Origin of the sequence: uncultured Bradyrhizobium sp. (genome assembly GCF_964252615.1) — a bacterium.
In the GTDB taxonomy this organism is placed as follows: Bacteria; Pseudomonadota; Alphaproteobacteria; order Rhizobiales; family Xanthobacteraceae; genus Bradyrhizobium.
The window spans coordinates 1-98,355 of record NZ_CAXUNQ010000012.1; the positions used below are offsets into that span (position 1 = coordinate 1).

A 98,355-nucleotide genomic window follows, 5' to 3' on the forward strand; every position below is an offset into this window, starting at 1 on the left:
CCCCACCCGCCCGCAAGGCGTCGTAGGCGAGGCGAAGTGCCGGAAAACGCGCGAAGTCGGGCGCCTCGAACGTCAACTGCCCGATTTTGGCGAGATCGAGCGGAGCCGCCGGCCCGACAATGCGATCGGGCCATCCGAGGCAATGCGCGATCGGCGTGCGCATGTCCGGAGCGCCCAATTGCGCAACCACCGAACGATCGGAAAACTCGACCATGCCATGGATGATCGATTGCGGATGCACCAGCACGTCGATCTCGTCCGGAGCCAGCGCGAACAGATAGGAAGCTTCGATCACCTCCAGCCCCTTGTTCATCATCGAGGCCGAATCGATGGTGATCTTCTGCCCCATGCTCCAGTTCGGATGTTTCAGCGCCTGCGCCAGCGTCGCCTGCTCGATGTCGGCGCTGTTCCAGGTCCGGAACGGCCCGCCCGAGGCGGTAATGACGACTCGAACAAGCTCTTGGCGATTGCCGGAGCCGAGCGCCTGGAATAGCGCGTTATGCTCGGAATCCGCGGGCAGAATGCACGCCCCCGCCTTCGCCGCACGCTGCATGAAAAAGTCGCCTGCGCATACCAGGCACTCCTTGTTCGCAAGCGCGATCGTCGTCCCTCTGTCGACCGCCGCAAGCGCCGGCTTGAGGCCGGCAGCGCCGCTGACCGCGGCCATCAGCCAGTCCGCCGGGCGCGACGCCGCTTCGATGATCGCACTTTCACCGGCGCCGCATTCGGTGCCGGTGCCGGCCAAGGCATCCTTGAGCTCTTCGAAGCGCGTCGGGTCGGCCACCGCGGCAAAGCGCGCGTCGAACTCGATCGCCAGCTTTGCCAGCGCCTCGACATTGGTGTTGGCGGTCAACGCCTCGACCTGGTAGCGCGCAGGCGAGGCCCGCAACAGATCCATGGTGCTGTCGCCGATCGAGCCGGTGGCACCGAGAACCGTGACGGCACGGACGGCGGAGGCCGCAGCCTTGTTGTTTCGCAACGGAACAGCACTCATATCTTCACCAAACCATAAGACCGCGGCCGACGCCATCGACGCCGCCGCGCAAAATCCCGAGCAGTGCCGCCAGCGCGATCGCGGCGACGAAGCCGTCGAGACGATCGAGCAGTCCGCCATGGCCGGGAATGATCTGGCTGGAGTCCTTGACGCCGAAGCGGCGTTTCACTGCTGATTCAAAGAGATCACCGAGCTGCGAGGCGATCGACAACGCCGCGCCGAGCAGCAGCAACGGACCCATTTTGCCAAAACCGAACGCGGCAAAGGCCGCCGCAATCACCAGGCTTGCGATAAATCCACCGATCGCGCCGGCCCAGGTCTTCTTGGGACTGACCCGCGGCCACAATTTAGGCCCGCCCAGTCCGCGGCCCGCGAAATAGCCGCCGATATCGGTTACCCACACGATCAGCAGAACCATGATCAGCGCCACAAAGCCGGCGACGGCATCGAGGCGTACCAGCACCGACGCGATTTCCGCCGCGGCGGCGTAACAGAAGCCCGCTGCAGCCCAGCCGCGCCGCTCCGCCGACAACAGCAATACACCGGCGAGGCCGAGCGCCAGGGCTGCGAGGCAGACGTCAAGCCGTTGCAGTGCCAGACCCAATCCCCCGACCATCAGCGCGACGATTCCAGCAGCGACAGCCCGCCTGGTTTGAACCGCGCCGACGACCATCAGCCATTCGACGTAAAGTCCGATTGCGCCCAGCGTGGCCAGCCCGCTCCAGAACCATCCGCCGGCCCAGGCAATGGCGATGGCGGTCGGTGCAAGGACCAACGCCGCGGCGACACGGACCAGCAGATTTCGCGGCCCCTGCTCCGCTACGGCCGCCGGCACGGCCTCGCCCGGGGTCACGATCCGGTTTTCGCGGCGAGACCGCCGAAACGGCGCTCGCGCCTGGCATATTCGGCGATCGCGCCTTCGAGCGCCGCCTTGTCGAAGTCCGGCCAGTGGATCGGCACGAACACGAGCTCGCTATAGGCGGCCTGCCACATCAGGAAATTCGACAACCGCTGCTCGCCGCTGGTGCGGATGATCAAATCCGGATCGGGAATATCCGGTGCATCGAGATACTGTCCGAGCGAATCGGCATTGATTGTCGCCGGGTCGCGCCTTCCTTCGGCCACTTCGCGCGCAAGGCGCTGCGCCGCGTTGGCGATTTCCTGCCGCGAACCATAGTTGAACGCGACGACGAGATTGAGGCGGGTATTGTCCCGCGTCAGGTCTTCCGCTTCCTTGAGGAGCGTGCAGATGTCCTGCTCGAGTCCGTCGCGTTCTCCGATGACACGCACGCGCACGCCATCGCGGTGCAACGTCGCGAGGTCGTTGCGGATGAAACGCCGCAGCAGGCCGAACAGATCGCCGATCTCGGTTGCAGGGCGTGACCAGTTCTCGGAGCTGAAGGAAAAAATCGTCAGATAGAGAATGCCGAGTTCGTTCGCCGCGCGAACGACACGCCGCAACGCCTCGACGCCGCGGCGGTGACCCTCGGCCCGCGGCAAGCCACGGGCCGCGGCCCAGCGTCCGTTGCCGTCCATGATGATCGCGACATGCAAAGGCGGTTCGGCGGAATCCGGTCCATCGGTTGCTGGCATGGCGTTCGACATCGGCTGGTTCCCGCAAGCGCCCTCCCGCGCGACAGGGCTCTGCGGCGGTATAGCACTCGAAATCAATAGGTTTACGCCCACTCTCCATGCAAGGCCGCGACCGGCCCCGCAGGGAACGCGTCAGACGGTAAGGATTTCTCTTTCCTTGCCCGCAAGCAACTGATCGATTTCCGAAATCGTGCCATCGGTCGCCTTTTGCACGTCATTTGCGAGACGCTCCTGATCGTCCTCGGAAATCTCGTGGTTCTTCTCCAGCTTCTTGATCGTGTCGAGGCCGTCGCGCCGAACATGCCGGACCGCAACGCGCGCGGCTTCGGCATATTTGTGCGCAACCTTCACCAGGTCCTTGCGCCGCTCTTCGTTGAGCTCCGGGATTCGCAAGCGAAGCACCTGCCCTTCGGTGGCGGGGCTGAGGCCGAGATTGGAATCGACGATCGCCTTCTCCACTGCCTTGACCATCGATTTGTCCCACACCTGCACGGAGAGCAAACGTGGCTCCGGCACGCTGACGGTCGCGAGCTGATTGAGCGGCATGTGGGTGCCGTAAGCCTCGACCTGGACCGGCTCCAGCATCGACGCCGACGCGCGCCCGGTGCGCAAGCCGCCGAGTTCATGCTTGAGAGACTGCGTCGCGCCCTGCATGCGGCGCTTCACTTCATTGATGTCGAAATTGCCCGCGGGCATATCTCTTCCTCCTGAAACTTCTTGGCCTCAATCCACGCCTTCAGTGAATCCGGCCGTTTTTCGCCTGTCAGCCCGCGACAACCGTGCCGCGTCCCGCTCCGCGCAGAATGGCGCCAACCGAACCCGGTTCAGCGATCGAGAACACAATGATAGGCAGCGACGTCTCGCGGGCAAGCGCGAAAGCGGTCGCGTCCATGACCTTGTAACCGCCTTCGAGCGCCTGTGAATGGGTCAAACGCTCAAATCGCCTGGCCGCCGGGTCTTTCTTCGGGTCGGCGCTGTAGACGCCGTCGACATTGGTGGCCTTCAGGACGGCATGGGCGCCGATTTCGGCGGCCCGCAGCACCGCCGTGGTGTCGGTGGTGAAAAACGGGTTGCCGGTGCCGCCGCCCAGCAGCACGACCCGGCCTTCGGCCAGATATTTGAAGGCGGTAGACCGGGTGTACAGCTCGCAGACTTCCGGCATCACGAACGCCGACAAGGTTCGCGCCGGCTGCCCCTTGCGCTCAAGCGCGGCCTCCAGCGCGAGGCAGTTCATGATGGTCGCCAGCATGCCCATCGTGTCGCCGACCGGACGCGACACGCCGCGCGACGATATTTCGACGCCGCGCACCAGATTGCCGCCGCCGACCACGACGGCCACCTCGACGCCGAGCAGCCGCGCCGCGATCAGGTCGCCGGCGATGCGGTCGATGGTCGGCTGGTCCATGCCGAACGAATGGCTGCCGGCGAAATATTCGCCGGAAAGCTTGATCACCACACGACGATAGACCGGCTCAGCCATGATGCGATCGCTTTCTCCAGAATACGCGGCAACCCCGTTACGATACGGGCGCGGGATCCTCCGGCGGCTTCTGGCCGCTGGCGGCAGCGACTTCGGCGGCGAAATCGCTTTCCTGCCTCTCGATTCCCTCGCCCAGAGCATAGCGCACAAATCCGGCGATCTTCACAGGCGCGCCGATCCTGCCCTCAGCTTCCTTGACGGCTTGCGCTACCGACTTGCCCTTTTCGTCATGGATGAAGGCCTGATCCATCAGGCAGACTTCCTTGTAATAGGTCTTCAAGCCGGACTCGACGATCTTCTCGATCATATTCTCCGCCTTGCCCTGCTGGCGGTACTTGTCGGCCAGCACGTCCTTTTCGCGCTGCACGACGGCCGGATCCAGGGCCGCCGCATCGAGCGCCTGCGGATTGGCCGCGGCAACGTGCATGGCAAGCTGGCGGCCGAGATGTGCCAGTTCGTCGGCCTCGCCGCCCGATTCCAGCGCCACGATCACGCCCATCTTGCCGGCGCCCTCGATCACGGCATTGTGGATGTAGCTCGACACCACGCCCTTGCCCACCTCGAGCAAAGCCGCGCGACGCAGCGTCATGTTCTCGCCGATGGTTGCGATCGCATCGGTGATCGCCCGCTCCACGGTGAAGTCGCCGACCGGGGCCGCCTTGATCTGTTCCACATCGGCGCCGACCTTGAGCGCCACCTGCGCAATCATCTTGACCAGTCCCTGGAACTGCTCGTTACGCGCGACGAAGTCGGTCTCCGAATTCACCTCAACCACGACCCCCTTGGTGCCGGCGGTGATGGCGCCGATCAGGCCTTCGGCCGCAACGCGGCCGGCCTTCTTGGCGGCCTTCGACAAGCCCTTCTTGCGCAGCCAGTCGATCGCCGCTTCCATATCGCCGTTGTTTTCGGAGAGCGCCTGCTTGCAATCCATCATGCCGACGCCGGTCGTCTCGCGCAAATCCTTGACCATCGCCGCGGTGATTGTTGCCATCGTCAGTTCCTTTGCCTGTCGTGGCGAGCGCGGCGATGCCTTGTGAGCCGCGCCGCCGCCCGCCATCAGGGATTGCGTCAATTGAATCGGGAAATCGGTGGCCGGATCGTTCCGGCCACGCACGCCAGCGTTATTCCGCTTCCGCCGTCATCGCCTTGGCCTGGGCCACCCAGCCGTCGGCGCGGGCCGGCAGGCCGACCTCTTCACCGATCTTATGCGCGGTGTCGTGATCGAGTTCAGCCAACTGCCAGTAATGGAAGATGCCGAGGTCGTTGAACTTCTTCTCGATCGCGCCGGACACGCCGGTGAGCTTCTTGAGGTCGTCGGCAGCCCCGCGCGGGCCGGCCAGACCCTGGAAGCCGGCCGGCTGCGGCGACGCCGGAATTTCCTCGCGAACCGGGTGCGACGAGGCGCCGATGTCGATCCCGGATTCACCCTGGGCCCGCGAGATGCCGTCGATCACCGCGCGCGCCATCAGGTCACAATACAGCGAGATCGCGCGGCCGGCGTCGTCATTGCCGGGCACGACGTAGGTGATCCCCTTGGGGTCGGAATTGGTATCGACAATCGCGGCGACCGGAATGTTCAGCCGCTGCGCTTCCTGGATCGCGATATCTTCCTTGTTGGTGTCGATCACGAAGATCATGTCCGGCAGGCCGCCCATGTCCTTGATGCCGCCGAGCGAGCGGTCGAGCTTGTCGCGCTCGCGCTGCAGCGTCAGCCGCTCCTTCTTGGTATAGGCATTGGCATCGCCGGAATTGAGCACTTCGTCGAGATGACGCAGGCGCTTGATCGAACCGGAAATCGTCTTCCAGTTGGTCAGCGTGCCGCCGAGCCAGCGCGAATTGACGAAATACTGCGCCGACCGCTTGGCGGCCTCCGCGACGCCGTCCTGCGCCTGCCGCTTGGTGCCGACGAACAGGACACGGCCGCCCTTGGCGACGGTATCGCTGACGGCCTGCAGCGCGCGATGCAGCAGCGGCACGGTCTGCGCGAGATCGATGATGTGGATGTTGTTGCGGGCGCCGAAGATGTAATCCGACATCTTCGGATTCCAGCGGTGCGATTGGTGGCCAAAGTGAACGCCAGCCTCTAACAGCTGACGCATGGAAAAATCGGGTAGCGCCATCGTTCAGTTCTCCGGTTGGTTCCTCCGGAAGCGTGTGAGCAATACGAGCCTCAAGCCATAAAGACCTGCGGCCCGGTTGCCACCGGACGGCCTGTGACAGCCATGCTTCCGTGTGAGATGGGGCGGTATATAGCGGGATTTGAGGGAGAAGCAAGGCGAAAGGGCCCTTGGCTGTGCCAACGGCCGCCTTTTGCCGCTCGCGGCCGGCTTTATCATTTGTCTGCCGGCGTTGTCGCTGGCAGGGGATCCGAGGTGCCAGACCGCTGCGGGCATCGCGCCTTGCGACATTTTGAGCTACGTTAGGAATTGCGGCGGACGCTCCCCGTGGTAAGTTCCTGATCGGTCCTGCGACAGGAGAGCGATATGCCGATGCAGCGCATCACGGTGCAATTGACGGAGCTTCGCTGCATTGCTCAATCCGAAGCCGGCGGCTCGGAGCCGTATCTGTGGACGACTTTCTTTGCCTTCGGCGCGGAGCCATTGCCATTCCAGTCGGGACCGGTAGCGGTGGACACGCCGTCCTACGACGCCTTTCGGACCGAATTTCCGAACAACATGAAGGCCGGTCAGGCGGTGCCCGTTCCATCCTTCGTCGCGTCAGCGAGCTTCGATATGGATCTCGATCTGGCGCCGCATCCGAAACTGATCGGCGCCATCGCCGTCCTGCTCGAACAAGACAGCACGCCTGACAGCTCCATCATTCTCGGTCGCATCGCTTTCTCAAAAGAAATCGATAAGCAGCTGAATGCCTTGATATCAAAGCGCATTCAGACCGGAGATACCAGTCCCCTTACCGACCAGGAGATCAATGCCGTCAAGAGTGCCGTCAAAAGCAAGGTCAAGGACGCGATCAAGAGCGATCAGTCGTTCTTCGGTCTGCTGACGCGGGATCAAGACGACATCATCGGATTTGTCTATAAGGTCTTTGCACATCCGCCTGACCCGCCCCAGCCCGACATCTCGTTCCAGTATTTCGACTTTCCGGAAATAACGAGTGGGTCGGACAACCGCTTCGTCCTGAGTGGCCGGTTATCGCTGGGGCCGGTTCCGACCCCTCCGGTCGATCGCTGCGCCACGCAGCGCGCGGCCTTGAAGGCGAAGACCGATCAAATCCATGCCCTGGAAACCAGAATTACGTCCTTGCAGACCCAGTTGCAGCACGCGTCGCCGTCGCAGAAGGCTTTCATTGTTCAAGAGATCACCGCGACCGGCGACCTGCTCACCCAGGCCGAGGCGGAGCTGCCAGCCCTGCAGGCTGCACTGGACGCTTGCGAGTCGCGTCCGCATCCCGGCGGCGTCATAACCGGCACCACCGTCGGCGTTGGTCGCGACAATCGTTAACGCGCTGGCCGTTGCACCCGCCATGGTGCAGGGGTCACACCGTCTGCACGTCCACCACCCCCGATACCGCCTTGATCGCGCCGGCGATCTGCGGCGAAACCTTGAAGCGGCCGGGGAGCTTCATTTCGACCTCGGTTTCGAGATCGAGCATCAGCACCAGCGAGACGTCGCCGTCGCCATTGCCGCCAGCGCTGGAGAATTTTGCCGCTGGCGCACGCAGAGGCCCGCCTTGCGGCGCCCCTTCCGATCCCTGCAGCCGCCGCACGATCGACTCCAGCGGTTTTGTATCGCGCAGGAATATTCGCAGACCCTTTTGGGTCTTGGCCGCGGCCGCTTCCAGCGGCTCGGCGTGCAGCACGCGGGCGCGGACTTCCTCGCCCTGCAGCTCGGCGCCGAGCTGCATCAGCACGGCCGTGCCCGGCTCCAGGATGTCGCGATACTGCGCAAGGCCTTCGGAAAACAGCACCGCCTCGAAGTGGCCGGTCGGGTCGGACAGGCCGATGATGCCCATCTTGTTGCCGGTCTTGGTGCGCCGCTCCATCCGCGACACCACGGTGGCGGCAACCTTGCCGGCGGTCGCACCGGTTTTTACGGCGCGCGAAAATTCCGACCACGACTGCACCCGCAACCGTTTCAACGCCGTGGCGTAATCGTCGAGCGGATGACCCGAGAGGAAAAACCCGATGGCGTCGTATTCGCGCCGCAGCCGGTCGGCCGGCAGCCATGGCTCGGTCTGCGGCAGCATGATGGTGGGCGCGTCGGCAGCACCTCCGAACATGTCGTTCTGGCCCATGCTGGCGGCTTCATGGCTGCGCTGGCAGGCCGCGAGGATGGCTTCCGCGCCGGCGAATACGCGGGCGCGATTGGAATCCAGGACGTCGAAAGCACCGGCGGCCGCGAGGCTCTCGATGACGCGCTTGTTGATCGCGCGCGGATTGACCCGCGCGGCGAAATCGGCCAGCGACGTGAACAGCCCCTCCTTGCGCGCCTCCACGATCAATTCCACGGCCTGGGCGCCGACGCCTTTCAGCCCGGCAAGCGCGTAGTAGATGGTGCCATTGCTGACTTCGAAGGTCGCACCGGAGCGATTGACGTTGGGCGCCTCGACCTTGATCCCGAGCCGTTGCGCTTCGGCGCGAAACTCTGAGAGCTTGTCGGTGTTGCTCATATCGAGCGTCATCGACGCTGCGATAAATTCGACCGGATGATGCGCCTTCATGTAGGCGGTATGATACGACACCAAGGCGTAGGCTGCGGCATGGCTCTTATTGAAGCCGTAATCGGCGAACTTGGCGAGCAGTTCGAAGATCGTATCCGCCTGCTCCTTGGCGATCGCGTTCTTGACGGCGCCCTCGATAAATCGCTTGCGCTGCGCTTCCATCTCGCTGCGGATTTTTTTGCCCATGGCGCGGCGCAACAGGTCGGCTTCGCCGAGCGAATAGCCGGCCATGACCTGCGCGATCTGCATCACCTGCTCCTGATAGATGATGACGCCGAAGGTTTCCTTCAGGATCGGCTCGAGCATGGGATGCAGGTATTCCGGCTCCTCGTCGCCGTGCTTGCGCGCGCAGTAGGTCGGGATGTTGGCCATCGGACCAGGACGGTAAAGTGCTACCAGTGCGATGATGTCCTCGAACCGGTCCGGCCGCATGTCGACCAGCGCGCGGCGCATGCCCTGGCTTTCCACCTGGAACACACCGACTACATCGCCCCGCGCCAGCGTCTGATAACTTAAGCTATCGTCGAGCGGCAGCGTCGGAAGATCGAGCTCCACGCCGCGCTGCTTCAGCAGTTTGACCGCGAGGTCGAGCACCGTCAGTGTTTTCAGGCCGAGGAAGTCGAACTTGACCAATCCCGCCGGCTCGACCCATTTCATGTTGAACTGGGTCACCGGCATGTCGGATTTCGGATCGCGATAGAGCGGCACCAGTTCGCTCAACGGCCGGTCGCCGATCACGATGCCGGCGGCGTGGGTCGAGGCATGCCGGGTCAGGCCCTCGAGACGCTGCGCGATGTCGAAGGCGCGCGCCACCACCGGGTCTTCATCGCGAAACGCCTGCAGCTTCGGCTCGCTGGCAATCGCCTGCGCCAGCGTGACGGGCGCCGCCGGATTTTGCGGCACCAGTTTTGTCAGCTTGTCGACCTGCCCGTACGGCATCTGCAATACGCGGCCGACGTCGCGCAGCACGCCGCGGGCCTGCAAGGTGCCGAAGGTGATGATCTGGGCCACCTGGTCGCGGCCATAGCGCTGCTGCACGTAGTCGATGACTTCGTCGCGGCGGTCCTGGCAGAAGTCGATGTCGAAGTCCGGCATCGACACCCGCTCGGGATTGAGAAACCGCTCGAACAGAAGGCCGAAACGGATCGGGTCGAGATCGGTGATCGTCAGCGCGTAGGCGACCAGCGATCCTGCGCCGGAACCTCGGCCGGGTCCGACAGGAATGCCTTCGGCCTTGGCCCACTGGATGAAATCCGCGACGATCAGGAAGTAGCCCGCATAATTCATGCGGGTGATGACATCGATCTCGAACGCCAGCCGCGCCCGGTAATCTTCGTCGCTCACGCCCTGGGCCAGGCCGTGGACCCTGAGCCGGTTGCCGAGTCCCTCTTCGGCCTGGCGGCGCAGTTCGGCAGCCTCGTCGCTTTCAGCGCCCGCGGCGCTGGCGCCGGCGCCGACCGTGAACCGCGGCAGGATCGGCTTGCGCATCGTCGGCCGGAACGAACAGCGCTCGGCGATTTCGATCGTGGAGGCGAGCGCCTCCGGAATATCGGCGAACAGCACCGCCATTTCGGCACGGGTCTTGAAGCGATGATCGGCGGTCAGTTGATCGCGGTCGGTTTCTGCGACCAGTCGGCCGCCGGCGATGCACAGCAACGCGTCGTGGGCTTCGTAATCGTCCGCTGTCGCGAAATACGGTTCGTTGGTGGCGACCAGCGGGAAACCTTTTGTATAAGCGAGGTCGATCAGGGCGCCTTCCGCGCGCCGCTCTTTCCCGGCGCCGTGACGCTGCAATTCGACGTAGAGCCGATCGCCGAACAGATGCGCCAGCCGGTCGCAACGCAGCGCCGCGAGCGCTGCCTGATCGGCATTGATGGCAAGCGCGATCGGGCCTTCGGGCCCGCCGGTCAGGGCGATCAAGCCGTCGGCATGGTCCCGCAGCCAGTCGAATTTGACGTGCGGCGCCTGGTGGATCGGCGTTTCCAGGAATGCCCGCGAGTTCAGCCGCATCAGATTGCGATAGCCGGCCTCGCGCGCCGCCAGCAGCACGATCCGCGCCGGGCCCGCAGCCAAGGCGTTGCGGGCGCTGGCATCCTGATCGCCGAAGTCGACCGCAAGCTCGCATCCAATGATCGGCTGGATGCCGACCCCGGCCATCTTGTCGGAGAATTCCAGCGCGCCGAACATGTTGTCGGTGTCGGTCAGCGCCAGCGCGGGCTGCCGGTCCGCCTTGGCGAGCTCGGCCAGCTTCTGGATCTTGATCGACCCCTTCAGCAGCGAATAGGCCGAATGCGTATGCAGGTGGACGAATCCGGCATTCGACATGGTCGAGGGTCTCTCGATCCTGGGCTGCTCAGTCTTGGGCCGCTCAGTCTTGGGCTTCTCGGCCGCGGGCGTCTGCATCATGGGCTTTGAGCGATCATCAGCTTGAGGGAGCACCGCGACCGCAAGGCCGACTCGTCCGCCAATGGTGATGCCTCGCGCTCAGCCTGTCCACGCCGAACCGGTCGTTCCGACCCGGCATCCCGCTTTTCCCCAGGCCGGGAACAATCCGTCCGGCGATGCTGTCAGAGCTGGGGAATCAGTTGCGCCCAGACCGCGATCATCCCGACAAACAATACGATGGATGCCAGCGCGGCAGCCTCTTCGACAAACGTCTTTAACATGGCCCTCTCCTCCCTTTGGAACATAGCAGGAACAATGTTCCTTTTTTGTTCTCAAAGTCAAGAAGGAAGCGCGAGACCAGAAAGCAGAGGCTTAACGGCCGGTTAGCGGGGCCCTATATACTCGGCGGGGTGAACGCTGGCCATTCGACGCGCAGAAACGCGGGTTGACGGAACCCTACGGTCCGGCTTGGGTTGCCATCCACGGCACCAAGAAATCCGGCTTGAGCCGGAGGAAGGCACCCCCATGCGCAGCATCATCCTGGCCCTGTTGGCCGCCGCCGGACTGGCCACAACCGCCACCGCGCCGGCCGAGGCCGTAGGTACCCGCTATCCGGTTTGCATTCAGGGCGACGAATATCCGGGTTTGAGCGGCTGTTATTTCTCGAGCTTCCCACAGTGCCAGGCTACGGCTTCGGGACGGTTTCTGACCTGTATCGCCAATCCCTTTTATGCCGGCGGCGGCGATCCCGGTGCGTATCGCGGCCGGCGCCCGCCGCCCGGCTATCCTTATTCCTACTGAACCCGTTTAGATCAAGAGGCGGTCGACCACCGCAAGAGAGGCTCCCATGCGCATTATACCGGCCACGTTAGGTTTGTTGGCGACAGCAGCCATCTCCGCTGCCGGGACGGCGCAGGCCGGATACGATTATCCGGTGTGCTTACGGGTCTATGGGCCCGCCACCTATACCGAGTGCGGCTACACCTCGATCGCGCAGTGCAAGGCGACCGCTTCCGGGCGCGCCGCCGAATGCTACCCCAACGTCTTCGCGTCCGCTCCGGTCATGGCGGGCCGGGCCTATCGGCGGCATGGCGGTCACTGAGCGCCAGCTAATCCATCTCGACGACGAGGCCGTCCTTGAGCGACACCCGCCGGTCCATCCGGCCGGCCAACGCCATGTTGTGGGTGGCGATCAGCATCGCCACCCGGGTCGCTTTGACCAGTTGCATCAGCGCCTGGAATACATGGTCGGCGGTGTGCGGATCCAGATTGCCGGTCGGCTCGTCGGCGAACAGAACGCGCGGCGCATTGGCGACCGCACGAGCGATCGCCACCCGCTGCTGTTCGCCGCCCGACAATTCCGCCGGGCGGTGGGTGATGCGATCGCCGAGGCCGAGATAAGCCAGAATTTCGGTGGCGCGCTTGACGGTTTCGGAGCGTTTGAGGCCGCCGATCATCTGCGGCAGCATGACGTTTTCGAGCGCGGTGAATTCCGGAAGCAGCCGGTGCGACTGATAGACAAAGCCGATATCGGTGCGGCGGATCTGGGTCCGCTCAACATCGGACAATCCGGATGTCGCGGTGCCGCCGACGTAAACCTCGCCATCGTCGGGACTTTCGAGCAGGCCGGCAATGTGCAGCAGCGTCGATTTGCCCGAACCCGACGGCGCCACCAGCGCCACCGACTGCCCCGCCCACAGCGCGAGCTTGGCGCCATCGAGGATCGTCAGCGTCGCCTCGCCCTGCACGTACTGCCGCCTGATTTCGTGAAGATAGACGACCGGCACATCTTCCGTCCCCTGCTCCATCTTGCTCACTCACTCGTACCTTAGCGCATCGACGGGATCGAGCCGCGCAGCGCGCCATGACGGATACAGCGTGGCGAGAAAGGACAGCGTCAGCGCCATGATCACGACCGCGCTGGTTTCGCCGATATCGACCTCGGCAGGCAATTTGGACAGAAAATACAGCTCCGGCGAAAACAGTTCGGTGTTGGTGAGCCACGACAGGAATTGCCGGATCGATTCGATGTTCAGGCAGATCAGCATCCCCACCAAGAATCCGGCCAACGTGCCGACCACGCCGATCGCCGCCCCGGTGATCAGGAACACCCGCATGATCGATCCCTGGGAGGCGCCCATGGTGCGCAGAATGGCGATATCGCTGCCCTTGTCCTTCACCAGCATGATCAGGCCGGAGATGATATTCAGCGCCGCGACCAGAATGATCAGAGTGAGGATCAGGAACATCACGTTGCGCTCGACCTGGAGCGCGTTGAAAAACGTCGAATTACGCTGCCGCCAGTCCACCAGAAACACCGGCCGTCCCGCGGCTTCGGTGACGGATTTGCGGAAAGCATCGATCCTGTCGGGATTGGTGGTGTAGACCTCGATCGAGGTCACGTCCGAGTTGCGGTTGAAATAGGCCTGCGCTTCCGTCAGCGGCATGAACACGAATGTGGAATCATATTCCGACATGCCGATCTCGAACACGGCGGCGACCTTGTAGGGTTTTATGCGCGGCGTCGTACCCATCGGGGTGACCGCGCCGCGCGGCGCCACCAGCGTGATGTTGTCGCCGGCATGCAGCGACAGTTGGTCGGCTAATCGCCGCCCGATCGCCACGCCCTGCGCGTCGTCAAATCCCTCCAGCGTGCCTTGCTTGACGTTCCTGGCGATCGAGGTGAGGTTGTTGAGATCGCCGGCGCGGATGCCGCGCACGAACACGCCGGCTGCGCCGAACGCCGACGACCCCAGCGCCTGGCCATCCACCACCGGCGCGGCCAGCCTGATGCCTGCGACGTGATTGATGCGATCGGCCACATCCTTCCAGTCGGTGAGCGGGGATTCCAGCGGCTGAACCAGCAGATGGCCGTTGAGGCCGAGAATCTTGTCCAGCAATTCCTTGCGGAAGCCGTTCATGACCGCCATCACGATGATCAGCGTGGCGACGCCGAGCATGATGCCGAGGAAGGAAAAGCCGGCGATGACGGAAATGAAGCCTTCCTTGCGTCGCGCCCGCAAATAGCGCCCGGACAGCAACCATTCGAAAGGGGCGAAAGGGGGGGTTCGAACTGGCTCGCTCATGGCTTCATCCATAGTTCGATTCTCACACGATTTGGGCTAATTCTAGCCACGCCCCGCCGGGCCGCGTCGGCCCGCGGTGGATAAATCGTCATGACGCAAGCCGCGCCAGGGCTTCGGCGGGGCTGACCTGCTCGCGCGATCCGTCGCCGCGCCGCTTGATTTCGACCTTGCCTTCGGCAAGCCCCTTGGGTCCGACCATGACCTGCCAGGGAACGCCGATCAGATCGGCGGCGGCGAATTTGGCGCCGGCGCGCGCGTCGGTGTCGTCATAGAGAACATCGACCCCTTTGGCTGACAGCTCGCGGTAAAGCTGCTCGCACGCCGCGTCGGTGTCGTCGGCGCCCTGCTTCAGGTTCAGGATCGCGACCCGGAATGGCGCTACCGCTTCCGGCCATTTGATGCCGGCGTCGTCATGGCAGGCTTCGATGATCGCTCCGACAAGACGCGATACGCCGACGCCGTAGGAGCCGCCGTGCACCGGCACCTCGGCGCCGTCGGCGCCCGCGACAGAAGCCTTCATCGAGTCCGAATATTTGGTGCCGAAGTAAAAGATCTGGCCGACCTCGATGCCGCGGGTATGAACCCGTCTGTCCGCGGGAACTTCGCGCTCAAAACGCTCGGCGTCATGAACGTCCTCGGTGGCGGCATAGGCCCCAGTCCATTGCCGGATGATCGGCGTCAGATCGCCGTCGTAGTCGATATCTTCGCCGGGCACCGGCAGGTGAAGGACATCGCTGTTGCAGTAGACGCCGGACTCGCCGGTTTCGGCCAATACGATGAATTCGTGGCTGAGGTCGCCGCCGATCGGGCCGGTTTCGGCGCGCATCGGGATCGCCTTCAGGCCCATGCGCGCAAAGGTCCGCAGGTAGGCCACGAACATCCTGTTATAGGAACGCCGGGCCGCGGCCTCGTCGACATCAAAGGAATACGCGTCCTTCATCAGAAACTCGCGGCCGCGCATGACGCCGAAACGCGGGCGCTGCTCGTCGCGGAACTTCCACTGGATGTGGTAGAGATTAAGCGGCAGGCTTTTGTAGGAGCGGACGTAACTGCGGAAAATCTCGGTGATCATTTCCTCGTTGGTCGGGCCATACAGCAATTCGCGCTTGTGCCGGTCCTGGATCCGCAGCATTTCCGGTCCGTAGGCGTCGTAGCGCCCGCTCTCGCGCCACAGATCGGCCAGTTGCAGCGTCGGCATCAAGAGTTCGACGGCGCCGGCGCGGTTCTGCTCCTCGCGGACGATCTGCTCGATCTTCTTGAGCACCCGCAATCCCAACGGCAGCCACGCATAAATTCCCGCCGCCTCCTGCCGCATCATGCCGGCGCGCAACATCAGACGATGCGAAACGATCTCGGCTTCCTTCGGGGTTTCCTTCAGGATAGGCAGAAAAAACCGCGACAGTCGCATGGGCACGCTCGCAGAATCGGGGTGGGAGACGGGAAGCCAGCAGTGAAACCGGATCGGGCATGAAAACACAAGGCCGGGTGTTCGGGGGTGCGCGAAAATGCGCTGAATTCCGGCATTTAGGCCGCGATATCGACCGCGCGGTTAGGCACGAACCGGCCGGCGAACCGTGAAGGATAACGACCGCTGTCACGGCGCGGGCAGGTCGGCTTCGTCTTCCAGCGTCACTTTTTCGAAATCCGTCACCAACGCTTCGATGCGCACCCGCCAGCGCCCGGCAAACGGTATCGGCACGTCGCGGACGGTCCAGGTGCTGTCGGCACCTTGCATGGCGCGCCGCTCCATCGGTTCGATAGCCTTCTCCGGCAGGCTCAGGAACAGGGATACCTCCTTGGCCTGCAGCGGACTGGCGTCGGCCGCCATGATCTGCAGCTCAAAATCGTCGGTGCCGGCCCTGCCCGGCGAAATCAGCACCTGGAACATCGCTCTGTCGGAATGGATATGCAGCGCGAGCGGAGGAATCGCGGCCATCAGCGAACGCGGCGGCGGCGTGAAGCGCCAGCCCGCCGCCAGCGCCAGAATTCCGACAGCCACCGCGCATTCGAATCCGATTGAACGAACCAGCGCCCGCCCATCCTGCAAGGGCGACCGGAGCGCCGGCGTCAACCGGAAACGGTTCAGTGCCGCGAGCCCGAGCAGCACGACGACCAACGCCAGCTTGATGCACAGGATCCGTCCATAATTGGTGCCGACCAGCGCCTGAACGCTTTCGAGCTGGATGACGGCAAGCACCCCCCCGGTCAGCGCCACCATGCCGACGACCGGTACCGCACCCTTCGAAAACCGGTGCAATGGCGGCAGCAGAGATGGCGCCGGACCGCGCGCCTGAGCCATCAACGGCAGCAGCGCTCCGACCCACCAGGCAAGGCCTGCGCCGTGCAGGAATATCACGGGCCGGGTCAGCCATTGCGGCGGAGCCGTGCCGGCATGACCGCTTGCCGCAAGCGACAGCCCGACGCCCGCCAATGCCACCGCAGACAGCGTTCGCGCGGCCCTCGCCGAGCGGAATCGCAGGCCGAGATAACTCAAACCCATCGCCGCCGACGCAAGGACGAGTGACGGTCCGAGCGTTGTTTTGATGGCCGCCTGCCAGGGCGCAGCGGTCAGGACGTCCGATACCGGAAGCCCGAGCAGATCAAGACCCTGACATCCCAACGATACGGCGGCGCTGCCTGATCCCAGCGCCAGGGCCGCCACGACCGGTTTCGAACGGGTCCGGACATCGGCGGTCCAGGCATTGAAAAATACGCCGCCGACGCCAACGAACAGGCCGAGATAGAGGCCGACCCGCGACAGCCAGATCAGGACGCCGAGCGTGGAAGAGGAGCCCGTTGGCAACGTCACCGGCCTTCCCATGCCGACGGAAAACATCATCGATCCGGCAACCGGATGCCCATCCGCCGAGATAACCCGATAGCTGATCACCTGGGTGCCCGCAGGCAGTCCGGCGGGCAGCATGATCTCGATGGTTTCGCCGGTTGCGTAAACCGCGACGTCGGCGCGGCTCCTGCCCTGCGCGTCGATCACGCCAATGACCGCCGGCGTCACCGGCTCGTTGAATCGCAACCGCACCGCGCCGGGCGCTTGCGCGACCGTGCTGCCGTCCCGCGGCTCCGCCCCTACCAGCGATGCATGCGCGAGCGCACCGCTGCTTTCGCAAATGACAACCAGCCATACGGCGATCACAGCGACGAGGCGCATCATCCGACGATCGCCGCTATGGCTTCGGCATCAGTTTGACACCGGGCGCCGGCGACTTGGTGTCATGCGCGGATTTGCCTTGCTCGGGAATGTCGATCCAGCGGCTGGTCCCCTGCTCGCATTCCTGCACCACCGGGAAATACAGCGTCATGCCAGGTTTGAGGCTGCCGGTGAGAAACGTGCTTGCGACGAATTCGTCGTAATTGTCGTCCGGCAATTTGCCGCCGCTCCACGCCACCTCCTTGACGCCCTCCGAAATCGTCGCTCCGTGATAATCGTAACTTGTCGCGTATTTGCCCTTCACCGTCTCGACGCTCCAGCCGGGCTTTGGCATCGGCTTCACCGCGATCACTCCCTCCGGAATTTGCACCCGGATCTTGACGGTCGCCGAGCCGGCGCAGCCGTGCGGCACCGCAAAGACCGCCTTATAATGCGATCCCGGGCTCGCCTGGCGGTTCTCAAGAATCACATGCGCCTCGGCGGCCGTGACCATGGTCGCGGCCGCAAGGCCGATGATGCGGAGCGTGTTGCGTTTCATGGTCGTGGTCCTTTCGGGAAGCGGGTTCAGAACTTGATTCGCACGTCGGCTATGTAGGTTCGCTGCGGAAACGGATGGAACAAGGTGTACTTCGCATTCCCCACGTTATCGATGCCGAAGGACGCCGTTGCGGTTTCGGAGAATTTGTATTGAGCACGGAGGTCGACCACCGTGAACGGATCGAACGCCTGGAAGACGTTTTGCACCGTGTCGGTATTGTCGAGCGTCGAAAACTGCTTGCTGCTGTGCCGCAGCGCCGCGGTGAAGGCCCAAACCGCGTTCGGCCGATAGGTCGCCCCGGCGGTGACGCGCCATAATGGAATGTTCGGCACCCGCTTGCCGACCGCGCTGGTGCCGCCGACGGTGCTGACGAAGGTCGGATCGCTGACGATGCGGGCGTCGGTGTAGGTGACGCTGCCGAACATTTCCAGCCCGTGAATGCCGACATTGTCCTTGCGGGCGGCGAGTTCAACGCCGCGGGCTCGCGTCGCATCGACATTGGTGGTGAAGGTGGCGGTCGGACCGCTGTTGCCGTTCAAAAAACCCAGTTGCGAAATAAGCGCGTCGCGGACGTTCTCATTGAACAATGATAGCCGCACCTTGCCGTCGATAAAGCGCCGTTCCAGCGCGATCTCCTCGCTTAGCACCTGTTCGGGCCGCAAAAACGGATTCGGCACGGCAAGGTTCACGCCGGCGGTAACGGCCTGATAGAGTTCGGCGACGGTCGGAAATCGCGACGCTTCGCCGATCGATGCGGTCGCCAGCCATTCGCGCGAAGGCTCGAAAGCAAGCGACGCCTTGGGCGAAAACGCCGCCGCGCCGAGTTCCGGCTGGATTTTTGCCAGCGTGCTGGTGATGCTGCCGTTGGTCGGACTGCCGACCGTGTTGTCGGTGGTGGTCAGCACATTGGATCCGTCGAACGCCCGCCAATCCTCCAACCGTCCGCCCAGCGTCAGCTTGAACATCGGCGCGAAACGCCAGGCATCCTGCGCCCATGCCGAAAATGTCCGCGTGGCGCCGACGCCGGCGCTGTAGAGCGAATTGGTCTGATCCGGGCCGGCATTCCACGTCGGCGTCTGATAGGTCGGATTGTTCAGATAGTAGCGGTCCGCATGAAGGCCAAAGCTGACCTCGTGCGCGTCGTCGGGCCGCCAGATGCCCTTGGCGTCGGCATTGGTCCAGTTGGTGCCGTCCAACCGCGCAATTTTTCCGTAAGGCGTGAAGGCGGCGCTGTTCTGGACGACGCTGAAGGGCAAGCGCTGGATATCTTGCAGATAATCATAGCGCGAGACCGCGAGATCGAAATCAAAGAGGCCTTTGGTATCGGACTTGATCGAGACCGCGTTGGCGAAATGCTTTTCGCCGAGCGTATAATAGTTGCCGGCAAACCCGGGAATGTTTCCGAATGTCGGATTGCCTGCGGCGTTCTGCAGATAGGTCTGTACATCCGATCGCGCGTCATTGGACCAGTAGCCGATGCTGTAGGTCGCCTTCACCAGCGGCGTGATGTCGTAGAGGAACTTGCCCTTCACATTCGCCATTTCGGTGTGCAGCAACCCGCCGGCGCCGGCGACGTTGGCGATGGTGCCGGGAACGCGGCCGGATTGCGGGATCACGCCGGCAACGCCGGCGGGAAGCGGGGTTGCAGTCGTCACCCATGCCAGCGGCTGGCTGTAGCTGTTCTGGAAATTGCCGCTGATGAAATATGAAAAATTATCCTTCCTGTCGCCGACCGAAACGCTGGTCTGGTCGGTGCGGTAAGTGTTCCTGGTCTTGTAGAAATCAAACGTCTGCAATGCCTCGGTCTGTTTCGCGGTCATCTCGAACTTTTCCGGCATGCGCGTCGTGATCAGCAGAACGCCCCCGACCGAGTTGCCGGGATAGGCCGCCGAAAACGGCCCGTACAGGAAGTCGACGCGCTGGATTTCCTCCGGCGCGACCAGGCCCCAGCGCGGCGCGCCGATGGTATTGTTGTTGCCGATCAGCGCGCTGAGCAGGATGTCGTCGGCATAGACCAGGCTGCGCGCGCTCGCGCCGAGACCGGATGTGCGGGTCGCCAGTACCGGCTGGGTGTCGCCGTAGTTGCGCTTGCGCACGAACAGGCTCGGCAGATATTTCACGGCATCCTCGGTATCGACGATATTGACCTTCTCCTGGATGTCCTTTGCCGTGACGGTCTCGGAGGTCTGCGGCAGTTGGTATCGTTGCTTGATCGGCGGCGTGCCGGGAACCGCCGCGCCGCCTCCCTCGGCGTTGACCACGACAACGGGGACTTGCCGCGGCGGCGCCGTGACGGCCCGCGATCGCCGCGCAATCGAACGCGACACCGGCGCAGGTTTCCGTGCCACGCGCTTCACGACCGCCGGTGCCTCGACGGTGACGGCAGGTAGATCATGGTTGGCGCTTGCAATCGTTGCCGGCGCAAGCAGAAGCGCCACAACGCCCACGCCGCCGAGAGCATGAACACGAAACATCGGAAAATCCTGACACCGGCCATGGCTGGCCTGCCCAACTGCATCGATCGGCGCGGTTGGCCGCGCCGATCGCGAGGAAACCGTGTGAGGTCAGGAAAAGGCCGGTGGCGCGCGCGGCTGGGCGTGCGAGCCCGCTCTGGAACGGAACAGGTCGGGCGCAGCATCGATCCAGATCAGCCGCTCGGCATGGCGATCGGGCGCGGCGACCGCGGCCAGCGGCGTGTCTACCGGCGCGCCGGTATGAACCACGCTGCAAACCGAGCAGCATCCGTCATGGGCGCGATGCTGGCTGGGTTGATCGGGCTGGCCTGATGTCGAACCGGCATTGCCATGGCAAATGGCGGCCCCATGCAGCGGATCGGATGCGGCGATGCTGGCGGCCCACGTTGCTCCGATTGGCGCGAAAATCTGCACCAACATTGCAATCAGCACGATCGGAACAAATTTCCCCAGTCGCCGGCGCATTCAACCACCCCCTCCGACTGCGCTAATCAATCATGCCAGGAGTCGGAAGTCGAGTTGTAGTGCTCAAGATTTCGCGTGCTGCGCTATTTTCGACACAGGAACGGTGACTTCTCAAATACGGGTTGTTGCGGGCAAGAGGGCTGACACATAAGGTTATTCTTGAAAAAATGCACATTCGCATTTGAGGCCGCTCGTGAGAACTCCCCTGCTTGCACTGGTGATCGTCCTGTCGTTGGCAGCCGAAACGTCCGCACATTCGGAAACACCGGAACAATGGGTCGAGTTGGGCGCGCGCATTCACGGCACGTTCGGAGCCTTCATCCCCGTTGGCATCCGGATCGGTCTCGATGCTAAAAAGAAATTGAGGGCGGAGGCGCGCGGTCTTGCCGTGACCTACTATAATGGCGAGAAGCCGCCATGCCCCTGCGTCGCAGATGGCGTCATGATCGCGACGCAGGCCAGTCCTGGACAAGGCACGCTGCAGATCGCTCTCGAAAAGGCGCCCCCCGGGCTTATGGCCTTGATCGTCATTCGCAATCGAAACACCGGAGAAGCCCTTAAATACTCGGTCTCCGACGAGTGGCTGCCGAAAATCCTCGCTTGGAATAAATCGGAACCGTTGGCCAGATTTGATGCTGCTATGGCGGCGGAAGGGTTATTCGTGTCCCAGGCCGCGCCTTAAATTAGGAAGGCACTCAACAACGATCCGGACTGTTGGCAAAAGCTCCCAACGCCCGCGCATGGTCCCTACTCCTATCTCCATCATCCAGTGAGTCGAGATCAGGTTCCTGAGGATTGGCGCGTGCGCCATTCTCAACACACAACGTTGGGTATGAAAATAATGCAACTCGTAGTCGTAAAATGCCATTCGTTTCGCAGACTGCTTGAATTTTGAACAATCGTTGCCGAAATTGGTGACAAGTCAAAAAAGATCAGCTACCAGTGCGGGCTCAGGCTAACCGAAAGGTTGAAGTCTGGTGGTCCAAGTCTCGGGAGGAGCCCGGCGCGCACAAGCAGCGTCACCCCGTCAAGCAAAGACAAATCTCATCTTCGGGGAAACAGGGTCGACACAATTTTTAGAGCGGGGTCTTGGCCCTGCTCTTTTTTTTGGAGGCTACCTCGCAATGCTCACGACAGGGCCGCGATGACGGCAGCCGGCAATCCAATTCACCGGAGCTTTGAACTGGCGGCGAAGCGCTGCGAGGATCTGACGCCGCTGGTCTACCGCCGCCTGTTCCGCGAGCATCCGGAAGCGGAATCCATGTTCCGCAGTGAAGGTGCTGACCTTGTAAAGGGGTCGATGCTGGCGCTGACCATCGACGCAATCCTGGATCTCGCCGGCGACCGCAGCGGCCATTTCCGCATGATCGCGTGCGAGCTGCAGTCGCACGAGGCCTATGGCACGCCGCGCGATCTGTTCGCAGCGTTCTTTGGCGCGATCGCGGCTACCTTGCGCGACATACTCGATACGGAATGGTCATGGGAGACCGAGCGGGCGTGGCGAAGGCTGCTTGTGGAGATTGAAACAATCGTCACACAACAATAAACGCCTAAAGCGGTATTCCCATCAGTTTCGAGAGCCGCTCGATATTGAGATAGCCGGCATTGTAAGCGGCGATAGCGACCGCATAGATCACCGCCGAGATCACGGTGGTCCAGATCAGCTTGCGCCCCATGCGCGCCATGATCGGCGCGCCCGGATCGGTGCCGGCGGCGCCCTCGCCGTCCTCATGCTGGCTGCGCACGCCGAACGGCAGCGTCACGAACAGCGTAATCCACCAGATCACAAAGTAGATCGCCAGCGCGGTCGAGATCGAATAGGCCATCGCGGTTCAGGTCTGTTCGATTTCGACAAGCGCGCCGGAAAAATCCTTCGGATGCAGGAACAGCACTGGCTTGCCGTGCGCGCCTGTTTTCGGCGTCCCGTCGCCGAGCACCCGCGCGCCAGCCTCGACCAGGGTGTCGCGCGCCGCGATGATGTCGGGTACGTCGTAACAGATGTGATGGATGCCGCCGTCGGCGTTGCGCTCAAGGAATTTCGCGATCGGCGAAGCCTCGCCCAGAGGCTGGATGAATTCGATCTTGGTGTTCGGCAGGGTCACGAATACGGTGATCACGCCGTGCTCCGGCAGCGGCACCGCCGCGGAGATGTCGGCATTGAACGCCGCGCCATAGATTTTCGCGGCTTTTTCGGCATCCCTGACCGCGATCGCGACGTGATTGAGCCGGCCTAGCATGACGCCTCCTGCTTGTAATTTGACGCGTTTTCCTGACGCGAACCGGTTTCCACTTCGTTCGAAAGGCCATGTTATCTCAAACGGTCAGAACATGGACGTAGCAGAGCGGCTTCTTGCCCCACTGCTCGTTGACGGCGGCGCGCACCGCGCGGCGCACCGACTCCGCCAGCGCGTCGGGGTCGCGCCGCCGCGCCCGCGGCAGCCCCTCGACCGTCGACACCACGGCGTCGAACACGATGTCGTCGATCACCTCGCCGGCCGTATTCTTTTCCGGGATGCCGACCAGATCGACCTCCGGATCGTCGGCCAGTTCGCCTTTGTCGGTGACGGCAATGGCGACGAAGGCGCAGCCGGCAAAGGCCAGCCGCCGCCGTTCGACCACCGCGCGCGATTTCGAATCTTCAAGGATCGAACCGTCCTTGTAGAGCCGGCCCGACGGCAGTTGCTCGATAACGGACGGATCGCCCGGCCCGAGCCGGACCAGATCGCCGTTCTTGCAGGTCAGCACCCTGGGCACGCCGGCGGCGCGCGCCAGTTTTGCGTGCTCGAACAGGTGCAGCGCCTCGCCGTGAACCGGAATCAGCAGTTGCGGCCGCACCCAGGAGATCATGTCGCGCATCTCATCGCGACGCGGATGGCCGGACACATGCACCAGATGGGTACGATCGGTGATCACCTCGACGCCCTGGCCGATCAGCCCGTTGATGATGGCGCCCACGGACTTCTCGTTGCCGGGAATGGTGCGCGAGGAAAAGATCACGCAGTCGCCCTTGTTCAGGGTCACCTGCGGATGATCGTCATTGGCGATGCGCGCCAGCGCCGCGCGCGGCTCGCCCTGGCTGCCGGTGCACAGCGCCAGCACCTTGTCGGGAGGAAAATGGCCGTACAGATCGGCGCCGCGGAAACTCTGCACGCCGTCGAGATATCCGGTTTCGCGGGCCACCTGGACCACGCGCTCCATGGCGCGGCCGACCACCACCACCTCGCGCCCGGCGGCCTTTGCGGCGTCCGCGACCGCGCGCAACCGCGCCACGTTGGATGCGAAGGTGGTCACGGCCACCCGGCCCTTTGCCGCTTTGACCAGTTCGGCGATGGTTTTTGCGACCTCGGCCTCCGACGGCGAGCGTCCTTCCCGCACCGCGTTGGTGGAATCGCCCACCAGCGCCAGCACGCTGGCGTCGCCGAGTTCGCGCAGGCGCCGCTCGTCGGTCGGCACGCCGATGATGGGCGTCGGATCGATTTTCCAGTCTCCGGTATGCAGTACGGTCCCGGCGGCGGTATGGATCGCCAGCGCATGCGACTCCGGAATCGAATGCGCCACCGGAATGAATTCGACGCTGAACGGGCCGAGATCGATACGTCCGCCCGACGGCACCACGGTGACCGGAATTTTCGGTAGGTTGCGCTCCGAGGCGCATTTGGCCTCGAACAAGGCGGCCGAGAACTTGGTCGCGTAGATCGGGCATTTCAGCTTCGGCCACAGGTCGATGATGGCACCGAAGTGATCCTCATGGGCGTGCGTCAGCACCAGTCCGATCAAATTCTTCCGCTCCTTTTCGAGAAAGCGGATATCCGGCATGATCAGATCGATCCCCGGCAGATGTTCCTCGTCGCCAAAGGACACGCCGAGATCGACGGCGATCCAGGAGCGCTGATGACGATCGCCGAGGCCGTAGACCGACAGGTTCATGCCGATCTCGCCGACGCCGCCCAGCGGAGCAAAGGTCAGTTCATCCGGCCGCATCACGCTGCTCCCGCGGAAGCTGCCGAGCCGAAATAAACATCGCCGGCCGAGATCGGGATCCGCCTGCCGTCGGAGGTGCCGACGATCATGCAGCCGCTGTCGTCGATGGTGTCGAACATGCCCGTCACCGTCGAACCACCGGACTGAATGGAGACCTGCTGGCCGAGCCCCGCCGCGCGGTCGAGCCAGAGTCGCTTGATTTCACCGAAACCGCGGCCGTTGTCCCAGATGCTGCGCTGCTCCGCCCAGGCGTCGGACAACGCCGCGAATAATTCCTCCGCCCCGGCCGTGATGCCGAATGCTGCCAGCGAGGTCGCGGGAGTTGGCGTTCCCTCCGGGGCGGCGACTACATTGGTGCCGATTCCGACGACAACAGCCAGGCAATCCCCGATCGCCTCCGCCTCGAGCAGGATGCCCGCCAGTTTCTTGTTCCCGGCCAACACATCATTAGGCCATTTAAGCCGCAATTTCATCTCGTCCGATCCCGCCGACGCTTCGCCGCCCAGCTTCTGTAACGCCGTTTCGAGCGCCAGTCCCGCGGCGAAACCCAGCGTCGCCGCGACGGCGGGCGGCACGTCGATCACCTCGACCACGCTGCTGGCGAGGTTGCCGCGCGGTGCGATCCAGGAACGATGCCGCCGTCCGCGCCCGGCGGTCTGCTCCGATGTGACGATCCAGATCGGTCCGCGTTCGCCGTGGCGCGCCCGCGCCAACGCCTCGGCATTGGTCGATCCAAGCTGATCGAAGGCGGCGAGCCCGTAGCCCGCCGACACCGCGCGCGGACCCAGAAAGAATGTCATCTAGAACAACGATTTCGCCGCTACCGTAGCCGCGCTGACCAGCGGGCCCGGATAGACGAAGAACAGGATGTTGAACAGGCCCGCCACCGCCAGCACCGTGCGCAGTTCCACGCGCATCGGATCCAGCGCGGTGAGCGGCTGGTCGAAATACATGACCTTGATGATGGTGAGATAGTAAAACGTGCCGACCACGCTGGCGAGCACGCCGACCACGGCCAGCGTGAACAGGCCGGCCTTGATCGCGGCCACGAACACATAGAATTTCGCGAAGAAGCCCGCGAGCGGCGGAATGCCCGCCAGCGAGAACAGCAGCATCGCGAAAAAGAATGCCAGCAGCGGATTGGTGCGCGACAAGCCCGCGAAATCGCCGATGGTTTCGACGTGCCGGCCGTTGCGCTTCATGGTGAGAATCACCGCGAAGGTGCCGAGCGTCATCGCGACGTAGATCGCGATATACACCAGCACGCCCTGCGCCCCCTCGACCGTGCCGGCGGCAAGGCCCACCAGCGCAAAGCCCATATGGCCGATCGACGAGTAGGCCATCAGGCGCTTGATGTTGCTCTGCCCGATGGCGGCGAACGAGCCCAGCACCATCGAGGCGATGGCGACGAATACCACGATCTGCTGCCACTGCGAGACGATGCCCGGGAAGGCCGTCAGTGCCACGCGGGTGAATACCGCCAGGGCGGCGACCTTCGGCGCCGAGGCGAAGAACGCGGTCACCGGCGTCGGCGCGCCTTCGTACACGTCCGGAGTCCACATGTGGAACGGCACCGCCGAGACCTTGAAGCAAAGCCCCGCGAGCAGAAACACCAGCCCGAACACGATGCCGATGCTCCCTTCTTTCGCCGCCGCCGCGATCCCTGTGAAGCTCACGGTGCCGGTAAAGCCGTAGATCAGCGACGCGCCGTACAGCAGCATGCCCGACGACAGCGCGCCCAGCACGAAATATTTCAACCCCGCCTCGGTGGATCTGGCGTTGTCGCGGTTGCTGGCCGCGACGACGTACAGCGCCAGACTCATCAGCTCCAGGCCGAGATAGACCATGATCAGGTCGCCGGCCGAGATCAGCACCATCATGCCCAGCGTCGAGAGCAGCACCAGGATCGAATATTCGAAGATGCGGCGGGACGGGTCGGCCAGAAATTCAGTCGAGAGGACCAGTGTCGCCGCCGAGCCGATCAGCGCCAGGATCTTCAGGAAGCGCGCGAAATCGTCGACGATGAAGCTGCCGCCGAAGGTCGTCAGCTTTCCACCCGGCAGCATGAATTCCAGCACCCCGGTGATCACGAGCAGAGCAAAGCCGAGCCCGGTGACGAGACCGGTGGTCTGCGGCCCGCGATAGGCGCCGATCATCAGCAGCACCATGCTGCCCGCAGCCAGCACGAGTTCCGGCAGCACGGGAAGCAACTGATAACCTGCGGTCTCAAAACTCATAATTCTTGTCCTGACCCGGGTCGGTCATTGCAGCAGCGCCGCTGCCTTCACGGCAGACGTCGCAGCGGCGTAATTATTGACGAGGAGCTGTACCGATGCCGCCGACATGTCGAGCACCGGTTTTGGGTAGACGCCGAACAGGATGGTCAGCACCACCAGCGGCATCAGCGTCAGGCTTTCGCGCAAGGTGAGATCCTTGATGCTCGCCAGCGACGGTTTCACCAGCGCGCCGAAAACCACCTTGCGATACAGCCAGAGCGCATAGGCCGCCGACAGGATCACGCCCAGCGTGGCGACGGTCGCGGTCGGAATCGAAACCTTGAAGGTGCCGATCAGGGTCATGAACTCGCCGACGAAGCCGGATGTCCCGGGCAATCCTACATTGGCCATGGTGAACACCATGAACACCAGCGCGTAGAGCGGCATGCGGTTGACCAACCCGCCATAGGCCAAGATTTCACGGGTATGCAGGCGGTCGTAGACGATGCCAACGCAGAGGAACAGCGCGCCGGAGACGATGCCGTGCGACACCATCTGGAACACGCCGCCGGCCACGCCCTGGGTGGTGCCGGCGAAAATCCCCATGGTGACGAAGCCCATATGGGCGACCGACGAATAGGCGATCAGCTTCTTGATGTCTTCCTGCATCAATGCCACCAGCGAGGTATAGACGATGGCAACTGTCGAGAGCGTGAAAATCAGCGGCGCAAAGTCGTGGCTGGCCAGTGGAAACATCGGCAGCGAGAACCGCAGAAAACCGTAGCCGCCCATCTTCAGGAGGATCGCCGCCAAGATCACCGATCCGGCGGTCGGCGCCTCGACATGCGCGTCCGGCAGCCAGGTATGCACCGGCCACATCGGCATCTTCACGGCGAAGGATGCGAAGAACGCCAGCCACGCCCAGGTCTGCAGGGACCGCGGCACGGCGGTATGCATCAGCGTCGGGATGTCGGTGGTGCCGGCGTTCCAGTACAGCGCCATGATCGCCAGCAGCATCAGCACCGAGCCCAGCAGCGTGTAGAGAAAGAACTTGAAGCTGGCATAGACCCGGCGCGGGCCGCCCCAGACGCCGATGATCAGGAACATCGGGATCAGGCCGCCCTCGAAGAACAGGTAGAACAGCACCAGGTCGAGCGCCGAGAATGTGCCGATCATCAGCGTTTCCAGCAGCAGGAACGCCATCATGTATTCGCCCACGCGCGCCGTGATCGACTTCCAGCTCGCGACGATGCAGAACGGCATCAGCGCCGTGGTCAGGATCACGAACGGCAGCGAGATGCCGTCGACACCCATGTGATAGGTGATGGCGCTGGCCAGCCACGGCGCCTTTTCGACGAACTGAAAATCCGGCTGCGCCGGATCGAAGCGCATCACCAGAATGAGCGATACCGCGAAGGTGATCAGCGTCGTCCACAGCGCGATCCAGCGCGCGTTGCGGTTCGCCGCCCCGTCATCGCCGCGCGCCAGCCCATAGACCAGCAGCGCGCCGAAGCCCGGCAGGAAGGTGACGACGGAAAGGATGGGCCAGGTCGTCATCACTGGCCTCCCGCGCCGAACATGAACCAGGTGATCAATCCGGCGACGCCGATCAGCATCGCAAACGCGTAATGATAGAGATAGCCGGTCTGCAGCTTCACCACGTTGCGGGTGACGTCGAGCACCCGCGCCGAGACGCCGTCGGGCCCGAACCCGTCGATGACAAAACCGTCGCCCTTCTTCCACAGAAAACGGCCGAGCCACTTGGCGGGACGCACGAAGATCAGGTCATAGAGCTCGTCAAAATACCATTTGTTGAGCAGGAAACGGTAGAGCATCTGGTGCTGGTTTGCGAGTTCGACCGGCAGATAGGGCCGCCGGATGTAGAACAGCCAGGATACCACGAAGCCCAGCGCCATCATTACCGTCGGCAGGAACGCAATGGCTTCGGGGACATGATGCATTTCATCGATGATGTGCGGATGCATCTTCACCGACTCGCGGAAAAATTCCTCCACGCCGTGGCCGGCGAACAATTCCTTGAACGGGAAGCCCGCCAGGATCGATCCCGCCGCCAGGATGCCGATCGGAATCAGCATCCAGACCGGGCTTTCATGCGCGGCGTCGTAATGTTCCTGATCGTGCGGCTCGCCATGGAAGGTCTTGAAGATCAGCCGCCACGAGTAGAACGAGGTCAGACCGGCGGCGATCACCGTCATCAGGAAGCCGTAGAACGCGAATGGATTGTGCGACACGTAAGCGGATTCGATGATCGCGTCCTTGGAAAAATACCCGGCGGTGAGCGGAAAGCCGGTCAGCGCCAGGGTGCCGATCACCATCACGACGTAGGTATAGGGGATCTTGTCCTTCAGCCCGCCCATGTTGCGGATGTCCTGCTCGTGGTGCATCGCGTAGATCACCGAACCGGAGCCCAAGAACAGCAATGCCTTGAAGAAGGCGTGGGTAAACAGATGGAACATGCCGACCGAATAGGCCCCTGCCCCCATCGCCACGAACATGTAGCCGAGTTGCGAACAGGTCGAATAGGCGACGATACGCTTGATGTCGTTCTGCACCAGGCCAATGGTCGCGGCGAAGAACGCCGTGGTCGCGCCGATGAACATCACGAAGGCCTGCGCGTTCGGCGCGAGTTCGAACAGCGGCGACAGCCGCGCCACCATGAACACCCCGGCGGTGACCATGGTCGCGGCGTGGATCAGCGCCGACACCGGGGTTGGGCCTTCCATGGCGTCCGGCAGCCAGGTGTGCAGCAGGAACTGGGCGGATTTGCCCATCGCGCCCATGAACAGCAGCAGGCAGGTCAGCGTCAGCGCGTCGGCATGCCAGCCGAAGAAATCGATGGTCTTGCCGGCGAGCGCCGGCGCGCCGGCGAAGATGGTCTCGAAATCGGTCGAGCCGATCAGCAGGAACACCGCGAAGATACCGAGCGCGAAGCCGAAATCGCCGACCCGGTTGACCACGAACGCCTTGATCGCCGCGGCATTGGCCGACGGCTTCTGATACCAGAATCCGATCAGCAGATAGCTCGCCAGCCCGACGCCTTCCCAGCCGAAGAAAAGCTGCACCAGGTTGTCCGCCGTCACCAGCATCAGCATCGCGAAGGTGAACAGCGAAAGGTAAGCGAAGAACCGCGGCCGGTTCGGATCCTCGTCCATGTAGCCGATCGAATAAAGATGCACGAGCGACGAGACGGTGTTGACCACGACCAGCATCACCCCGGTGAGCGTGTCGACCCGCAGCGCCCACGCCACCTGAAGGTCCCCCGAGTTGATCCAGGAAAACAGCGCGATGTGCGCATCGTGATGCATGAAGCCGACATCGACCAAAGCGACCCACGATAACGCAGCCGCGACCAGCAGCAATCCCGTGGTGATCAACTCGGCCGCGCGCGAGCCGGCGGCCGGCGGCTCCGCAACATGGTGATCGTCGTGGTCGTGGCCGTCATGCGCATCGGGCTCGTGGTGCGAGGCATGAATGACGCCGGCATCCTCGGTGACCGAGGGGACGCCGTGACCATGCGCATCCTCGCGATGCTCGACGATGTCGCCGCTCGGATTGCGCGCATGGGCGCCGAATATCGAGATCAGCCCCGCGAGGATCGCGCCGATCAGCGGCAGAAAAACGATTGCCTGGATCACTCGCGTTAGCCCTTCATCAGATTGACGTCTTCGACCGCGATCGAGCCGCGGTTGCGGTAGTACACCACCAGTACGGCCAGGCCGATCGCCGCTTCCGCCGCCGCCACCGTCAGCACCAGCAGCGCGAACACCTGGCCGACGATGTCGCCGAGAAACGAGGAGAATGCCACCAGGTTGATGTTGACCGCGAGCAGGATCAGTTCGATCGACATCAGGATGACGATGATGTTCTTGCGGTTGAGAAAGATACCGAGGATGCCGAGCGTGAACAGGATCGCGCCGACCGCAAGGTAATGTCCAAGACCGATGGTCATTGCACCCACTCCGGCGCGTCCGATTCCCGCAGCCCCTGCCCCGACGCCACCTTGCGCACGCTCATGGCAAGCTCGCGCGTCCGCGCATTCTGCACATTGATGTCCTGCCGCTTGACCTTGGCCTTGTGGCGCAGCGTCAGCACGATCGCGCCGATCATCGCCACCAGCAGCACCATGCCGGCGATCTGGAAGTAATGAATGTACTTCGTATAGAGCACCATGCCGAGAGCGGCGGTATTGCTGAGATCGCCGGGGATCGGCGCGGTGATGGATTTGGTAATGGCCGGATTGATGATCCAGCCGCCGGCGACCAGCAGCAATTCGGCGAGAAACACCGCGCCGATCAACAAACCGACCGGCAGGTATTCCAGAAAACCTTCCCGCAGCTCCGTGAAATCGACGTCCAGCATCATGATCACGAACAGAAACAGCACCGCGACCGCGCCGACATAGACCACCACCAGGATCATGGCCAGGAATTCCGCGCCGAGCAGCATGAACAAGCCCGACGCGTTGACGAAGGCGAGGATCAGATACAGCACCGAGTGCACGGGATTGCGCGACACGATCACCATCACCGCCGATGCCACGCAGACGCCTGCGAACAGATAGAAGAACAGCGCGGCAAGGATCATGCGGACGCCCCTTCCGTCATTCCGGGGCGCAGGCGCCCTTGCGCGCGCGAACCCGGAATCCAGACGCCTGTCGTGTTGCCGGATTCCGGGTTCGCGCGAAGAGGCACGCCCCGGAATGACAAGAAAATGCTGGATGCGTTCACGTCCCTCACCTCACCGGTACGGCGCGTCGAGCTCGATCGCTTTCGCGATCTCGCGCTCCCAGCGGTCGCCGTTGGCGAGCAGTTTCGCCTTGTCATAATACAGTTCCTCGCGGGTCTCGGTCGCGAATTCGAAATTCGGCCCCTCGACGATGGCATCGACCGGACAGGCCTCCTGGCACAGTCCGCAATAGATGCACTTCACCATGTCGATATCGTAACGCACGGTGCGGCGGGTGCCGTCATTGCGGCGCGGACCCGCCTCGATGGTGATCGCCTGCGCCGGACAAACCGCCTCGCACAGCTTGCAGGCGATGCAGCGCTCCTCGCCGTTGGGATAACGGCGCAGCGCGTGCTCCCCGCGGAAGCGCGGGCTGATCGGATTCTTCTCGAACGGATAATTCAGCGTCGGCTTCGGCTTGAAGAAATAGCGCATGGCGAGAAAGAACGCCGAGACGAATTCCGACAGCAGCAGCGATCGGGCCGTTGCGTTGACATTGAACCTCATGACGACCTCATTTCGGCGCGAGCCCCGAAAATTGCAGCACGGCGGCGACGATCACCACCATCGCCAGCGACAGCGGCAGGAATACCTTCCATCCCAGCCGCATCAACTGGTCGTAGCGGTAGCGCGGCACGACCGCCTTCGCCATCGCAAACAGGAAGAACATGAAAAATACCTTGAGCACGAACCAGATCACCCCGGGCACCCAGGTGAACGGCGCATAGGGAACCGGTGGCAGCCAGCCGCCGAGGAACATGATGGCGCCCATCGCGCACATGGTGGTGATGGCGACGTACTCGCCGAGCATGAACAACAGATACGGCGTCGAGCCGTATTCGACCATGAACCCGGCCACCAGCTCGGATTCCGCTTCGACCAGATCGAATGGCGGCCGGTTGGTCTCCGCCAGCGCCGAGACGTAGAAGATCACGAACATCGGGAACAGCGGCAGCCAGTACCACCCGAGCAACCCGAATCGGGTGTTCTGCGCCTCGACCACGGCCGAAAGGTTCAGCGAGCCGGCACAGAGCAGCACCGTGATGATGACAAAGCCGATGGAGACTTCGTAGGACACCATCTGCGCGGCGGAACGAAGGGCAGCCAGGAACGGGTATTTTGAATTCGACGACCAGCCGGCCATGATGATGCCGTAGATCGACAGCGACGAGATCGCGAAAATGTAGAGCACGCCGACATTGATGTCGGCGATCACCCAGCCGAGATCCATCGGGATCACCGCCCACGCCGCCAGCGCCAGCACGCAACTGACCAGCGGCGCCAGCAGGAACACGCCCTTGTTGGCGCCGGAAGGAATGATCGGCTCCTTCAGCACGAACTTCAGCAGGTCTGCGAAGGATTGCAGCAGTCCCCACGGTCCGACCACGTTGGGACCGCGGCGGATCTGCACCGCGGCCCAGATCTTGCGGTCCGCCAGCAGGATATAGGCAATCGCGATCAGCAGCACGACGAGCAGCAGCACGCTCTGCGCGATCATGACGATCAGCGGCCAGAAAAAGCCGGTCCAGAACGAACTTGCGAACAAATCAGCCATCAGGTCACGCTCACTCCGCTGCCGTCAGCATCTGGCCCGACGCGAGCCGGGAGCATTCCGCCATCACCGCCGATGCCCGCGCGATCGGGTTGGTCAGGTAGAAATCCTCGACCGCGGACCTGAACGGCGTCTTCTCGGCGCTGCCGCCCCTGCGCGCCAGCGCCTCGATGTCCGCCGGGCGCCCGGGCTCGATCTGGTCGATGCGCATCAGATGCGGCACCGCCTTGAACATCGCCTGCCGCAGCGCGCTCAAGGAGTCATACGGCAGCTTCCTGCCCACAGCATCCGACAGCGCGCGGATGATGGCCCAGTCCTCGCGCGCGTCGCCGGGCGGAAATGCGGCGCGATTGGCCATCTGCACCCGGCCCTCGGTGTTGACGTAGATGCCGGATTTTTCGGTATAGGCGGCGCCGGGCAGGATCACGTCGGCGCGATGCGCGCCGCGGTCGCCGTGGGTGCCGATATAGACCACGAAGGCGCCGTCGGGCGGCGTGATTTCGTCGGCGCCGAGCGAGAACAGCACGTCGAGCGCGCCCGGCGCCGTCATCTGCGAGGCGCTCAGGCCGCCCTGCGCGGGCGCAAATCCGATATCCAGCGCGCCGACGCTGGAAGCCGCGTCGTGCAGCACGCCAAAGCCGTTCCAGCCATCCTTGACCGCGCCGAATTCGAGCGCGAGCTTTGCCGCAAGCGCCAGCAGAGCCGCGCCGTCGTGCCGGGCCGCGGCGCCCGCGCCAATCAGCATGATCGGATGCGTCGCGCCCTTCAGCACCTCGGCAAAGGAATGGTTTCCCGCCGCCAGGTCGTTGAGGGAGTCGGTGCCGCCGCCGATATGGTCATAGGTATAGGTCAGATCGGCCTTGTCGCCGATCACGCCGATCCTGAGCTGCCCCGTGCGCCAGCGCTTGCGGATGCGTGCGTTGAGAACCGCGGCTTCCCGGCGCGGGTTCGATCCCACGATCAGCAATGCGTCGGCCTGTTCGATGCCGGCAATGGTCGGGTTGAAAATCCAGGATGCGCGGCCGGCCGTGACGTCGAACCCACCGCCGCCCTGGACCGCCAGATTGGCCGAACCGAGCTTGGCCAATAAATCCTTCAGCGCAAACATCTCCTCGACTGCGGCGAGATCGCCGGCAATCGCGCCGATCCGCCTGGCGTCGGAGCGGGCAATCTTCGCCGCAACGGCTGCAAACGCTTCCGGCCACGACGCCGCGCGCAACTGGCCATTGTCGCGAATATAGGGCCGGTCGAGCCGCTGCGTGCGCAGGCCATCGACGATGTGGCGGGTCTTGTCGGAAATCCATTCCTCGTTCACGGCCTCATTGACGCGCGGCAGGATGCGCATCACCTCGCGGCCCCGGGTATCGATGCGGATCGCCGAGCCGACCGCATCCATGACGTCGATCGATTGGGTCTTGCCGAGTTCCCACGGCCGCGCCGCGAACGCATAAGGTTTCGAGGTCAGCGCGCCCACCGGGCAGATATCGACCAGGTTGCCCTGCAATTCCGAGGTCAGGGCCGACTCCAGATACGTGGTGATCTCCATGTCCTCGCCGCGCCCGGTCGCGCCCATTTCGGGCACGCCGCACACTTCGGACGCGAAGCGGACGCAGCGCGTGCACTGGATGCAGCGGTTCATCGAGGTCTTCACCAGAACGCCGAGATATTTGTCCTCGACGGCGCGCTTGTTCTCAGCGAAGCGGCTGGTGTCGACGCCGTAGCCCATCGCCTGGTCCTGCAGATCGCACTCGCCGCCCTGGTCGCAAATCGGGCAATCCAGCGGATGGTTGATCAGCAGAAATTCCATCACGCCCTCGCGGGCCTTCTTCACCATCGGCGAACGCGTCGAGATTTCCGGCGGTTCGCCGTTGGGACCGGGACGGCAGTCGCGCACGCCCCAGGCGCAGCTCGCGACCGGCTTCGGGCCTCCCTTGATCTCGACCAGGCACATCCGGCAATTGCCGGCGATCGACAGCCGCTCATGATAGCAGAACCGCGGGATTTCCGCGCCCGCGGCCTCGCAGGCCTGCAGCAGCGTGTATTCCGCGGGCACCTCGATCTCTTCGCCGTCGATGATGAGTCTGGTCATTCTCTCAGGTCTTTCCCGGCGTGCAATCCGGAGGGATTATGCCGGCAGTTTTCATGGATGCCTTGACCCATTGCTGGGTATCGTCGCCATAGGTCGCAAGGTACGCCGGCTCGGCCTTGTGCTTGTCGCACAGGAACGGCAGATGCACCTTCAGATCGTAATCGCACGACGCCTGCCATTCACGCTTGTCGGCAAAGGCGGTGAAGGCTTCCTCGCAGGCGTAGAGCAGATACGACACAAAGCTTTCATATTGGGTCTGCTGATCGCGACCGCCATTCCTGATCGCGTCGTAGTCCGGCGCCGCGAATTTCGGATTCTTGAACGCCAGGTCGGTATATCCCAAAAACGCCTGCCGCGCGCTAGCAGCGCGGTTGTTGGACCGGATTTCGTTGATCTGCAACAGGACCGCAATGAAGCCGAGCAGCGCTACGCTGGCCTGCGCCATCTGCGCCAGGGTTCCGTATTTCTGCCACCAGAAAACGCGCGGTTGCGACATCGTCATCGAAATCCCATGCGCTACGCCGCCAGTTCTGAAGCCGGGGGGTTTCGTTTTCCAGCGTCGGGCTGGCGGCACACCTTGGTGATCATCTGCTGAAGCGCGTCACTATGGTGCTTGAAATCTTCCGCACGGAACTGATCGCTCAGCAGGAATTCCCGATGCACGGCGATATGTCCAAGCAGCGTGTTTGTCCAAGCCTTTGTCAGGGCCGTGCACTGGATCACTTCGTCGGCGGCCCACAACATGCACCCGACATACCAGCTATATTGCTCGAGATTCCGCGAATCCCTGGAAATCGCCTGGAAATCGGATTTCGAATATTGCGGATGATCGAATGCGAGTTTCATATAGTCGCGAAAAATCTCATACGCCGATGCCTCCCGCTGCACCTTTCTGTTGGCGCGCAGTTGCGCGATGGCCACGACACCGGCAATCAACGCCACGCAGGACGTTACGACGGCGGCCCAGCCATTGGCGATCTGAGCAATATCTACCGCTGACATGATTTACTCCGCCGCGACCATATGCGCGGGATCGAGAATGCCGGCATCGTCCACGTCCGCTTTCCGCGAATACTCATCGATGCGGGCTTCGATCTCGTGACGGAAATGCGTGATCAAGCCCTGGATCGGCCACGCCGCAGCGTCGCCGAGCGCGCAGATGGTGTGGCCCTCGACCTGCTTCGTCACTTCCATCAGCATGTCGATCTCGCGCTTGTGGGCGCGGCCTTCGGCCATACGGGTCAGCACCCGCCACATCCATCCGGTTCCCTCGCGGCACGGCGTGCACTGGCCGCAGCTCTCGTGCTTGTAGAAATAGGAAATGCGCGCGATGGCGCGGATCAAATCGGTGGATTTGTCCATCACGATCACGGCGGCGGTGCCGAGGCCGGAGCGCAGCTTGCCGAGGCTGTCGAAATCCATCGGCGTGTCGATGATCTGATCGGCCGGCACCATGCGAACCGAGGAGCCGCCGGGGATCACGGCCTTGAGATTGTCCCAGCCGCCGCGGATGCCGCCGCAATGGCGCTCGATCAGTTCGCGGAACGGAATGCCCATGGCTTCTTCGACGTTGCAGGGCCGCTCGACATGACCGGAGATGCAGAACAGTTTGGTGCCGACATTGTTGGGCCGGCCGATGGCGGCGAACCACGCCGCTCCGCGCCGCAGGATATCGGGCGCCACCGCGATCGATTCCACATTGTTGACCGTTGTCGGACAGCCGTAGAGACCGACATTGGCCGGAAACGGCGGCTTCAGCCGCGGCATTCCCTTCTTGCCTTCGAGGCTTTCCAGCAACGCGGTCTCTTCGCCGCAGATATAGGCGCCGGCGCCGTGGGTGACGTAAATGTCGAACGGCCAGCCGTTGATATTGTCCTTGCCGACCAGCTTTGCCTCGTAGGCCTGGTCGACCGCGGCTTGCAGATGCTCGCGCTCCCGGATGAATTCGCCGCGCACATAGATATAGCAGGCGTGCGCCCCCATCGCGAAGCTCGCAATCAGGCAGCCCTCGACCAGCAGGTGCGGATCGTGCCGCATGATCTCGCGATCCTTGCAGGTGCCGGGCTCGGACTCGTCGGCATTTACCACCAGATAGCTCGGTCGGCCGTCGGTGGATTGCTTCGGCATGAACGACCATTTCAGTCCGGTCGGAAATCCCGCCCCGCCGCGGCCGCGCAGGCCCGACGCCTTCATCTCGTTGATGATCCAGTCGCGGCCCTTGTCGATGATCGCCTTGGTGCCGTCCCAGGCGCCGCGGCGGCGCGCGCCCTCCAGCCCCCAGTCCTCGAGGCCGTAGAGATTGCGGAAGATGCGGTCCTTGTCGTCGAGCATGACGTGAAGCCTTCCGGTCAGCGATTGGTTTGCGAGTAAGCGAGCCCGGCGGCGCAGCCCGCGAACACGATCGCCCACAACAGGCTGGATTCAAGCGTCGCGCTCAGGCCATAGCGCTGCAGCAGGAAAATGAATGCCGCCGCCGCCGCCGCGTGAAGCAGAATGTAGCGCCAGTTTTTAGGCATCGCTGCGCCGCTCCTCCTGGTGTCGCCACCGCTCATGGCGGATCCTTGCGGGTCGCGTCGTCGCCCGGCGGTTTCGGCGCAGGCCGCTCGTGCACGTTGGCCGCTGCCCCCGGCTTCTTGGATTCGGCGTCGGTCAGCACCGGCCCTTTCGGCGCCCCCGCGGTATTTTTTGCTTCGCTACCGCCGTTCGTCAGTGTCGTCGGCCCGCCCTCCGGCGCCGAGAACTGCCGGCCGTTCTGCGGTCCCGGTTTCGGCGGCTTGCCGGCGGCAAAACCATCCAGCACCTTGGCAAAACTCTCTTCGGTCAGGTCTTCGTAGGTGTCGTTCCAGATCAGCACCATCGGCGCATTGACGCAGGCGCCGAGGCATTCGACCTCTTCCCAGCTGAAGTTCCCGTCCTCGGACAGATGGAACGGGTCGTGATGAATTCGCTGCCGGCACGCCTCGATCAGGTGTTCGGCGCCGCGCAACCGGCATGGCGTTGTGCCGCAGACCTGGATATGGGCCTTCCTGCCCACCGGCTGGAGCTGGAACATCGTATAGAAAGTCGCAATTTCCAGCGCCCGGATGTAGGGCATTTCCAGCAGATCGGCGACTGCGCGGATCGCCGCTTCCGAAACCCAGCCGTCGTGCTGTTCCTGCGCGCGCCACAGAATCGGGATCACCGCGGACGCCTGCCGGCCCGGCGGAAATTTTGCGATCTGCTGCTTCGTCCAAGCGAGGTTTTCCGCGGTGAACATGAAGTTCGCGGGCTGTTGGTGCTTTGGTGCCAGGCGGCGGACGGACATTGTCGTTCGGTCTCTCTAGTAAGCGCGGCGCGTGGCGCTGGCATTCAGGCTGTGAACCCGGCTTTCCCAGAATGCGCTGGCGGTGCCGAGCACGTTGTAACCGACATGGCTCGACACCTTGATCCGATCCAGAATCGACAGCTCGGTCACGGTTTCAAACCGGCCGCTGCGCGGATCGTAAACGATGAGTTTCAACGGCGTCTGTTCGAGGATGTAGCGCGAAACCGAGTGGTGGGGATCGTTGCCATGTTCCTCGCACAGGATAACGGAGTCGCCCTGCAGCAGCCGTGTGCCGCCCTTGATCGCCTCGATTTCGACGCCCTCGACGTCGAGCTTGATCAGGTATTTTCCGTCCGCAGAAATCTTGCCGTCGTCAAGCAGGTCGTCGAGCGCGATCACCGGCACTTCCTCGCCGCCTGCGCTCGCGTCGCCGGCAATGCTGAAGGCCTCGTGCTTGGTGCCCGACAGCCGCGCGGTACCACGCGCCGTACCGATGGCGCATTTCATCGCCTCGAACCGGCCGCCGTTGATTTTGGCGTTGTTGGCCAGTTTGGTGAAATTTTGCGAGGACGGCTCGATCGCGATCGCCCGGTGCGAACCATAGGGCGCGCTGGAAACCAGCACCGACCAGTAGCCGTAATTCGCGCCGCAATCGAGCAGCGTGTAATCGACATCGGCGGAATCGCGAAACAGCAGTTCCAGCTCATCTTCGTAGGAGAAGGAGCGATTGAGCAGCTTGCTCCAGTAGCCGTCGCCATAGGGAAACTCGAACACGGCATCGGGATTGAGCTTGATGGCGATATCGCGCTCGGGCAGCGTCTTGCGCAACAGATTGGCGCAGCCATTGTAGCCGCGATGCGAAAACTTCGACGCCACTTTCGAACCCGCCGCCAGCGCCAGCGCGGCGACGCGTTCCCACGGGTTGGCGCCCACGAGCACGCCGGAGGCGCGGTCAAACTGGATCGGCGGCTGCGTGGAAATCACCGATCCACCTCGGGCATGATCGCGTCCAATCGATTGCAGGTCATCGTCGTGTGTTTTCCTCGGCCCCAATATGTCAAACACAACATCGCATCGCGCTTGTTACGCCAGACGTCGTAGTTCATGCCGGCATCGGCGGTTCTGGCCGGAAGCGTGAATTCATGGCTCCATCCGTTCGCCTTTAATTTTTCAGCGCACGGTCCGGGATCGAATTCAACTTCGCTGCACTGGTCCGGATTGGGCCCGGCCGCTGCCGTTCCGCTCAACAGCGCGATTGCTCCTCCGGCCGCGAGGCGTTTCAATTTCACCGGTCGACCTCTCCGAACACGATGTCGAGCGAGCCGAGAATCGCGGAGACGTCGGCCAAGAGGTGCCCCTTGCAGATGAAATCCATCGCCTGCAGATGCGCAAAGCCGGGCGAGCGGATTTTGCATTTGTACGGCTTGTTGCTGCCGTCGGCGACCAGAAAGACGCCAAACTCGCCCTTCGGCGCCTCGACCGCGACATAGACCTCACCGGCGGGCACGTGAAAACCCTCGGTGTAGAGCTTGAAGTGGTGGATCAGCGCTTCCATCGAGCGTTTCATCTCGCCGCGGCGCGGCGGAACGATCTTGTTGTCTTCGACCACGACCGGCCCCTGCTCGTCCGGCGCCCGCAGTTTTTCGATGCACTGCTTCATGATGCGCACCGACTGGCGCATCTCTTCCATGCGGATGCAGTAGCGGTCGTAGCAGTCGCCGTTCTTGCCGACCGGAATGTCAAAATCCATCTCGGCATAGCAGTCGTAGGGCTGCGCCTTGCGTAAATCCCATGCCGCCCCGGAGCCGCGCACCATCACGCCGGAAAAGCCCCATTCCCAGGCTTGCGCAAGGGTAACCACGCCGATATCGACGTTGCGCTGCTTGAAGATGCGATTTCCGGTCAGCAGGGTTTCGAGATCGTCCACCACTTGCAGAAACGGATCGCACCAGGCGTAGATGTCGTCGATCAGTTTTGGCGGCAGGTCCTGATGCACGCCGCCCGGGCGGTAATAATTGGCGTGCATGCGGCTGCCCGAGGCGCGCTCATAAAACACCATCAGCTTTTCGCGCTCCTCGAATCCCCACAGCGGCGGCGTCAGCGCGCCGACGTCCATGGCCTGCGTGGTGACGTTGAGCAGATGCGACAGGATGCGGCTGATCTCGTGATACAGCACGCGGATCAGTTGGCCGCGGCGGGGCACGGCGATGCCCAGAAGCTTTTCGATGGCGAGACAGAATGCGTGTTCCTGGGTGAGCGGCGCGACATAATCGAGCCGGTCGAAATACGGGATCGCCTGCAGATAGGTTTTGTGCTCGATCAGCTTCTCGGTGCCGCGATGCAACAGGCCGATATGCGGATCGACCCGGGCGACGACTTCGCCGTCCAGCTCCAGTACCAGTCTCAGCACGCCGTGCGCGGCCGGATGCTGTGGACCGAAATTGATGGTGAAGTTGCGCAGGTTGTGTTCGCCACTCGCCATTCGCTATCCGCCGCTTCTCTTCTCATCGCCCGGCAGAATCCGGTAATCCGCGCCTTCCCAGGGAGAGAGGAAATCGAATTTGCGGTATTCCTGGTTGAGCCTCACCGGCTCGTTGACGACGCGCTTCTCCTGGTCGTCATAGCGGACCTCGACAAAGCCGGTCAGCGGAAAATCCTTGCGCAAGGGATGGCCGTCAAAGCCGTAGTCCGTAAGGATTCTGCGCATGTCGGGATGGCCAGTGAAGATCACGCCGTAGAGGTCGTAGCACTCGCGCTCGAACCAGTCGGCGCCGGGAAATATCTCGATGATCGACGGCACCTGCGTGGTCTCGGACGCTTCGGCGCGCAGCCGGATGCGCTGGTTCAGCGTCGGCGACAGCAACAGATAGACGATGTCGAAGCGCTTTTCGCGGCCGGGATAATCCACCGCGGTGACGTCGATGAAGCTGACAAAGCGGCAGCCGGGGTCGTCGCGCAGGAAGCGCACGACGTTGACGATCTTCGACGCCTCGACCGTTACGGTGAGCTGATCGAACGCGACGGAATGACCGGTTACGGCGCCCGGCAGCCCGGCCTCTATGGACGCCCCGAGCCCGGCAAGATCAGTCATGACCGCCCCTCGAACTCGCGCATCTTCTTTTCATGCCGTTCGATCCGGGCCTCAAACGCACCCGTCACGAGTTTGCCCGGTAAACTATCGCCCGTAAGCGCATGACGAAATGTGAGAACAGCCTCGTCCATTTTCTGGAGTCTAGTTTCAATCCTGTCAAATCGGCCGTCGACCGCCAAGAAACGATCTTTTGTTTCCGCGCGCATCTCCTGCAACACAGGAAGGATCATGTCCGCCGGTTCAACCATACGATCCTCCAGTCTCAGCGTTCGATCGTGCCGGTGCGGCGGATCTTCTTCTGCAGCAGCATCACGCCGTACAGCAGCGCTTCCGCGGTCGGCGGGCAGCCCGGCACATAGATGTCGACCGGCACGATGCGGTCGCAGCCGCGCACCACCGAATAGGAGTAATGATAGTAGCCGCCGCCATTGGCACATGAACCCATCGAAATGACGTAGCGCGGCTCCGGCATCTGGTCGTAGACCTTGCGCAGCGCCGGCGCCATCTTGTTGGTCAGCGTGCCCGCCACGATCATCACGTCGGACTGCCGTGGCGAGGCGCGCGGGGCAAAGCCGAAGCGCTCGGCATCGTAACGCGGCATCGACATCTGCATCATCTCAACCGCGCAGCAGGCAAGCCCGAAGGTCATCCACATCAGCGAGCCGGTGCGCGCCCAGGTGATCAGGTCATCGGTGGCGGTGACGAAAAAACCCTTGTCCGAAAGTTCGTGGTTGACCTCGAGGAAATAGGAGTCGCGCTCGCCGACCGGCCGGCCGGTGGACGGATCGAGAATACCGGTCGCGGCCGGGGCCACGAGCGGCTGCGCGCCTACCGGATGCCGCGAGGGCGTTGGTTGACCTGAGCTGGAAACCGGACTCAATCCCATTCGAGCGCACCCTTCTTCCATTCATAGGCGAAGCCGACGGTGAGAACGCCGAGGAATACGATCATCGACCAGAAGCCGGTCGCTCCCAGCTTCCCGAACGCCACTGCCCACGGAAACAGGAACGCCACCTCGAGGTCGAAAATGATGAACAGGATCGCCACCAGATAGAACCGCACATCGAACTTCATGCGGGCATCGTCAAAAGCGTTGAACCCGCATTCATAGGCCGACAGCTTTTCCGGATCGGGCTGCCGGAACGCGACGATGAAGGGCGCAATCAGCAAGACCGCGCCAATAACGGCTGCGATGCCGATAAACACCACGAGTGGAAGGTAATTTTGCAAGATGCCGTTCATCGGCGATGCCTTTTCAGCGACTTTTCGCGTCCGCAGATTCGCTAGATTGGAATTGTTCTGAGGCTTAGCGCAGCGCAACAAGAGGCGCAAGACAAGCTATTTTGAGGGGTTGTTTCAGCCCCGGAGGGTGGAACAGGGCGGTCGGGTGCATCGGTTGCCGGTCGAGCTTGCTCGGTCCTGATTTATACAGGCCGTGGCGCGGAAGGAGCCCGGCAAAGGCGGAGCAGCCCGGCGAAGGCAGCCCGGCCGCGCGATGCAGGATGTTAAGATTGACGCGCAGGCTAACGGCAAGCTGTAGTTGCGCACAGCGGAGGTCGAAATATCCAGAGCAGGAAAGCGCGCCGACACCAGGCACCAGGTGCTTGAAAGACTGGCGCGAGAGACGGGACTCGAACCCGCGGCCTCCGCCGTGACAGGGCGGCGCTCTAACCAACTGAGCTACTCCCGCGGATGCCGATCTATCCGCACAGGGGTCAGGACTTAAAGGCGGGACCTTTCCAAGTCAAGGTTGTTGCAAATCCCCTTAGCCCACGGGCGTTTTTGCACCGTCGATGCAAATAATCCCCTGTTTACCGGTGAAACAGCATAGGCAGCGCCCCCCCGAATCGTTTAAGGCCTGCTATGTCTTAGGTTCCTAAGCCATCAACAACGAGGAGGGCCAATTATGGCGAAGAAAGCAGCGACCCCGACCACCGTCACGCTCAAGCATCTCGCAGCAGCACTGTCGGAAGAGCATGAGTTGTCGAAGAAGAGCTCGGAAGCCATTCTGAACGACCTGGTCGGCCGGATCACCAAGCACCTGAAGAAGGGCGAGCGCATCCGCATCGTCGGCCTCGGCATTCTCCAGGTGCGCAAGCGCGCCGCCCGCATGGGCCGCAATCCCGCCACCGGAGAAGCGATTCACATCAAGGCCAGCAAGAAGGTCGCGTTCCGCGCCGCCAAGGAGCTGAAAGAAGCCGTCTGATAGACAAATTTCCGATCGCGACATTGCGTCATTCCGGGGTACCGCTTAGGTAGCTCCGGAGTGACGTACGTTTTTATGCGGTGATTTGACTGTGGCCTCAGCTCTGACGTTCACCCACACCGTCACCGAGCGTTTCCTGCGCTACGCGGTCATCGACACCCAGTCGGATCCCGCCTCGCCCACCTGCCCCTCCACCGAAAAACAGAAAGACCTCGGCGCCCTGCTCGTCAAGGAGTTGCGCGAGATGGGGATCGGCGACGCGCATCTCGACGCCCATGGCTACGTCTATGCGACGATTCCCCCCAATACCGGCAAGCGCGTCCCCGTCATCTGCTTCTGCGCGCACATGGACACCTCGCCGGATTGCACCGGCAGGGACGTGCGGCCGCAAATCGTGCAGAATTACCGCGGCGGCGACATCGTGCTGCCGGCCGACCCCACGCAGGTGATCCGCGTCGCCGACAATCCCGCACTGAAAAGTCAGATCGGCAACAATATCGTGACCACCGATGGCACCACCCTGCTCGGCGCCGACAACAAGGCCGGGGTCGCCGAAATCATGGATGCGGCGCAGTTTCTGCTTCACAATCCGCAGCTGAAGCACGGCGCCATCAAGATCCTGTTCACCCCCGATGAAGAGATCGGCAGGGGCGTCGACCGGGTTGACCTGAAAAAGCTCGGCGCCGATTTCGCCTATACGATCGACGGGGAAACCGCCGGAAATATCGAGGACGAGACCTTCTCCGCGGACGGCGTCACGATCGTGATTGAAGGCGTCAGCACCCATCCCGGCTTTGCCAAGGGCAGGATGGAGCACGCCATCAAGATCGCAGCGGCCATCGTCGAGCGCCTTCCGAAACACACCTGTTCGCCGGAAACCACGGAAGGCAAGCAGGGCTTTTTGCACCCGATCGCCCTGTCCGGCACGCTGGAGAAAGCAACGCTGAGCCTGATCGTGCGCGATTTCACCGACGAGGGCTTGCAGGAGAAGGAAGCCCTGCTGGAAAACATCGTCAAGGACGTGATGAAGTGCTTTCCGCGTTCATCCTACCGGATGGACGTCAAGCAGCAGTACCGCAACATGAAGCAGGTGATCGATCGTCACCCCGAGATCATCGACCATGCCATGGAAGCCATCCGCCGCGCCGGGCTCACGCCCGTCAAAACCAGCATCCGCGGCGGCACCGACGGCTCGCGGTTGTCCTTCATGGGCCTGCCCTGCCCCAACATCTTCGCCGGCGAACACGCATTCCACTCGCGCACCGAATGGGTGAGTGTGCAGGACATGGAGGCCGCGGTGCGGGCGATTGTGCATCTCGCGATGGTCTGTGAAGAGCGTGCGTAAGGCGGCTAGCCAAGCCGAAGCTCGTGAGAAGCGAAGGCTGGTAGGCGGTGACGGATTCGAACCGCCGACCCTCTCGGTGTAAACGAGATGCTCTAACCAGCTGAGCTAACCGCCCTCAGCCTTCTGTTTAGCGCCGCTGTGACCCATCGTGCAAGCCGCACATGGAGATGTAGCGGGTCCATAAAAAAGCGGCGCCCGAAGGGCGCCGCCGTTGTGATTGATCTCTGACCGTTCAATGCGCCGTCAGGCCGCCCGCCGCCTCGTCGGCGGCGTCGGGCTTCACCGGCACCTTGGTGTCCTCTTCCCAGACGATCGGCACCGGCGGCCGTACCAGGGCCTTTGAGACCACGTCGTCGAGACGTGCGACCGGAATGATGGTCATGCCGCCCTTGATCGCATCGGAAATCTCCGTGAGATCCTTGGCGTTGTCCTCCGGGATCAGCACCGTCTTGATGCCGCCGCGCGCGGCAGCCAGCAGCTTCTCCTTCAAGCCGCCGATCGGCAGCACCCGTCCGCGCAGCGTGATCTCGCCGGTCATGGCAACATCGTGCCTAACCGGGATACCGGTCATGATCGAGACGATCGCGGTCGCCATCGCGACGCCCGCCGACGGTCCGTCCTTCGGAGTAGCACCCTCCGGGACGTGGACGTGGATGTCGCGCCTGTCGAACAGCGGCGGCTCGATGCCGAAGCCGACCGCGCGCGAGCGCACGTAGGACGCCGCCGCCGAAATCGACTCCTTCATCACGTCGCGCAGATTACCGGTGACCGTCATCTTGCCCTTGCCGGGCATCATGACGCCTTCGATCGTGAGCAACTCGCCGCCGACATCGGTCCACGCCAGCCCCGTGACGATCCCGACCTGATCGTCGGTCTCGATCTCGCCATAGCGGTACTTCGGGACGCCGAGGAACTCTTCCAGCGACTGCGCCGTCACCTTGACCGATTTCTTCTTGGAAATCATCAGCTCCTTCACCGCCTTGCGCGCGAGTGTCGAAAGCTCACGTTCGAGGTTACGCACGCCGGCTTCGCGGGTGTAACGCCGGATCATCAGCAACAAAGCGTCGTCGTCGATCGACCATTCCTTGGAATCGAGACCGTGCTTGGCGATCGCGTTCGGGATGAGATGCTTGCGGGCGATCTCGACCTTCTCGTTCTCAGTATAGCCGGCGATCCGGATGATCTCCATGCGGTCCATCAGCGGGCCCGGAATATTCAACGTATTCGCGGTCGTGATGAACATCACGTTGGAAAGATCGTAGTCGACTTCCAGATAGTGATCGTTGAACGTCGAGTTCTGCTCGGGATCCAGAACCTCGAGCAAAGCCGACGACGGATCGCCACGGAAATCGGCGCCCATCTTGTCGATCTCGTCCAGGAGGAACAGCGGGTTGGAGGTTTTCGCCTTCCGCATCGACTGGATGATTTTGCCGGGCATCGAACCGATATAGGTGCGCCGGTGGCCGCGGATCTCGGCCTCGTCGCGCACGCCGCCCAGCGACACCCGTACGAACTCCCGGCCGGTCGCCTTTGCGATCGACTTGCCAAGCGAGGTCTTGCCGACGCCGGGAGGACCGACCAGACACAGGATCGGGCCGGTCAGCTTGTTGGCGCGCGACTGCACGGCGAGATATTCGACGATGCGGTCCTTGACCTTCTCCAGCCCGTAGTGATCGTCGTCCAGCGTCGTTTGCGCTGCGACCAGATCCTTCTTGACCTTGGACTTCTTGTTCCACGGAATCGACAGCAACCAGTCGAGATAGTTGCGCACGACGGTGGCTTCCGCGGACATCGGCGACATCTGGCGCAGCTTCTTCAGTTCGTGCTGCGCCTTCTCCCGGGCTTCCTTGGACAGCCTGGTCTTAGCAATCTTCTCTTCCAGATCCGCGAGCTCGTCGCGGCCTTCGTCGTCGCCGAGCTCCTTCTGGATCGCCTTCATCTGCTCGTTGAGATAATATTCGCGCTGGGTCTTCTCCATCTGGCGCTTGACGCGCGAGCGGATCCGCTTTTCAACCTGCAGCACAGAGATCTCGCTCTCCATCAGGCCGAGCACCTTCTCCAGGCGCGCAGTGACGGACAGCGTTTCCAGGATCGCCTGCCGATCGGCGATCTTGACTGCAAGATGCGCGGCGACGGCGTCGCTGAGTTCGGCGAAGTCGGTCTTGGCTTGAACCACTCCGACCACTTCGGCCGAGATCTTCTTGTTCAGCTTCACATAGCTTTCGAAATCCGACACGACGGAGCGCGCGAGCGCTTCCGCTTCGACCGAGGTCGCGTCGGTGTCGGCGAGCGCCACCGCTGTGGCCTCGTAATAGTCGGTGCGGGGGGAATATTTTTCGACTTTCGCACGCTCAAGGCCTTCCACCAGCACCTTGACGGTGCCGTCGGGCAATTTCAGCAGTTGCAGCACGCTGGCCAGCGTGCCGATTTCATAGATCGACTCCGGGCTCGGATCGTCGTCCGACGCGTTCTTCTGCGTGGCGAGCATGATCAGCGCGTCGTTCTTCATGACCTCTTCGAGGGCGCGGATCGATTTCTCGCGGCCTACGAACAGCGGCACGATCATGTGCGGAAACACGACAATGTCGCGAAGCGGCAGTACCGGATACGAGTGGCTTTCGCCGGGAACGATAGATGGCCGCGATTTGGGGGTAGTCATGGCCTGGTCCTTTTGTTGTGCCCCCTTGCACGCAGCCCGCAATTCCGCGCAACCGCCACAAGGTGCCGAGAGTATCCGGCTCGTTCGGCCGTGTCGGGCTCCACTCATCCGGATCGTTTGCCGGCGAATCTTGATAGGAATTCATCGCCGACAGCATTAGGTGGCTATCGGGCATGGGGGTGTCAAGTCACCAAAAAAGCCCATGAATCCGATACAACGCGATCCTGCACGCCTCCCAGGGAGAGGTAGTCGAGTCTGCTTTCAGGCCCAATCATCAAGCTCTAGGCGCTGGCGCTGCTCTCGGCGGTACGGTCTGAACGATCGGCGTAAATATAGAGCGGGCGCGCGGTCCCCTCCACCACTTCACGCGAGATCACGACTTCTTCGACGCCCTCCAGGCCCGGAAGGTCGAACATCGTTTCGAGCAGGATGCTTTCGAGGATGGAACGCAGGCCTCGCGCGCCGGTCTTGCGCTCGATAGCCCTGCGCGCGACCGCCCCGAGCGCCTCGTCGGCGAACGTCAGTTCGATGTTCTCCATCTCGAACAGCCGCTGATACTGCTTCACCAGCGCATTCTTCGGATCGGTCAGGATCTTCTTCAGCGAAGCTTCATCGAGATCCTCGAGCGTGGCCACCACCGGAAGGCGTCCGACGAATTCCGGAATCAGGCCGTACTTCAGCAGATCTTCGGGCTCGACATGGCGGAAGATTTCGCCGGTGCGGCGATCTTCAGGCGCCAGCACCTGCGCGGCAAAGCCGATCGAGGTGGAACGGCCGCGTGCGGAGATGATCTTCTCCAGGCCGGAGAACGCGCCGCCGCAGATGAAGAGGATGTTGGTGGTGTCGACCTGCAGGAACTCCTGCTGCGGATGCTTGCGACCGCCCTGCGGCGGCACGCTCGCGACCGTTCCTTCCATGATCTTCAACAGCGCCTGCTGCACGCCCTCGCCCGACACGTCCCGCGTGATCGAGGGATTGTCGGACTTGCGCGAAATCTTGTCGATTTCGTCGATGTAGACGATACCGCGCTGGGCACGCTCGACATTGTAGTCGGCGGACTGCAGCAGCTTCAGGATGATGTTTTCGACGTCCTCGCCGACGTAGCCTGCTTCGGTCAGCGTCGTCGCATCCGCCATGGTGAACGGCACGTCGAGAATACGCGCCAGCGTCTGCGCCAGCAGCGTCTTGCCCGATCCGGTCGGCCCGATCAGCAGGATGTTCGACTTCGCGAGCTCGACGTCGTTATGCTTGGTCTGGTGATTGAGACGCTTGTAGTGATTGTGGACCGCGACCGAGAGCACTTTCTTGGCGTGGCTCTGTCCGATCACATAATCGTCCAGCACCTTGCAGATTTCCTTCGGTGTCGGAATCCCGTCGCGCGACTTCACGAGTGAGGACTTGTTCTCCTCGCGAATGATGTCCATGCACAGTTCGACGCACTCATCGCAGATGAATACGGTTGGTCCCGCAATCAGCTTGCGGACTTCATGCTGGCTCTTGCCGCAGAACGAGCAATACAGCGTGTTCTTCGAGTCGCTCGTGCCAACCTTACTCATTCTCGTCTCCGTCCGCAGTTCGATCTCGTACGCTCGATCGCCCCATTCCGGAACTTGCCGGTAATACGTGTAGATAGAGCAAAATCCGTACCAGAAAAGACCCCGTTCTCTATGTGCCGCCCGAATCGCGGCTAACTCGAATCTCCCGATATAGTACCCAGCCGGACTTAGCGAACCATGGTGCCAGCCGACTATCAAGAATTCGCTAATCGTCGGAAGGCCCGATATCGTGACAATAGCGTGATTTGCCGCCGATGTGCGAGCCAGATAGCGAAATCAGCCCAGCGTTGCGCGATTGCCACGCCGCTTCAAGAGCACGAAAGCGGAACTTTCGCGGGGTTCGGCGGGCATAACCGTCCCTGCGACGTCGCCATTGCTGCAAAATCCGGGTTCCGCGGCTGTCGTGACCGACTTACCGCCGGTTACGGTGTTTTGGCGGTCGGCTCTTCGGAACGCTTGTCGATGACCTTGTCGACGATGCCGAAGTCGCGGGCCATTTCCGCCGTGAGGAACTTGTCGCGTTCCAGCGCATCCTCGATCGCCTTATAGGTCTGGCCGGTGTGTTTCACGTAAATTTCGTTCAGCCGTTTCTTCAGGTTCAGGATTTCCTGCGCATGGAGCATGATATCGGTGGCCTGGCCTTGAAAGCCGCCGGAGGGCTGGTGCACCATGATGCGCGAATTCGGCAGCGAAAACCGCATATCCTTGTGGCCCGCGGCGAGCAGCAGCGACCCCATCGATGCGGCCTGACCCGTGCACAGCGTGGAAACCGGCGGCCGGATAAACTGCATGGTGTCGTAGATTGCCAGCCCCGACGTCACCACGCCGCCCGGCGAGTTGATGTACATCGAGATTTCCTTCTTCGGATTCTCGGCTTCGAGAAACAGCAGCTGCGCCACCGTCAGGGTCGCCATGCCATCTTCGACCGTACCGGTGACGAAGATGATGCGCTCTTTCAGCAAGCGCGAAAAAATGTCGTAGGCCCTTTCGCCGCGGTTGGTCTGCTCAACCACCATCGGCACGAGGTTCATGTAGGTTTCCACCGGATCGCGCATTAGTCACCCTAGGGTTGGAGGCGAACATCCACCGGCACGCTGGAACGGAGTCGAATTGCCCGGTGCGGACGAATGTCGTGTGATGCAGACTTAACAGAGCGTACAGATATGGGCCAATCGAGCGCTAACAAGGCCACGACGGTCTCGTGCCGGATTGGCCCCGTTGAAGCCGATTCGCCGAAGCTGGCATAGCGGCGCATAGCGGCGCCGGCCCGCTTTCAGTCCTTCCCCTCGACGTCCATGACGCGCTCAGGCGGCAGATTTCTCCGCGTCATCATCCCTGTAGAGATCTTCCCGCGTCACCTTCTTTTCGGTCACGGTGGCGAGTTCGAGGATGAAATCGACGACCTTGTCCTCGTAGATCGGGGCGCGAAGCTGGGCCAACGCATTTGCGTTCTTTTGATAGTACTCCCAGACCTCCTTTTCGCGGCCCGGCATCGACCGCGCACGTTCGATCACCGCCCGGCTGACTTCGTCGTCCGTGACCGTGATCTTGTTCTTTTCGCCGATTTCGGAGAGCACAAGGCCCAGCCGGACGCGGCGGTCGGCGATTTTGCGGTACTCTTCCCTGGCGGCTTCTTCCGTGGTTTCCTCGTCGGCAAAGGTCTTGCCGCCGGATTCCATCTCGGCCCGAATCGAATTCCACATCAGGTTGAACTCCTCATCGACCAGCGATGGCGGCGCTTCGAAGCGATGGGCCTCGTCGAGACGATCCAGCAGCATGCGCTTGACGCGCTGCCGGGTGGCACCGGCGAACTCCGCAGTCAGCCGCCCGCGCGCGGCTTCTTTCAGCTTGTCGAGCGACTCCAGACCGAGGGTTTTGGCGAACGCGTCGTCGATCGCGGTGTCCTGCGGCGCTTCGACCAGGGTAGCGGTGGTTTCGAACTCCGCCGGCTTTCCGGCAAGTTCGAGGTTGGTATAGTTCTTCGGAAATGTAACATTCAGCGTGCGCGTTTCACCGGCCGCCATGCCGAGCAGTTGCTCCTCAAAGCCCGGGATGAAGGTGTTGGAGCCGATCACGACCTGAATATCTTCGCCGGTGCCGCCATCGAACGGCGTGCCGCCCATGGAGCCCTTGAAGGAAACCGTGACCCTGTCGCCGTTTTCGGCCTTCGCCCCGCTGTCCCTCGCGGCGTAGCCGCGGTTCTGGTCGGCGATGCGTTTGATGGCCTGATCGACATCGGCATCGGTGACGTCGGCGACCGGCTTTTCGACGTTAAAACCCTTGAAGTCGGCGAGTTGGATCACCGGCACGACTTCGATGGAAACAGTGTAGGTAAGGTCGGATTTGCCGGTGAGGATATCCTCGACCGCCTTTTCTTCCGTGGGCATGGTGACCTTCGGCTCGGTCGCAAGGCGGAAGCCGCGTTCGGTGAATAGCTTCGTATTGGTGTCGCGGATCGTCTGCTCCACGGTTTCAGCCATCACCGAGCGGCCATAGACTTTCTTGAGATGGCTGACCGGAACCTTGCCCGGACGGAAGCCGTTGAGGCGGACTTTGTCCTTGAGATCGACCAGGCGGGCGTCGGCCTTGGCGTCGAGGTCCGAGGCCGGAACGCTGATCTGGAATTCGTGTTTCAATCCCTCGGCGAGGGTTTCAGTGACTTGCATGGCGTTGGTCTTCTTCCCAGGCTTGGTCCGGCTCGACGGCCGGGGTCGGTGTCAATCTGTTCGACGCAAGGCGTTAAGGCCTGCATCGGTGGCTCGGCGGACCCTTTCCTTTGGGCAGCTTGCCCGTTCGGAAACATGTCCTTCCGGAAATTCGTCATCCGCAAACGCCGTCAGCGCCTGGTGCGGGCGGAGGGACTCGAACCCCCACAACTTTCGTCACTGGAACCTAAATCCAGCGCGTCTACCAGTTCCGCCACGCCCGCAAGCAACACCATGTCCGGCCGCGATGCCGCGGGCGGCGGCTGTATAACATGTGCCCACCGGTTCGCAGCAAAAAAATGGCTATCGGTCGTTCCGGGACCCAGCAACCGATAGCTGGACATTTCCAGCGCAAAATGGTCCGCATCAGCCATGACAGATCGGGATTTCAAGCTCGACCGTCGCGGCCTCCTGGCCGGGCTCGGCACCTCCATTCTGGTCCCCGCGATGCTACCGCGAGCCGTCGCCCAGCAGCGAACGGCTGTGATGCTGCGGGCGAGGCCAGGCGCGGCCGTCTTGCATCCAGGGCGGCCGGATACGCCGGTATGGCTGCTTCAGGGGCCGGAGACCGGCATGCGCTTCAGGCGCGGAGATCAGCTCGACGTGACGTTGGGAAATGAACTGCCGGTGCCCGTGGTACTTAGCTGGCGCGGCATCGACGGCGTGGCGGCAGCCGAACCGCTTGCAGCGCGGCCCCCTCTTGCGCCCGGCAGCAGCGACACGTTCCCGATGCCGCTCCGCCATGCCGGAACCTTCCTATGCGACCTCCGCTCGCTCGGCGACAACCTGGCCCTTCCTTCGCCGGTGCGTGCATTCGTCGTCCGGGAGAATGAGCCCGTCGCGGTCGACCGGGACGAGATCGTCCTGATCGAGGATTGGCGGCTCCGGCCCGATGGCAGCGCTGTTGCGCCAGGCAGCGACGCAACGGATGCCACGCCACTCTATACGGTCAACGGAAACGCCTCGCAGGACATCGCGACGAGCGCCAATGCGCGCCTGAGACTTCGCTTCATCAATGCGTGTCAACGTGATATAATTGCTTTGAAAATAGAGGATCATAATCTTCAGGTAATGGCCATCGACAGCCAGCCGTCCGAACCGTTCCTCGCGCGCAACGGACAACTGGTGCTGGCGCCGGGAACGCGGATCGACGCCTTCGTCGATACGATCCTGCCGCCCGGCTCGACCTCGTCCATCCTGCTGCACGACGGCACTGAAACCCGCCCGATCGGCCGGCTGGTGTATTCCGCGGCCGCGCCGCTCCGGACCGGGCCATTGCCGCCCGCGGCGCCGTTGCCATCCAACGGACTTCCGGCGCAGCTCGACCTCAGGAACGCACTGCGCGTCGACCTGATCCTGGGCGGCACTGGATCGCCCGCCGACTGGCGCATGCCGGTCAATTTTTCCGTCGCGAGCACGCCGGCCTTTCGTGCGAAACCCGGCCGCACTGTCGTGCTGGCGTTAACCAGTGGCGCCGACAGCCCGACCGTCTTCCATCTGCACGGCCACCATTTCCGCCTGCTGGACCGGCTCGACGACGGCTGGAAGCCGTTTTGGCTGGACACGCTCGTCATTGCCGCCGGACAAACCCAGCGCATCGCCTTCGCTGCCGAAACTGCCGGCCGATGGCTGATCGAATCGGTCGCGACGAACTGGGCGGCACCGCGGCGCGTGCGATGGTATAGTGTCGAGTGAGGAGCCAGCATGAGCGCAGCCATTCCGGCGATCCGCAGCGTCAGAGCCAGGGCCGTCGTCGCGCCGATCGCAAGGCCGGTCAAGAACGCCTTCGGCGTCATCGAAGCTGCGCCGCTGGTGCTGATCGACGTTGAAACAGATCAAGGGATCACCGGTCATTCTTATATCTTTGCTTACACCAAAATGATGCTTGCGCCGCTGGCGCATCTGGTCGAGGGCATCGGCGGCGATCTCGCCGGGCAGGCCATAGCTCCGTTCGATGTGATGGCCCGGATGGACGCCAAGTTTCGGTTGCTTGGATGGCAGGGGCTGGTCGGCATGGCCGTTTCAGGTCTCGACATGCGTTCTGGGATGCGCTGGGACAAGCCGCAAATCGGCCAGTGGCCGAATTGCTGGGCGGGTCGGCGCGGCCGATCCCGGCGTATGACAGTTACGGCGTCGTCGATCCGGTGGCCGACGAGAAAGACCTGAAGCGTTCGATCGAGCAGGGTTTTCGCGGCATCAAGATCAAGGGCGGCGACGGCGATGCCGCCAATGACGCGCGCGTCGTCAAGGCCGTGCGCGGCATCATCGGTCCCGACGTCGCGCTGATGATCGACTTCAACCAGTCGCTCGATCCCGCCGAGGCGATCCGCCGCATCGCCCGGCTTGCGCCTTACGATCTGCATTGGGTGGAGGAGCCCGTTGCGCAGGAAAACCTGCAGGGCCACGCCCAGGTTCGCTCGGCATCGCCGATCTCCATTCAATCGGGCGAGAACTGGTGGTTTCCGCGCGGTTTTGCCGAAGCGATAAGCGCCGGAGCGAGCGATTTCATCATGCCGGACCTGATGAAAGTCGGCGGCGTTACCGGCTTCATGCGGGTCGCGGCCCAGGCCGAGGCTGCTTCAATTCCGATGTCGAGCCACCTGTTCGCCGAAGCCAGCGCCCACATGCTCGCCGTGACGCCGACCGCGCACTGGCTCGAAGTTCTCGATCTCGGCCGCGCCATTCTGGCCGAACCGATCGAGATCGTGGACGGCGCGGTCACGGCGCGCGGACCCGGCCTCGGACTGTGCTGGGACGAGACCGCAGTGGCGAAATATCGGTTGTGATTCCGTTGCGGCGGACTGGCGGCCATTTTGCGGCAACTCAATAGGCGATGCCGAACCCGTCGTAGAGACGCCGGAGCACGGCCGGCAGCACCTCCGGCAGGTCCTCTGCGATCAGGCCGGGCCCCGCCTCGCTGCCGGCCTCGCCGTGCATCCACGTCCCCATGCAGGCTGCCTCGAACGCCGGGACGCCCTGCGCCAGCAATCCGGCGATCATTCCCGTCAGGACGTCGCCGGCGCCGGCGGTGGCGAGCCATGGCGGCGCATTGGCCGATATCGCGGCGCGGCCGTCCGGCGACGCCACCGCGGTGTCGGGCCCTTTGAGCAGGACGACGGCGCCGGAGCGTTCGGCCGCGGCCCTGACCCGCTCCAGCTTGGAGCGAAGCGGATGCTTGTTGCTCATGTCGCTGAACAGACGCGGAAATTCACCCTCGTGCGGCGTCAGGACGACCTGCGATCCGATGCCCGGTCCGATCGCTTCGAACAGCCGATCCGGCGCATCGGCAAAGCTCGTGAGCGCATCGGCGTCGAGCACCACACCGCGTTTGGCCGTCAGCGCCGCCAGGACAAATTCCCGGGTCCGCCGGCCCACCCCGGCGCCGGGGCCGATCGCGCATGCGTTCAAGCGTTTGTCCGCCAGCCAGTCTGCAAACTCGGTTGTGGTGTCGACCGCGCGGACCATGACCGCGGTGAGCGCCGAGGCGTTGACCGCAAGCGCGTTTCGCGGCGACGCCAGCGTGACCAGTCCTGCCCCCGCCCGCAGCGCGCCGCGCGCGGCAAGCCGGGCGGCGCCGGTGGAGGCGAGTTCGCCGGATACCACGATGGCATGGCCGCGGGCATATTTGTGGCCGTCGACGCTCGGCACCGGAAACGCGCCACGCCAGAGCTGCGGGACATTCTCGAACGTGGCGGGACGGATTTCATCGAGCACGCCGGCCTCGATGCCGATATCGGCGAGGCGCACCCGGCCGCAGTGAACCCGTCCCGGCAGCAGCAGGTGTCCCGGTTTGCGGCGGAAGAAGGTGATCGTCTCGGTAGCGCGCACCGCGACGCCCATCACCGCGCCGGTCGTGCCGTTGACGCCGCTCGGAAGGTCGACGCTGAGCACCGGGGCGCCGCTGGCGTTGATGGCCTCGATCAGGTCGCGCGGATCGCCCTTGACGGCGCGATTGAGGCCGGCGCCGAACAGCGCGTCGATGATGAGCGCCGGCGCGCCGATCGCCTCGGTCCTGCATGGCAGCACTGGACCTTTCCAGCCGCGCGCGGCGAGCGCCGCATCGCCCTGCAACGTGTCGCGATCGCAGAGCAGGATGACGGAGACGGACCGGCCCCGCGCCACCAGCTCGGTTGCCGCCACAAATCCGTCGCCGCCATTGTTGCCGCGCCCGGCGACGACGAGAATTGCCCCCTGCTCCACCAGGTCCATGGCGGCTTCCGCCACGGCCTGGCCGGCGCGAAGCATCAAGGCGAAGCCCGGCGTTCCCGCCGCCACCGTCAGGCGGTCGGCGTGCTCCATCTCGGCGGTGGTGAGGACGTCCATGCCTGTTCCTGGATTAAAGCGCCTTATCCGAAGGCAATTTCCTCCGCGTCCGGTGCGTCGGCGGCCAATACTGCATACAGATTGACCTGTTTGCCTATTATGCGGGCCCGGCTATATCTGATATTGCCTCATGGTTCACACCGGGCACGTTTAATGACCTGATAACGTTCGAAATCAGCTGCTTCCCAACTTGGCATGGACCCTGCTTTTGGGGAAGACGTCTGGTTCCGTCGCATCGACGCGATTTATCGGGCTTGCGCGCCGCATGCAGCCCGGTGTGAGGTCCAGGACAGGCTATCGCGCGCCGCACAGTGCGGTCTGAAATAGGGAAATGCCCGGGGAGGCGCTCAGTGAAAAAGATCGAGGCCATCATCAAGCCGTTCAAGCTCGACGAGGTGAAGGAAGCGCTTCAGGAGGTCGGACTGCAGGGCATCACCGTGACCGAAGCTAAGGGCTTCGGCCGGCAGAAAGGGCATGCCGAACTGTACCGCGGCGCCGAATACATCGTGGATTTCCTGCCCAAGGTCAAAATCGAGATCGTGATATCAGATGACCTGGTCGAGAAAGCCATCGACGCGATCCGGCGCGCGGCCCAGACCGGCCGCATCGGCGACGGCAAAATCTTCGTCTCCAATATCGAGGAAGCCATCCGCATCCGGACCGGCGAATCCGGGCTGGACGCTATCTGAGCCGGGTGCTATCCGACGTTTCACGCCTTCAAGACGCTATCGTGAGGCTGCTTTTAGCGGCCTCGTCTCGCTTGCGACCTCCCGTCCACGACGACTGTCCTGAAAAAATCCTGACACCGACCCGCAGCCATAAGGGGTATTCATGAAGACCGGCAAAGACGTCCTGAAATTCATCAAGGACAACGACGTGAAATACGTCGACCTGCGTTTCACCGATCCGCGCGGCAAGTGGCAGCACGTCACCTTCGATATCTCGATGGTCGACGAAGACCTGTTCGCCGAGGGCACCATGTTCGACGGCTCCTCGATCGCCGGCTGGAAGGCGATCAACGAATCCGACATGTGCCTGATGCCCGATCCCGTCACCGCGACCATCGACCCGTTCTTCGCCGAGACCACGATGGTCATCACCTGCGACGTGCTGGAGCCGACCACCGGCGAGCCCTACAACCGCGACCCGCGCGGCATGGCCAAGAAGGCCGAGGCGATGGTGAAGTCCATGGGCGTCGGCGACACCGTGTTCGTCGGCCCCGAGGCCGAGTTCTTCGTGTTCGACGACGTCCGCTACCAGACCACGCCCTATAACACCGGATTCAAGCTGGACTCCTCGGAGCTGCCGATCAACTCCGATACCGAATATGAAGGCGGCAACCTCGGCCACCGCATCCGCACCAAGGCCGGCTATTTCCCGGTTCCGCCGCAGGACTCGGTGCAGGACATGCGCTCGGAAATGCTCGGCGCCATGGCGCGGATGGGCGTCAAGGTCGAAAAGCATCACCACGAGGTGGCGTCCGCCCAGCACGAGCTCGGCATGAAGTTCGACACCCTGACGCTGATGGCCGACCAGATGCAGATCTACAAATACTGCATCCACCAGGTCGCCCACATCTACGGCAAGACCGCGACCTTCATGCCCAAGCCCGTCTACGGCGACAACGGCTCGGGCATGCACGTGCACCAGTCGATCTGGAAGGACGGCAAGCCGGTATTCGCCGGCAACAAATATGCCGACCTGTCGGAAACCTGCCTGTCCTACATCGCCGGCATCATCAAGCACGCGAAAGCCATCAACGCCTTCACCAATCCCTCGACCAACTCCTACAAGCGCCTCGTCCCCGGCTACGAAGCCCCGGTGCTGCTCGCCTACTCCGCGCGCAACCGCTCGGCCTCCTGCCGCATTCCCTACACCGCGAGCCCGAAGGCCAAGCGCGTCGAGGTCCGCTTCCCCGACCCGATGGCCAATCCCTATCTCGGCTTCGCCGCGATGCTGATGGCCGGCCTCGACGGCATCAAGAACAAGCTCGATCCGGGGCCCGCGATGGACAAGGACCTCTACGACCTGCCAAAGGAAGAGTTGAAGTCGATCCCGACGGTGTGCGGGTCTTTGCGCGAAGCACTGGAAAATCTCGACAAGGACCGCGGCTTCCTCAAGAACGGCGGCGTGTTCGACGACGATTTCATCGACAGCTATATCGAACTGAAGATGACCGAAGTCGAGCGCTTCGAGATGACCCCGCATCCGGTCGAATTCGACATGTATTATTCGCAGTGAGGTTTTTTTGCGCGCGGGCTTTGCCCGCGCGCGGCACGGCACGGCACGGCACGAGATGCGAAAGGCGCTCCGATCAGGGGCGCCTTTTTATTTGCCTCTCTGAGTCCCGTTCCTGTCCATCACCGATTTCGCGTGGAGCGCCGCAACGATTGCGGTGGTTGGCCAAAGGCGCGGATGAAAGCGCGGCGCATTCGCTCCGGATCGCCAAAGCCCGTTGAGCGGGCGACGCTCTCGATCGAGTCGCTGTTGCTCTCCAACCGCGCCTTTGCAACCTCGATACGCAGCCTCTCGACCGCTTTGGCCGGACTCATTCCGGTCTCGGCGTTGAAGGTTCGCGTGAAGTGCCGCGCACTCATATGGACATGGTCGGCCATTCGCTCCACGGTAAGCCGCTCGTCGAGATGTTCTCGCACCCACGCCAGCATCGGCCCGAAGCGGCCGGTCGGTGATTTCAGCTCAAGCAAGGTCGAGAATTGCGACTGGCCGCCCGAGCGGTTGTGGTAGACGATGAGATGCCGCGCGGTCTGCTTGGCGACGGCCTCCCCGCAATCCTCCGCGACCATCGCGAGCGCCAGATCGATGCCGGCAGTAATGCCGGCAGACGTCCAGACATTGTCATCCTTGACGAAAATGCGATCCGGCTGCAGCCGCACCAGCGGATAGGCCGCGCGAAAATCGTTCGACCGCGACCAGTGAGTCGTCGCACGGCGACCATCCAGCAGTCCAGCCTGTGCAAGCACGTAGGCGCCGGAGCAGACGCTGGCGACCCGGCGGGCGCGGCGCGCCGCGGATTTTACGAAAGCGATGATCGGATCACAGCACAAGGCCTCGTCGGTTCCGGCGCCCCCGACCACGATCAGGGTATCCAGTGCTCCGGCGCGTTTGATATCGCGCGCATACATTTCCACACCGCAGGAACTACGGACGAGCCCTCCCACCAGCGCCAGCGGCTTGATCGCGACCTGACGACCGGAGAACTGGCGAGACACTTCGAAGACCGAGGCGGGCCCGGCCGCATCCAACAGCTGGAACTTCGGAAAAATCAAAACCCCGATAACGTGATTGCGCATGCGGCGAGTCCAGAAAGGAGGGAATTATGGCCTCCAAGATGGAAGAGCATCATGCTATGTGCGCTACGTCAACGGGAGATAAACGACCGCAACGACTTGGAGTAGCGTAAAGCCCGGGCGCGCGCAGGTTTGTAAAATAAAAGCGTTAAGGGGGGAGAAATCGCGAATGAATATCTCCGTTGCGGCCGTCCGGAACAATCACGAGCCGCATTTGGCGCGCGCCGCCTCCGTCGAGCGTTTGCTCGAATTCCTTCGAGGCCGCAGGCAGGACGTGCTCGAAATACTGACCGACGTGGCGTCTTACTCTGCCGCCGACGCCGAACTTGCGGCATCGATCAAGGCGCTGGAGGGAGCCGTACTGGAAATAGACGCGCGGCAGCCCAGGACCGTGGGGCAAATGTCGGTCTTCATGCCGTCGAATATCGTGTTGTATTCCTATGTCCTGTATTTGGTCATCCCATCGCTGTTCGTAAGGCGAATCGATTTCAGGCCCTCATCCTATGTGATCGAGCAAACGGCAAGGCTGCATGCCATGCTGGGTCCGGTACACGGGTTGCCGCTGCATATCCGTTGCGTAAGTCAGCGCACGTTCATGGAAGATTCGGTCCGGCCGGCGAACATTGTGGTGTTTACCGGCACCTATGCCAACGCCGAAAAAATAAAGCTGCAGCTGCGCAAAGATCAACTCTACGTTTTCTTCGGCCAGGGCGTGAACCCCTTCATCGTCAGCGAGTCCGCCGACATCGACTCAGCCGTGCGCGATCTCGTGGCGGTTCGGATGTTTAATTCCGGTCAGGATTGCATGGGGCCGGATGCGGTCTTTGTACACCGATCGGTGGCGGAACGATTTCTCGGTCTGCTCAGCGCCCGGTTGAAAGATCTGGTATTCGGCTCGTGCAAGGATCCGGAGGCCGATTACTGCCCGATCTACTATCCATCGACTCTGGAGTCGTTGTCGAAGTACTTCATGTCCAATGCCCAGTTCATCTACACGGGCGGTATAGTGGACTATTCGCGCAAGAAGATCGAGCCGACGGTGCTGTACGGCTCATTGAAACAGAAACCCGAGATCGTGGAATTTTTCGGTCCGGTGTTCAATGTCATACGTTACGACACGAACGACGCCCTGATCGGCGAGCTGGCCAAGGACTTCTACAAAGATCGGGCCATGGGCGCCAGCGTGTATGGCAACAGATCGCTGGCGGACTACCTGCGTACCCATCATTCAGTTTCTGTCGATGCGACCCTGTTCGATATCGAGGACGGAAATTCTCCGTTCGGCGGATACGGACCGATGGCCAACTATGCGCAGTATCAGGGCCGAATGAAGATCGCGCCGTTGCTGATCTCCCAAGTCGTTTCTGATCTGATGTGACGGATGACGCCATGCAAATGCGGCAGCCCGCCTGGGATCTCATCGCTCGCTACCTGAAACATATCGGGACCGAGGTTGTGTTCGGTATTCCCAGCGACGATCTGGGGTTGCTGCGAGCGCTGCGTCATCACGCCGTGCGCATGATCATCACCAAGGACCAGCGCAACGCGGTGTTCATGGCGGCGGGTTATGGCGTCATCGGCAAACGGCTGGGCGTTTGCGCGGCCGGAAAAGGCCCCGCCCTGACCAATACGATCACCGGGTTGCTCGAAGCCGCTTCTCTTGCTGCGCCGGTTCTGCTGATCGGCGTCGGAACGGGGCGCGACAACGTCGGTATTCATGCATTTCAAGAGGCCGATCAAATCGCACTGGTCAAGCCGGTCGTTAAATGGGCGTACCGCGTCGAAAGCATCCAGCGGCTGGCCTGGGCGCTCGAAAAGGCAGTCTTTCTAGCCATCAATGATTGCCCCGGCCCGGTTTACATCGAGATCCCCGAGGATTTGCGCGAAGCGGTATCGCCGCCGCCGCTGGGGTTTGCCCGGCCGTCAGTATTGAGAACGATGCCATCGCCGGCGGAGTTGGATGCCGCGCTGGAGATGATGACCCGCGCCAGCCAACCGTTGCTGCTGGCCGGTGGCGGCGCACCCGGCAATCCAGGCGGGGATCGCACCATCGAGAAACTGGCCGAGCGTCTGGGAGCCGCGGTCTTCGTCACCGCGTCGGGACGCGGCGCCGTGGATGAGGGCCACGCGCTTTATGGCGGCGTAGCCGGCCTCTACACCGCGGCGGCCCTCCGCGAACTTTGGGATCAGGCAGACCTGATTGTCGCGCTCGGAAGCCGCATGGAAGAAACCGCTACGCTGCTGATGAACACCCCCGCTCAAGCTCGGGCTGTTGTTCAAGTCAATCTGCGCGTTGATCACTTCTCCCATCTCTACCAGGGCCTTCGGCTCTGGGGCGATTGCGCTGCGGCGGGTCGATATTGGCTGAATGGACTGGGCAAAGGCGAGCAGATGGCTCGCTCCGATTGGGCGCGGCGCATCGGCGACGCGAAACGGACGGCGTTGCGGCAACGCGATGAATTCTTCCGCGGCAAGGCGGTTTCCGGGCCTGTTCGTGTCGCCGATATTCTTGCAAGCCTTGAACGTACAATGCCGGACAGCGGCATCCTGGTGCAGGAGAACGGACTGCTCGACATGTGGTCCTACTTCCATCCATATTTTTCGTTCAGGCGCGGACAACTGTCGCTCACGCCGAGCGAACAGACCAGTCTGGGTTTCGGCGCGGCTGCGGCGATCGGCGCTAAAGCCGCAACGCCGGACAGGACCGTCGTTGCATTCGTCGGCGACGGCGCATTCAACATTTTCAGATCCGATCTGGTGACCGCTGCCGACAACAACCTTCCGGTCACCTATATCATTCTGAACAACGGCGCGTTCGGCTGGCTGGAATATCAATGGGGCGGCAGCGCGACCGACGATTCTCCGTTCCGGTTTTCCACCGAAACGCACGTGTCCCACGACGCCATTGTACGACTGGAGATCGCGGCTGCGGACACGATCGACGATACGCTCAGAAGCGCGTATCGCCATAACGCCGAAGGAAGAACCGTGCTCGTCGATGTAGCCGTTGCGACCCTCGACGTCGCGCCCGGCGTCAGCGACTTCTATGGGGAGTCCGGCACCCACCCGACCGGAGCGGTTCAATGAGCAATTCCGGGCTATTCGAACAAGCGGAACTGTCCGACCCGTCGCGGGTGCCGGACTGGCTGATGAACGAATACCGGTCGTTTCACAGGACCGTTGTGGACGACGATTTCCCCTGCAGCTTCGGTATGGCGGCGGAAATGAATCGGGAGCTGAGGTACGCCTTCGTGGAAAATAACGATCTCACACGATTGCCGGAGACGCTCAATTGCTTCCTGCGGCTATCCCGCTCTCACCCGGATGTCAGACACAATCTGACGGTATTTTTCGAACCGGAGGCGGAGCCAAAGACGTTCGAGCACTACAAAAATCGATTTTGGCAGGTCCTCAACTTTCTGCACGAGCATGACAGTGCGCCTTGGCCGCGCGAGATTCCGACGGACAAGGACGATCCGTTATGGGAATTCTGTTTTGGCGGAGATCCCATTTTCATGTTCGCGGCGTCTCCGGCGTATGTTCAACGCAGGAGCCGGAACTATGGAAACAGCTTTGTCATGCTGTTTCAGCCGAAGCGCATTTTCAAGGGGATCGAGAGCGAGTCTGCTGCCGGAACCAAGGTGCGGCGCGTGATCCGCTCTCGACTGAAGAAATGGGATGGCACCGCTTCGCTTCATCCCGATGTGATCGATTACGGCGAGGCGCTCATCTATCGGTGGAAGCAGTATTTGCTGTCGGATGACAGCACCCCGGCCACCGGCGGATGTCCGTTCCACTTCGGGAAAACGCAGGACGATCGAGGCCGCCGATCCTCCCCGATAATTCGATCAGAAGGAGAAAACCGATGATGGAACACCTTGGCGAAGCCCGGATCGTTCGCGGCGAGGCGATTTCGCTGGAACAGGCAGTCCAGCAGCTACTGCCAGCGGTTGGCAGCGTCAGGGTGCGGCGCGATCCCGCCGGATTCGAACATCCGACGCATGAACACGACACCGACGAGATCCTGCTGATCGTCGACGGCACTATCAGCTTTAAGTCGCATGGCAAGACCGGCACTTGCAATTCCGGCGACAGGCTTCTGCTTCCCGGCGGAACCAGGCACTCCTCGGTCGCAGGCGAAAATGGCTGTGTCTATATCATCGCGATGAAGTGACACCGGCGGCCGTAAATTCGCCGCAGCAGATGGAAACAGGGGCTTTCCAATGACGCAACCAGCCACCCAGCTCGCAAAGACGCTTACCCTTCAGGGCGCCGTCGCCCTGGCTCTGGGCATCTGCATCGGCGCCGGCCTGCTTGTTCTGACCGGCCTTGCGTACCAGCAGTCCGGGGATGCGGCGATCTACGCGTGGGTCATAGACGGACTGATGATCGTGCCGATACTGGCCATCCTTGCGTATTTGGGGGCCACGCATCCGAATGCGGAAGGCGTCGCCGGAATTGTACGCTCCGCGTTCGGCCGGAATGCCGGTGTCGCCGTACAGGCGCTTTTGATCGGAACGTTTTCGCTCGGCCTTCCCGGCATATCCATCGTCGGAGGCAACTACTTCGCGTTTTTGATCGGCGGCGGCAGAGAAGCAGGACTCGCCGCCTCAGCCGCGATTCTGATGTTCGCGGGGTTGTCCAATTATTTCGGCGCGCGGCTGTCAGGAGGCATTCAACGGATTCTGACTTTCAGCCTGCTGGTCATCATAACGCTTGTGGCTGTTTCAGCTCTCGCTTTGGGCGACCACAGCGCCGGCGCGGGAATTGCGGCTCCCGATCAATGGCACGGCGCCATACCATCGTTGAATGTGATATTCTTCGCATTCGCCGGATGGGTACTCGTGGCTTCGACGGTCGAGGAATACAAGAACCCCGCCCGGGACTATCCGTTGGCGGTCTTTATCAGCTTTGCCATCGTGTTCACGCTCTATGTGCTTATCGCGTTTGCAACGCAGCTCATGCTGTCGCGCAGCGACCCCAATCTGGCCACTGCGCCGGTTGCCGCCATCTTGGCCGCCCTGGTCGGAAGCGCCAGTGCAAAGGTGGTCGCGATAGTCGGCGTACTCATCGTGGCAGCCAACCTGAATGGTGCAACCTGGGGGTTTTCCCGGCTGGTGATGGCGTCTGCACGCAACGGCCTGTTGCCTTCCCGTCTTTCAATTGTCAGCGCGAAATACCAGGTGCCGACGAACGCGGTGATCGCCTCGACGGCGATATTCGTCGCCGTTTTGACTCTTTATGCCGTTCAATTCGTTTCATTAAGCACCTTGTTCGGCCTGGCAGGGCAGAACTTTTTCATTCTCTATTTGCTTTGCGTCGTATCGTTCATCCGGAAGACCACGAACATGTGGCTGCGATTGGCCGCCGCGCTCCTTACCGTTCTGTATCTGCTTTGGGCCGGAAGCTACGGGCTCAAGCTGCTCTATCCGTTATTTCTCATGTGTTTTGGAATTGCCGCACTCTACCTCAAGGAGCGCTCCGTGCAGCTCTCAGTGGCTCATGGTCCCAAGCAATAGAACCGACAGACGGACCCCACCGGGAGAAAATCGTGAATGGCTTCAAGTTTCAACATGAAGTGCGGGTCCGGTACTCGGAGATCGACGGACAAAAGCTGGTGTATCATGGGCATTATCTGACCTATTTCGACTGTGCGATGGTCGAGTACTTTAGAGAGAGGCTGCAGCTCGACGCCAGCGGACAGTCGCTGGAAGACGTGTTCGAGCTCGCCTTGGTGAAAACGACGCTCGAATTTGCAAAGCCGGCGCGACTGGATGACCGCCTGGCGGTTTGGTGCCGGGTGGATCGGACCGGGCGCTCGAGCCTTGATATGGACTTCAAGATTACCAGGGCGGGCGACGAAACTCCCCTCGTCACGGGCCGAACGGTTTATGTGCATTTCGATGCCGGCTCGACAATGGCCCGGCCGATTCCCGTATCGGTACTCAAGGCAATACTCGAATACGAGGGCGCGGATGACAGCGGTATCGCTCGCGCGACGATTGCCGAGGCGTCGCCCGTCAGTTAGGACGGGTCCGCTTCAAATTCGTTTGTTGCGCTCCGCCAGGATATGCGGTTGAAAACAGGCTTGCGGGAGCTTCATTCATGTCCACATCCGATGCCGCGGTGATCATCATCGACGCCCAGGAAACGTTTCGGCATCGTCCGTTCTGGAGCGATACGGACGTGCCGGCGTTCCTCGAACGCACGCAGCAACTCCATGACGGCGCAAAGGCCAAGGGAATTCCGGTCATCCAGCTCTTCCACGTTGCCGATGCCGGCGTTTTTTCAATAGCGTCGGGGTTAGTGGTGCCGTTGTCGCCGCTCGCGATTGTACCCGACGCCGTATTCCACAAGCGCAGGCACAGTGCGCTGGTCGGGACCGGCCTGGACGTATGGCTGGTTGAGCATGGCATCCGGCGGCTCATCATTGGCGGTATCCGCACCGAGCAATGCTGCGAAACCACAACCCGGCACGCGTCGGACAGCGGTTACGCGGTCGATTTCGTCACCGAGGCGACGCTCACCTTTGCAATGACCGATGCGCGCGGCCGCACCTGGAGTGCCCTGGAAATCAAGGCACACAGCGAACTCGTGCTCAGTCGGCGTTTCGCGCGCATCGCTACGGTCAAAGAGGCGCTCGGCGGGCGGGAAGCCGCATAGCGGACGCGAGCCTGACGCGACCGCCGCCAGATGCAGATCTGCAAATTCTGCATCCATCAGCCGCGCATCTACGGCAAGAATGCCACCTTCAAGCCAATCCGTCGACCAACCCTACAGGCGCCTGGTGCCGGGCTGCGAAGCCCGGTCCGGCGTGAGGCCGAGGCGGCGCGGCTCGACGGCAAGAAGTAGACAGCGACGGCTGCGGCCTCGCGATATCGGTGGGCCGGCGTTGCACGACGTCAACCGATCTGGACGCTCAGTCCCTCCGCCAGAAGCGTTGCCAGATATGAAGACTGGCGTTCCGCATCGCGTCGGATGCGCAGCGTATATTCGGCCTCCGGAAGATCAGGCAGCGACAGATGGCTTGCCGCCAAACCAATGCCGCGTTCAAGCATCCGAACCGTGCGGGGCGTCACGGCAAGTCCGCTACGCACGGCGGCCTTCAACCCTGCCAAGCTCGGGCTTGTCGCGGCAATTCGATAGCCGCGGCGCGCGGTGTCAAGGGCAGCGATTGCGGCTGATCTAAATCCGCACGGTGGATCGAGAAGCGCAAGCGGAACGACATCATCCATTCCCGCCAGTCCCGTCTCTGCCGCCAACCATATCATCGGTTCGCGCAGCACCTTCACTTCGTCAGGCCGAGGGCCGAGCCGCATCGCAAGCAGGATGTCAATGTCGCCCTGATCGTAGGCAGCCGAGAGATCGTCCGAACGGCCAATTCTAAGATCGATGCGAACCCGCGCATGAGATTCGGCGAACGCCCGAAGCAGTTCAGGCAGCGAACTATCGGCAAAATCCTGGGTACAACCAAGGCGTGTCCGTCCGCCCGAACGGGCCCCCTTCATCCTGAGCCAAGCATCGCGATGAGCTGCAAGAATGCGCCGGGCGTGCCCGATCAACTCTTCCCCCGCCGGGGTCAGCACTCGGCCACGTCCCGCAACCGCGAGCAATGGTTCGCCTATGATCTCCTCCAGACGGTGCATCTGCAGCGTTATCGCCGACGGCGACCTCCCGACCGTGGCAGCGGCGCGGACAAGAGATCCGGCTTCGGCAAAAGCGAGAAACGTCCGCAGCAGTTCCGGGTCAATAAGTTCCATACTTCAGTTTATCTCAAATAGAACTCCAGAACAATTCCATTTTCGAAAATGATTAGCGATGTCAATTTCCTCAAAGAACGCCCAGCCAAACCGGAAGGACCCTTGCCATGAGAATAGCCAAACCGGCTCCAGCGGTATTATTCATCGCGGCAATCGCGGCGCTGGCAGCCGCATCGTTGTCGCCAACAGTGCCTGGAAACCGCGAGCCTTCTCGATCCGACGTCGCGCCGGCGTCGGGCGACCGGTCCGACCCCGGCTTTGTCAAAGCCTGGGCCACGATCAAAACGTGGCAGTTCCAGCTTGGACGAACTCCGGAGTTTCGCAATCTTGCAGCACCGGCAGCACTGGACTTCAACCCGTTCGACGACGCAGCGCCGATGAAATATGCATCCCGCGAGGACCACGCGCCGGAGTGACAAGGGCCGCAGGACGCGCGGAATGCGCCGCTACGACGACGCCGATTGAGGCTTGCACGCAACCGCATCGCGTCGACCCTCTTCCGTACCCGGCCAACAGAGCACCGCGTCAGGAATAATGTGAACCTTCAGGCCGCGGGAAGCGCTTCCAGATATCTTCCACAAGTCCGGTTATTCCCGCCGCGTTCTTGGAGTTCCAGTTGGAGTGCTTCCGCAGTCCTACAGAAAGCTCGGGCAAATTCGGCAGCACTCCGTCGCAGATATCGAGATCTTTATAATCCTGAAGGGTTGGCAGCGCCGTAATCCCTATCCTGGCTTTCAAGGCGGCACGCAAGGTCTGAAGGTCTTCGCCTTCATGCGTGCATTTCCAAGGTATGCCGGCTTCGTCCAGCGTTCGTGTTGCGATGTTGCGGAAGTCGCAGGGAGACTGGAATAATACCAGCGGCACAAGGGCGGTCTTTTCCTGAAAAGTGAAATTGCTGCCGCGTAGCCATCGAAACGGCACCAATTGCGACGCGACCTCCTCCTTCAATCGCGGCTCTCCGATAAGCAACGCCAGTTGCAGGCGACCTTCGCTCAACCACTCCGCCAGCACCCGGCTTCGGCCGACCTTGACCACCATCTGGACGTCGGGGAAATCCGCATGCACCCGTCCGATTAAAATCGGGAGCAGCGATTCAGAAAAATGCTCCGGCATACCGATGTGCACGATTTCCGAGGTACGGCCTATACCGAACTCGTCAGGGATTTGATCATTCAATTCGATGATTCGACGAGCATATTTTGCGAGCCGCTCGCCCGCGGATGTCGCCGCGAGTTTCCGGCCGTCCTTTCGAAACAGCGGTTGTCCGACGAGGTCTTCCAGTTTCCGCATCTGCTGACTCATGGCCGGTTGAGTCATGTGCAGTTTCTCGGAGGCAGCAACAAAACTGCCGGTGTCTATGATGGAGACGAGGCTGCGAAGAAGCTGGGTATCAAAGTTAATGCGCCTCACCATGAAAAGCTCCCCGCGAAAGAGGCCAGATAGCCAATCTAACACGACTATCTAACAACTAGAAGTGGTAATATCGACGTTCGCCGTATAAGGAACTCGCATGCCAAATATAAAATTTATTTTCTTTGAGTTCGCGACGTTGAGAATAATCTTATCCCCGCGCTTGGGCTCGCAACCCTCAAGCGATCGGACGCCGGCGTACGCAAGTCAAGTTACGCAGGTCCTGGATGTTCATTCCCGCGGCACAGCATTACTCCCGATGGAGAATCGGTTGCATGGCCGCAAGACAGCGAAGGCAGATGACCATGCGCGGTGCTCAGATTATCAAGGATATAATCGGAAATCCCTCCACTTTAAACGATTTACCCTGGGAGAGCTATAAGCAACCAGGACGTGAAGGCGTCGAGATCCATCGGCTCTACGATAACAGCGATACCGGAAACTCCGGGCCGGCGGCGGCGCTTGTCAGATACAGGCCCGGTGCGGTCGTGAAGAAACACCTCCATCCCGGCTATGAACTCATTTTCGTTCTCGACGGCGAGTTGATCAATGACGCCGGGCGGCACGGTGCTGGAACGCTTGAAATATGCCCTCCCGGCTCGAGCCACGCTCTGTCGTCGGAGACAGGCTGCACATTTATCGTCGTATGGGAGCAGCCGGTGCAGCCTTTCGATCAGACGCCGACGCCTTCGTCCGTCCCTGAAATCGAGGGGTGCGGGCCGATGTGCGTTTGCCGCTGATCTTTGCCAACTAAAGAGGTTGTATCGATGCAGGTCGTCTCGGCCGATGAGGCTGCACTACTCATCAAGAACGACTGGGTGGTGGTCCCCGGGGGATTTGGTTGCTGCGGACACCCGGAAGCCATAACCGAGGCCATCGGGCGGCGTTTCAAAACCCACGGTCAGCCCCGGAACCTTACGCTGTTTTTTGCCGCGGGATCCGGCGATCGAATGGGGCGCGGGCTGGATCATCTCGCTCACCCGGAACTGGTGCGCCGTGCCATCGGCGGCTACTGGGGGTTTGTACCGAAGCTCGGCGCGTTGGCGACGGACGGCGAGATCGAAGGGCATAATTGGCCGCAGGGCGTGGTAAGCCAGCTGTTCCGGGCATGCGCGGCGGGACTGCCCGGGATCCTGTCGCGTGTCGGACTCGGCACTTTCATCGATCCGCAACAACAAGGCGGAAGGCTTAACGAGAGGTCGGGTGACAGTCTCATCAAGCGCGTGGAGATCGACAAGTCCACCTATCTGTTTTTTCCGACCTTGCGCGTCGACTGCGCGATTATCCGCGGCACCGAATGCGACGAAGACGGCAACCTTTCGATGGAGAACGAAATCTCCCTGCAGGACGGACTTGCGCAGGCGCAGGCCGCTCGAAATGCCGGAGGTTGTGTTATCGCCCAGGTGCAGAAGATCGTTCCCGCAGGCACCCTCAATCCCAAACAAGTGAGGGTGCCGGGGTGCCTGATTGACTACGTCGTACTCGCCAACATCGAGCATCATCATCAGACATACGCCGAGGCTTTCAATCCCGCTTACGTATCGCCCGGCAAGGCGGCGCCATCGGCGCGCCAGATAAGCCCGGCCCGCGAAATAATAGCCAAGCGCGCGTTGGAAGAATTACGCAAATACCCCGGCGCTCTGATCAACGTGGGAATCGGAATTCCTGCTGAAATCGGACAGGTCGCGCGCGCCGAGGGATACACCAACTACAATCTCACGATCGAGTCAGGACAATTCGGAGGGGTGCCCGCAACCGGCATGTCTTTCGGTGCTGCCGTTCATCCCCAAGCCGTAATCGAGCAGTCCTCCATGTTCGACTTTTACGACGGGGGAGGCATAGACGTCGCATTCCTTGGATTTGCGCAAGTCGACAGCTATGGAAGTGTGAATGTAAGCCATTTTCCAGGCAGGACGCCGGGAGTGGGAGGCTTTGCAAATATCTCCAGCGCCGCGAAGCGAGTCGTATTTTGCGGCACGCTGACGGCGAACGGTCTCCGGGTCGAAGTTCGAGACGGAGAATTGCATATCGAAGCGGAAGGACGTGTCCGCAAGTTTCTTCATACGCTCGGCAAAGTCTCGTTCAGCGGACAGATCGCCTGCAGTTACGGTCAGCCCGCCCTTTATATAACCGAGCGCGCCGTTTTCGAACTGGACCGCAACTGTCTGAGATTGATAGAGGTCGCGCCGGGGATCAATATCGACAAGGACATCATCGCAAACATCGAGTCCACGATCGTCGTGAACAGCGATGTCAAACAAATGAGCGCGTCGATTTTTTCACAGCGCTGATTTTATGCATAACCGGCCATTATATTTTCGATGCATAAAAGTTGATTGTTTGAAGAACGATAAGATATCACACTCCTGCAGCATTCATTCAATCAAGAGATGCTGCTATGAATCCGAACATCATTGCGATAGTCGGCGGCGGTGCCACCGCCATTTCCCTGATCGAAAGCCTGGAGAACGAGCTCCGCGCCGAAGCGATGCGGGACATAACCATCTTCGTTATCGAGAAGCGCCATCAACGCGGACGAGGGCTCGCTTACGACGTTGATCTGCACACCAATCTCCTGAATACGCGGGCCGGCTATATAACACCGTTTCCCACGAAGCCGGGCCACTTCTACAACTGGATCACGGCGAACAGGGGAGCGTGGGAAGACGAATTTACAAACCTGGAGATCAATGAAAGCTCGTTCGTGCCGCGGCCGCTGTTTGGGCTTTATCTGGAGCACGTCATGAACGAGCTTTCCGGAAAGCTCGCGGGCCGCGGCGTCAATCTTGTCCATCTGCGCGCCGAAGTGACCGACGTCAGGCGCGCCGCCAATGGCGACTTTGTCCTGATCACGGATACATCTCTGATGATCAGGGCCGATCGCGTGGTTCTTGCTTGCGGCAATCTTCAGTCCCGCGAACTTTCCAGTCTGCAGAATCACGCCGGCTTTTTTAACAACCCCTATCCGGTTCGTCGCCTGGTCCGCACCATCAAGCCGGATTCGAAAGTCGCGATACTGGGGGCAAGACTCGGCGCCATTGATGTTGCGGTCGGCCTGGCAAGGTCGGATCATTACGGCCCCATTACCATGATTTCCAGAAGCGGATATTTCCCGAGCGTTCGCGGCACGCAAGGTCGGTACACGCCGCAAATTCTCACCCTCGAACGGCTGCGTCAGCACGGCAGGACGTTCGGCAAGATCACTCTCGAGGAGCTGACGCGCTGGATTATCGATGAAGTGCATCTGGCGGGCGGGCGGGACCCCGAGCTTGCGGATCTGCCCCCGTCTCCGCCCGACGACCCGCTTCGGTTCTTTCAGGATGAAATAAAACTGGCGGAGCGCCCTCGCCCCTGGCAGGCCGTTTTATATGCAACAAATCCGTTGATCGACTGCATATGGCAGTTGCTCGATGACGCGGACAAGCAGGTATTTCTCAATCAATACCAGGCGGCCTGGATGTCCTATCGGGTATCGATCCCGGTCGAGAATGCCAAGCAGCTCATCGATCTGTGCAAGAGCGGCAGGCTCGCCTTCAAATCGGGAAGAGCCGACGTTCAGGCCGATGGCTCCGGCTTCCATGTTGCCGTCCATGGCCGGGACCGGATCGATGCCGCCCATTTTGATTGCGTGGTCGGCGCATTCGGCTCACCGCGCGATGCGAGACTGCTCGACAGCATCCTGGTGCAGAACTTACTTTCCTCCGGATTGGCGCGTTGTCACCGCCACGGCGGTTTGGAAGTCAAGTACCAGTCCGGCCGCCTCATCGAGGACGCAGGTCAATCACAACTCAATATCTGGGCTCTCGGGGAATTGACCGCCGGCGTCAATTTCTTCACCAGCGCGCTGGAGATCAATGCGCGACATGCCGCGCAGGTAGCGCGCGACATAGTGAAGAGTCTGAAGGTCTTGATGCCGTCAGCGCTCCCGGAACCGGAGGATATCAGCCCGGTAATGGAGGTTGCGAGGGATATCCGGGCGTAAGGCCCGTACAGCCTACGGTCGAGAATCGCCCGGAGTAATCGCACGCTGAACGCTTCTCGCCACCAAGACATTCCAGCCTGGTTCACGGCGGCAGGCGGTCCTCCAAGCAGCGACGCAGAGTTTCATAAAGATGCCTTATGCGTTGCATGCAAATTATTTAATAGATCGCTGCCGCGAAAATACTAGTTTCGGTGAACGCACAGAAAGGGAAACAGATGTCAACGATAGCGCTGCAGGAAAAGCAAAAAGAACGCGTGTCCATTCTGCCGATCGCGTTCGTGATCTTATGGAGTTCGGGCTATATCGGAGGAGCCTTCGGAGTGAGATACTCCGAACCGTTCACCATGACTTTCTTCCGATTCACGACGGCGGCGATCATATTTCTCGCTGTCGCCTTATACATCCGCGCGCCATGGCCAAGGTCGTGGGTCTCCTACGCGCACGCCGCCGTAGTCGGACTGCTTCTGCAGGTTCTGCAATTCGGCGGTCTTTATGCGGGCATTCGCGGCGGAGTTCCGGCAGGTGAAGCGGCTCTGATCGTGGGAATGATGCCTATCTTCGTTATCCTGGGAGCTTCCCGCTTTTTAGGTGAGCGGATTTCGTGGCGCGATCTGCCCGGCTCTCTGCTCGGCATCGGAGGCGTCGCCATAGTCGTGGCAAGCCATCTCGGAACGCACTCCGTAAACTGGGCGCCTTACTTTTACGTGTCGCTGGCCCTGGTCGGAATTACAACAGGAACCATCTACCAGAAGAAATTTCTGACCGGGATCAATCTGTGGGTCGGGTGTTTTATCCAGATGGTTGTCGGCTCCCTGGTCATGCTGCTGCTCGCCGAAACGACCGAGACCATGCAAGTGACGGAGGTGCTGCCTTTCGCCGCGGCGGTCGCATGGATCGCGCTGATGAATTCGGTGGGTGCGCTCACTTTGCTGTACGAAATGATCCGGCGCGGCGAAGCCAGCAAGGCAACAAACCTGTTCCACGTGATCCCGGCCACTACGCAAATCATGGCATCGGCCGTATTGGGAGAATTTCCGTCGCCGACAGCGATCGTTGGTTTCCTGGTTTCCGGAGCCGGCGTCTATCTGATGAACAACACGCCTCGGAAGTAGCCTGGTGGTCCCTGACCAAAGACAGGCGTGGTGGTCCTGGCAAGCAGCGAGCTTGCGGACCGCGGGTTACGATCATCAGGTCGCCGATGCCCCTGCAAGCGTGCCGGGAGTCTCATCTGCGGCCTGATAAGATTTCGCCGGCGCTGCGGCCGAGGGCGTTGGTTTGAATAACGCGCATTGCAAACATCCAGGAAGAGCTGCGCTTCGTTCCTGATCAGGCAGTCATCCGGTCCCTCACGACGTCGCCAGTCCCTTCAGGAAGCCCATGCTGGGCGCGAAGAAGTATTCCCCGCCCTTCATTTTCACCAGATTGGCCATGGTGAATTTCACCGTGCCCGTGCTCGGCCAGGTCTGCGGGATAGCGGCGCTGTTCTGGCCGATGACGGCATCCACGCCGACGCCGGGGTTGATGAAATCATTGGCATCCGATCCCTCCTGCTGAATCGCGAACTGGTCGAGGTTCGACTGGAAGCACATGAAAAGCAGACCCATGCCGGTCTCCGGCCGCACGCTCAGGTCCGGGCGGTCGCCATAGGTGATGCCGCGGCGCACGATGCGCCGGGCGCGTTCCAGCTCCGGATTCGGTATATCTCCGCGCGGATTGGTCTTGCGAATATGCGCGTGGAACGGGCATTTCGCACCGTCGACATCCTGGCTGTAATGGAAGTCGTTGAAGTCCGCGCTCGGATCGATGGTTGTTGTCGGCACGGCGGGAGTGCCGTCCCGGCGACGCCCGACCGCCATCGCGCCGAGATCCTCGGCTGGGACGCCCGACTGCCGGGAGAGCTGCTCGAGCGTGTCCCAAAAAGCCTTCACGTTCTGCTCGAGCTTGCGGAACACCATGAAGCTGCCGAAACCGCCGGCCGCGCCGGGTTCTTCGACCAGCGCCAGCCATAGCGGGGCGGCCGGATTCCAGTGCGTGTTTCCCCGCCTCGCGACTTCCTGGGCGATGTCCTGCTTGATCATCAGCGGCTGACTGACGCCGTCCTGGAATCCGAAATGTTCGATGTCGAGCTTTCCGCGCGGAAATTTTTCGCGGAGAACCTGCCCGCGCTCCGTTGTCAGCAGCTCGAAAACGCCGGCCAGCGACGCGGTGATGTCTTCCACCGATCGGTCCAGACGGTCGCGATCGTCGTCGGCCAGTAGCACCATGGCATGGATTTGCTGCCGGTAGGGGCCGTCCCACTGCGCAGGCGGCGGATCATTGTAGTGCCGTCCCGGCGCCGGGACGCTCGACTGCCCTTTCATCCCAAGGGTAAAGTATTGGCTGTGAACGGGATTGGTGAATTTGTCGCTGCGCGGCGCGGGAAGCTCCGCGTCGCTGAAACCGAGATGGCGATAGCCGTCGGGCGCGAGCAGGAACATGGCGAACGGCTCGCCTTTATCGTTCGCATCCTTCGGCGCGGCGCGCCACGCCAGGGTTTGCCGCTTTGCGATGGCAGCCGTCGTCACATGCGCGCCGGCAAATTTTGCGATCCAGGATCTGACGGTCTGCCGATCCGCTGTCATTTTCAGGACCAGATGCGCCGTAAAGTCCCGGCCGTGTCCCTTGATGATGTTGCCCTGAAGTCCACCGAGGAATTGCGCGGCCGCCGGATCATCCAGATCCAAAGGAGAATCAATGTCGATCAAGATCGCCTCCTGAAATAAACTGCGATAATACCCATTCGCTGCAATGGTTGCAGATTGCCGCAACTGCGACCGCCGGTCAATTACCGCAGTTTCCGCACCCGCAGGACGGATGAGCGTCAGCGTCATCCGCCGGCGCCCCGACGCGGCGAGTAACGCCTTTGGCTAACCCGCTTTAGGCCACGGCCTCTATGCCGACGCGCTGCGTCAACAGGCGCCGCACCTCCGGCGCCGGGCGCGCCTTGCTGAACAGATAGCCTTGCATCTCCGTGCAGCCCAGCGTGCACAGCAACTGCTTCTGCGCCTCGGTTTCGACGCCTTCCGCCGTGGTGGTCATGTTGCGCGCGCAGGCGATGTTCACCACCGCCTGCACGATCGACCAGGAGCCTTCCGGCTCGGCGAGTTCGCTGATGAAGCAGCGGTCGATCTTGATCTTGTCGAACGGAAACCGCTGCAGGTAGCTGAGCGAGGAGTAACCGGTGCCAAAATCGTCCAAGGCGATGCGAATCCCGAGCGCGCGAAGCTGGTGCAGGATGGCCAGCGCCGAGTCGTCGTCGCGAATGAGCACCGCCTCGGTGATTTCCAGTTCGAGCCGGTTCGCCGCAAGGCCGGACGACGCCAGCACGCTTGCAACGTGCAGGGCCAGGGTGCGGCTCCTGAACTGAATCGGCGAGACATTGACGGCGAGCCTGACATCGTCCGGCCAGATCGCCGCCTCGAAGCAGGCTTGCTCCAGCACCCACGCGCCGAGCTGGGAGATCAGGCCGATCTCTTCGGCGACCGGAATGAATTCGGCGGGCGAAACCATGCCGCGCTCGGGGTGACGCCAGCGCAGCAAAGCCTCGCACCCCGACACCGCCCCGCTTCGAAGGTCGACGATCGGCTGGTATTCGATCTCGAAGCCGCCATCGACGATCGTCTGGCGCAAATCCAGCTCCAGCGCGCGACGCGCCCTCACCCGCGCGTCCATGTCGCGTTCGAAGAACCGGTAGGTCCGGCGGCCGTCGGATTTGGCGCCGTACATCGCCAGATCCGCATTCTTCAACAGCTGGTCCAGGTCGATGCCATCCTGCGGAGCCAGCGCAATGCCGATGCTGGCGTCGGTGACGAGGTGATGACCGAGACATTCGCATGGCGCCCGGATTGCTTCATAGATCCGGATCACGAGCTTCATGACGTCGGCCGGCCCGGCGACCGCGGTTTGCACGATCGCAAACTCGTCGCCGCCCAGACGGGCGACGAAATCAGCCTGCTTGACACAGCCGCTCAAGCGGGAAGCCACCGCCTTCAACAGTTCGTCGCCGATGGGATGGCCGAGCGAATCGTTGACGCTCTTGAATTCGTCGATATCGATATAAAGCACCGCCAGTTGCCTGCCACCGCCGACGTTCCGGAGTTCGCGTTCAAGCTGCTCCCGAAACAGCGTCCGGTTAGGCAGATCGGTCAGCGCATCGTAATGCGCCAGGTGCGCGATCCGCTCGTCGTAGCGCCGCCGCTCGGTAAAGTCTTCCAGCGTGGTTACCCATCCGCCGTCCGCCAGCGGCTGGTACAGCACCTGGATCGAACGGTCGTCCGACGAGTCCAGCACCCTCTGAAAAGCGTTGCCGTCCGCCATATTCCGGATCACGGCGCCGCAATATTCATCGACATCGCCGGTGAAGGTCCCGGTGTCCTTGCGATGCATCAGCAGTTCACGAAAGGTACAGCCCGGCTTCACGACGTCGCGCGATACGTTGAACATCTCTATATAACGCTGGTTGCAGATCACCAGCCGGTGCGATGAATCGAAAAACAGCAAACCCTGCGTCATGTTGTTCACGGCGGTATCGAGGCGCTGCTTTTCCAGCGCCAGCCGGCGCTGCGAGGATTGGTGCTGACGCGAAATCTCGCGAACCACAAGAAAGAGGATAATGGCGACGATGAACGCCGAAAGCGCGGCGATGCCGGTCAGGAACCTGGTCTGTTCCCGCCAGTCGGCAAGTGCGGCGGAAACCGACGTGGTGGCGACGACCGTAATGGGAAAATTGCTCAGGCGGCGAACGGCGCCGACCCGGTCCTCGCCATTGATCGGACTCTTCAGCCGCATCGTTCCGTGGTCCGGCTGAGGCGGCCGGACCAGTTCGAGCAGGGTCCCGCCCTTGAAACTGCGGCCGATCATCGTTTCGTTGTGCGGATAGCGGGCCAGCAGCGTCCCCTCCCGGTCGAACATCGAGATGGCGGCGTCATCGCCGAGCGCGAGGGAGGCAAAGAACGTCTCGAAATGAGCCGGCTCTATGCCCCTGGAGATGACGCCGAGGAATTCGCCGTCCGTTCCGGTCACCTTGCGGGCGATGATGGTGGTCCATGCGCCGGTCACGCGGCTGTAAACCGGTTCAATCAAGACCGCCGCCGACTGCGGACCGGATGTAAAAACCTTGAAATAGGCGCGATCGGCGACGCTGACGTCGGGTATCGGCCATACGCCCGAGGCGTTGATGATCCGCCCCTTCGCATCGAACAGGTTGACGGCGCCGACATACGACATCGCGCTGAGCTTGGCTCGCAGCATCTGATGCACGTCCTCGCCGGACATGCGGCGCCGATACTCCTCGGGCGTCGCGATCCCCGCGGTGTAGATGTATTCGACCAGGCTGTTTTGAATGACTTCGGCGTCCTTGAGTTGCTGATCGAAATGACGCGCCAGCAACAGCACCGTATTTTCAAGTTCGCGCTCGCTGCTACTCAGCGCCCGCTCACGGAAATTGTCCACCATCACCGCGGTGCCAAGGACGATGGCCGCGATCAGGACCACGCCGCAAAGGATCAGCCAGTGGATCGGGCTTCGCCGGACCGGCGATCCAACAGCCGTGACGTCCCCCGCATCGGCTGCGATCCCGCCGAGACCACCAGCGCCGCTCCATGAAGGCCGCTTATGCATTGCCCAACTCCGGGTTGCACAATTACCGCTGACAAATGGAGGCATGATTAGGAATTCCGGTTAGGGAGTGGTTAACGGAGCGCCATAAGGCTGATGAGACCGCAGGGAGGATGAAGCGACGTGCCAGGGGGTGATTTTTCCTGTAGCGTGGCGGTATGATGGCCACGTCAGACCTTAACTCCCGCATCGCGCGGCGGCGCCGCAAAGGCAGGATCTTCGCGCTGCTGGTGCTCGCCACCGGCCTGCTTCTGTTTGGCGCCGCGGCGGGCGGACTGTATCTGGCGTTGCGCCCGGTAACGCTGCGGATCGCCGTCGGTCCGCCGGGCAGCGACGATCAGAAGCTGATCCAGGCGCTGGCGCAGACGTTTGGCCGCGACAAAAGTCCGGTCCGGCTGGCAGCGGTCGGGACCGAGGGGGCCGCCGAAAGCATCGCCCTGCTTGGGGCCGGCAAAACCGACCTCGCGGTTGCCCGCGGCGATCTGGAGATGCCGGCCGACGCCCAATCCGTCGCCATCCTGCGCAAGAATGTCGTGGTGCTGTGGGCGCCGTCCGGCCTCGCGGCCAAGGGCTCGAAGAAACCCCCGGCGCCGAAAATCAAGGCGATCGACGATCTCGCCGGACGTCGCGTCGGCGTCATCGGCAGAACCCAGGCCAACGTCACGCTGCTCCAGGTCATCCTGAAGGAATCGGGAGTCGAGCCGGACAAGGTCGCGGTGACTCAATTCGGCACCAGCCAGCTCGCCGATATGGCGCGCGACCCGGCCATCGACGCCTTCATGGCGGTCGGTCCGCTGGACAGCAAGATCACCGCGGAAGCGATCGCAGCAACGGCTCGGGTCAAAGGCGAGCCGAAGTTTCTTCCGATCGACGTGTCGGAAGCGATCGCCCAGAAACACCCGCTGTATGAAGCGGAGGAGATTCCCGGCAGCACCTTCAGTTCATCGCCGGCCAGACCCGACGACAAGATCGACACCGTCAGCGTCAATCACCTGATCGTCGCGCGCAAGGCGCTTGCGGATACCTCGGTAGGCGGATTTGTCCGGCAGCTGTTCTCGGTTCGCCAGCAGCTCGCCAAGGAAGTGCCGGGCGCGGCAAAAATCGAGAAGCCGGACACCGACAAGGACGCGGCGCTTCCCGCACATCCGGGTGCGGCGGCCTACATCGACGGCACCGAACGCACCTTCCTCGAGCGATACAGCGACTATTTCTGGTTCGCGATTCTGCTTCTGTCCGGGCTCGGGTCAGCCGGGGCCTGGCTGCGCCACTATCTGAAGGGCGGCGAGCGCGAACAAAGCACGCATCATCGCGAAAGGCTTTTGAGGATGGTGTCCAGGGCACGCGAAACCGACTCGCTGGACGAACTGGCCGCCATGCAGCAGGAGGTGGACGGAATCCTGCGCGAAACGCTCGACAGCTACGATGACGGCGCGATCGAGGAAGGCGATCTGTCAGCCTTCGGCCTCGTCATGGAACAGTTTCATCACGCCGTCGTCGACCGGCGGGCGGCCATCGCAACCGCAGCGCCCGACTTGCCTCGCGTGCGGGCGCTGTAGCGGCGCGCCCGCCGTTCCACGACGCCGCGCGCCGCGCGTCATTCCCGGATGGGCGGGAGCAAGCCGGTCGGTCAGAGACCCAACCAATCGAAATTCATGCCGCGCGCCTCGCCGGCGGCGGGCCCGGCGGGGGCGGCAGACTCGATGGCGGCGGGGCAAACCACTCCACATGCGCGGCGAGAGTGCGGCCGTAATAGACCGCGCGGCGGCCGGCCAGGCTGACGAAATAACCGACGCAGCCGGCAGCGGCGATACGCTCGCAGAACGCGCGGTATCGAATCTCGCCTTGCCGGACGGCGTGGACCGCTTGCTGGACGCTTTCCCCCCTGAAATCCTTTGCGGCGGCAAGGGCGCGACCATGGGTGATCTCGAAACTGCCGTCGGGCATGTACCAGGTCTTGGTTCCCGCCAGCAGGTCGGCATGATAGCGCTCGATACCCGCCCCGGTCAGCGCCTCCACGAGTTCGGGAAAACCGACTCGTTCCTGTTCCGATGCTGCGGTCATTTCGCGAACGACAGCCTTCACATGGTCGTCCATGTGCCCGTTCCTTCCCGGCCCTTCGGCACTCCGTCCTGTTCGAACGCGCCCTGTTGTGAAGAGGGATGGATGCGCAGGTCAAGCCTGCGCTTGACGGCGAATTCCACCCCGCCTCATCGGCGGATCAGCGTGCGCCCATCCGCCCTGCGCCATCGGTGCTTGATCCCGGGGCCTTTTTAGCCAAAGAGTGAGGTTGCAAGCGAGGCGAAAGGAATCAGGGTGGCATCGGCTGACGATCGGGTCAAAGCCCGCAACGATCTCGCCTGGGCGATCGCAGTCGGCGGCATCGGCACCGTCGGTTTCGCCGCGCTGCTGGTTTCGACCTGGTATTTCGCCTCGACGCTGTTCCTGATCTTTGCGGGGGTGCTGTTCGGCGTCGCGCTCAACGCCCTGACCGACCTGCTCGGCCGCGTGACGCAATTTCCTCATTCGCTGCGGCTTGCCGCCATCTGCCTGTTGCTCGCGGCGCTGTTGTCCGGGGTGATTTTCCTCGGCGGCGCGACCATTGCCGAGCAGGCCAAGGCCCTGAGCGGCACGATCAAATCGCAGGTGGTGAACGTCAAGGCATTCCTCGAAAAGTACGGCGTCGATACCAGTTATCTCGATCTCGGCACCCTGGCCGCGGCGCCTGCAGGCTCACCGGACCAGGACGCCTCCGCGGCGGCACCGGCGCATAATCTGCCCAGCGCCGGCACCATCGCCTCGAGCGGCGGCGCCATCCTCAGCCAGACATGGAAGATCGTGCTCGGCACCGTCGGGGCGGTGGGCAATTTCTTCATCGTGCTGTTTCTCGGCCTGTGCTTCGCCGCGCAGCCTGGAGTCTATCGGAAGGGTTTGATCTATATGTCGCCGGCCCGACGCCGCGCCGACGTCGCCGCCGTCGTCGACCGCATCGGCGAGACGCTGGAGCGCTGGCTGATCGCGCAGATGATCACGATGTTCGCCGTGTTCGTCATCACCTGGATCGGCCTGACCCTGCTTGGCATCCCGAGTTCGTTCATTCTGGGCGTTCAAGCCGGGCTGCTCACCTTCATTCCGACCGTTGGCGCGCTGATCGGCGGACTGATCGTGATACTGGCGAGCCTCGCCTCGGGAGGATTCGCCGCGCTCAGCGCGTTCCTGCTTTTTCTCGGCATTCACGTGCTTGAAAGCTATATCCTGACCCCGATGCTGCAGCGCGAGGCGCTGGAAATTCCCCCCGCGACCTTGTTTGCGTTCCAGATCCTGCTCGGCGTGGTGTTCGGCATCTGGGGCTTGGCACTCGCATTGCCGCTGATAGCGGTGGTCAAGGTCGCGATCGATTACGTGCATGAGGATGAGCCAAAAGCTCTGCCGTCCTCCTGACAAGCAGCGCCTTCTAAGTCATGGCCGGGCTCGTCCCGGCCATCCACGTCTTTGCTCCACCTCAGAAAGAAAGACGTGGATGCCCGGCACAAGGCCGGGCATGACGGCGAGATGTGTGCATCCAATCCATTCTATAAAAGAGTCTTTATAAGTGATGGATACGCGGGGTCAGGTCCGCGTAGGACGGATATGCGCATACCCTGGCGAAGGCGGGGTCGACGCTAGAAGCTCGTTACCGTGTTGGTGTGCTCCACCTCCGGAGGCGCCGCGAAATGCGGTCCTACCAGCGCCCGCCATTCGGCGAAATTCTCCGAGCCGCGAAAATCCACCGTATGGTTTTCCAGCGTCTCCCATTTGATGTGCAGCCGGTAGCGCTGCGGCTTTTCGATTCCACGGTGCAGCTCGAAACTCTTCCAGCCCTTGCAGCGCTTGAAGATCGCCTCGGCTTTGGCAATCGCGGCTTCGAACTCCATTTCGCTGCCGGGCTTGACGTCGATTTGTGCGATTTCGGTGATCATGCGGGATGCGGCCTCTGCTCGTAACGATAAGGCTGTATCGCAAAATGCCGCACCGTTGACCCTCCGCGTCCAGTGATTTAGAATGATTCTAAATTACTTGGATGAGGCTCATTGATGCGAAATTTCTCGGATTTGACCGAACGTGAAGTGCTGGCGGTCGCGATCTCCAGCGAGGAGGAGGACAGCCGCATCTACATGAGCTTTGCGGAAGATCTCGCCGAGCGTTATCCGGAATCGGCAAGGATATTCGAGGAGATGGCCGAGGAAGAAAAAGGTCATCGCCATATGCTGCTCGAGATGTATGAGCAGCGCTTCGGCGCCAACCTGCCGCCGATCCGGCGCGCCAACGTCAAGGGATTTTTGCACCGCCGGCCGATCTGGCTGACCCGGAATCTGTCGCTCGACACCATCCGCAAGGAAGCCGAGACGATGGAATTCGAGGCCGAGCGTTTCTATTCGAAGGCCGCCGAGCAGACCCGCGATGTCGGCGTGCGCAAGCTGCTCGGCGATCTCGCCGAGCTGGAAAAAGGTCATGAAACCATCGCGGCGAAGCTGACCGACAAGATCCTCAGCCCCAATGTGCGCGCCGCGGAAGACAAGACCCGCAAGCGCATGTTCGTTCTGCAATACGTGCAGCCGGGGCTGGCCGGATTGATGGACGGCTCGGTTTCGACCCTGGCGCCGCTGTTTGCCGCCGCGTTCGCGACCCATCACAACTGGCAGACGTTCCTGGTCGGCCTCGCCGCCTCGATCGGCGCCGGCATCAGCATGGGGTTTGCGGAGGCCCTGTCCGACGACGGCTCGCTGACCGGGCGCGGCTCGCCGTGGCTGCGCGGCGCCACCTGCGGCATCATGACCGCGCTTGGCGGCCTCGGCCACACCATGCCCTATCTCGTTCCGGACTCCTGGGCGAACGCGTTCTGGATCGCAACGGCGATCGCCGGCGTCGTGGTGTTCTTCGAATTGTGGGCGATCGCCTGGATCCGGGCGCGCTACATGGACACGCCCTTTCTGCAGGCGGTGTTCCAGATCGTGCTCGGCGGCGCCATCGTGCTCGCGGTCGGGATCCTGATCGGCGCGTCGTAGGGCGCAATAGCGAAACTATTGTGCCGCTGCCTATCGCCGATGGCGGATCACGCTTCGGTGGCGCGCCCTACGGGCTGAACGCAGCGACGAAGCCGACGACCATCACGCAGCAGCCGATAAACGCAATCATCGGCCAGTTGGTGCGCGGGCGGCTATAGCGGCCCTGCGCGCGCCGTTCGGTAATCAGCGCGGATTCATATTCATCCGAGCCCGAGAACATGCAGGCAAAGCCGCTGCGCGCCGAGGCTTCCGCGGTTTCCAGCGAGACCAAAGCGGCGTCGGAGCGATTGCTGCGGACGGTAGCCATGTCGCGAATATTAACGTCCCATTGGTAAACGGACGGTTAGCTACGCCACGTTGCCGACGATGCCGGACCGATGTCCGTGTCCGGACAGTCCCGCGATCTTGCGCCGCCCGTTTTCTAGCGACAGCGGCAGTTCGGTCGCGGCCTGGACGCGGTTGCGCCCCGCCCGCTTGGCCTGGTACAGCGCGGTGTCGGCGGCCGCCAGCAGCACGTCCAGTTCGGTGAAGGCCGGGCCGCCGGCGACGCCGATGCTGACGGTGGTCTCGACCGGCGCGTCGTCGACCGCGATGCCGCTGCCGGCGAAGGCCTCGCGCACGCGTTCCGCCGCGATCAGGGCTTCGTCCATCGAGCACGGCAGCAGCGCGGCAAACTCCTCCCCGCCGATGCGCCCCGACAGGTCCGTCATCCGCAGCGTGTTGGTCACGACCGCGGCGAACAGCTTGAGCACCTCGTCGCCGGCCGGATGGCCGAACCGATCGTTGATCGACTTGAAATGATCGATATCGAAAATCATCACGGTCACCGCACGCCCGGCATTGGCTTCGCGTTCGATCATGCGCGACGTCGCCTCGGCGAATCCGCGGCGGTTGAACATCCCGGTCAGCGGGTCGATCGACGCCGCGGTCTTGTGCGCGCGCACGGTGCGCTCCGACACCAGCATGAAGATGATGAAGACGGTGCCGACGGCGTACAGCACGAGTTCGATGGCGAAGGCGGTGACCCAGATGCTGCTGCCAAAGCCGTCGTCGTGCGGGCGGAGGAAGTCGCCGAGCAGGATCGGCAGCATCAGCACAAAACCATGCAGCACCGGCACGGCGATCGTCGGCCAGCGCTTCTGCAGCGTCCGGCGCCGTTCCGACCACAACTCGCTGGCGGTCAGCGCCGCATAGACCGCGACGATGCCGGCGCCGATGGTCATGCGTACCGCCGCATCGTCCGGCAGCAGCGTCGTGACCGCGGCTACCCAGGCCAGCGCCCCGAGCAGGATTCCGGGCCAGTTCGACTTGCGGCCATGGAACACCCGCGCCGCGTTCCACACCATGCCGCAGGCGGCAAATCCGACGGCGTTGAGCGCCAACGACAGCGCTTCGCCGAGCATGGTAGTGGCCAGCGTCCACAGCGCCACCGAAGCGGCGCCGAGGATGTAGGCGGCGCCCCACCAGTTGAGCGCCGGGATGCGCTCCTGGCGGCCAAAGAACAGCAGCATCACGCCAAGCAATGCTGCGACCAGCGTGGCGACTAGATAGAGCGTGGAGGTATCGAGCGACATGGCGGACGGCACCAGCTTGTTTTGTCACGCGTTCCCGACGCGGAAACCAATTTAAGGGGTTGTGGGATGCCAGAATTTACGCCCTCCGCGTTGGCAATCCGTTTGCGCGCCGCCACAACTTTTATCGAAAAGTAGCGACAATTCCTTGGCACCCCGGCAATGAAACGGGCGGTGCGCGAAAGGCCGCCGCCGCCGTCCCCGCGCAGGCGGCGATCCATGATCTCCCCCTTCATGGTTGGACACATTCGGTGCGATTGCTTCGTCAAGCTGCACCGTCATGGCGTATGGGGGCGGGACGACGTGCGCCTATTGCAGCAAGCAAAAGGCGCCCCGAAGGACGCCTTTGAAGTTTTCATCTCTGCTGCATCGCAGCCGGTCTTTTAAACCGTTACCGTTTCGAGAACTGGAACGAGCGGCGGGCCTTGGCCTTGCCGTACTTCTTGCGCTCGACCACGCGGCTGTCGCGAGTAAGGAAGCCGCCCTTTTTCAGGACGCCGCGCAGGTCCGGCTCGAAATTGGTCAGCGCCTTCGAGATGCCGTGACGCACGGCGCCCGCCTGCCCCGACAGTCCGCCGCCGGCGACGGTGCAGATCACGTCGTACTGGCCGGCGCGGGCGGCCGCGACCAGCGGCTGCTGGATCATCATGCGCAGCACCGGGCGGGCGAAATAGATCTCGACCTCGCGGGTATTGACCACGATCCGGCCGGCGCCCGGCTTGATCCAGACCCGGGCGACCGCGTCCTTGCGCTTGCCGGTGGCGTAGGCGCGGCCGTGCTTGTCGACCTTCTTGACATATTGCGGCGATTCCGGCGCTGCCGGCTTCAACGACGACAACTGGTCGAGCGACTGCATGCTTTCAGCCATCTTATGCGGCCCTCATGTTCTTGCGGTTCATCGATGCGACGTCGAGCGTCTCGGGTTGCTGGGCCTCGTGCGGATGCTCGGAGCCGGGATAAACGCGCAGATTGCCAAGCTGCACCCGGCCAAGCGGTCCGCGCGGAATCATACGCTCGACCGCCTTCTCGACCACGCGCTCGGGGAAACGGCCCTCGAGAATCGACTTCGCGGTGCGTTCCTTGATGCCGCCGATGAAGCCGGTGTGGTTGTAATAGATCTTGTTGTCGCGCTTGCGCCCGGTCAGCACCACATGGGCGGCATTGACGATGATGACGTGGTCGCCGCAGTCGACGTGGGGGGTGTAGGTGGTGAGGTGCTTGCCGCGCAGCCGCATTGCGACGAGGGTGGCAAGCCGGCCGACCACCAGACCTTTGGCGTCGATCAACACCCACTTCTTCGTCACCTCGGCGGGCTTGGCCGAAAACGTTTTCATGTGAGGAATCCGTGAAAAGAAGATATCGGCGCGAGCTTCGCCGGACCTCGGGCTTTTAGATAACGGCGTAGTTCAGGTCAATGCCAATTTGTATCAATTATGTAAGTAAAAACAATATTTGGAAATATGGTGTTATATTACCGTAAAAAAACTTAAATGTTAGGAATGGAATAGGTGGCGGTGACGTGCGCGATCGGATCGGGCGCCGACCCCGATAGCATATTGACCTCGCCCACCGCCAGCCGCCGGCCGAGCTTCAACAGCCGGGCAGCGGCCAGGACATCCTGCCCCGGTGCGCCTTTGCGCAAGAAGTTGATATTGAGATTGGTGGTCACCGCGAGGCCGACCGGGCCGATCGCGGACAGCAGCACCACATACATGGCGCAATCCGCCAGCCCCATCAGGGTCGGCCCCGAGATCGTGCCGCCGGGGCGCAGCATGCGTTCGCTGTAACGTTGCCGGAGCAGGCAGGTTTCGCCGTCGGCGCTTTCGATGGTGACGTCGTCACCACCGAAGGTCTGCGGAAACTCGACGCGGAGGAACGTTTCGAGTTCGTCGACACTCATTTTTGCAACTGTCATATCCCGCTCCGCCCGGCCCTCGCGTCCCGTCGCTTCCTACATTAGGATGCAGGCCCTGCCCTAGTGGAACTTTGCATGCCCGCCCAGTCCGTCCGCGCCGTCGTTGTACCCGAGCCGATCCTGCTTCGCGACAGCGTCGGCAGCATCGCCGTGCTGACGCTCAATCGTCCGGCGGCGCGCAACAGCCTTTCCGAAAGCATGATCGCCGCATTGCATGCGGCGTTGAACGACATTGGCGACCAGCCCGGCGTGCGGGCGGTGGTGATCGCGGCCAGTGGCACGGCGTTTTCCGCCGGCCACGACATGAAGGAGCTCACCGCGCGCCGAACCGACGCCGACGGCGGCCGCGGCTATTTCGCCGAGGTGATGAGCGCCTGCAGCGCGATGATGCAGGCCATCGTGCAATTGCCGCAGCCGGTAATTGCCGCCGTTCAGGGCGTCGCCACCGCCGCCGGATGCCAGCTGGTCGCAAGCTGCGATCTCGCGGTGGCCTCGAAGACGGCAACCTTCGCGACGCCGGGCGTCGATATCGGACTGTTCTGTTCGACGCCGATGGTGGCGCTGTCGCGCAACGTTGCGCGCAAGCATGCCATGGAGATGCTGCTCACCGGCGAGCCTGTGTCCGCCCATGCCGCGCGCGAGATGGGTCTGATCAACCGCGTGGTCGCCGTCGGCACCGAACGCGACGCCGCCATTGCGCTGGCCGGGAAGATCGCGGGCAAGTCCGCCTACACGGTCAAAGTCGGCAAGGCCGCGTTCTATCGGCAGGCCGACATGGACCTCAGCGAGGCCTATCGCTATGCGTCCGAGGTCATGACCGACAACATGATGGCCGACGATGCGGCAGAGGGCATCGGCGCCTTCCTCGAAAAACGCGCGCCGACATGGCGGGACCGGTAAATTAATCTCCGTCATTGCCGGGCTTGACCCTGCAATCGATCTCCTTCGAAGACCCTGGCGAAGATGATGGATACGCGGGTCAAGCCCGCGTATGACGAAACAAACAAAGTTGAACCCGCAAATGAATCACGACACCTATAACGACGCCTACATCCGCGAGATCCTCAGCGGCGTAAAAACCATCGCGATGGTCGGCGCCTCGCCGGTCAATGTGCGTCCGAGCTACTTCGCCTTCAAATACCTGGCCGAGCGCGGCTATGACATGATCCCGGTCAATCCCGGCCACGTCGGCAAGAACCTGGTCGGCAGACCGTTCGTGGCTTCGCTGGCCGATCTCGGCAGGCCGGTCGATATGATCGATATTTTCCGCAGTTCACAGCACATCATGCCGGTGGTGGAAGAAGCGCTGAAGCTTGACCCGCCGCCAAAGGTGATCTGGATGCAGCTCGGCGCGCGCGACGAGGCCGCAGCCGCAAAGGCCGAAGCCGCCGGCCTCAAGGTGGTGATGAACCGCTGTCCGAAGATCGAATACGGCCGGCTGTCGTCGGAAATTTCCTGGATGGGCGTCAATTCGCGCACGCTGAGTTCGAAGCGCGCGCCGATGCCGACCAAAGGCATGCGGCTGTCGCTCAACCGCATGAGCGTCGGCGGCGGCGAGACCCTGGCCTCCGATCGCGCCGCGAAAGACAAAGCGGACGGCGCGTAACGGCTACCGCCCTCTCGTCATGCCCGGCCTTGTGCCGGGCATCCACGTCTTGACCCCAATCGAGGAAGGAAGACGTGGATGGCCGGGACAAGCCCTGCTCGGTGCACACATCTCATCGTCATTGCCGGGCTTGACCCGGCAATCCATCCCTTTCGAAACGACTGTTCCGAAGATGGATGGATACGCCGGTCAAGCCCGCGTATGACGAGATGTGTGAATCCAGCAGGGACAAGCCGGGCCATGACGGAGTAACGGCAGGCCCGGCCATGACGGAAGTATTGACGGCGCAAGCGCGGGCGGATGCCGGGTTGCCGGGCTTGACCCGGCAATCCATCTTCGAAAGACTCTTTCGAAGCGCGATGGATGCGGGTCAGGCCCACGCATGACGAGGGCGGGTGCATCGATTATCGCCATGTGAAAAGACCGCCATAAAGGAATCAAACAATGACCGACCGCCTTCCGGGGTTTGCCACCCTCGCCGTCCATGCCGGCGCCCAGCCCGATCCGACCACCGGCGCGCGGGTGACGCCGATTTACCAGACCACGTCGTTTGTGTTCAACGATGCCGACCATGCCGCGTCGTTGTTCGGATTGCAGGCGTTCGGAAACATCTACACCCGCATCACCAACCCGACCACGGCCGTGCTCGAGGAACGCGTCGCGGCGCTTGAAGGCGGCACGGCGGCGCTGGCCACGGCGTCCGGACATGCGGCACAGGTGGTGGTGATGCAGCAACTGCTGATGCCCGGCGACGAATTCATCGCCGCGCGCAAACTTTATGGCGGATCGATCAACCAGTTCACCCACGCCTTCAAGAGTTTCGGCTGGAACGTGGTGTGGGCTGATCCCGACGATGTAAGCAGTTTCGAGCGCGCGGTGACGCCGCACACCAAGGCGATCTTCATCGAATCCATCGCCAATCCCGGCGGCTCCGTCACCGACATCGAAGCGATCGCGGCGGTCGCGCGCAAGGCCGGCGTGCCGCTGATCGTCGACAACACGCTGGCGACGCCGTATCTGATCCGGCCGATCGATCACGGCGCCGACATCGTGGTGCATTCGCTGACCAAATTTCTCGGCGGCCACGGCAACTCGATCGGCGGCATCATCGTCGACGCCGGCACCTTCGATTGGTCGAAGGACAACAAATATCCGATGCTGAGCGAGCCGCGCCCGGAATATCACGGCATCAAGCTGCAGGAGACGTTCGGCAATTTCGCCTTTGCCATCGCCTGCCGGGTGCTCGGCCTGCGCGACCTCGGCCCGGCGCTGTCGCCGTTCAATGCGTTTCTGCTGCTGACCGGCATCGAGACGCTGCCGCTGCGGATGCAGAAGCACTGCGAAAACGCCAAGGCGATCGCGGAATTTCTGTCCGGGCACCCGGCGGTGGCGGCGGTGAACTATGCCGGTTTGCCCGGCGACAAATACAACAATCTGGCGCGCAAATACGCGCCGAAGGGGGCCGGCGCCGTATTCACCTTCAGCCTCAAGGGCGGCTACGACGCCGGCGTCAATCTGGTGTCGAACCTGAAACTGTTCTCGCATCTCGCCAATGTCGGCGACACCCGGTCGCTGGTGATTCACCCGGCATCGACCACGCACAGCCAGCTCGACGATGCCGCCAAGGTCAAGTCCGGCGCGGCCCCGGACGTGGTGCGGCTGTCGATCGGGATCGAAGACAAGGACGATCTGATCGCCGATCTCGAGCAGGCGCTGGGGAGCTGAAACAACCTCCATGCGCGGGCCCGACCCGCGCATCGATCTCTTCAGAGGTCTTTTCGAAGCGCATGGATTGCCGCGTCGAGCCCGGCAATGCCAGCTACGATTTCACCGCCCGCATCGCCGCCTTGTCCCGGCGCGACAGCCGCGCGTTGCGCTGGAACACCGAATAGGTCGCGAGCGCAAACAAAATCACGAGGATCTGAATCGAGAGCGCCTCCACGGTCGGGTTGAGGCCGAGGGCACCCAGCCACGCGACGCCTTTGAGTTCCGTGACCGAAACGATCGCCTGCTCCTGGAATTCCTGCACCGCTTCGCCGATGAATTTGATCGCCATCGCGAACAGGAAGGCCGACGTTATGATGAACAGCGGCCGCAACGGGATTTTTTGGGCGATCAGGTTGATGAAATAGAACAGCACCGCAAGGCCGATAGCGGCAACGGCGAGGCCGGCAAACAGCCCCGCGCTCCAGCCGCCCTCGGCGGTGGCGAGCGCGTTGATGAACAGCACGGTTTCGGCGCCCTCGCGAAACACCGCGAGAAACGCCAGCGCGGCGACCGCCCCCACCGTATCCTGCGCCAGCGCGTCGTCGGCCTTGCGCGCAAGATAATCCCGCCAGCCCCGCGGATCCTGCTTCACCATCAGCCAGCCGCTGACATAGAGCATCAGGCCCGCGGCGACGAGGATGACGATGCCTTCAAGAATATCGCTGTGCTCGCCGGAATTCAGCGCCGCGAACAGCCACGCCGCCACGATGCTGGCGCCGACCGCCGCCAGCGCGCCGCCGTAAAGCGCATTGATGCGGTGGCCCGCGGCCGCCTTGGTGAGATAGCCGGCCAGCGCCGCGATCACCAGCATGGCCTCGAGGCCTTCGCGGAGCAGAATGACGGCAGCCTGGATGAATGCGGATGACATGACGGGCCCGGGTTTCGCGATCGGCCCGTTTTATCCCGCGCAAGCGCCAAGTAAAGCGGCGGTGGCGCACACAACTTCGTCAAGCCGAATACGCATGCATGAAAGGCCCGCAAATGAAGGGCTTCTCGACTATGCAGCGAAATTAGAATCGTTCAATTCAGCCGATCTGCCGCAGCGGCAAACCGAATTGCTGCTGCGCCCACTCCGGCTGCCGGGCGGCGAGCCGCTCCGCCTGTAAGATCGCCAGCGTCAGCACCACGATCGCCGTCGCCTGATGCGCAAGCCCGAGCAGGATCGGCACCTGATACAGCAGGGTAAGGATACCGAGCACCGCCTGCATCGCGATGACGGCCGCCAGCGCCACGGCGCCGTTGACGACGGCAGTCCCGGCGCGGGAGCGAACCGCGTCGAGCGCGTGCAGGATCGCCAGCGCCGACAGCGCGTAAGCCGCCATTCGATGATTGAATTGCACCGTCAGCGTATTGTCGAACAGGTTGCGCCACCATGGCTGTTCGAACAGCAGCCGCGCCGCGGAGGGAATCAGCGCGCCGTCGATGTCGGGCCAGGTGTTGTAAACGCGCCCGGCGCGAAGCCCCGCCACCAGCGCGCCGAGATAAAGCTGCACGAAGGTCAGCCCCAGCAGCCCCAGGCCGGTGATTTTCAGCCGCAACGACGCAACGCAGGGCGGCCGCTCGCCCAGCCGCCGCAGCGTCCAGACAATACTTGCGAAAATCAGCAACGCCAGCACCAGGTGCGTGGCGAGACGAACCTGGGACACTTCGACGCGCTGGGTGAGACCCGACGCCACCATCCACCAGCCCACCGCGCCCTGCAGCGCGCCGAGGCCGAAGATGAACCATAGCCGCGGTTTCAAGCCGGCGCGCAGCGTGCCGCGCCAGAGAAACCACAGGAAAGGCAACAGATAGGCGACACCGATGATGCGGCCGAGCAGCCGGTGACTCCACTCCCACCAGAAAATGGTCTTGAACTCGGCGAGGTTCATGCCGGCATTGAGTTCTCGGTACTGCGGAATGGCCTTGTAGCCTTCGAACGCTTCTGCCCACCGCCGCTCCGTCAACGGCGGCATTGTGCCGGTGATGGGCTTCCATTCGACGATCGACAGCCCGGACTCGGTGAGGCGCGTCGCACCGCCGACCAGCACCATGATCGCGATCAGCGCTGCGATCGTCATCAGCCACCATCGGACGGCGCGGCCGCCACGATCGGTTTGAGAGGGAAGTTCGGTCATCGAACCTGTGTCTTGAATGAATTCGCGCGCACCTTATAGTCCGCGGCCTGCCGCGCGCCAAGGCGCGCTCCCACATCCGGCCGCACATTTCCGTCATGACCATCCGCACCCGCAAATTTTTTGGAACCATCGCCCTGCTCGTCCTCGTGGTGGCATGGTCGCTGCTGGGAATGACGGTGGCGCAAACGCCGTGGCTCGCCGCTTCCGGGCTCTATCAGGCGATCTTCTATGTGGTCGCGGGGATCGGCTGGGTACTGCCGGCGATGCCGATCATCAGCTGGATGTCGCGGCCGGATGTTTGAAACCAAACTCCGTCATGCGCGGGCTTGACCCCAGCATCCATCCCTCAAAGTCTTTCAAAGAAGATGGATGGCCGGTCAAGCCCGGCCATGGCGCTGAGGCTTCGGCAGCATCACCCCTGACAGCATCACGCGCATCATGCGCAGCGAACGCTGCCGTCCGTCCCAACCGATGCGCGGCAGCGCGTGCAAATTCGAGCGGCCGTCGGCCAGGACAACGCCGGGCAGCGCCGTCACCGCACTGGCGAAGCCGGCCTGCCCGGCCAGCATGACATGGTGCCGGTGGAAGGAGTCGCGGTCGCCGAACGGATAGGCGAAATGCGCAACGTCGCGGTGAAGTGCGGATTCAATCACGGCCCTGCCCATCAGCATTTCACGCGAAGCCGCCGCCTCCTTCAGGCTGGCCAGGACCGGCGCGTTCACGGTCATGCTTGCAATCGTCACATTCGGATCGGCGCCAAGCGTCGCCAGATCATCCCAATCCATCGACGCCTCGCGCGACAATGCCCGCAGATCGACCGAATAGCGCCTGCAGAGATCGTTGATCGCGGTGGACAGCTCGGACGGCGCGAGCGAGCGCATCCATCGATGGAGAAAATCGTACAGTCCGTATTTGTCCGGCGTCGCGACGACCTCGAAGCGGCGTTCCTTGCCGTCCATCATCAGCGCGATGCGATCGTTGCGCGCGATCACGGCTTCGAGGGCGAGCCACCACGCTTCGCCGAGGCCGTCGGGAAACGCCGTCGGCACATATACGGTGAACGGCACGCCGTGCCGCGCCAATACCGGATAGGCCGAGGTGATGACGTCCCGCGTGGCGCCGTCGAAGGTCAGGCATATGAACCGCCGCGGCGACGCTGGACGGTTCGCGCGCTGGGGGACATCGCCGATCGAGACGAACTCGAACTTCCAGCGTTTTAGCGCGCGGATTGCGGAATCGAGAAATTGCGGCGTGATCTCGTGGGCCCGGCGCGGCTGGAACGGTCCCGATCGCGCCGGGCATACGCGCTCGAATCGCAAAATGACGCCTGCGCCGCCGGTGCGCCGCTGCATCAGGCGCGCGTAGCCGCTGAAATAGGCGAGCCGCCAGCCCACGCCCGTCAAGAATCGGTTTCCGGACACCCCAGCCCCCAACGCGGCCATTCCCGGCCCCGCGCCGGCATTGTCATTACTCTTTGTTGACATTTCTTTGCAAAGGTCGCCCAAAGCCGAAAAATGTAAACAAACTCTCAAAATACGGGTTGTGCGATGACCATGGCGGCGGTGATGGAAAGCCCGGCGGGAACGCGGGCGTGGCCGGAGGCGAGCCGTCTTGCCGGCGTCGAACTCGTCAGCGACATGCGCGCCGCCGAAACCGCCTGGCGCGGCCTCGAACGGGCAAACCGGTTTTGCACGCCATATCAGCGCTTCGATTTGCTGAACCACTGGCAACGCCGGGTTGGAGAGCGCGAGGGCATCAGGCCCTTTATCGTCATCGGGTATGACCGCGACCGGCAGCCGCTGCTGCTGTTGCCGCTTGGCGTGACCCGCAAGCACGGCATCCGCATTGCCAAATTCCTCGGCGGCAAGCACGCCACCTTCAACATGGCGTTGTGGGACAAGGATTTCGCCGCCGGCGCGGCCGCGGCCGATCTCGAGGCGTTGCTGTCGGCAATCCGCGCGCATGCGCTGGCCGACGTGCTGGCGCTGACGCGGCAGCCCCGGCGCTGGATCGATCAACCCAATCCGTTCGCGTTGCTGCCCGGCCAGCTCTCGGCTAACGATTGCCCGCTGCTGAACATGGCGCCGGGCGCGCCGCCGGCGTCACGCATCAGCAACTCGTTTCGCCGCCGCCTCAAGGGCAAGGAACGCAAGCTGCAATCGCTCCCCGGCTATGGCTATCGCCTCGCCACGTCGGACGCCGAGATCAAGCGGCTGCTCGACTGGTTCTTCACCATCAAGCCGCAGCGCATGGCGGCGCAAAAGCTGCCCGACGTGTTCGCCGACCCCGGCATCGAAGATTTCATTCGCGACGCCTGCCTCACCCCGATAGCCGGCGGCCATGCTATCGATATCCATGCGCTGCAATGCGACGATGAAGTGATCGCGATCTTCGCCGGCGTCGCCGACGGCCAGCGGTTCTCGATGATGTTCAACACCTACACGCTGTCGGGCAATGCCAAATACAGCCCCGGCCTGATCCTGATGCGCGATATCATCGATCATTATGCCGCGCGCGGTTTCACCTCGCTCGATCTCGGAATCGGCTCCGACGACTACAAGCGGCTGTTCTGCAAGGACGACGAGCCGATCTTCGACAGTTTTGTTCCGCTTACCCTGCGCGGCAGGATCGCCGCACATGGTCTGTCTGGGCTCACGCACGCCAAGCGCACGATAAAGCACACCCCGGCACTGATGCAGATGGCGCAGCGGCTGCGCGGCGTGCTGCAGCAGTCACCCTAAGCGCCGTCATGCCCGGGCTTCCACGTCTTTTTGCTGAGACAGAGAGAAGACGTGGATGGCCGGGACAAGCCCGGCCATGACGGCCGAGTTGTCTTTCATGCTGTTTAGCCAATCGTCAGACCGTACGCTCATTTTCGTCATGCCCGGCCTTGTGCCGGGCATCCACGTCTTGACGGTGCTGAAGCAGCAAGAGTGAATGGCCGGGGCAAGCCCGGCCATGACGGATTACTGTTACGCCGCCACCACCCGAGGGCCGGGTTCGACAATATCGGCCGGCTGCGGCGACCTGCTCAGCATCGTCACATCGGTGAAACCTGCGTCCTTGAGCTGATCGGACATCAGTTTCCGCGCGTCCGCATTCATCGACGGGTCGGGAACCACGACCGCGCGCGCGTTCGAGGTCAGCAACTCCGCGGGCAGGTCGGACGCCGTGCCGGCGTCGAGCAGCACGTGATCGTACACCCGCAACAGCGCGTCGAGCGCCAGCGTCAGCCGCGGCGACTGCAGCAGGCTGCGGTCGGCGCCCTGGCGTCCGGCGGTCACGAAGTGCGCCCGCGACAGCCGGTCGCGGGTGATGACCTGCGCGAAGGACGCTTCGCCCAGCATCAGTTCCGCCAGTCCCGGCGCCATCGGATCGGCCGACACCGCGGCAAAGGCCGGCGACGATGCCGACAAATCCACCACCACGACCTTGGCATCGCGCGCCAGCAGCCGCGCCAGCGTCAGCGCGGTCAATGTAATGTTTTCGCTCTGCCCGCTGCCGAGCACGACGATTTTCCGCGCCGCCTCGCCGGCGTCGGCTAACTGCTCGGCAAGCCGATCGGTTTCGGTGAGCAGCGCCGCAGGCTCGGGATCGGTGCCGCGCAGCACCGGGGCGGTAGGCGGAGAAGCGACGACGGGCTCCGCCCTGCGAACGGCGGCCGTCGCGACCACGGCGGGCACGCGCGGCGCGGTCATGCGCAGTAATTCGCCGGTGGCGATGCAGCCAACGCTGAGCATCAGCGTCGCCAGCGTCGCGATCAGCACGATGGGCAGCTTCTTGGGGAACGCCGGCGTGTTGGATACCAGCGCGCGGGAGATGATGCGGCCGTCGGCGGGCGCCGTGTCGATATTTTCGCGCGCGGTGGCTTCCCGGTATTTGGCGAGATAGGATTCCAGCAGATCGCGCTGCGACTTGGCTTCACGCTCCATGGCGCGAAGCTGCACGTCCTGGCCGTTGGTCGAGGTCGCCTGCTTCTTCGACGCCTCCAGACTTGCGCTGAGGCTGTCGACCCTGCCGGCCGCGATGCGCGCGTCGTTTTCCAGCGAGCGCGATACCTTGCTGGCCTCTTCGCGGATCTGGCGATCGATATCGGCAAGCTGGGCCTTCAATTCCTTGATGCGCGGGTGACCGTCCAGCAGCGTCGATGACTGCTCAGCCAGTTGCGCGCGCAGCGTGACGCGCTGCTCGGAGAGCCGCCGGGTCAGTTCGGAATTGAGCACCTCGGAGGCTTCGATCGGCTTGCCGGATTGCAGCATCTCGCGGATCAGCCGCGACTTGGATTCGGCGTCCGACTTCAGCGCCCGGGCGTTGTTCAATTGCGTATTGAGCTCGCCCATCTGCTGGTTCGACAGCGTGGTATTGTTGGTTCCGACGAACAGGCTGGATTTGGACCGGAAGTCCTCCACCCGCGATTCGGCGTCCGCAACTTTCTTGCGCAGGCTGTCGATTTCGCCCGACAGCCATTGCCCGGCGGATTTCGCCTGTTCCTGCCGCGCGTTCTGCTGCAGGACCAGATAGCCTTCCGCGATCGAATTGGCGACGCGCGCCGCCAGATCGGGATCGCGCGATTGGAACTCGATTACCACCACGCGCGATTTGTCCACGGCATAGGCGGTGAGCCGGTCGAAATAAGCGTCAAGCACGCGCTCTTCCGGCGTCAGGCTGAAGGGATCGCGGCCGATCCCGAACAATGCCAGCAGCGATTTCACCGGCGAGAGGCCCTGCAGCACCGGATCGAATTCCGGCCGCTCCGCAAGCTTGTTCTTCTTGATGATCTCGCGCGCGAGATCGCGCGACAACAGCAGTTGCACCTGGCTGGTGACGGCTTCGGAGTCTACCGTGTTGCGCTGGTCGTCGCGCTCGCCATTGGGCCGCAGGAAAACGTTCTCGCGCCCGTCGATCAGGATGCGGGCTTCGGATTTGTAGCGCGGCGGAACCAGGTTGACGGCCGCGATCGACAGTATGGCGGCGAGCAGGGTCGGAACGATGATCCAGGATCGCTTCCGGTTCAGCGCCTGCCCGATCGCGCGCAGGTCGAGGTCGCTGAAGTCCGAAACCAAAGCCGGTGCGGCCTTGGTGATCGCATCCGGCTTTGGCGCTGCGGACGCCGCCGCAGGCCTGGCCGTCTCGACCGGCAAGTTCTTACCCGAACGCCAGAACGGTATACGCATCGCACACTCCCAGGGACGCTTACGACTCCACTCAACGAGGGCGATTACACTCCATTAAGGTTGCTGCCGGGTTAATTCGCTCATACGACGCCGCGATGCCTATTACATCCACCTTGTCATGCGCTGGCTTGACCCACGTAACCATCCATCTTCGGAAGCGTCGTTTCGACGAGGATGGATTGCCGGGTCAAGCCCGCAATGACGGCCGAGATGTATGCATATGTTAGGGTCAAGCCCGGCAATGACGCCGTGGGCAGGTCTGCGGTCATGCTTTGTTAACCATGAAAGTCCTTAATCGGAATCGATACTTGTCATGGATCATCCAATGCGAAGCCTGCGCGTCGTTCTTATCTGTATGCTGACTGCGCTTGCCCTGTCGGGCTGCATGCGCAGGTCCGGACCTGTGGCGGCGGT

At 62.5% G+C, this 98,355-nt stretch carries 94 protein-coding genes and 3 tRNA genes; 34 read left to right on the forward strand and 63 right to left on the reverse strand.

Annotated elements, in window-relative coordinates; genetic code table 11:
• From dxr to ACFE72_RS09195, 7 genes are all read right to left on the reverse strand, one after another.
• Window positions 1–994, reverse strand: a 994-nt coding sequence (dxr, locus tag ACFE72_RS09165) for a 1-deoxy-D-xylulose-5-phosphate reductoisomerase (RefSeq protein ID WP_375412772.1), incomplete at its 3' end; no start/stop codon positions are given.
• Between the two features lie 4 nt (window positions 995–998).
• On the reverse strand, window positions 999–1,847 hold the full coding sequence (locus ACFE72_RS09170; RefSeq protein ID WP_375412773.1) for a phosphatidate cytidylyltransferase: 849 nt from the start codon (window positions 1,845–1,847) through the stop codon (window positions 999–1,001).
• Window positions 1,844–2,599 carry an isoprenyl transferase gene (locus tag ACFE72_RS09175; protein WP_375412774.1) on the reverse strand — a complete coding sequence of 252 codons (756 nt, stop codon included), beginning with the start codon at window positions 2,597–2,599 and terminating at the stop codon, window positions 1,844–1,846. Before ACFE72_RS09175 ends, ACFE72_RS09170 begins: the two co-directional genes overlap by 4 nt.
• Window positions 2,600–2,719: 120 nt before the next feature.
• The gene (frr, locus tag ACFE72_RS09180) at window positions 2,720–3,283 is read right to left on the reverse strand and encodes a ribosome recycling factor (RefSeq protein WP_375412775.1); all 564 of its coding nucleotides are present in this window, start codon (window positions 3,281–3,283) and stop codon (window positions 2,720–2,722) included.
• 67 nt (window positions 3,284–3,350) lie between these two features.
• Window positions 3,351–4,067, reverse strand: coding sequence for a UMP kinase (gene pyrH, locus ACFE72_RS09185; RefSeq protein WP_375412776.1), 717 nt, complete (start codon window positions 4,065–4,067; stop codon window positions 3,351–3,353).
• A gap of 37 nt (window positions 4,068–4,104) precedes the next feature.
• On the reverse strand, window positions 4,105–5,058 hold the full coding sequence (gene tsf, locus ACFE72_RS09190; protein WP_375412777.1) for a translation elongation factor Ts: 954 nt from the start codon (window positions 5,056–5,058) through the stop codon (window positions 4,105–4,107).
• 130 nt (window positions 5,059–5,188) lie between these two features.
• Window positions 5,189–6,187, reverse strand: coding sequence for a 30S ribosomal protein S2 (locus ACFE72_RS09195; RefSeq protein WP_375412778.1), 999 nt, complete (start codon window positions 6,185–6,187; stop codon window positions 5,189–5,191).
• Between the two features lie 612 nt (window positions 6,188–6,799).
• Between ACFE72_RS09195 and ACFE72_RS09200 the strand changes: the two genes are divergently transcribed.
• A complete protein-coding gene (locus ACFE72_RS09200; protein ID WP_375412779.1) occupies window positions 6,800–7,528 on the forward strand; it encodes a hypothetical protein in 729 nt (242 codons plus the stop codon).
• Between the two features lie 34 nt (window positions 7,529–7,562).
• On the opposite strand, the gene dnaE is transcribed toward ACFE72_RS09200, so the two are convergent.
• The gene (dnaE, locus tag ACFE72_RS09205) at window positions 7,563–11,072 is read right to left on the reverse strand and encodes a DNA polymerase III subunit alpha (RefSeq protein ID WP_375412780.1); all 3,510 of its coding nucleotides are present in this window, start codon (window positions 11,070–11,072) and stop codon (window positions 7,563–7,565) included.
• Window positions 11,073–11,657: 585 nt separating this feature from the next.
• Here dnaE and ACFE72_RS09210 point away from each other — a divergent pair.
• Both ACFE72_RS09210 and ACFE72_RS09215 read left to right on the forward strand, forming a co-directional pair.
• Complete coding sequence (locus ACFE72_RS09210; protein WP_375412781.1) at window positions 11,658–11,933, forward strand: DUF3551 domain-containing protein; 276 nt, start codon at window positions 11,658–11,660, stop codon at window positions 11,931–11,933.
• 46 nt (window positions 11,934–11,979) lie between these two features.
• A complete protein-coding gene (locus ACFE72_RS09215; protein ID WP_375412782.1) occupies window positions 11,980–12,234 on the forward strand; it encodes a DUF3551 domain-containing protein in 255 nt (84 codons plus the stop codon).
• 7 nt (window positions 12,235–12,241) lie between these two features.
• Here ACFE72_RS09215 and ACFE72_RS09220 read toward each other — a convergent pair whose 3' ends face one another.
• The 7 genes from ACFE72_RS09220 to ACFE72_RS09250 all read right to left on the reverse strand — a co-directional run bounded on the left by ACFE72_RS09220 (window position 12,242) and on the right by ACFE72_RS09250 (window position 20,861).
• On the reverse strand, window positions 12,242–12,940 hold the full coding sequence (locus ACFE72_RS09220) for an ABC transporter ATP-binding protein (protein ID WP_375412861.1): 699 nt from the start codon (window positions 12,938–12,940) through the stop codon (window positions 12,242–12,244).
• Window positions 12,941–12,949: 9 nt separating this feature from the next.
• On the reverse strand, window positions 12,950–14,230 hold the full coding sequence (locus ACFE72_RS09225) for a lipoprotein-releasing ABC transporter permease subunit (protein ID WP_375412783.1): 1,281 nt from the start codon (window positions 14,228–14,230) through the stop codon (window positions 12,950–12,952).
• Between the two features lie 76 nt (window positions 14,231–14,306).
• Complete coding sequence (gene proS, locus ACFE72_RS09230; protein WP_375412784.1) at window positions 14,307–15,626, reverse strand: proline--tRNA ligase; 1,320 nt, start codon at window positions 15,624–15,626, stop codon at window positions 14,307–14,309.
• 186 nt (window positions 15,627–15,812) lie between these two features.
• On the reverse strand, window positions 15,813–17,387 hold the full coding sequence (locus ACFE72_RS09235; RefSeq protein WP_375412785.1) for a copper resistance CopC/CopD family protein: 1,575 nt from the start codon (window positions 17,385–17,387) through the stop codon (window positions 15,813–15,815).
• Window positions 17,388–17,400: 13 nt separating this feature from the next.
• Entirely contained in the window at window positions 17,401–17,922 is a 522-nt protein-coding gene (locus tag ACFE72_RS09240; RefSeq protein WP_375412786.1) for a YcnI family protein, read from the reverse strand.
• A 26-nt stretch (window positions 17,923–17,948) separates the two neighbouring features.
• Window positions 17,949–20,396 carry a TonB-dependent receptor gene (locus ACFE72_RS09245; protein WP_375412787.1) on the reverse strand — a complete coding sequence of 816 codons (2,448 nt, stop codon included), beginning with the start codon at window positions 20,394–20,396 and terminating at the stop codon, window positions 17,949–17,951.
• Window positions 20,397–20,486: 90 nt separating this feature from the next.
• Entirely contained in the window at window positions 20,487–20,861 is a 375-nt protein-coding gene (locus ACFE72_RS09250) for a DUF2946 domain-containing protein (protein WP_375412788.1), read from the reverse strand.
• Window positions 20,862–21,054: 193 nt separating this feature from the next.
• On the opposite strand from ACFE72_RS09250, the gene ACFE72_RS09255 reads away from it, so the two are divergent.
• Window positions 21,055–21,543 carry a formylmethanofuran dehydrogenase subunit E family protein gene (locus ACFE72_RS09255; RefSeq protein ID WP_375412789.1) on the forward strand — a complete coding sequence of 163 codons (489 nt, stop codon included), beginning with the start codon at window positions 21,055–21,057 and terminating at the stop codon, window positions 21,541–21,543.
• Window positions 21,544–22,005: 462 nt separating this feature from the next.
• The gene (locus tag ACFE72_RS09260) at window positions 22,006–22,407 is read left to right on the forward strand and encodes a globin (protein ID WP_375412790.1); all 402 of its coding nucleotides are present in this window, start codon (window positions 22,006–22,008) and stop codon (window positions 22,405–22,407) included.
• 4 nt (window positions 22,408–22,411) lie between these two features.
• Here the strand turns inward: ACFE72_RS09260 and ACFE72_RS09265 are convergent, their stop codons facing one another.
• The 25 genes from ACFE72_RS09265 to ACFE72_RS09385 all read right to left on the reverse strand — a co-directional run bounded on the left by ACFE72_RS09265 (window position 22,412) and on the right by ACFE72_RS09385 (window position 43,530).
• Window positions 22,412–22,687 carry a DUF1467 family protein gene (locus ACFE72_RS09265; protein WP_375412791.1) on the reverse strand — a complete coding sequence of 92 codons (276 nt, stop codon included), beginning with the start codon at window positions 22,685–22,687 and terminating at the stop codon, window positions 22,412–22,414.
• Window positions 22,688–22,693: 6 nt separating this feature from the next.
• On the reverse strand, window positions 22,694–23,098 hold the full coding sequence (mce, locus tag ACFE72_RS09270) for a methylmalonyl-CoA epimerase (protein WP_375412792.1): 405 nt from the start codon (window positions 23,096–23,098) through the stop codon (window positions 22,694–22,696).
• A gap of 76 nt (window positions 23,099–23,174) precedes the next feature.
• The gene (locus ACFE72_RS09275) at window positions 23,175–24,845 is read right to left on the reverse strand and encodes a ribonuclease J (RefSeq protein ID WP_375412793.1); all 1,671 of its coding nucleotides are present in this window, start codon (window positions 24,843–24,845) and stop codon (window positions 23,175–23,177) included.
• Window positions 24,842–25,642, reverse strand: a complete 801-nt coding sequence (locus ACFE72_RS09280; protein ID WP_375412794.1) for a biotin--[acetyl-CoA-carboxylase] ligase — start codon at window positions 25,640–25,642, stop codon at window positions 24,842–24,844. The genes ACFE72_RS09275 and ACFE72_RS09280 overlap by 4 nt, the downstream gene beginning before the upstream one ends.
• Window positions 25,643–27,079: an NADH-quinone oxidoreductase subunit NuoN gene (gene nuoN / locus ACFE72_RS09285; RefSeq protein ID WP_375412795.1), complete on the reverse strand. Its 1,437-nt coding sequence runs from the start codon at window positions 27,077–27,079 to the stop codon at window positions 25,643–25,645.
• Between the two features lie 24 nt (window positions 27,080–27,103).
• On the reverse strand, window positions 27,104–28,615 hold the full coding sequence (locus ACFE72_RS09290; protein WP_375412796.1) for an NADH-quinone oxidoreductase subunit M: 1,512 nt from the start codon (window positions 28,613–28,615) through the stop codon (window positions 27,104–27,106).
• Entirely contained in the window at window positions 28,615–30,714 is a 2,100-nt protein-coding gene (gene nuoL / locus ACFE72_RS09295) for an NADH-quinone oxidoreductase subunit L (RefSeq protein WP_375412797.1), read from the reverse strand. Before nuoL ends, ACFE72_RS09290 begins: the two co-directional genes overlap by 1 nt.
• Window positions 30,715–30,719: 5 nt before the next feature.
• Entirely contained in the window at window positions 30,720–31,028 is a 309-nt protein-coding gene (nuoK, locus tag ACFE72_RS09300; protein WP_327568612.1) for an NADH-quinone oxidoreductase subunit NuoK, read from the reverse strand.
• The gene (locus ACFE72_RS09305; RefSeq protein ID WP_375412798.1) at window positions 31,025–31,663 is read right to left on the reverse strand and encodes an NADH-quinone oxidoreductase subunit J; all 639 of its coding nucleotides are present in this window, start codon (window positions 31,661–31,663) and stop codon (window positions 31,025–31,027) included. The genes nuoK and ACFE72_RS09305 overlap by 4 nt, the downstream gene beginning before the upstream one ends.
• Before the next feature lie 153 nt (window positions 31,664–31,816).
• Window positions 31,817–32,311, reverse strand: coding sequence for an NADH-quinone oxidoreductase subunit NuoI (gene nuoI / locus ACFE72_RS09310; protein WP_375412799.1), 495 nt, complete (start codon window positions 32,309–32,311; stop codon window positions 31,817–31,819).
• A 7-nt stretch (window positions 32,312–32,318) separates the two neighbouring features.
• Window positions 32,319–33,359 (reverse strand): NADH-quinone oxidoreductase subunit NuoH, encoded by a 1,041-nt coding sequence (gene nuoH, locus ACFE72_RS09315; RefSeq protein ID WP_375412800.1) that lies wholly within the window; start codon window positions 33,357–33,359, stop codon window positions 32,319–32,321.
• 10 nt (window positions 33,360–33,369) lie between these two features.
• The gene (gene nuoG / locus ACFE72_RS09320; protein WP_375412801.1) at window positions 33,370–35,445 is read right to left on the reverse strand and encodes an NADH-quinone oxidoreductase subunit NuoG; all 2,076 of its coding nucleotides are present in this window, start codon (window positions 35,443–35,445) and stop codon (window positions 33,370–33,372) included.
• Window positions 35,446–35,449: 4 nt separating this feature from the next.
• Complete coding sequence (locus tag ACFE72_RS09325) at window positions 35,450–35,941, reverse strand: hypothetical protein (protein ID WP_375412802.1); 492 nt, start codon at window positions 35,939–35,941, stop codon at window positions 35,450–35,452.
• 20 nt (window positions 35,942–35,961) lie between these two features.
• Window positions 35,962–36,447 carry a hypothetical protein gene (locus tag ACFE72_RS09330; protein ID WP_375412803.1) on the reverse strand — a complete coding sequence of 162 codons (486 nt, stop codon included), beginning with the start codon at window positions 36,445–36,447 and terminating at the stop codon, window positions 35,962–35,964.
• A 3-nt stretch (window positions 36,448–36,450) separates the two neighbouring features.
• A complete protein-coding gene (gene nuoF, locus ACFE72_RS09335; RefSeq protein WP_375412804.1) occupies window positions 36,451–37,776 on the reverse strand; it encodes an NADH-quinone oxidoreductase subunit NuoF in 1,326 nt (441 codons plus the stop codon).
• Window positions 37,777–37,793: 17 nt separating this feature from the next.
• A complete protein-coding gene (locus tag ACFE72_RS09340) occupies window positions 37,794–37,997 on the reverse strand; it encodes a hypothetical protein (RefSeq protein ID WP_375412805.1) in 204 nt (67 codons plus the stop codon).
• Window positions 37,994–38,749 (reverse strand): NADH-quinone oxidoreductase subunit NuoE, encoded by a 756-nt coding sequence (nuoE, locus tag ACFE72_RS09345; protein WP_375412806.1) that lies wholly within the window; start codon window positions 38,747–38,749, stop codon window positions 37,994–37,996. The genes ACFE72_RS09340 and nuoE overlap by 4 nt, the downstream gene beginning before the upstream one ends.
• A 15-nt stretch (window positions 38,750–38,764) precedes the next feature.
• Window positions 38,765–39,730: an FkbM family methyltransferase gene (locus ACFE72_RS09350; protein WP_375412862.1), complete on the reverse strand. Its 966-nt coding sequence runs from the start codon at window positions 39,728–39,730 to the stop codon at window positions 38,765–38,767.
• Window positions 39,730–40,038 carry a hypothetical protein gene (locus ACFE72_RS09355; RefSeq protein ID WP_375412807.1) on the reverse strand — a complete coding sequence of 103 codons (309 nt, stop codon included), beginning with the start codon at window positions 40,036–40,038 and terminating at the stop codon, window positions 39,730–39,732. Before ACFE72_RS09355 ends, ACFE72_RS09350 begins: the two co-directional genes overlap by 1 nt.
• Window positions 40,035–41,231, reverse strand: a complete 1,197-nt coding sequence (locus ACFE72_RS09360; RefSeq protein WP_375412808.1) for an NADH-quinone oxidoreductase subunit D — start codon at window positions 41,229–41,231, stop codon at window positions 40,035–40,037. The genes ACFE72_RS09355 and ACFE72_RS09360 overlap by 4 nt, the downstream gene beginning before the upstream one ends.
• A 3-nt stretch (window positions 41,232–41,234) precedes the next feature.
• Window positions 41,235–41,840, reverse strand: coding sequence for an NADH-quinone oxidoreductase subunit C (locus ACFE72_RS09365; RefSeq protein WP_375412809.1), 606 nt, complete (start codon window positions 41,838–41,840; stop codon window positions 41,235–41,237).
• On the reverse strand, window positions 41,837–42,088 hold the full coding sequence (locus ACFE72_RS09370; protein ID WP_375412810.1) for a hypothetical protein: 252 nt from the start codon (window positions 42,086–42,088) through the stop codon (window positions 41,837–41,839). The genes ACFE72_RS09365 and ACFE72_RS09370 overlap by 4 nt, the downstream gene beginning before the upstream one ends.
• 14 nt (window positions 42,089–42,102) lie before the next feature.
• Window positions 42,103–42,726, reverse strand: a complete 624-nt coding sequence (locus ACFE72_RS09375) for a NuoB/complex I 20 kDa subunit family protein (RefSeq protein ID WP_375412811.1) — start codon at window positions 42,724–42,726, stop codon at window positions 42,103–42,105.
• Window positions 42,717–43,082 carry an NADH-quinone oxidoreductase subunit A gene (locus tag ACFE72_RS09380; protein ID WP_375412812.1) on the reverse strand — a complete coding sequence of 122 codons (366 nt, stop codon included), beginning with the start codon at window positions 43,080–43,082 and terminating at the stop codon, window positions 42,717–42,719. The genes ACFE72_RS09375 and ACFE72_RS09380 overlap by 10 nt, the downstream gene beginning before the upstream one ends.
• 371 nt (window positions 43,083–43,453) lie before the next feature.
• Window positions 43,454–43,530: transfer RNA gene (locus tag ACFE72_RS09385), tRNA-Asp, on the reverse strand.
• Between the two features lie 216 nt (window positions 43,531–43,746).
• Between ACFE72_RS09385 and ACFE72_RS09390 the strand changes: the two genes are divergently transcribed.
• Both ACFE72_RS09390 and pepT read left to right on the forward strand, forming a co-directional pair.
• A complete protein-coding gene (locus tag ACFE72_RS09390) occupies window positions 43,747–44,046 on the forward strand; it encodes an HU family DNA-binding protein (RefSeq protein ID WP_375412813.1) in 300 nt (99 codons plus the stop codon).
• A 91-nt stretch (window positions 44,047–44,137) separates the two neighbouring features.
• Complete coding sequence (pepT, locus tag ACFE72_RS09395) at window positions 44,138–45,391, forward strand: peptidase T (protein ID WP_375412814.1); 1,254 nt, start codon at window positions 44,138–44,140, stop codon at window positions 45,389–45,391.
• 38 nt (window positions 45,392–45,429) lie between these two features.
• Here the strand turns inward: pepT and ACFE72_RS09400 are convergent.
• From ACFE72_RS09400 to ACFE72_RS09425, 6 genes are all read right to left on the reverse strand, one after another.
• A tRNA-Val gene (locus ACFE72_RS09400) sits at window positions 45,430–45,506 on the reverse strand.
• A 117-nt stretch (window positions 45,507–45,623) separates the two neighbouring features.
• Window positions 45,624–48,050, reverse strand: coding sequence for an endopeptidase La (gene lon / locus ACFE72_RS09405; RefSeq protein ID WP_375412815.1), 2,427 nt, complete (start codon window positions 48,048–48,050; stop codon window positions 45,624–45,626).
• A gap of 281 nt (window positions 48,051–48,331) precedes the next feature.
• Window positions 48,332–49,606, reverse strand: coding sequence for an ATP-dependent Clp protease ATP-binding subunit ClpX (gene clpX / locus ACFE72_RS09410; protein ID WP_375412816.1), 1,275 nt, complete (start codon window positions 49,604–49,606; stop codon window positions 48,332–48,334).
• Window positions 49,607–50,028: 422 nt separating this feature from the next.
• Entirely contained in the window at window positions 50,029–50,661 is a 633-nt protein-coding gene (locus ACFE72_RS09415; RefSeq protein ID WP_375412817.1) for an ATP-dependent Clp protease proteolytic subunit, read from the reverse strand.
• A 249-nt stretch (window positions 50,662–50,910) separates the two neighbouring features.
• Window positions 50,911–52,272 carry a trigger factor gene (gene tig / locus ACFE72_RS09420; protein WP_375412818.1) on the reverse strand — a complete coding sequence of 454 codons (1,362 nt, stop codon included), beginning with the start codon at window positions 52,270–52,272 and terminating at the stop codon, window positions 50,911–50,913.
• Between the two features lie 178 nt (window positions 52,273–52,450).
• Window positions 52,451–52,535 (reverse strand) — tRNA-Leu (locus tag ACFE72_RS09425).
• 148 nt (window positions 52,536–52,683) lie between these two features.
• On the opposite strand from ACFE72_RS09425, the gene ACFE72_RS09430 reads away from it, so the two are divergent.
• Genes ACFE72_RS09430 through ACFE72_RS09440 form a run of 3 tightly spaced genes read left to right on the forward strand, consistent with a single transcriptional unit; the run spans window position 52,684 to window position 55,097 of the window.
• On the forward strand, window positions 52,684–54,006 hold the full coding sequence (locus ACFE72_RS09430; protein WP_375412819.1) for a multicopper oxidase family protein: 1,323 nt from the start codon (window positions 52,684–52,686) through the stop codon (window positions 54,004–54,006).
• A 9-nt stretch (window positions 54,007–54,015) separates the two neighbouring features.
• Complete coding sequence (locus ACFE72_RS09435; protein WP_375412820.1) at window positions 54,016–54,477, forward strand: hypothetical protein; 462 nt, start codon at window positions 54,016–54,018, stop codon at window positions 54,475–54,477.
• Window positions 54,387–55,097: an enolase C-terminal domain-like protein gene (locus ACFE72_RS09440; protein WP_375412821.1), complete on the forward strand. Its 711-nt coding sequence runs from the start codon at window positions 54,387–54,389 to the stop codon at window positions 55,095–55,097. The genes ACFE72_RS09435 and ACFE72_RS09440 overlap by 91 nt, the downstream gene beginning before the upstream one ends.
• 37 nt (window positions 55,098–55,134) lie before the next feature.
• Here the strand turns inward: ACFE72_RS09440 and ACFE72_RS09445 are convergent, their stop codons facing one another.
• On the reverse strand, window positions 55,135–56,634 hold the full coding sequence (locus ACFE72_RS09445) for an NAD(P)H-hydrate dehydratase (RefSeq protein ID WP_375412822.1): 1,500 nt from the start codon (window positions 56,632–56,634) through the stop codon (window positions 55,135–55,137).
• A gap of 350 nt (window positions 56,635–56,984) precedes the next feature.
• Between ACFE72_RS09445 and ACFE72_RS09450 the strand changes: the two genes are divergently transcribed.
• Window positions 56,985–57,323, forward strand: coding sequence for a P-II family nitrogen regulator (locus ACFE72_RS09450; RefSeq protein WP_074832548.1), 339 nt, complete (start codon window positions 56,985–56,987; stop codon window positions 57,321–57,323).
• Between the two features lie 142 nt (window positions 57,324–57,465).
• A complete protein-coding gene (glnA, locus tag ACFE72_RS09455; RefSeq protein WP_375412823.1) occupies window positions 57,466–58,875 on the forward strand; it encodes a type I glutamate--ammonia ligase in 1,410 nt (469 codons plus the stop codon).
• A 119-nt stretch (window positions 58,876–58,994) separates the two neighbouring features.
• Here glnA and ACFE72_RS09460 read toward each other — a convergent pair whose 3' ends face one another.
• The gene (locus ACFE72_RS09460; protein ID WP_375412824.1) at window positions 58,995–59,945 is read right to left on the reverse strand and encodes a GlxA family transcriptional regulator; all 951 of its coding nucleotides are present in this window, start codon (window positions 59,943–59,945) and stop codon (window positions 58,995–58,997) included.
• 166 nt (window positions 59,946–60,111) lie between these two features.
• On the opposite strand from ACFE72_RS09460, the gene ACFE72_RS09465 reads away from it, so the two are divergent.
• The 7 genes from ACFE72_RS09465 (at window position 60,112) to ACFE72_RS09495 (ending at window position 66,605) form a co-directional block, all read left to right on the forward strand.
• Complete coding sequence (locus ACFE72_RS09465) at window positions 60,112–61,320, forward strand: aldehyde dehydrogenase family protein (RefSeq protein ID WP_375412825.1); 1,209 nt, start codon at window positions 60,112–60,114, stop codon at window positions 61,318–61,320.
• An 11-nt stretch (window positions 61,321–61,331) separates the two neighbouring features.
• Entirely contained in the window at window positions 61,332–63,029 is a 1,698-nt protein-coding gene (locus ACFE72_RS09470; protein WP_375412826.1) for a thiamine pyrophosphate-binding protein, read from the forward strand.
• On the forward strand, window positions 63,026–63,811 hold the full coding sequence (locus ACFE72_RS09475) for a YqcI/YcgG family protein (RefSeq protein WP_375412827.1): 786 nt from the start codon (window positions 63,026–63,028) through the stop codon (window positions 63,809–63,811). Before ACFE72_RS09470 ends, ACFE72_RS09475 begins: the two co-directional genes overlap by 4 nt.
• Window positions 63,808–64,116, forward strand: coding sequence for a cupin domain-containing protein (locus ACFE72_RS09480; protein WP_375412828.1), 309 nt, complete (start codon window positions 63,808–63,810; stop codon window positions 64,114–64,116). Before ACFE72_RS09475 ends, ACFE72_RS09480 begins: the two co-directional genes overlap by 4 nt.
• Window positions 64,117–64,165: 49 nt before the next feature.
• Complete coding sequence (locus ACFE72_RS09485; RefSeq protein ID WP_375412829.1) at window positions 64,166–65,461, forward strand: APC family permease; 1,296 nt, start codon at window positions 64,166–64,168, stop codon at window positions 65,459–65,461.
• 32 nt (window positions 65,462–65,493) lie between these two features.
• Window positions 65,494–65,970, forward strand: coding sequence for an acyl-CoA thioesterase (locus tag ACFE72_RS09490; protein ID WP_375412830.1), 477 nt, complete (start codon window positions 65,494–65,496; stop codon window positions 65,968–65,970).
• A 77-nt stretch (window positions 65,971–66,047) separates the two neighbouring features.
• Window positions 66,048–66,605: an isochorismatase family protein gene (locus ACFE72_RS09495; RefSeq protein WP_375412831.1), complete on the forward strand. Its 558-nt coding sequence runs from the start codon at window positions 66,048–66,050 to the stop codon at window positions 66,603–66,605.
• Between the two features lie 239 nt (window positions 66,606–66,844).
• On the opposite strand, the gene ACFE72_RS09500 is transcribed toward ACFE72_RS09495, so the two are convergent.
• Window positions 66,845–67,702 (reverse strand): LysR substrate-binding domain-containing protein, encoded by an 858-nt coding sequence (locus ACFE72_RS09500; RefSeq protein WP_375412832.1) that lies wholly within the window; start codon window positions 67,700–67,702, stop codon window positions 66,845–66,847.
• Window positions 67,703–67,809: 107 nt separating this feature from the next.
• Here ACFE72_RS09500 and ACFE72_RS09505 point away from each other — a divergent pair, with 107 nt between their 5' ends.
• The gene (locus ACFE72_RS09505; RefSeq protein WP_375412833.1) at window positions 67,810–68,118 is read left to right on the forward strand and encodes a hypothetical protein; all 309 of its coding nucleotides are present in this window, start codon (window positions 67,810–67,812) and stop codon (window positions 68,116–68,118) included.
• 109 nt (window positions 68,119–68,227) lie between these two features.
• Here ACFE72_RS09505 and ACFE72_RS09510 read toward each other — a convergent pair whose 3' ends face one another.
• Window positions 68,228–69,115 carry a LysR family transcriptional regulator gene (locus ACFE72_RS09510; RefSeq protein WP_375412834.1) on the reverse strand — a complete coding sequence of 296 codons (888 nt, stop codon included), beginning with the start codon at window positions 69,113–69,115 and terminating at the stop codon, window positions 68,228–68,230.
• A 272-nt stretch (window positions 69,116–69,387) separates the two neighbouring features.
• On the opposite strand from ACFE72_RS09510, the gene ACFE72_RS09515 reads away from it, so the two are divergent.
• The 4 genes from ACFE72_RS09515 (at window position 69,388) to ACFE72_RS09530 (ending at window position 74,206) form a co-directional block, all read left to right on the forward strand.
• The gene (locus ACFE72_RS09515; protein WP_375412835.1) at window positions 69,388–69,852 is read left to right on the forward strand and encodes a cupin domain-containing protein; all 465 of its coding nucleotides are present in this window, start codon (window positions 69,388–69,390) and stop codon (window positions 69,850–69,852) included.
• 27 nt (window positions 69,853–69,879) lie between these two features.
• On the forward strand, window positions 69,880–71,403 hold the full coding sequence (locus ACFE72_RS09520; RefSeq protein ID WP_375412836.1) for an acyl CoA:acetate/3-ketoacid CoA transferase: 1,524 nt from the start codon (window positions 69,880–69,882) through the stop codon (window positions 71,401–71,403).
• Window positions 71,404–71,510: 107 nt separating this feature from the next.
• A complete protein-coding gene (locus tag ACFE72_RS09525) occupies window positions 71,511–73,094 on the forward strand; it encodes an FAD/NAD(P)-binding protein (RefSeq protein WP_375412837.1) in 1,584 nt (527 codons plus the stop codon).
• A 215-nt stretch (window positions 73,095–73,309) separates the two neighbouring features.
• A complete protein-coding gene (locus ACFE72_RS09530; RefSeq protein WP_375412838.1) occupies window positions 73,310–74,206 on the forward strand; it encodes a DMT family transporter in 897 nt (298 codons plus the stop codon).
• Window positions 74,207–74,440: 234 nt separating this feature from the next.
• On the opposite strand, the gene ACFE72_RS09535 is transcribed toward ACFE72_RS09530, so the two are convergent.
• Window positions 74,441–75,838, reverse strand: coding sequence for a Dyp-type peroxidase (locus ACFE72_RS09535; RefSeq protein WP_375412839.1), 1,398 nt, complete (start codon window positions 75,836–75,838; stop codon window positions 74,441–74,443).
• A gap of 172 nt (window positions 75,839–76,010) precedes the next feature.
• Entirely contained in the window at window positions 76,011–78,752 is a 2,742-nt protein-coding gene (locus tag ACFE72_RS09540) for an EAL domain-containing protein (protein ID WP_375412840.1), read from the reverse strand.
• 158 nt (window positions 78,753–78,910) lie between these two features.
• Here ACFE72_RS09540 and ACFE72_RS09545 point away from each other — a divergent pair, with 158 nt between their 5' ends.
• Window positions 78,911–80,305, forward strand: coding sequence for a TAXI family TRAP transporter solute-binding subunit (locus ACFE72_RS09545; protein ID WP_375412841.1), 1,395 nt, complete (start codon window positions 78,911–78,913; stop codon window positions 80,303–80,305).
• Between the two features lie 94 nt (window positions 80,306–80,399).
• Here ACFE72_RS09545 and ACFE72_RS09550 read toward each other — a convergent pair whose 3' ends face one another.
• Entirely contained in the window at window positions 80,400–80,843 is a 444-nt protein-coding gene (locus tag ACFE72_RS09550) for a DUF1398 family protein (protein ID WP_375412842.1), read from the reverse strand.
• 219 nt (window positions 80,844–81,062) lie between these two features.
• On the opposite strand from ACFE72_RS09550, the gene ACFE72_RS09555 reads away from it, so the two are divergent.
• On the forward strand, window positions 81,063–82,187 hold the full coding sequence (locus tag ACFE72_RS09555) for an AI-2E family transporter (RefSeq protein ID WP_375412843.1): 1,125 nt from the start codon (window positions 81,063–81,065) through the stop codon (window positions 82,185–82,187).
• Between the two features lie 221 nt (window positions 82,188–82,408).
• Here the strand turns inward: ACFE72_RS09555 and ACFE72_RS09560 are convergent, their stop codons facing one another.
• A complete protein-coding gene (locus tag ACFE72_RS09560) occupies window positions 82,409–82,705 on the reverse strand; it encodes an antibiotic biosynthesis monooxygenase family protein (RefSeq protein WP_375412844.1) in 297 nt (98 codons plus the stop codon).
• Window positions 82,706–82,819: 114 nt separating this feature from the next.
• Here ACFE72_RS09560 and mbfA point away from each other — a divergent pair, with 114 nt between their 5' ends.
• Window positions 82,820–83,791, forward strand: coding sequence for an iron exporter MbfA (gene mbfA, locus ACFE72_RS09565; RefSeq protein WP_375412845.1), 972 nt, complete (start codon window positions 82,820–82,822; stop codon window positions 83,789–83,791).
• Between the two features lie 67 nt (window positions 83,792–83,858).
• Here the strand turns inward: mbfA and ACFE72_RS09570 are convergent, their stop codons facing one another.
• The 5 genes from ACFE72_RS09570 to ACFE72_RS09590 all read right to left on the reverse strand — a co-directional run bounded on the left by ACFE72_RS09570 (window position 83,859) and on the right by ACFE72_RS09590 (window position 87,277).
• The gene (locus ACFE72_RS09570; RefSeq protein WP_375412846.1) at window positions 83,859–84,098 is read right to left on the reverse strand and encodes a hypothetical protein; all 240 of its coding nucleotides are present in this window, start codon (window positions 84,096–84,098) and stop codon (window positions 83,859–83,861) included.
• Between the two features lie 40 nt (window positions 84,099–84,138).
• Window positions 84,139–85,365 carry a diguanylate cyclase gene (locus ACFE72_RS09575; RefSeq protein ID WP_375412847.1) on the reverse strand — a complete coding sequence of 409 codons (1,227 nt, stop codon included), beginning with the start codon at window positions 85,363–85,365 and terminating at the stop codon, window positions 84,139–84,141.
• A gap of 388 nt (window positions 85,366–85,753) precedes the next feature.
• Window positions 85,754–86,230, reverse strand: a complete 477-nt coding sequence (gene rpsI, locus ACFE72_RS09580; protein WP_375412848.1) for a 30S ribosomal protein S9 — start codon at window positions 86,228–86,230, stop codon at window positions 85,754–85,756.
• A gap of 1 nt (window position 86,231) precedes the next feature.
• Window positions 86,232–86,696, reverse strand: coding sequence for a 50S ribosomal protein L13 (gene rplM, locus ACFE72_RS09585; protein ID WP_375412849.1), 465 nt, complete (start codon window positions 86,694–86,696; stop codon window positions 86,232–86,234).
• A gap of 152 nt (window positions 86,697–86,848) precedes the next feature.
• Complete coding sequence (locus tag ACFE72_RS09590) at window positions 86,849–87,277, reverse strand: PaaI family thioesterase (protein ID WP_375412850.1); 429 nt, start codon at window positions 87,275–87,277, stop codon at window positions 86,849–86,851.
• Between the two features lie 75 nt (window positions 87,278–87,352).
• Between ACFE72_RS09590 and ACFE72_RS09595 the strand changes: the two genes are divergently transcribed.
• The 4 genes from ACFE72_RS09595 (at window position 87,353) to ACFE72_RS09610 (ending at window position 90,608) form a co-directional block, all read left to right on the forward strand.
• A complete protein-coding gene (locus ACFE72_RS09595) occupies window positions 87,353–88,177 on the forward strand; it encodes an enoyl-CoA hydratase (protein WP_375412851.1) in 825 nt (274 codons plus the stop codon).
• A gap of 121 nt (window positions 88,178–88,298) precedes the next feature.
• Entirely contained in the window at window positions 88,299–88,883 is a 585-nt protein-coding gene (locus tag ACFE72_RS09600; protein WP_375412852.1) for a CoA-binding protein, read from the forward strand.
• A gap of 176 nt (window positions 88,884–89,059) precedes the next feature.
• Window positions 89,060–89,269: a hypothetical protein gene (locus ACFE72_RS09605; RefSeq protein WP_375412853.1), complete on the forward strand. Its 210-nt coding sequence runs from the start codon at window positions 89,060–89,062 to the stop codon at window positions 89,267–89,269.
• Window positions 89,270–89,327: 58 nt separating this feature from the next.
• On the forward strand, window positions 89,328–90,608 hold the full coding sequence (locus tag ACFE72_RS09610) for an O-acetylhomoserine aminocarboxypropyltransferase (protein WP_375412854.1): 1,281 nt from the start codon (window positions 89,328–89,330) through the stop codon (window positions 90,606–90,608).
• 94 nt (window positions 90,609–90,702) lie between these two features.
• Here ACFE72_RS09610 and ACFE72_RS09615 read toward each other — a convergent pair whose 3' ends face one another.
• The gene (locus ACFE72_RS09615) at window positions 90,703–91,518 is read right to left on the reverse strand and encodes an FTR1 family protein (RefSeq protein WP_375412855.1); all 816 of its coding nucleotides are present in this window, start codon (window positions 91,516–91,518) and stop codon (window positions 90,703–90,705) included.
• 157 nt (window positions 91,519–91,675) lie between these two features.
• Window positions 91,676–92,767: a COX15/CtaA family protein gene (locus ACFE72_RS09620; RefSeq protein WP_375412856.1), complete on the reverse strand. Its 1,092-nt coding sequence runs from the start codon at window positions 92,765–92,767 to the stop codon at window positions 91,676–91,678.
• 95 nt (window positions 92,768–92,862) lie between these two features.
• On the opposite strand from ACFE72_RS09620, the gene ACFE72_RS09625 reads away from it, so the two are divergent.
• Window positions 92,863–93,069, forward strand: coding sequence for a DUF2842 domain-containing protein (locus ACFE72_RS09625; RefSeq protein ID WP_375412857.1), 207 nt, complete (start codon window positions 92,863–92,865; stop codon window positions 93,067–93,069).
• A 75-nt stretch (window positions 93,070–93,144) separates the two neighbouring features.
• On the opposite strand, the gene ACFE72_RS09630 is transcribed toward ACFE72_RS09625, so the two are convergent.
• A complete protein-coding gene (locus tag ACFE72_RS09630; protein ID WP_375412863.1) occupies window positions 93,145–94,209 on the reverse strand; it encodes a polysaccharide deacetylase in 1,065 nt (354 codons plus the stop codon).
• Window positions 94,210–94,314: 105 nt separating this feature from the next.
• Between ACFE72_RS09630 and ACFE72_RS09635 the strand changes: the two genes are divergently transcribed.
• Complete coding sequence (locus ACFE72_RS09635) at window positions 94,315–95,508, forward strand: GNAT family N-acetyltransferase (protein WP_375412858.1); 1,194 nt, start codon at window positions 94,315–94,317, stop codon at window positions 95,506–95,508.
• 55 nt (window positions 95,509–95,563) lie between these two features.
• Window positions 95,564–95,704 (forward strand): hypothetical protein, encoded by a 141-nt coding sequence (locus ACFE72_RS09640; protein WP_375412859.1) that lies wholly within the window; start codon window positions 95,564–95,566, stop codon window positions 95,702–95,704.
• A gap of 35 nt (window positions 95,705–95,739) precedes the next feature.
• Here ACFE72_RS09640 and ACFE72_RS09645 read toward each other — a convergent pair whose 3' ends face one another.
• Window positions 95,740–97,941: a GumC family protein gene (locus ACFE72_RS09645; RefSeq protein WP_375412860.1), complete on the reverse strand. Its 2,202-nt coding sequence runs from the start codon at window positions 97,939–97,941 to the stop codon at window positions 95,740–95,742.
• Window positions 97,942–98,355: the final 414 nt, after the last annotated feature.

Excerpts from the sequence above, each read along its gene's own strand:
- ACFE72_RS09520 (WP_375412836.1), top strand. The coding sequence starts at position 69,880 with ATGCAGGTCGTCTCGGCCGATGAGGCTGCACTACTCATCAAGAACGAC.
- ACFE72_RS09360 (WP_375412808.1), bottom strand. The coding sequence starts at position 41,231 with ATGGCGAGTGGCGAACACAACCTGCGCAACTTCACCATCAATTTCGGT.
- ACFE72_RS09415 (WP_375412817.1), bottom strand. The coding sequence starts at position 50,661 with ATGCGCGATCCGGTGGAAACCTACATGAACCTCGTGCCGATGGTGGTT.
- ACFE72_RS09640 (WP_375412859.1), top strand. The coding sequence starts at position 95,564 with ATGGCCGGGACAAGCCCGGCCATGACGGCCGAGTTGTCTTTCATGCTG.
- ACFE72_RS09195 (WP_375412778.1), bottom strand. The coding sequence starts at position 6,187 with ATGGCGCTACCCGATTTTTCCATGCGTCAGCTGTTAGAGGCTGGCGTT.
- nuoK (WP_327568612.1), bottom strand. The coding sequence starts at position 31,028 with ATGACCATCGGTCTTGGACATTACCTTGCGGTCGGCGCGATCCTGTTC.
- nuoN (WP_375412795.1), bottom strand. The coding sequence starts at position 27,079 with ATGAGTTTTGAGACCGCAGGTTATCAGTTGCTTCCCGTGCTGCCGGAA.
- dnaE (WP_375412780.1), bottom strand. The coding sequence starts at position 11,072 with ATGTCGAATGCCGGATTCGTCCACCTGCATACGCATTCGGCCTATTCG.
- ACFE72_RS09365 (WP_375412809.1), bottom strand. The coding sequence starts at position 41,840 with ATGACTGATCTTGCCGGGCTCGGGGCGTCCATAGAGGCCGGGCTGCCG.
- ACFE72_RS09575 (WP_375412847.1), bottom strand. The coding sequence starts at position 85,365 with ATGTCGCTCGATACCTCCACGCTCTATCTAGTCGCCACGCTGGTCGCA.
- ACFE72_RS09390 (WP_375412813.1), top strand. The coding sequence starts at position 43,747 with ATGGCGAAGAAAGCAGCGACCCCGACCACCGTCACGCTCAAGCATCTC.
- ACFE72_RS09465 (WP_375412825.1), top strand. The coding sequence starts at position 60,112 with ATGAATATCTCCGTTGCGGCCGTCCGGAACAATCACGAGCCGCATTTG.
- ACFE72_RS09635 (WP_375412858.1), top strand. The coding sequence starts at position 94,315 with ATGACCATGGCGGCGGTGATGGAAAGCCCGGCGGGAACGCGGGCGTGG.
- lon (WP_375412815.1), bottom strand. The coding sequence starts at position 48,050 with ATGACTACCCCCAAATCGCGGCCATCTATCGTTCCCGGCGAAAGCCAC.
- ACFE72_RS09500 (WP_375412832.1), bottom strand. The coding sequence starts at position 67,702 with ATGGAACTTATTGACCCGGAACTGCTGCGGACGTTTCTCGCTTTTGCC.
- rpsI (WP_375412848.1), bottom strand. The coding sequence starts at position 86,230 with ATGGCTGAAAGCATGCAGTCGCTCGACCAGTTGTCGTCGTTGAAGCCG.
- ACFE72_RS09290 (WP_375412796.1), bottom strand. The coding sequence starts at position 28,615 with ATGACGACCTGGCCCATCCTTTCCGTCGTCACCTTCCTGCCGGGCTTC.
- ACFE72_RS09545 (WP_375412841.1), top strand. The coding sequence starts at position 78,911 with ATGGCCACGTCAGACCTTAACTCCCGCATCGCGCGGCGGCGCCGCAAA.
- ACFE72_RS09480 (WP_375412828.1), top strand. The coding sequence starts at position 63,808 with ATGATGGAACACCTTGGCGAAGCCCGGATCGTTCGCGGCGAGGCGATT.
- ACFE72_RS09305 (WP_375412798.1), bottom strand. The coding sequence starts at position 31,663 with ATGATCCTTGCCGCGCTGTTCTTCTATCTGTTCGCAGGCGTCTGCGTG.
- rplM (WP_375412849.1), bottom strand. The coding sequence starts at position 86,696 with ATGAAAACGTTTTCGGCCAAGCCCGCCGAGGTGACGAAGAAGTGGGTG.
- ACFE72_RS09380 (WP_375412812.1), bottom strand. The coding sequence starts at position 43,082 with ATGAACGGCATCTTGCAAAATTACCTTCCACTCGTGGTGTTTATCGGC.
- ACFE72_RS09530 (WP_375412838.1), top strand. The coding sequence starts at position 73,310 with ATGTCAACGATAGCGCTGCAGGAAAAGCAAAAAGAACGCGTGTCCATT.
- ACFE72_RS09225 (WP_375412783.1), bottom strand. The coding sequence starts at position 14,230 with ATGGATGAAGCCATGAGCGAGCCAGTTCGAACCCCCCCTTTCGCCCCT.
- ACFE72_RS09370 (WP_375412810.1), bottom strand. The coding sequence starts at position 42,088 with ATGGTTGAACCGGCGGACATGATCCTTCCTGTGTTGCAGGAGATGCGC.
- ACFE72_RS09590 (WP_375412850.1), bottom strand. The coding sequence starts at position 87,277 with ATGACAGTTGCAAAAATGAGTGTCGACGAACTCGAAACGTTCCTCCGC.
- ACFE72_RS09250 (WP_375412788.1), bottom strand. The coding sequence starts at position 20,861 with ATGCGCCGGCGACTGGGGAAATTTGTTCCGATCGTGCTGATTGCAATG.
- ACFE72_RS09645 (WP_375412860.1), bottom strand. The coding sequence starts at position 97,941 with ATGCGTATACCGTTCTGGCGTTCGGGTAAGAACTTGCCGGTCGAGACG.
- ACFE72_RS09470 (WP_375412826.1), top strand. The coding sequence starts at position 61,332 with ATGCAAATGCGGCAGCCCGCCTGGGATCTCATCGCTCGCTACCTGAAA.
- ACFE72_RS09570 (WP_375412846.1), bottom strand. The coding sequence starts at position 84,098 with ATGGCTACCGTCCGCAGCAATCGCTCCGACGCCGCTTTGGTCTCGCTG.
- ACFE72_RS09340 (WP_375412805.1), bottom strand. The coding sequence starts at position 37,997 with ATGAGCGGTGGCGACACCAGGAGGAGCGGCGCAGCGATGCCTAAAAAC.
- proS (WP_375412784.1), bottom strand. The coding sequence starts at position 15,626 with ATGCGACTGTCGCGGTTTTTTCTGCCTATCCTGAAGGAAACCCCGAAG.
- nuoH (WP_375412800.1), bottom strand. The coding sequence starts at position 33,359 with ATGGCTGATTTGTTCGCAAGTTCGTTCTGGACCGGCTTTTTCTGGCCG.
- ACFE72_RS09510 (WP_375412834.1), bottom strand. The coding sequence starts at position 69,115 with ATGGTGAGGCGCATTAACTTTGATACCCAGCTTCTTCGCAGCCTCGTC.
- glnA (WP_375412823.1), top strand. The coding sequence starts at position 57,466 with ATGAAGACCGGCAAAGACGTCCTGAAATTCATCAAGGACAACGACGTG.
- ACFE72_RS09560 (WP_375412844.1), bottom strand. The coding sequence starts at position 82,705 with ATGATCACCGAAATCGCACAAATCGACGTCAAGCCCGGCAGCGAAATG.
- ACFE72_RS09595 (WP_375412851.1), top strand. The coding sequence starts at position 87,353 with ATGCCCGCCCAGTCCGTCCGCGCCGTCGTTGTACCCGAGCCGATCCTG.
- tig (WP_375412818.1), bottom strand. The coding sequence starts at position 52,272 with ATGCAAGTCACTGAAACCCTCGCCGAGGGATTGAAACACGAATTCCAG.
- frr (WP_375412775.1), bottom strand. The coding sequence starts at position 3,283 with ATGCCCGCGGGCAATTTCGACATCAATGAAGTGAAGCGCCGCATGCAG.
- ACFE72_RS09460 (WP_375412824.1), bottom strand. The coding sequence starts at position 59,945 with ATGCGCAATCACGTTATCGGGGTTTTGATTTTTCCGAAGTTCCAGCTG.
- tsf (WP_375412777.1), bottom strand. The coding sequence starts at position 5,058 with ATGGCAACAATCACCGCGGCGATGGTCAAGGATTTGCGCGAGACGACC.
- ACFE72_RS09215 (WP_375412782.1), top strand. The coding sequence starts at position 11,980 with ATGCGCATTATACCGGCCACGTTAGGTTTGTTGGCGACAGCAGCCATC.
- ACFE72_RS09325 (WP_375412802.1), bottom strand. The coding sequence starts at position 35,941 with ATGTCGCAACCGCGCGTTTTCTGGTGGCAGAAATACGGAACCCTGGCG.
- ACFE72_RS09615 (WP_375412855.1), bottom strand. The coding sequence starts at position 91,518 with ATGTCATCCGCATTCATCCAGGCTGCCGTCATTCTGCTCCGCGAAGGC.
- ACFE72_RS09540 (WP_375412840.1), bottom strand. The coding sequence starts at position 78,752 with ATGCATAAGCGGCCTTCATGGAGCGGCGCTGGTGGTCTCGGCGGGATC.
- ACFE72_RS09515 (WP_375412835.1), top strand. The coding sequence starts at position 69,388 with ATGGCCGCAAGACAGCGAAGGCAGATGACCATGCGCGGTGCTCAGATT.
- ACFE72_RS09375 (WP_375412811.1), bottom strand. The coding sequence starts at position 42,726 with ATGGGATTGAGTCCGGTTTCCAGCTCAGGTCAACCAACGCCCTCGCGG.
- nuoF (WP_375412804.1), bottom strand. The coding sequence starts at position 37,776 with ATGCTCGACGACAAGGACCGCATCTTCCGCAATCTCTACGGCCTCGAG.
- ACFE72_RS09265 (WP_375412791.1), bottom strand. The coding sequence starts at position 22,687 with ATGGCCTATTCGATCTCGACCGCGCTGGCGATCTACTTTGTGATCTGG.
- ACFE72_RS09525 (WP_375412837.1), top strand. The coding sequence starts at position 71,511 with ATGAATCCGAACATCATTGCGATAGTCGGCGGCGGTGCCACCGCCATT.
- ACFE72_RS09485 (WP_375412829.1), top strand. The coding sequence starts at position 64,166 with ATGACGCAACCAGCCACCCAGCTCGCAAAGACGCTTACCCTTCAGGGC.
- ACFE72_RS09625 (WP_375412857.1), top strand. The coding sequence starts at position 92,863 with ATGACCATCCGCACCCGCAAATTTTTTGGAACCATCGCCCTGCTCGTC.
- ACFE72_RS09445 (WP_375412822.1), bottom strand. The coding sequence starts at position 56,634 with ATGGACGTCCTCACCACCGCCGAGATGGAGCACGCCGACCGCCTGACG.
- ACFE72_RS09210 (WP_375412781.1), top strand. The coding sequence starts at position 11,658 with ATGCGCAGCATCATCCTGGCCCTGTTGGCCGCCGCCGGACTGGCCACA.
- ACFE72_RS09610 (WP_375412854.1), top strand. The coding sequence starts at position 89,328 with ATGACCGACCGCCTTCCGGGGTTTGCCACCCTCGCCGTCCATGCCGGC.
- ACFE72_RS09240 (WP_375412786.1), bottom strand. The coding sequence starts at position 17,922 with ATGAAACGCAACACGCTCCGCATCATCGGCCTTGCGGCCGCGACCATG.
- ACFE72_RS09550 (WP_375412842.1), bottom strand. The coding sequence starts at position 80,843 with ATGGACGACCATGTGAAGGCTGTCGTTCGCGAAATGACCGCAGCATCG.
- ACFE72_RS09280 (WP_375412794.1), bottom strand. The coding sequence starts at position 25,642 with ATGACATTCTTTCTGGGTCCGCGCGCGGTGTCGGCGGGCTACGGGCTC.
- ACFE72_RS09605 (WP_375412853.1), top strand. The coding sequence starts at position 89,060 with ATGGATACGCCGGTCAAGCCCGCGTATGACGAGATGTGTGAATCCAGC.
- clpX (WP_375412816.1), bottom strand. The coding sequence starts at position 49,606 with ATGAGTAAGGTTGGCACGAGCGACTCGAAGAACACGCTGTATTGCTCG.
- nuoI (WP_375412799.1), bottom strand. The coding sequence starts at position 32,311 with ATGAGGTTCAATGTCAACGCAACGGCCCGATCGCTGCTGCTGTCGGAA.
- ACFE72_RS09235 (WP_375412785.1), bottom strand. The coding sequence starts at position 17,387 with ATGATGCGCCTCGTCGCTGTGATCGCCGTATGGCTGGTTGTCATTTGC.
- ACFE72_RS09505 (WP_375412833.1), top strand. The coding sequence starts at position 67,810 with ATGAGAATAGCCAAACCGGCTCCAGCGGTATTATTCATCGCGGCAATC.
- ACFE72_RS09495 (WP_375412831.1), top strand. The coding sequence starts at position 66,048 with ATGTCCACATCCGATGCCGCGGTGATCATCATCGACGCCCAGGAAACG.
- mce (WP_375412792.1), bottom strand. The coding sequence starts at position 23,098 with ATGCTAGGCCGGCTCAATCACGTCGCGATCGCGGTCAGGGATGCCGAA.
- ACFE72_RS09200 (WP_375412779.1), top strand. The coding sequence starts at position 6,800 with ATGGATCTCGATCTGGCGCCGCATCCGAAACTGATCGGCGCCATCGCC.
- ACFE72_RS09600 (WP_375412852.1), top strand. The coding sequence starts at position 88,299 with ATGAATCACGACACCTATAACGACGCCTACATCCGCGAGATCCTCAGC.
- ACFE72_RS09175 (WP_375412774.1), bottom strand. The coding sequence starts at position 2,599 with ATGTCGAACGCCATGCCAGCAACCGATGGACCGGATTCCGCCGAACCG.
- ACFE72_RS09475 (WP_375412827.1), top strand. The coding sequence starts at position 63,026 with ATGAGCAATTCCGGGCTATTCGAACAAGCGGAACTGTCCGACCCGTCG.
- nuoG (WP_375412801.1), bottom strand. The coding sequence starts at position 35,445 with ATGACCAGACTCATCATCGACGGCGAAGAGATCGAGGTGCCCGCGGAA.
- ACFE72_RS09630 (WP_375412863.1), bottom strand. The coding sequence starts at position 94,209 with ATGGCCGCGTTGGGGGCTGGGGTGTCCGGAAACCGATTCTTGACGGGC.
- ACFE72_RS09245 (WP_375412787.1), bottom strand. The coding sequence starts at position 20,396 with ATGTTTCGTGTTCATGCTCTCGGCGGCGTGGGCGTTGTGGCGCTTCTG.
- ACFE72_RS09330 (WP_375412803.1), bottom strand. The coding sequence starts at position 36,447 with ATGTCAGCGGTAGATATTGCTCAGATCGCCAATGGCTGGGCCGCCGTC.
- ACFE72_RS09260 (WP_375412790.1), top strand. The coding sequence starts at position 22,006 with ATGACGGCAGCCGGCAATCCAATTCACCGGAGCTTTGAACTGGCGGCG.
- mbfA (WP_375412845.1), top strand. The coding sequence starts at position 82,820 with ATGCGAAATTTCTCGGATTTGACCGAACGTGAAGTGCTGGCGGTCGCG.
- ACFE72_RS09220 (WP_375412861.1), bottom strand. The coding sequence starts at position 12,940 with ATGGAGCAGGGGACGGAAGATGTGCCGGTCGTCTATCTTCACGAAATC.
- nuoE (WP_375412806.1), bottom strand. The coding sequence starts at position 38,749 with ATGTCCGTCCGCCGCCTGGCACCAAAGCACCAACAGCCCGCGAACTTC.
- pyrH (WP_375412776.1), bottom strand. The coding sequence starts at position 4,067 with ATGGCTGAGCCGGTCTATCGTCGTGTGGTGATCAAGCTTTCCGGCGAA.
- ACFE72_RS09620 (WP_375412856.1), bottom strand. The coding sequence starts at position 92,767 with ATGACCGAACTTCCCTCTCAAACCGATCGTGGCGGCCGCGCCGTCCGA.
- ACFE72_RS09430 (WP_375412819.1), top strand. The coding sequence starts at position 52,684 with ATGACAGATCGGGATTTCAAGCTCGACCGTCGCGGCCTCCTGGCCGGG.
- ACFE72_RS09435 (WP_375412820.1), top strand. The coding sequence starts at position 54,016 with ATGAGCGCAGCCATTCCGGCGATCCGCAGCGTCAGAGCCAGGGCCGTC.